We start from the raw sequence: 115343 nt of genomic DNA on the forward strand, positions 1-115343 counted from the left end.
GAAATCTCCCACGGTCTGTACTGCGTCAACAGTCAGAATCGAGCCTTGTCCCTCCTCCTCCCTTCAAGTCCTACCATACAAGCGAGCCTGCTCGCGATGGCGGAGTTTCAGCCAACAAGGGTGTTGACTGTACCTGCCTCATCGCGAGCATGCTCGCTCCTACAGGGGGCATGGGTGTTTACTGTTTCAATGCGCGATGCACACCGATTTCAGCTCGGTGTAAGCCTCGATCACCGCGCGACCGAACTCGCGGCCCATGCCCGATTGCTTGACGCCACCGAACGGCATGGCCGGATCGAGCAGGACGTGGGCGTTGACCCATACCGTGCCGGCTTCGATGCGTGGCACCAGGTTCATGGCTTTGCCCAGGTCGTTGGTCCACAGGCTGGCCGCCAGGCCGTAGCGGTTGTCGTTGGCCAGTTCAATCACTGCGTCTTCGTCATCGAACGGCATCACACCCAGTACCGGTCCGAACACTTCTTCACGGGCCACGGCCATGCTGTGGTCGATGTCGACGAGGATGGTCGGCTGCACGAAGAAGCCGTCGCCTTGCAGCAATTCGCCGCCGCAGACCACCCGCGCACCTTCCTGGCGAGCCAGTTCGATGTGCTTGAGCACACCCTGCTGCTGCTTGCGCGACACCAGCGGGTTGATCGCGGCGTCGCAGTTCATGCCATCACCGATCGGCATCGCCGAGACCGCCGCCGCCAGGCTTTCGACGAACTTGTCGTGGATCGAACGATGCACGTAGAAACGTGAAGCCGCTGCGCAAACCTGGCCGTTGTTGAGCAAGCCACCGAGGATCGCGCCCTGCACGGCTTTTTCGATGTCGGCATCGGCCAACACGATCATCGGGTTCTTGCCGCCCAGCTCCAGCGCAAAACGTGTCATGTTTTCCATGCACGCCACGCCGACGCTCTTGCCCACCGCGGTGGAACCGGTGAACGACACTTTGCTCACCAGCGGGTGTTTGGTCAGCACGCCACCGACCGAGGCACCGCCGCCGGTGACCACGTTGAACACGCCGGCCGGAATGCCGGCTTCGAGGGCCAGTTCAGCCAGGCGCATGGCCGTCAGCGGGGTTTCCATCGCCGGCTTGATGATCACCGTGCAACCGGTGGCCAGTGCGGGCATCAGCTTCCAGGCGGCAATCAGCAGCGGGAAATTCCACGGCACGATGCCGACCACCACCCCCACCGGCTCACGCTTGGTGAACGCAGTGAACTTGGCGCCCGGCGGCAGCGGGATCGACACGTCGAAGGTCTGGCCTTCGATCTTGGTCGCCCAGCCGGACATGTAGCGCATGAATTCCACGGTGGCGTTCAAGTCCAGCGCGCGGGCCATGTTGATCGACTTGCCCTGGCTCAGGGTTTCCAGCTGGGCCAGTTCTTCGGCGTGCTCTTCGACCAGGCGGGTGAAGTTCAACAGGATGCGTTCACGGTCCGCCGGACGCAGGCTCGACCACACACCGGATTTGAACGCCTTGTGCGAGGACTGCACGGCCTGCTCGATGACTTCCAGCGGCGCATCCAGGGTTTCGCACAGGGTTTGCCCGGTGGCCGGGTTGACCACGGCAATGCTGTCGCCTTCGGCAAATACCCACTGGCCGTCAATGAAGCAGCCATGACGACGTTCGATAAAAGCAGCAACCTGGGGCAGGATTTCAACGTTGCTCATAATTCACCTTTCATTCAGATGTAGGAGCCGGCTTGCAGGCGAATGCGTCTTGACGGACGGTGCAAAATTCAAGGCCGTCTTCGCTGGCAAGCCAGCTCCTACAGGGGGCTGGTTAGTTGTTCAGGCGCACATCCGCCTGATCAGTGTTGTTCTTTGAGGAAACAGGCCACGGCCTCACGGTCGTCGGCGGATGCCAGGCCCATGTACGGCATGTAAGTGCCCGGCACGTAGGCCTGAGGCTGGGTGATCAGTTGCTGGATGCTCTCGGCTTGCCAGTTGACGTCTTTGTCACGCATGGCCTGGGAGTAGCTGAAACCGCCCAGCGAGCCAGCCTTGCGCCCGTACACACCGGCCAGGTTCGGTCCCATCATTCCCTTGGTGCCCTTGGTCACCGCGTGGCAGACACTGCATTCATTGGCGAACAGTTCGGCACCACGGCGGGTGTCCGGGGCGCACTCGGCGGCGGCAACAGCCTGGGCCAGGGTGAACGAGAGCAAACCGAGCAGGGGCAAACGCAGCGACGTGGACATAGGAAGGCGACCTTGAAAATCCGCGCGCTCGCCAGCAGACGAGCGCCAACACTAAAAATGCCGAGGCACGGTGCTTCGGCAGGTTGGTAGGGATTGTCGGTGGTCGCAGGCGGGCAGGATTTGCCCTGCGTGCCAGTTGTGTTGGCCGGGCTGCCAAACGGCTCAAAACATTCTCGCGCTGTCACACAGCCATCAATCTGGCATGCACAACCAACTAATTGGCAAACAGGGCAAAGGACGAAAAAAAGTCGCGCCTTAGTATCTAAAAAGACCGCAAACCTGCGCTCAAGAACAAGAACGGATGTCATGCCATGCTCAAGTCCCCCTTGCTTCGCCTGTCGACACTCGCGCTGATGATCAGCGCTGGCCAGGCCTGCGCCTACGAACTCTACGCCGATGACGACAGTCACCTCAATGCCACTCTGGAAGCGGTATTCGGCGTGTTCCACAGCCAGGAAAACTACGCCCTCTCCGGCCGTCTAGCCGAAGGCTCCTCGTCGTGGCGCGAGGGCTACATCAAATACGGTCTGAGTTTCGACCAAGGCCTGGCGGGCGTGGGTACCGGTTATGGCGCGGCGAACATGCTCAGCTCCGGCACCTGGGGCGACGGCGATGCCGCCGGCTTCAGCGATGGTTCGGAACGCACCACCAAGTTCGAAGACGCCTACCTCGGCTGGCGCTCGGCCGACCTCTTCGAAGGGCTGGGCAGTGACGGCATCGACCTGTCCTTCGGCCGCCAGAACATCGTGGTCGGCGATGGCTTCCTGATCCAGGGCGATGCCTTGAACATGGGTAAAGGCCTGGCCGATGGAGAATTCAATCGCGGCGGCGCCTACTACCTGGCGGCGCGCAAGGCCTTCGACGAAACCGCCGTGCTGCGTATCGGCGGCAAGGAAGGCTGGCGCAGCGACCTGATGTGGTTGAAGTCCAACAACCGCGCCCAGGCCATGACCGAAATGTACGTCGGCACCCTGGAGCACGTGGCCGAAGCCGGCACCGTTGGCCTGACCTACATCGACACCACCGACGTCGACGAGCAATACGCCTCGCCGATCCAGCTTGAACGCGACGGCATGAAAACCTACAGCTTGCGCGCCACGGGCAATGCCGGGGTCAAAGACCTGTTCCTGTCCGGTGAATACGCCAAGCAGGACAAGCCCCACACCGACAGCGAAGACGCCTGGTACCTGGAAGCTGGCTGGACCTTCTCCGACGCGATCTGGACACCGAGCGCCAGCTACCGCTACAGCCGTTTTTCCGAAGGCTACGACACACTGTTCTACGGTTTCAGTCGTGGCTACGGCACCTGGTTCCAGGGCGAAGTGGCGGGCAACTACGCCGGGCCGTTCAACAGCAACTCGCGCATTCAGAACCTGACCGTGAAGGTCTCCCCGCTGGAGAACCTCAACGTCGGTGTCATGTACTTCGACTTCGACACCATCGATCGCAACCTGGGCAACACCGATGGTCACGAAGTGGATCTGTACGCCGAATGGCACGTCAACGATCACCTGACCGTGATGCCGCTGATCGGCATTTACCAGCCGGACAAGAGCGCTGAAAACGGTGGTACCCAGTTGGGTAACAACGACCAGAACCTCTACAGCCAGGTGGTATTCGCCACCGGTTTCTAAGTCAGTACGGGGGCAGTGGCGCATCCGCTGCCCCTCTGGAAAAGGGCCTTTCCAATGTACAGAAAATTCCTCACGATCCAGAGCAAGATCACCCTGCTCGCCGGCCTCTGCCTGCTGCTGGTCGTGGGTCTGCTGATGGGATTGTCGCTGTACCAGAGCCACCGCAGCAGCCTGTAAGTGACCCAAGCCAGCAGCGACATGCTCGCCAACGCCGCCAGCGAGCACATGCAGGCACTGGGGGAAATGCAGGCGATGCAAGTGCAACGCACCCGGCACCCGTCTGGTCAGCGTGACCCAGCGCATCGGCGAGATTGACAACGTCAACCAGTCCGTCGCCACCGCCACCGCCACCGCCACCGAGGAGCAGACCGCCGTGGTCAAGGCCTTGAACGTCGACATCACCCGGATCAACAGCCTCAACCAGCAAGGCGTGGAGAATTTGCAGGCAACATTGCACGCTTGTACTGAACTGGAGCAGCAGGCTGGGCGGTTGAATCAGTTGGTGAGCAGCTTTCGGATCTGAGGTGCCTGACACACCGCCATCGCGAGCATGCTCGCTCCTTCAGTGTAATGCTGTTCACTTAAGCTGGGGCACACACTTGTGGCGAGGGGGCTTGCCCCCGTTGGCTGCGGAGCGGCCCCAAAACCTGCCACCGAGGTTTATCAGAAGCACCGCGTGTAATGGTTTTACGACTGCTTCGCAGCCAACGGGGGCAAGCCCCCTCGCCACAAAGTGTGCACCCGCTTAAGTGAACAGCATTACGCTCCTTCAGTGGGTTTTTGTCGTGCACAATTTCAGTGCTCACCGACAATCCCTGTGGGAGCCGGCCTGCCGGCGATGGGGCCGGCAAATCCAACACTTCTGGCACCTGACACACCGCCATCGCGAGCATGCTCGCTCCTACAGTGGATCTGTGTCGTGCACAAATCCTGGTTCACCGGCGATCCCTNGTTGAGTAGCGTCTGACCGCCAATGCGTTCCACTTCTGGCACCTGACACACCGCCATCGCGAGCATGCTCGCTCCTACAGTGGATCTGTGTCGTGCACAAATCCTGGTTCACCGGCGATCCCTGTGGGAGCCGGCCTGCCGGCGATGGGGCCGGAAAATCCAACACTTCTGGCACCTGGCACACCGCCATCGCGAGCATGCTCGCTCCTACAGTGGATCTGTGTCGTGCACAAATCCTGGTTCACCGGCGATCCCTGTGGGAGCCGGCCTGCCGGCGNCACTTCTGGCACCTGACACACCGCCATCGCGAGCATGCTCGCTCCTACAGTGGATCTGTGTCGTGCACAAATCCTGGTTCACCGGCGATCCCTGTGGGAGCCGGCCTGCCGGCGATGGGGCCGGCAAATCCAACACTTCTGGCACCTGACACACCGCCATCGCGAGCATGCTCGCTCCTACAGTGGATCTGTGTCGTGCACAAATCCTCTGTTCAACGGCGATCCCTGTAGGAGCCAGGGAACGATCCATGACCTGTGCTACTGCGGTGGGTCGATCCCCCGCGATGAACAATAACGCGGACTCAATCAAGCCGCACTGGCATGCTCAACGCGATGAAACAAGCGGTTGAAATACACCAGGCTATCGCGCGGCTCACGCACGCCGACCTGAGTCAGCTCGACGAACAACACCGAATGCGAGCCCACTTCCTTGCATTCGCTGATGCGTCCTTGCAGTTGGACCAAGGCATCGCGCAGCACCGGCACGTCGGCGGCACCATCGTCCCACAGGTCCCATTCGAAGCGCTCGGCCATCGGCACCTTGGTCATGCCGGCGAAGTGCTTGGCCAGCTCTTCCTGCTCGCCACACAGCACGTTGATGCACAGGTGACCATTGGTGCGGAACACGTCGTGGGTGGCGCTGTTGCGGTTGACGCACACCAGCACCGTGGGTGGCGAGTCCGTCACCGAGCACACGGCGCTGGCAGTGATGCCGCAACGTCCGCCGGGGCCGTTGGTGGTGATGATGTTCACCGCCGCCGGCAGCTGCGCCATGGCGTTGCGAAAGTCGATTTGCTGCTGGCTCAGGTCGGCCATGTCGGTGCCCCTTCCTTCAGGAGGGCCGCTGTGGCGCGGCCCGTAGGTGATGGAACAAGACTAAGGCCCGGCACGCGCCGCAACCATTGCGACGATCCCCATGGCGAGGTTGGCTTTCCGCTAGTCGACTAGGTGGTTTCTTTATCGCAAGCACCGGTCACAGTAGGTATTCTTCTAACTGGCTTCAATAGTTCAGCCTAAGTGCGCCGCGCGACTCGCGTGGGAAAACAATAATTAGAAATTTCCGTGGCAGCCCCAGATGCAAACCCGCAAACCGATTGTTTACATCGTTGACGACGACAAAGACCTGCGCACCTCGCTGGCCTGGCTGCTGGAGTCTGTCAGCGTGCAGGCGCAGTGCTTTGCCGGCGCCGAAGAGTTCCTCAGCCAATACGATCCCACGCAGCCCGCCTGCCTGGTGCTGGATGTGCGCATGCCGGAAACCAGTGGCTTCCAGTTGCAGGAAATCCTCAACCAGCGCGGCAGCAGTTTGCCGACCATTTTCGTCTCGGCCCATGGCGACATTCCGATGTCGGTCACGGCGATGAAGAACGGCGCGCTGGATTTCGTCGAGAAGCCCTACAACCCACAGCAGATGATCGACCGCATCCAGGCCGCGCTCAAAGCCGCGGTGCATGCCCAGGCCGATCAGGCGCAGCGTCAGAGCCTGCAAGGCAAAATGGCCCTGCTGACGGCTCGCGAACGCGAAGTGTTGATGCTGGTGATCGATGGCAAGGCCAGCAAAGTGATTGCCCGGGAGCTGGACATCAGCGTCAAAACCGTTGACGTACACCGCACCAAGATCAAGGAAAAGATGGGCGTCAGCAGCATCGCCATGCTGGTGCGCGAAGTGCTGCACCTGCCTGGGGATGAGCCGGCGCGGCACTGACATTACCCCCAAGACTTGCGGCACATCCAGCATCACCGGCGCCTGACACTCCGCCTTCGCGGGCAAGCCCGCTCCCACAGGGGAACTCCAGCGAACACAAAGCTGTGTACGGCGAAAAATCCATGCCGGAGCGGGCTTGCTCGGGGCGGCGCTCCTACGAAGAAGCCAGCAGATCCAGCATCACCGGCGACTGACAATCCGCCTTCGCGGGCAAGCCCGCTCCCACAGGGGAACTCCAGCGAACACAAAGCTGTGTACGGCGAAAAATCCATGCGGGAGCGGGTTTGCTCGGGGCGGCGCTCCTACGAAGAAGCCGGCACGTCCAGCATCACCGGCGACTGACACGCCGCCTTCGCGGGCAAGCCCGCTCCAACGGGGGATTTGTGGCCGTTCGCAGATTTTTTCGCTAACTGAAGATCGTCTATAGAAGCGAGTCAGTTATGGCTATAGCGCTTGCGATACGCGCCCGGCGATACGCCAAAGCGTGATTTGAACGCCGAGGAGAAGTAGCTGGAATCGGAGAAACCCCAGGCATAACACAGTGCCGAGAGCTTCTGTTCGACGTCGGCGCGGCGCAGGTTTTGCGCGCAGAAATCCAGGCGTCGGTGCTTGATGTATTGCGCCACGACCAGGCCGCGCTTGGAGAACATCCGGTACAGGCCGCGCACGGAAATCCCAACCTCACGGGCAATCAGTTCCGGGCACAGTTCCTCGTCGCTGAGGTGCGCATCGATGAACGCGATGATCTTGCGAAATTGTCGTTCGTGGGCGTCTGCGCCGCTGTCGCGGGCGCTGATGCCCGGCAGCAGCAGGCTGGCCAGGGCGTCGAGCACCGCCTCGCTTTCCTGCATGTCCAGCCCTTCCTGTCGCCGGGTGTCCAGCACCAGCTTGTTGGCCATCGCGGCCAGCGGGCTGCTGGCGCCAATGCGCGTGGCGCAGTTGACGGCATTGAAGTGCGAGCCACGCTCGACCACCTGACGCGGCAAAATCAGCGACAGTTGTCGCGAATCTTCGTTGTAGGTCATGTCGCTCGGACGGCTGGCATCGATCAGGGCGATGTCACCACAGCCCAGTTGCGCGCGGTTGTCGCCCTGCTCCAGCTGAGAACTGCCGCGCATCTGGAACACCGCGTAGAAGTGGCCGTCGCTGCTGGTGCTGACGTCCTTGCTGGTGCGGTACAGATGCACATGCGCCATGTCGACCACACTCAGGCTGATCGCTCCGCTGCGAAACTCCGTCAGTTCACCATAGAAGTCGGTGTCCAGCGCCCGCGCGTCGAAACGCCCACAGGCCTGGTTTACCTGGTTCAACCAACTTTCGAACGCTTCATTGCGCACCGTCGATGCTGTAATCATGTCCGCAAAGCCTCAGGTTTTTCTTGTTATTTTCCGACCGCTTCGTCGACCGGCTCGGTCAAATCTGTCTCGTTTACCGCCATCGCCTCCCTCGATGGCCGCCGGGCGCCCATTCAACAGGCTCCGGCGCAAGCTTTCCAGCTTTCCATTGAGTTAAATGTCCAATACCAGACGAGCGGAAAGCGCCCGGGATACACAGGCGCAAATCTGCTTGTTGGAAGCCTTTTCCTTGTTGGAAAGGCAATTGTCGCGGTGCTCCGGCAGGCCGTCGAGCACCTCGACTATGCAGGTACCGCAGATGCCTTCGCGGCACTCGGTGTCGATGTCGCAACCGTGGGCCTGCAACACATCCACCAGGCTGCTGTCGGCCGGGACGTGAAGCACCACGCCGGAACTGGCCAGCTCGACTTCGAAGCTGCCCGTCGGCGCGCTGTTGGCGGCCGGGTCGGCAGCGAAGTGCTCCAGGTGAATGGCGTCGTCCGGGCGCGTGCGCGCGGCCACTTCCACCACTTTGTTCATGAACGGTGCCGGGCCACAGGTGTAGACATGGGCCGCGCCGCCTGCGCGTTCCAGGCAGGCGCTCAATGCGCCGTCCAGGTCCGCCGGTTCCACGCCGTAGTGAAACTCGACATTTTCCGGAAAATTTGTGGCCAACAGCTGAGTAAAGGCGGCGTACTGCTCAGAGCGTGCAAAATAATGCAAGCGATAGGCTTGACCGCTTTCAGCCAGGCGATAGGCCATGCTCAGCAGCGGCGTAACGCCGATACCGGCGGCAAACAGCACGTGTTCAGTGGCCGTCTCGTCGAGGCGGAACAGGTTGCGTGGCGCCCCCATTTCCAGCTCCATGCCCTCTTCCACTTGCTCGTGCAGCGCCAGTGAGCCACCGCGCGACTGCGCTTCTTTCTTCACCGCCACCAGATAGGCGCGGCGATCCTGTGGCGGGCTGCACAGCGAATACTGCCGGGTAACACCGGTCGGCCCGGTAAGGTCGACGTGGGCGCCCGGTTCATAGGTGTCGAGCGGCTGGCCGTCACTGCGCACGAGGCGAAAGGAACGGATATCCAGCGCTTCGTCGACGATCCTTTCGATCTTCACCTTCATCATTGCATCACCTGAATATTGTTGTTTTGGGTACTGCACCTTGTAGGAGCGAGCATGCTCGCGATGAACCCGAGGTCACCACGGGGTGCCAGGTTTCCAGCGTCATCGTTGACGACCATCGCGAGCATGCTCGCTCCTACAGGGGTCATTTTTCTGCTGCTCAGCGCATGAACAAGCCGCCGTTGACGTCCAGGCACGCACCGGTCACCGAGGTCGCGTTGTCGGCGATCAACAGCAACACGCTGTCGGCGATGAACGCCGGATCGCCAAGGGTGCCGGCCGGGATCATCTTGAGGATCAGCTCCAGACGCTCGGGGGCCACGGTTTCGCGCACCACCGGCAAGTCCAGGGGACCCGGCGAGATGCTGTTGACCGTGACGCCTTGCGGTGCCAGTTCCCGGGCGAAGACCTTGGTCAACGTCGCCACGCCACCCTTGGCCGCCGCGTAATGCGCGCCGGTGGCGGTGCCGCCGTTTTGTCCGGCCAGGGAAGCGATGTTGACGACGCGACCGAAACCACGCTCGGCGAAATGCGCGCCGAACACCTGGCAGGCAACGAAAGTGCCGCGCAGGTTGATCGCCATCGATTCATCGAACTCTTCCGGCGTGATGTCCATCAGCGCCGCGACTTTCGAAACACCCGCGTTGTTCACCAGAATGTCAGTACCACCCCAGCGCTCGGCCAGCAGGTCACGGGCGCGCTGGAAGTCCGCCTTGCTGCGCACATCCAGTTCAATGGCGACTGCAGTGGCGCCGCTGGCATCGAGCTCGGCGGCCAGCGCCTGCACACCGTTCAGGCGCACATCGGCCAGGGCAACACGATAACCGGCTGCATGCAGACGCCGGGCGATGCACTCGCCCAATCCGCGCGAAGCTCCCGTAACAAGGGCTACTCGACTCATGATGTTGCCCTCACAAAAGGAAGCCGAGCGCGCTCAGGCTGTCGGTGGAGTTGATCAGGCGCACGACCTTGCGTTCCAGTTTCGCCACACCATCGACAAAACGAATGCGGTGGTTCAGGTCGGCCACGAACGGCGTGTGCACGCCGCGCTTGTAGGCATACAGCAGCTGCGCCGAGTTGACCTCGACGATGTCGCCGGCCGCTTCCACCAGACGAAAACGCGAGATCGTGCGAATGGTTTTCGCTGCATCCACCGCCGACGGCGAGTAGCCTGCGGTCAGGCGCTCGATACGCAGGTCACGCATGCGCGCGTCGTCATAGGCGTAGTTGAGGGTGGCCTCGAAGTCTTCGGTGTCCGGATCGATCGGTACGATGTACTTGCCGCTTTCGCTCCACAAGGTCGCCCATTCGGCGTAGTTCTTGTGATCCAGCAGTTCGGCTTCGCGCCAGATGAATTCGATGGCCTGGGCCAACGGGCCGGAAAAACCGTTCAGGGTGTCTTGATTGCTCATTGGCTCATCATCCTTTTCCACATGTCGTAGGCACCGCGCATGCCGCCTTCATCGGTGGCGTGGCTGACCTTGTCGCCGTTTTCAGCGGTGATTTCGCGGTTCAGGCCGCGGTTGACCAGGATTGGCGCATCGACGCCGGCGTACGAGCCGCGCTGTACACGGTCCCAGGCTTCGGCATCGTCAGGGCTGCCGAAACCGAACGGGCCCTGGAAGTGTTCGTGAATACGCATGCGTTCGCGGTTGGCGATTTCCGGGCCGCCGTCCATGCCGAGCGCCACGTGGCGGATCTCGGTTTCGGTGACCGATACCGGGCGCAGTACGCGCAAGAACGACATCGACATCGCCACGTTCGGGAACAGGTTCAGGTTGAAACCGGCGCCGTGCAACGAGCGCACGATGCGACGGACCTGATCGGCCGGCATGGTTTTCGACAGCTCTTCAGTGACGTGAGCGAAGCGCTCCTGCAACTGTTCGGTGCCGTCGTCGTGGTCAAGATCGACGTGCTCCGGCACCATCACCATCACGCTGTGGCCATTGCCCAGGGAGTGGGTCACGGCCTGCTCGTCGGTCATGAACGAGAGCATTTCCGAGGTTTCTTCATCCACCGACGACATGAACGACTTGTGCACGATCGGGAAGTGGTACCCGTCGGTGGTGTTTTCCAGCTGGATCTTCCAGTTGCCCTTGAAGCTGAACTTGTGTTCACCCTGGGTCTTGATCGGGTAACCGGCGCCCTGTTTCATGAACAGGTCCATCCAGTGTTTCGCGCCGCCGAGGAAGTCTTCCAGCGGTTCGATCTCGTCGTTGTAGCTGGCGAAGACCATGCCGGCGTAGCTTTCCACGCGCAGGCTGGTCAGCGGCAATTCCGACTTTTCGAGGATGCCTTCGTAGCCGTCCGGGTACGGCAGCGCGCGCAGCTTGCCGTCCAGGCCATAGGACCAGCTGTGGTAAGGGCAGGTGAAACCGGTGGCATTGCCCTTGTGCTTCTCGCACACGGTGGCGCCACGGTGCCGGCAACGGTTTTCCAGCACGTTGATGTTGTTCTTCTTGTCGCGAACAACGATCACCGGACGACGGCCGATGGTGGCGGTCTTGAAATCGCCACTGTTACGCACTTCGCTTTCGTGGGCGACCCACACCCAGGTGCGGTAGAAAATCTTTTCCAGCTCGGCTTCGAACAGCGCCGGGTCGTTGTACAGCGAGACATCGACGCGGTCGTGCTGCACCAGGTCGTCGGGGCTTTTCGACGTCGCGATCAGCCGGTATTCATGAGTGCTCATGCGGTTCTCCTCATGGCTTCTTTTTATGATTTGTTTTTAGCGTCGGCGGGTATACCGCCCATGCTGTGTTGAAGTTGCGCACCAAAGGCGCAGACCAGTTCGTCCTGACCTTTGCGGCCAACGATTTGCAGGCCGACTTTCAGCCCGCCGCAATCGAGTTCCACCGGCACCGTCAACGCCGGGTGACCGCTTAAATTGAATGGCCGCACCAGCGGCGTCATGCCCGCCACGGCCTTGCTGCCGGCGCGGGCTTCGCTGAGGGTCGGCGGCAAGGTCGGCAGCGTTGGCAACAGCAACACGGCAAAGTCTTCCAGCGCCGAATCCACCTGTTGGGTGAAGCGCGTGCGAACGGCTTCGGCCTGGGCCAGTTCTTCACGGCTGGTGCGGCTGGCCGCCAACAGCCGGGTCTCGACATCGCTGCCGATCAGGCCCTTGCCGGTCAGGTGACCGAACGCTGCCCAGTTCTCAAAGTTGATCACGGTCAGGCCGGCAGCGAATGCCGCTTCGAATTCGCTCAGGTGCAGATGACTGCGGCGCCATCCGGCACGGTCGGCGGCAGCACCCAGGGTGGCTTGCAAGTGCGAATCGCAGGCCACTTCGAGAAAGCCGACTCTGGCGCCGTCGCCGGGCATACCCTGCACGGCAAAACCCGGGCAAATCACCTGCATGGCCGCGATCAAGTCGTCCATGCTCCTGGCGAACGGGCCGACGCAATCGAGGCTGGATTGAAGCGGATGGGCGCCGGCACGACTGACACGTCCGTAAGTCGGCTTCAGCCCGGCAATGCCGCAGCACGCCGCCGGCACCCGCACCGAACCACCGGTGTCGGTGCCCAGGGCGATGTCTGCAAGGCCGGCGGCAACTGCCGACGCCGAGCCGCTGGAGGAACCGCCCGGCACACGATCCGGCGCTTGCGGATTGATCGGCGTGCCGGTGAAGTCGTTGATGCCGGTCACGCCAAAGGCCAGTTCATGCAGATTGGTCTTGCCGACGATCTGCCAGCCAGCGTTGATAATCGCATCCACCACGTCGGCGTTTTTCGTCGCCGCTGGCGCATCGGCAAACGCCCGGCTGCCCGAACGGGTCGGGTGGCCGGCGATGTCGATGGAGTCCTTGATCGCCACGCGCTTGCCGTTACCACCGAGGATGAATTCGCTGATGAAGGTACTCATGCGCCCAGCTCCTTGTTGAACAAGCGTTGCGTACGGAAATGCGCGATCAGCCAGACGCCGTCGACACAGCGAAAATCGATGTTCAGTCGGGTACCGAACAACTCGTTGCGGCCATCGGCATAGGTAGAGATCTGCTGCATGATCCACTGCCCCTGCCCCGCGCTGCCGTCAACCAGGATCGACTCGCTGGTGAGGTAATGCAGGTTCAGCCGGAAGTGATCCGACGGTGGCAGGTAACCGCCGACGAATGCCGCCACAGCCTCGCGGCCATGGTGCTGGCCGAAGGTTTGCGCGGTCTGGCTGCCGATGCCTTCCCAGATCGCGTCCTCGGTGAACAGACCGGCCAGGTCACTGACGTGGGTCGGCGCCCGTGGCACATCGCACAGGTCCATGTAGCGCGCCATCAGTCGACGCACTGCGCCTTCCCCTACGAGCTTCGCCAGTTCCCCTTCGAGCGTCGCCAGACGCTGCAACAAGGCCTCGTCCATGGCTTACACCCGTGCCGCTTCAGGGATAGTCAGCGGACGACCGATGCGCGCTTCGACCTTGGCGTAGCGCCACAGGCTGTACTCGCCGACCGGGGTGGTGCGGAACAGGTTGCAGGCGTTGATCACCGACTGGTGGCAGTCGACGTCGGCCATGATGTATACGGTCCAGGGCGACGTGGTGGACGGGCCGACCATCAGGCGGTCGTCATCCATCGCGCCGAGCACGGTGATGCCAGGCATGGCGCCGAGGTCGCCCATCATCTGGCTGAAGCCTTTCCACACGCTCAGGCCTTCGCCGGTAGGCAGGTCGAAAAAGTTCTGGGTGATGCCGATGCAGAAGACGACGCGCAACGGTTCCTGGGTAGCTTGGGTCATGGGGGTGTCCTTGAATAAGTGATGAAAAAATCAGATGTAGCCCGGGAACGGCGGTACGCCGAGGAACACCGAGCCGGCGCCGTCGTACAGGCCTTCGCTGAGGAAGGCGTGCTGGGTCACCACCATCGAGTCACGCAGGTAGCGTTGCAGCGGATGGCGCAGGTAGATCGCGGTGGTCCCGGCCAGGCTGTAGGCGCTCTGCACCACGGCCGCACCGGCCTGGGATGCGTGGATCGCGGACAGGCGCAACTGGCTGGTCTGCTCCGGGGTCACCGGGTTGCCGGCCAGGATCGAGTCCCATACCTGCTCGGTGGTGTTGTAGAAGAAACCGCGGGCGGCGCTGAGCTTGGCTTCGGCCTTGGCGATCTCGATCCGCACATAGGCGCGGTCGGCCATCTTCGGCGCACCGGTGATGCCGCTGCCGCCGGCCATACGACTGATTTCGTCAAGGGCGGCACGGGCCAGGCCGAGGTTGACCACCGCCAGCACTTGCGCGGCGTAGGCAATCGACGGGTAGCGGAACAGCGGTTCATCAATGGTTGCAGCGCCACCGCGGATGAAGGTCCAGCGCTCGTCGACGCGCTTGTCGGTCACGCGCAGGTCATGGCTGCCGGTGCCTTTGAGGCCGACCACGTCCCAATTCTCGACAATTTCCACTTGCTCCGGGCGGAACACGGCAGTACGCGGCTTGCCGCCCGCCGCACCGATGCCCACGCCCAGGAGGTCGGCGCCCTTGCAGCCGCTGGCGAACTTCCAGGTGCCGTTGACCTGATAGCCGCCTTCGACGGCTTCGGCCGGTTGCAACGGAAACAGGCCGCCGGCGAACACCAGGTCGGGGCTGTCGGCATAGAGTTCAGCGAGGGTTTCGCGGGGCAAGGCGGCGAGGTAGACGCCAGCGCTGCCGAAACTGGCAACCCAGCCCGCCGAGCCGTCGGCTTCGGAGATGCGTTCGATCATCTTCAGGAAAAGCGCCGGTGCCAGGGCATCGCCGCCGAAGCATTTCGGCGTGGCGGCGCGGTAGATGCCAACCGCTTTGAAGCGTTCGATCATGTCCCGTGGCACATGGGAGACGGCGTCGAATTCTTCGCGACGCTGGCGAACTTCATCCAGTACCTGCGCAAAGGCCTGGCTGTCGACGATATTCTCGTCAGCGCCGATCAGAGCGTCTTGTTGCGCAACCGCTGAACGCAGCATGGGCTTTCTCCGTTTTGCTTATTGTTAGTGGGCTACACCGTTGCTTTCTGTAGGAGCGAGCATGCTCGCGAAGAACGCCCGAACAACGCGGGCATTCAGACAGGACGCGTTATCGTTGACGTCCATCGCGAGCATGCTCGCTCCTACAAAGAGCACCGCGGGTGCCTTTGCGTTGGGACCCAGTGTAAAAACCGCACCCTGGCGCAACTATTGGTGCGTGTAGCCCCACAGCTAAAGAAAACCCCTAGGCCGACACCGGTTACCTCTGAGCGCATCCCCGAGCGCCAGCAGGTATAAAACGCCATACTTGCGACATCACCGGTCGTAACCCTCTGCCGCCAAGGGCTGTGCGATGTATTTGCCAAAACCGAATGACTTTTATGCGCTGATCGAAGCCATGCCGCTGTGCATCATCCTTCACGATGCGCACACCAAAGAGATCCTCTGGGCCAATGCCGCCGCCCTGGCGGCGCTGGGTTTTACCCTGGAGGAACTGACGCCGCTCAAGGCCCCGGACATGACCCGCAATGCACCGAAGTACCGGCGCTCGGTGGGGCTGCGCTGGCTGGAGGGCGCCGCGCGCACCGGGCAACGGGCGATCGAGTGGTGTTATCGCTCCAAGCAAGGCGTGGAGATCCTGTCCGAGGCGGTGGCGACCCTGGTGCATCTGGACGGCCGCGATGTGCTGATGGTGCAGTTCCGCGACATTTCCCGGGAAGACAAGGTCAAGCGCGACCTCAAACGTTTCGAGAGCCGGCTCAAGGCCTTCATGCAGGATCTGGCCGAGGGCGTGGCGGTGCTTGGCCCCGAGGGTGATATCCGTTTTATCAGCGACTCCGCCGCGCACCTGCTCAACAGCGAAGTGCAGGACTTGATGGGCAAGAATTTCCTCGACAGCTGCGACGACACTTCGCGCCAGCACCTGCTGCAGCTGTTCGCCCAGGAAACACCGGAGCACGCGCCCTTCAGCGTGCACTACGAGGTGCAGCGCGCTGACGGCGAATGGCGCTGGCACGACGCGACCTGTCGCTACATCGAGATCGAGGACGACCTGGTGGGCCACCTGCTGCTGTTCCGCGACGTCACCGAGCAGGTGGCCGCCGAAGAAGCACGGCGGGTCAGCGAGCAGAAAATCGAATACCTGGCACGCTACAACGCCATGGGTGAAATGGCCGTGGCCATCGCCCACGAATTGAGCCAGCCCCTGGCGGCAACACGCAACTTCATCGAAGGCGCGGTGATCCGCCTGGGCAACATTGCCGATGCCGACCCCGGCGTCACCTGGGGCCTGCAGAGCGCGGTGCGGCAGATTGAGCACGCTTCGGTGATCATCAAGAGCGTGCGCGACTACGTGGTCAAGCTGGAGAAAAGCGAGGAACTGGTCGACCTCAATGAGCTGCTGCGCGAAACCCGCTACTTCATCAGCCTGCGCGCCGACCCGAGTCTGGTGCGCGTGGAGGTCGTCACCTCGCCCGGGCCGCTGCGGGTGAGTTGCGAGAAAGTACTGATCGGGCAGGTGATCCTCAACCTGGCCTTCAACGCGATCGAAGAAATGGCCGACCTGCCTGCAGAACGACGTTTGTTGCGCATTCATGCCAGCCGCGACGGCGAGGCGGCGCTGGTGCGTATCGAAGACAGCGGACGCGGGATTCAGGCCCAGGCGCAAGAAAAGCTGTTCGACGGCTTCTTCTCGTCCAAGGTCAGCGGCAACGGCATTGGCCTTGCCCTGTGCAAAAACATCATCGGCCGCCATCGCGGCGATATATGGGCGCAAAACCTGGATCCGTGTGGGGCGGTGTTTACCTTCTCCCTGCCCCTGGCCTGAGCTACACAAATGCTGTGGTGAGGGGCTTGCCCTGAGATGAGGGGCTTGCCTGTGGCGAGGGGGCTTGTCGGACCGCCGCACCGCCCCGTTGGGTCGCGAAGCGGCCCCCGACGACTCTTCCGACAGACCGAGGTGCCTGAATCTGCGACGGCTTCGCCGTCGAACGGGGCGGTGCGGCGGTCCGACAAGCCCCCTCGCCACAGGCAAGCCCCCTCGCCACAGAAAGTCCCTTCCCCACAAGCCCCTAAGGCAAACCCCCTCGCCACAGCTTTCACTTTCGTACCTTCTCTGCACGAACGCCCGCCCCCGCCCTATCAGGCTGACCAGCCAGTTTCATGACACTGGCACAGACACACAAACAGTTGGCAGCCACAGCAATTCTCCCGATTGCCGGGCGAGGCAGAATTCAATGGCAAGAATCTGCCAAAGCACCCGCGATCCGCGTTACCAACAATTCAGGAAGTTCCCCTTATGCGAACAAACAGGATCTCCGTACAGTCAGCGCTTGGCCTGAGCCTGCTTGTACTCGGTTTGAACAGTGCCCACGCGGATCTGCCCGCCGGTACGATCGGCCAGACTGTTCTGGCGTTCCCTCCAGAAGCTCACCGCGCGTTCGTCATCGACGTCGAGTTCGACAGCTTCGTGGCCGGCCGTGTCACCGTAGTCGACCCGGACCAGAAGCGCATCCTCGGCATGGTGCCAACCGGTTTCGCTGCGCCGTCGACCCTCAGCCATGACAAAAAGACGCTCTACAGTGCGGACATCTGGTACTCCCGTGGTACCCGTGGCACCCGCACCGACGTGCTGACCGCCTGGGACAGCTCGACCCTGTCGCCAGCCTGGGAAGTGCTGATCCCGAACAAGCGCGCCGAATCGCTGACCCAGCGTTACTCGCTCAAGCCAAGCGGCGACGACAAATTCGTCTACGTCTACAACTTCACCCCGTCGACCTCGGTGACGGTGGTCGACACCCAGGCCAAGGCCGTCGCCACGGAAATCGCCATTCCCGGTTGCGTGCTTATCTACCCGATCGGCAACCGCCGCTTCGCCTCGCTGTGTGGCGACGGCAGCCTGCAAGTACTGACCCTCAACGACCAGGGCCAGGAAACCGCGCGCAGCCGCACGCCGTTCTTTGACCCGAACGCGGAAAAGCTGGTGGAGCGCGCAGTCAACGTCGGCGACACCTACTACTTCACCACCACCACGGGCACCGTGCGTGGGGTGGACTTCTCCGGCGACGCGCCGAAGATCCTGCCGGCCTGGTCGCTGACCACCGACGAAGAAAAGAAAGCCGGATGGGCACCGGGTGGCTGGCAACTGATGGCTGTGGCGCCGAAGCTGGATCGCTTGTACGTGCTGATGCACGACGCCCATGAAGCAATGAAGTGGGAAGACCCGAGCCCGTTGATCTGGGCGTTCGACCTCAAGACTCACAAGAAAATAGCCACCCTCGAAGCCCCGGCTCCGGTGTGGAGCATGCAGGCCACCGGCGATGACAAACCGTTGTTGCTGGGCACCGACGTGGAAGGTGGTTTGCAGATCTTCGACCTCAAGACCAACAAGCTCGCCGGCAGCATGCCTAAAGTCGCAAAAACCGCGACTCAGGTCCTGAGCTACTAAGAGGTTCGGCCATGCACACAGATCCGATCTTCATCATTGCCAGTGCCCTCGCCATAGCGGCGTTGCTGGCCAGTGCCGCGACCCACAAGTTGCGCGCACCGGCCCGTTTCGCCCGGCAGCTGGCGGACTACCAACTGCTGCCACAGGCGCTGGTGCGTCCGGGCGCGCGCCTGGTTCCGTTAGTGGAATTGGCCGTCGCGTTCGCCCTGCTGGTTCCGGCCACCCGTGGCTGGGCCGCAGTGGCCGCCGCCAGCCTGTTGGCCCTGTACGCCGCCGCCATCGGCATCAACCTGTGGCGTGGTCGCGCGGACATCGACTGCGGTTGCGCAGGTCCCGACCAGGCGCAACCCCTGCGCCCGGTCCTGCTGCTGCGCAACAGTGCGCTGGTAGCACTGGCCCTGCTGGCCAGCGTGGCGCCAGTGGCCCGCGACCTCAACCTGTTCGATGGCTTCGTGACCCTGGCCGCCGCCGCTGTTGCGCTGCTCATCTACGCCGCCGCCGATGGCTTGCTGGCGAACTCCCCTCTTCTGCTCAAATTGATTGGTAGGTAATCGAAATGGAAGGCTTGATTGTTTCCAACGTTCTGCTCTGGGTGCTGCTGGTGGCCGTGGCGTTTGTCGTCATGGGCCTGGTGCGCCAGATTGGTGTATTGCACGGGCGCCTGGCGCCAGCCGGCGCGCTGATGGTCGACAAAGGCGTGGCGGTCAACGAAGCCGCGCCACAGATCACCGCTTCGGACCGTCACGGCCGCCCGGTGAACTTCGGCTATGCCGGTGAAAAATCGCAACTGCTGTTCTTCCTCTCGCCGACCTGCCCGATCTGCAAGTCGCTGCTGCCGGCGATCAAGTCCATCGCCAAGGAACAAGCGGGCAGCCTCGACGTGGTGTTCGTCAGCGACGGCGACATGGACGCCCAGCAAGCGCTGATCCGCGAGCACAAACTGGAAGATGCGACCTACGTGGTCGGGCCGCAAGTGGGCATGACCTACCAGATCGGCAAGCTGCCGTACGCCGCGCTGATCGACAAGTCCGGCACCCTGCGCGCCAAAGGCCTGGTCAACTCCCGCGAGCACCTGGACAGCCTGTTCGAGGTCGAGCATCTCAAGCACGCCACGCTGCAGCAGTACCTCAATGCCCAACCGCACACCCACGACCACAGCCACGGCCATAGCCACTGATTAAGGCAGGGAGACCTTTATGAAACTGCTGGATCTGTTGTTTGAGCGTTCGACCCGCCGTGTGGCCGACACCACTTCGCGCCGTAAACTGCTGGCGCGCATGGGCTCGCTGATGGTGGCCGGCGCCGCCCTGCCCCTGCTGCTGCCGCTGGATCGCACCAGCAAGGCCTTGGCCGCCGAACCTGCGCAAGCCGGTGACCCGGGTGATCCGAACAGCTGCGACTACTGGCGCTACTGCTCCATCGACGGCTTTCTGTGCAGCTGCTGCGGCGGCTCCGTGACCTCCTGCCCGCCGGGCACCGAGGCCTCGCAAGTGACCTGGATCGGCACTTGCCGCAACCCGGCCGACGGCAAGGACTACATCATTTCGTACAACGACTGCTGCGGCAAGCAAAGCTGCGCCCAGTGCGCCTGCACCCGTAACGACAGTGAAGAGCCGGCCTACCGCCCGTTCAACAACAACGATGTGAACTGGTGCCTGGCCGCCAAGTCGCACATCTACCACTGCACCGTTTCGGTCATTCGTGGCGTCGCCGTTTAACGCGCACTTTGCGCCGGTTGCTCACGCAACCGGCGTTTTTTTTCTGACTGCATTTCTTTTTTTCTGCTCACTGCACCTGTAGGAGCGAGCATGCTCCGGGCGGCGTTCCGACGATGGTCGTTAACGATAACGCGTGTTTACTGGCTAAACGCGGTGTTCTCAAGTCCATCGTCGGGACGCCGCCCGGAGCATGCGCGCTTCCACAGAGATCCAGGGCAAAACCGGTCATCAGCGGAGTTGGATGCATGCGTACTTTGATATTGCTCGGTCTCGTCTGCGCCCTGAGCGCCCCGCTTGCCTATGCCCGTGCCATTCCCGACCCGACGCAGCGTCACGCACCGGGTAACGAACAAGCGCAAAAAGAAATTGCCCGGGCCGGCTACAGCGTTGGCGTGAACTACCAGTTGCAATGCGCCGGTTGCCATTTGGGTGACGGTACGGGCTCCGCCGCCAACGACACGCCAAGGATGAAAGGCTTTGTCGGCAATTTCCTGAAAGTCCCGGGGGGCCGTGAATTTCTCGTGCGCGTGCCCGGCATGTCGCAATCGGCATTGAACAATGCTCAGCTCGCCGACCTGCTCAACTGGCTGATGCGCAAAGACGGGATGGCGGGTCAAAGCGTGCCGGCCGATTACCAGCCCTATACCGCTGAAGAAATCGCCGCATTGCGCGCCAGTACCATGCTCAACCTGCCCGGTACCCGCGGCGAACTGATCAAGGCGATGCGTGCGAAAGGCATCGCGATTGATGACGGGATGAATTACTGAAGACCTCGGTACCTTATTTGAGCTGGCTTGCCAGCGATGACGGCCTCGAATATTACGTCGCCCACCGCAACGCCATCGCCAGCAAGCCGGCTCCTACAAATTTGTGCAGTGCCCACCAATCACCATGCACCCGCGATCCCTGTAGGAGCTGGCTTGCCAGCGATGGCGGCCTCAAATATTGCGCTGTCCCTCGCAACGCCATCGCCCGCAAGCCGGCCCCTACAGATTTGTGGGAAGCCAAACAGTCAGCATGCGCCCTACACCCATTTGGCGTCCCACAACGGGTAGTCATGCACACGCCTGACGAGACCCGCGCGTATCGGGTTGGCGACGACGTAGCGCGCCGCTGCCAGTAAATCCTCTTCGTAGCGAATGGCACGGTCGTGAAAGCCCTTTTGCCAAACGCTCCCTGTTCGTCCCAGATAGGTATTGATTGCTCGTGCGCTGCGGGATTTGGTGGCCAGCATCAAGGCCGGCAAGGTGCTGTGCTTGAGTTCGACCAGCCAATGGAAATGGTCGGGCATGACGACCCAGGCCAGGGAGTCCACGAGGTCTTCAGTATGTGCCTGTTGAAATTGCCGGATCAGGACTCGCCCTGTCGGCCAATGGGCGAATAGCGGTTCACGATTACGGGTCACTGCGGTGAGCAGATAAATACGCCCGGATTGGGAATAGCGTCCGGCACGCAAGCGATTAGCGTGGGGAAGATCAGGCATTCCGTTGCCCTCCTTTGTTCAAACCGAAACACAAGGCTAGTGCGCCGGAATGAGGAACGTTGCCAACGTTTGATTCTGGATGTGACTGTTCGGCCGTGATCGCCAGCAAGCCGGCTCCTACAGATTTGTGCGGTGCCAACCAATCAGCATGCACCCGCGATCCCTGTAGGAGCTGGCTTGCCAGCGATGACGGCCTCGAATAAGGCGTCGCCCACCGCAACGCCATCGCCAGCAAGCCGGCACCTGCAGATTTGTGCAGTGCCAACCCATCAGCATGCACCTGCGATCCTGGTGGAGCAGGCTTGCCTGCGAACTGTGGCGTGTGCGAAAGCCGAGCGTCGATGGCATCATCACCCGCTACGAAGGTTTCGATGCTGCAGGCGAACGGGTCATCCAGTTGTTCGGCGTGCGCAAGCCGGACATTGCCGAGCGTGACGACTGGCGTGCCCTGGCAGAAACCGCACCACTGTGATCGCCTAAGGAATAGTCCCGATGCGTATGAAAACACTGCTTGCCTGTGCCGGCGTGCTCGTCAGCCAGATGGCCGTCGCCGACGCCCTGCCCCAGCGCTGGGTCAGCGCCGGTGGCGCATTCAGCGAATGGGTGGTCGCCCTCGGTGGCGAAGGCCGACTGGTGGGTGTCGACAGCACCAGCCAGCACCCGCAGACATTGCGCAGCCTGCCAAGCGTCGGCTACCAACGCGCACTGGCCGCCGAAGGCATTCTAGCCCTGAAGCCGGACATTCTGGTGGGCAGCACTGAAATGGGGCCGCCACCGGTGCTGGAGCAGCTCAAGGCCGCCGGCGTGCGCATTGAAATGCTCTCGGCCAAGGCTGACGTAGCGGCCCTGCAACACAACCTGACTGAGCTCGGCCAATTGCTGGGCAAGCAAACCGAGGCGCAAGCCCAGACGGCCGGTTACCTCAAGCGCCTGCAAGCCCAGGCTGACTGGGTCAAGCAAGCACAACAGCAACACCCGCCACCGCGGGTGTTGATGCTGCTCAGCCACTCCGGTGGCAATCTGCAGGTCGCGGGCAAAGACACCCTGGCGGCCTGGATGGTCGAGCAGGCCGGTGGCACAAGCCTGGGCGAGCACAACGGCTATAAACCGGTCTCCAACGAAGCCATGCTGGCCCTGGACCCGCAGGTGATCATCTTCGCCGGTGGTCGCCTGGAGAGTGACGCGGCACGTGCGGCGCTGCTGCAGCAGAACCCGATCCTGGCGCAAACCCGCGCCGGGCGTGATGGCCGGGTGCTGGTGATCGATCCGACGCTGCTGGTCGGCGGTCTTGGCCCGCGCGTACCGGATGCCCTGAGCCGTCTCTGCGCAGCGTTCTACCCGGACGTAAAAACCGCCGGGATCAGCCAATGACGGCCATTTTCCGGCCGCGTCCGACACTGATCTTCCTGGGGTTGTTGCTGATCCTGGTGTTCTGGCTGTCCCTTGCCCTGGGACCGGTCAGTCTGCCCCTAAGTGATACCTTGCTGGCCGGGCTGCGCTTGCTCGGCTTGCCGCTCGACGTTGGCGACACCCAACAAGCGGAACTGATCCTGGGGCAGATTCGTTTGCCGCGCAGCCTGCTGGGGATTGCCGTCGGTTCGGTACTGGCGTTGTCCGGCGTGGCGATGCAGGGGTTGTTCCGCAACCCCCTGGCGGACCCGGGCCTGGTCGGTGTCTCTGGCGGTGCGGCACTCGGTGCGGCCATCGCCATTGTCGGTGGCAGCCTGCTTGGCGGCTTGCCACCCGCTGTCGAACCCTACCTGCTGTCGGTCTGCGCCTTCGCTGGCGGCCTGATCGTCACGGCGGTGGTGTATCGCTTTGGCCGCAAGAACGGGCAGACCGATGTCGCCACCATGCTGTTGGCAGGCGTGGCGATGACGGCCATGGCCGGTGCCGGGGTCGGGCTGTTTACTTACCTGGCCGATGACGCGACCTTGCGCACCCTGACCTTCTGGAACCTGGGCAGCCTCAACGGCGCAAGCTACCCGCGTTTGTGGCCGTTGCTGATCGTGGCCGTCGGCGTGGCGCTGTGGTTGCCACGCCGGGCGGCGGCGCTCAATGCGATGCTGCTGGGCGAATCCGAGGCCCGCCACCTGGGCTTTAATATCGAGCGGATCAAGCTGGAACTGGTGTTCTGTACCGCACTGGGTGTCGGCGCCGCTGTTGCTGCAGCCGGCTTGATCGGATTCATCGGTCTGGTGGTGCCGCATCTGATGCGCCTGCTGGTCGGTCCAGATCACCGGGTGTTGCTGCCCGCCTCGTTGCTGGCCGGTGCCAGCCTGTTGCTGCTGGCCGATCTGGCCGCGCGCCTGCTGCTGGCGCCGGCCGAGTTGCCGATCGGCATCGTCACAGCGCTGATTGGTGCTCCCTTCTTTCTCTATCTGCTGGTACGAGGGCGCTCCTGATGCTGCGGGCAAACAATTTGCTGGTACGCCGTGGCCAACGCACGGTACTGGCGAACATCGATATCGCCTTGCGCCCCGGTGAAGTGCTTGGCGTGCTCGGGCCGAACGGCGCGGGCAAAAGCACCCTGCTCGCCGCCTTGTGCGGTGAATTGCCGGCCAATGAAGGCACAGTCAGCCTCGACGAGCGCAAGCTTGCCGACTGGCCGGGCCAGGAGCGGGCGAGACGCCTGGCCGTGTTGCCGCAGAGTTCGAGCCTGAACTTTGCTTTCTCGGTCAATGAGGTCGTGGGCATGGGTCGCCTGCCTCACGCCAGTGGCCGCGTGCGCGACGCGGAAATTATCGCCGAGGCGCTGCGGGCCGCCGATGCCCTGCACCTGGCCGGGCGCAGCTATCTGGCCCTGTCCGGGGGTGAACGCCAGCGCGTACATCTGGCGCGGGTACTCGCCCAGTTGTGGCCGGGCGCCGAAGGCCAGACCCTGCTGCTCGATGAGCCAACCTCGATGCTCGACCCGTTGCACCAGCACACCATTCTGCAAGCGGTGCGCGACTTCGCCGGGCGCGGTGCGGCGGTGCTGGTGATCCTTCACGACCTCAACCTGGCCGCGCGTTATTGCGATCATCTGCTGTTGCTGCAGGACGGCCTGCCCCATGCCTACGGAACACCGGCAAACGTACTGACCGCCGATGCGCTGGCGGCGGTGTATGGGTTGCAGGTGTTGATCCAGCAACATCCGGAACGTGGTCACCCGTTGATCATCGCGCGCTGAACCGCCACCTACTCTGGTGGAGGGGCCTTTGCCAATACAAGGAAATCCGATGCGCTTTCTGTTGCTCTGTGCATTCAGCCTGCTGGCTGCCTGCCAAACCCATCACGTCACGCCGCCTCCGGCACCGATTGCTCCCGAGGGGCGAGATCACACTGACCTGGGCGTTATCCGCGAACTGGCCACGGGCCGTACGCTGACACCCCAGGAGCTGGTCCAGCGCCTGGCCGTTACGCCCCGCGTGCTGGTCGGCGAACAGCACGACAACCCGGATCACCACGCCCTGCAACTGTGGCTGCTGCGCGAACTGGCGGCGCAACGGGCACAAGGCAGCCTGCTGATGGAAATGCTCAATCCCGACCAGCAGGCCAGGGTCGATGCCGCCCAGGCGACCATTCGAGCCGGTGAGCCTGTGGCCGACCCGTTCAAGGCGCTGGCCTGGCAGGTCAACTGGGACTGGCGCGTTTATGGCGCCCTGGTGGCCTACGCCTTGCGCCAGCCGTATCCGCTGCTGTCGGCCAACCTCGACCGTGCGCAGATCATGCAGATCTACAAACAGCGCCCGGTGCTTGAAGGCAGCGCCTCGACCACGAAACAGGTGCAGGCGACCCTGCTGGAAGACATCCGCCAATCCCATTGCGGCCTGCTGCCCGAAGCGCAGATGCCGGCGATGCTTGCCGTGCAACAGCAGCGTGACCGACGCATGGCCGAACGCCTGATGGCCGCACCGACCCCTGCGCTGTTGCTGGCTGGCGCCTTCCATGTGCGTAAGGACCTGGGTGTGCCGCTGCACCTCAAGGACCTGGGTGCAGGTGAAGTTGATGCGGTGTTGATTCTGGCCGAGGTGGGCAAGACGGTAACGGCCGACAATGCGGATTACGTGTGGTACACGGCGGCTCAGCCGGAACAGGATCATTGCGCGGAACTGCGTCGTTAAACCCGACGGCACGCAATACCCGAAACACAGTCGTAAGGAGGCTTGCCGTTGTAAGGGGGATTGGTTGTGGCAAGGGGGCTTGTCGGACCGCCGCACCGCCCCGTTCGGCTGCGAAGCAGCCGCAATGCCGGACACCTGGTATGTCTGACAAACCACGATTGCAGGGTATGGGGTCGCTTCGCGACCCAGCGGGGCGGTGAGGCGGTCCGGCAAGCCCCCTCGCCACAGGCCTGGTTTTTGCCCAAAGACCCTCACTGAAATTGTATTCACCCTCAATCTCCAGCGCGACACTATGTCACGCCTTGGCATCGGTCCAATGGTCGAATCCGCCCGTCCCGCACCAGCACAGTTTGGTACCATCCCCGGGTTTTTCACGACTGATCCGTCAACCTGCCGATAATCCGGCAGGCTTCACAGGATATTTTTCTGCATGAGTACTCTGTATACCCGCCGAACCCTCCTGCAAGGCATGGGCCTGTTGAGCCTGGGCCTGCTCGCCGGCTGCGATGGCAGCAGCAAGCTGTCGTTCAAGTACGGCAAGGACCTCAGCGACAAGATCATGGGGCGTAACTTCAAGCTCAAGGACACCCAGGGCGAAACCCGCATGCTGGGCAGCTATCGCGGCATGATGCCGATGATTTTCTTCGGTTTCACCCAATGCCCGGCCGTCTGCCCGACCACCTTGGCCCGCGCCGCCCAAGCGAAGAAACTGATGGGCCGCGACGGCGAAAGACTGCAGGTGATCTTCATCACCCTGGACCCCGAACGCGACACCCCCGAACTGCTCGACAAATACGTCAAGGCCTTCGACCCGAGTTTTGAAGCGCTGTACGGCACCCTCGAAGAAACCGCCGCCACCGCCAAGGAGTTCGGCGTGTTCTTTGAAAAGGTCCCGAGCGGCGATACCTATACCCTCTCCCATACCGCGACCAGTTTTGTCTTCGACTCCCGGGGCAACCTGCGCCTGGGCTTGTCCACGTCCCTGACGGCAAAAGAGTGCGCAGAAGACCTGCTCACCGTGATGGAGGTTTGCTGAATGAATGCCCCACTGGCAAAAAACCGCTTTGCGCAACGCTGCAAGCAACTGGCGCTGAGCCTTTCCCTGATCGGCATGAGCTGGCAAGTGTTGGCGCAAACTCAAATCGAGGACGCCTGGGTGCGTGCAACAGTCGCCGGTCAGCCTTCGAGCGGCGCCTTCATGACGCTCACCGCCAGCGAAGACAGCAAGCTGCTGAGCGTGCAATCGCCCGTGGCGAAAACCGTGCAGATTCACCAGTCGAGCATGCAGGACGACGTGATGAAGATGCAGCAGGTGCAATCCGTGGCGCTGCCGGCGGGCAAGCCGGTGAGTTTTGATCCCCACGGCTATCACATCATGCTGATGAACCTGACCGCGCAGATCAAAGAAGGCGACAAGGTACCGCTGACCCTGACTGTGGAAAATGCCAAGGGCGAGAAAGAGTCGATTCAGGTGGAGGCCGTCGCAAAGGCGCTCGCCACGATGGATCACAGCAAGATGAGCCATGATCACAGCAAGATGAACTGATATTCCCACACATAAAAAATCGTCCGAAGGCTGGGGCCGCGTTCGGACGATCTTTTAATCCTGACGTTTAGAAATCCACAGTCGCCGACAACTCCAACGTCCGCCACTCGACCTCGGTTTCATTTCGGCTCAGACCAGCTTGACCACCGTATTGATGTTATTGCGGGTGGCTTTGGAGTAAGGGCAGTACTGATGCCCGGTGTCGACGAGCTTCTGCGCCGTCTCGCGATCCAGCCCTGGCAGACTCACGTTGAGCCGGGCCTGCAGGAGATAGCCACCTTCATTGGTGCCCAGATCGACTTCGGTATCAACGGCCACGTCCTTGGGCATTGCAACCTTCATTTCCTTGGCGGCGACTCCCATGGCGCCGATGAAACAGGCAGACCAGCCGGCGGCGAACAGTTGCTCGGGATTGGTGCCGCCACCGCCCGCGCCGGGGGACGACAGTTTCACGTCAAGGATGCCGTCAGAGCTGCGCGACGCGCCGTCCCGGCCTCCCGTGGTATGGGTTTTTGCGGTGTACAGTACTTTGTCGATCTGATTCATGACGACCTCCTGTTGAATGGAAGAAAACCGGATCTTCAATAATAGTCGTCACCCATCCACGCCGAGGCCCAACCGACAGGCGCCGTGCCCCGGTTATTTCCGCGCCAGCTTGTACTTGAGGCAGTCTTGATAAAAACCCTGGCGGATCGCCTCCGGTTTCAACCGCGAGGCGCTGTCATAGGTTTGCTCGGTAATGCCCATTGCCATCATGCGCATCCAGCTGCGGGAGAACTTGTAGGCCTGGATTTTCTGCCGCGCAGCATACAGTGAAACCCCCGAGAGCTTGAGTTCCTGTGCCCTGGCGGCAGTACCCGCACCCCAACTGCACTGGTAGCGGTCGCCATCCTTCAAATCCCTGCCGTGGGCAGCGCCTGCCGTTGCCACCATTGCCAGAGAAACCAACGCGATCCCTGTATTACGCATCGCTAATCCTTAACCATTTGAAAATAAAATGATTTTCGCGAATTACAGAGCAGCGCGGGGCCAGTATAGTGCCCTACCGTTCGTCGGACTGACCTGAGTCAAATCTATGACGGTCATTTCTTGCGACATTCCAAACCTTTGCTATAGATAACACACACTCTCAGCAACCAATGAGGCATCTGAATGTCAGTCGCGAAAAAAATGACAGTGGGGCAACTGACGATGTTGACTGCCGTCAACATGTTGGGCTCAGGCATCATTCTGTTGCCAACGAAACTTGCCGAAGTGGGCGGAATCTCGATTCTTTCCTGGCTGATCACAGCCACCGGCTCCCTGGCACTGGCCTATGCCTTTGCCCGTTGCGGGATGCTCAGTCGCAAGACTGGCGGTATGGGCGGTTATGCCGAATACACCTTCGGTAAAGCCGGTAACTACATCACCAACTACACCTATGGCCTGTCGCTGTTGATTGCCAACGTGGCAATCAGTATTACCGCGGTCGGCTACATACAGGTGTTGCTCGACGTCAAACTCGATCCGCTGCAAGTCGGTCTGGCGACCATTGCCTTGCTATGGATCACCACCTTCGCCAACTTCGGCGGCGCGAATATCACCGGTCGCATCGGCGCGGTCACCGTCTGGGGTGTAATTGCCCCGGTGGTGCTGGTATCCACCATCGGCTGGTTCTGGTTCGACAGCAGCGTCTATGCGGCCGGCTGGAACCCGCACAACATGGGCATGCTCGAAGCCGCAGGCGCCTCGGTGGCGATTACCCTGTGGGCCTTCCTTGGCCTGGAATCGGCGTGCGCCAACACCGACGCGGTGGAAAACCCGGAGCGCAACGTACCCATCGCGGTACTGGGCGGCACCCTGGGCGCGGCAGTGATCTACATCGTCTCCACCAACGTCATCGCCGGCATCATCGACAACCCGGAACTGGCCGCCTCTACCGCACCGTTCGGGCTGGTCTTCGCCAAGATGTTCAACCCCATGATCGGCAACATCGTGATGGCCGCAATGGTCCTCGCCTGCGTCGGCTCGTTGCTGGGCTGGCAGTTCACCATTGCCCAGGTCTACAAAAGCTCGGCTGACACCGGTTACTTCATTCCGATCTTCGCCAAGGCCAACAAGGCCGGGACACCGATTATCGGCATGCTGGTGCTGCTGGCGGCACAGACTGCGCTGGCCTTGCTCACCATCAGTCCTGACCTGAGCAAACAGTTCGACACCCTGGTCAACCTCGCGGTGGTCACCAACCTGGTGCCGTACATCCTCTCGATGGCCGCAATCATGACCATGCAAAAAGTCTCCAACGTGCCGCAAAGCAAGGCCCTGGCGACCAACATCATTGCGCTCGTCGCGGCGGCCTACAGCTACCTGGCGCTCTACAGTTCCGGTGCACAGGCAGTAATGCTGGGCGGCGCGGCGACCATTTTCGGCTACACCATGTTCGGCTTCGTCAACAACCGCCTGATTCGCCTCGAAGCTCTCAACAACAGCGTACCGACGCAAACCGTCAGCGCGCAGCACCTCACTGGTGAGCCAGTGCCGGTGAACAACCTGAATAAATCCACTTTGGAGGTTCAATCATGACGGACTATAAACATTCCCTCGGGATGCTCGCGCTGCTGGCCAGCCCCCCACCGGATAAACGTACGGTGTTCGGCCGCGCTCTGGATCAGTTGGTTCACGATCTCGAAGGACGAGGCGTCAGTGTTCTGGCGTCGGAAAGCCTCAAGGACACTGCGTCGATCCTGCGCACAGACACTGCTGTGCAATGCTTGCTGATCCACTGGGAAATGGACGAAAGCAAAGACCACGAAGACTGCATCAAACTGCTGGTCAAGCTGCGTGAGCGCAACACCCGGGTGCCGGTGTTCCTGATCAGCGACCGGACCACTGCGTCGAGCATTCCACTGCTGGTCATGCAACACGCCGACGACTTCATCTGGTTGCCCGAGGACACCTCGCGCTTCCTCAGCGGGCGCATTCTCGCGGCCATCGAACGCTATCGCCAGGCCGCACTGCCGCCAATGTTCGGTGCGCTGGTGAAATTTGCCCGCACCTATGAATACTCCTGGCACACCCCCGGCCATGCCGGCGGTACGGCGTTTTTGAAAAGCACCGCCGGGCGGGCCTTCTACGAGTTTTTCGGGGAAAACCTGCTGCGTTCCGACCTGTCGATTTCCGTTGGCGAACTCGGCTCGCTGCTCGACCATAGCGGCCCCATCGGCCAGGGCGAGCGTTATGCCGCCAAGGTCTTCGGCGCGCACCGCACCTACTACGTGACCAACGGCTCGTCGATGTCCAACCGCGTCATCCTCATGGCCAGCGTTACGCGCAACCAGATCGCCCTGTGCGACCGTAACTGCCACAAGTCCGCCGAACATGCGATGACCCTGTCCGGGGCCCTGCCGACCTACCTGGTGCCTACCCGCAACCGCTACGGCATCATCGGCCCGATCCTGCCGCAAACCCTTAGCGCCGCAGGCGTGAAGGCGGCAATTGCGAGCAACCCGCTGGTCAAGGAAGGCATCGACCCGACTCCGGTGCACGCGATCGTTACCAACTCCACCTACGACGGCCTGACCTACAACGTCACCCGCGTCGAAGAGTTGCTGGGCGAAAGCGTCGACCGCCTGCATTTTGACGAAGCCTGGTACGGCTATGCGCGTTTCAACCCGCTGTACGCCGGGCGCCACGCCATGCACGGCAACCCTGAAGATCACGACGAATCGAAACCGACCGTGTTCGCTACCCAGTCGACCCACAAGTTGCTGGCCGCCCTGTCCCAAGCGTCGATGATTCACGTGCGCAACGGCCGCAACCCGATCGAACACGCGCGCTTCAACGAATCGTACATGATGCATGCCTCGACCTCGCCGAACTACGCGATCATGGCGTCCTGCGACGTCAGCTCGGCGATGATGGAGGCGCCGAGCGGGCAAATCCTCACGACCGAGTCGATCGAAGAAGCCATCAGCTTCCGCCAGGTCCTCTCGCGAATGCACAACGAGATGCAGAGCAAGGATGACTGGTTCTTCACCTGCTGGCAGCCGCCGACCGTGAAGGTCGGAGCCACCACCGTGCCGTTCCATGAAGTCGACCCGGTGCAGCTCAAAACCGACCAAAATTGCTGGGTACTGCATCCCAACGAGGTTTGGCACGGCTTCGGCGACATCGAAGACGGCTATTGCATGCTCGACCCGATCAAGGTCTCGGTACTCAGCCCGGGCATGGGCGACGACGGCAACCTGCTGGCCAGCGGTATTCCGGCTTGCGTCATCACCGCCTACCTGAGCCGCCAGGGCATAGTCGTGGAGAAAACCACCGACTTCACCATCCTGTTCCTGTTCTCCATCGGTATCACCAAAGGCAAGTGGGGCACGCTGCTCAACGCCCTGCTGGACTTCAAGCGTGACTACGACGACAACGCCGACCTCGAGCTGTGCCTGCCCGACCTGTACAGCGCCAACCAGCAACGCTATGGCGGCATGGGCCTCAAGGACCTGGCCGACGAAATCTTCGCCGCCATGAAGAAACACAAGACCACCTACAACATGTCCCAGGCCTTCGGCACCCTGCCCAAAGCCGAGTTCAGCCCAGTGGAGGCCTACGAAAAACTGGTGCGCAACGAGATTGAACTGGTGACACTCGACCAGGCCGCCGGACGCCTCGCAGCGACCGGTATCGTGCCCTACCCGCCAGGCATCCCGCTGCTCATGCCGGGCGAGAACGCAGGCCCTGCGGACGGGCCGTTGCTGGCCTACCTCAAGGCCCTGGAAGCCTTCGACACCTCCTTCCCGGGCTTCACCCACGACACCCACGGGATTGAAGTCGAGGATGGCGTGTACCGGATGCTGGTCCTGAAATAAGGTAACAAGTTTCACCGCAAGCCCCCCTGTGGGAGCGGGCTTGCTCGCGAAAGCGCACTGACATTCAAAGTTGAAGTCGACTGACACTGCGCTTTCGCGAGCAAGCCCGCTCCCACACTTGATCTCCTTCAGTCAAAACCCTATGGGCAAAATCAATCACAGCGCTCTATGATTGAACCCCATGACCACCGCCATTCCTCTTCGCCAACCCTGCCCACCCGGCGCCTGCGACTGCGGGCGTGACCCGCTGCTGGACACACCGGGGGCGGACCTGCGCATCCTGTTTCTGACCCGCGCCGAAGAAAAACGCCTGATCGAGCGCCTGGAAAACCTGCAAAGCCTGAGCGACCTCGAACACCTGCAACGACGCATGTTCGAGCAACTGGGCATACGCGTTAACATCGCCCCCGGTTTCAACGAAGTACGGACCATGCGCGGCATCGGCATCAACATCGCCGAACTGCCCGGCCTGTGCCGCAAGACCCGCGCGGCCATCCCCGCCGCCATCCGCCGGGCCATGGAAAACCGACCGCAAATCGCTTACGAACTGCTCAATGCCAACGACCTGTTGCGCGATGCATAGCGGCCATGCTCCAGTGTGCAGGATTTCCCATTGCCCAAGCCGGCGCTCAGGTGTTCGATAGAAAAATGGCGACTGCAAAAAGATCTCACCATGGTTATTTTTGTCCCATTGACCGACCGACCAATGCGCCGCGGCTGGCAGCCACCCGCTGGCAAGAAACGCTTATGGAGGCAAGGGGGCCGGCTCGCTACCTTGATTTGATCAAATGATTACTGGCGATATTGTCCGTGCTATCTACGCTCATCACGGGGGACCGCACTTTTGCATTGCGGTCGTAAATGACTCTGGCGGTTTACGATTTCATGTCATTAAGGGCACTAAAATCTGTGGACCGCTCGACAATGCCTTGATTCCAGCTATAAACGGAAACATGATCTGGCTATTCTGATGCCCTGACAGCACATAAAAAAAAAAACGATTTTAACCATGGAGTAAACGGCACTATGAACCCATCCCGAAAACTGCTTGTCGGCGCCGCACTGGCCGCTCTGATGCTTGGCGGCTGCACCTCGAAAGTCACTGAACGGGAGCAGTACTCCGGCTTCCTGCCCAACTACAACAACCTGCAGGAAGTCGAAACGCCGAGCGGCGGGACGGCCATGCGCTGGGTCAGCCCATCGTGGAACCCCAATGCCTATGACACGGTGGTGTTCAACAAGCTGGAACTGTATCCGGCGCCCAAGCCCGATGAGCGAGTCAATCAGCAGACGCTCAGCGAAATCCAGAACTACATGAGCAGCAAGGCCAAAAACACCCTGGGTCAGAAATACCGCGTAGTCCCCACCACCGCAACGGCGGGCTCCAAGCCCTTGATCATGCGTGCGGCGATCACCGGGGTGAGTGCCGAGACCGAAGGCATGAAGTGGTATGAAGTGGTGCCTGTCGCGGCAGTAGTGGGTAGCGTGACTGCAGTCAGCGGCCATCGTGACCAGGACACCACCCTGTTCCTCGAAGCCGAATTTATCGACGCCAAGACCAACCAGACCGTGGCCAAGGTGGTACGCAAGGTCTTCGGCAGCACCCTGGAAAACTCCAGCGAGAAGATCACCGCCAAGGACTTCAAGGTAGCCATCGACAAGCTGGGTACCGACTTCCAGGCGTTTATCAAGTAACCGATGACCTTGTGCAGGAGCTGCCGCAGGCTGCTCCTGCACGGGAGCGTGTTTTCAGGTTTTTTTCATCCCGATGCGCTTGCGCATTTCGGCTGTGATCGACTGCCGGGTTTTCGCCAGCCCCGCCCAAGGTTCATCGCCGACTTCGGCCAGGCGTTCATGCACGTTGTGCACATTCCACTGATTGCCACCCTTGAGTTCAGCCACTTCCTCACGAAACACCGGCACTGACACCGGCAACCCTTCGCGGGTTCGCACGGCGTAGGCGCAGATGGTGGTCGCGCCCAGTCCGTTGCGCAGGTAATCGATAAAGATCCGTCCCACCCGGTTTTTCGGGCCCGATACCGCAGAAAATCGCTCCGGCAACAATTTGGCCATGTGGCTGACAATGGCGTGGCTGAAATCCTTGACCTCATCCCAACCGAGTTTGCGGGTCAGTGGCACCACGATGTGAATACCCTTGCCGCCGCTGGTTTTCAGAAACGCCTTGAGCCCCAGTTCATCCAGAACCGACAGCGTCAGCTGCGTCGCTTCGACCATGCTTTTCCATGGCAGCGCCGGGTCCGGGTCGAGGTCGAGCACGAAGCGATCCGGCTTGTCGAGTTTGTCCGCCGTGGCGTTCCAGGTGTGCAACTCCACGGTGCTCATCTGTACCGCGCCGATCAGGGCTTCGGCGTTGTTGATGACCATCATCGGCTGGCCGGTGAGTTTCTGGTCCAGGGTGGTGATGCCGGGGATCGCCAGGCGTTCGGCATTTTTCTGGAAGAACAGCTCACCGGCGATGCCGTCCGGCGCGCGTACCAGCGCCACCGGGCGATCCTTGAGCTCAGGCAGAATCCATTCGGCGACGCTGGCGTAATACTGCGCCAGTTGCACTTTGGTGGTGCCGCTGCTGGCGTCAATCACCCGGTCCGGATGCGTAATTCGCACCTGGTCCTTGCCCAAGCCGATTTGTGACGGCGCCGGTTCGGTTTTCTTTGGCGTCGCCGCCGGCTTTTCGGTGGCGCTTTTTTTCATGGAAGAAGTTTTAGCAGAGGAAGTTTTCACGACTTTCGCACGCTCCTCGGTAATGTCTTCGGCGGGTTTGTCATCGCGCAGCCCATGGAATACCGCATGGCGCACCGAGCCATCCTTGGTCATTTCGGCGAAGGCCACTTCCGCCAGCAATACGGGCTTGAGCCAGTGCACATCCTTGGCCTCGAAGCCACTCGGTGGATTGACCACCGCAGGCTTTTTCGTCTGCAACGGTTTTAACTGCTTATGAATGTTGTTGAGTGTCGCTTCGTTGAAGCCGGTGCCCACCTTGCCGGCGTAGCGCAGCTCGCCACTGTCGCGATCATGCAGCCCGAGCAGCAAAGCACCGAAGGCGCTGCGCGAACCTTTCGGATCGGTAAAGCCGACAATGACGAATTCCTGCCGATGCTTGCACTTGAGTTTGATCCAGTCGCTGCTGCGCCGTGACACATACGCCGACCCCAGGCGCTTGCCGATCAGCCCTTCCATGCGCATCTGACAGGCACTGTTGAGCAAGGCTTGCGGCTCTTCGGCAAATGACTCGGAGAAGCGCAGCAGCGGGTTATCACCGGGCTTGAGCACGGTGGACAGCGCGGCGCGGCGTTCTTCCACCGGCACTTCGCGCAGGTCGACGCCATTGAGATACGGCAGGTCAAACAGGTAGTAGACGATATTGGCACTGTTATCCGAGTCGAAGGCATTTTGCAGGGCCTGGAAATCCGGCACGCCGTGCTCGTCCGCGACCACCATTTCACCGTCAAGCCAGGCCGACTCGAGGCCCAGCGCGGCCAGCGCCTGAGCCTGTTTGGGGAGTTTGTGGGTCCAGTCGTGACCATTTCGCGTGGTGAGTTTCACTTCGTCGTGGTCGATACGCGCCATGATCCGGTAACCGTCGAACTTGATTTCGTAGCTCCAGGCGCCATCCGGGACTTTTTCCACCAGGGTCGCCAGCTGCGGCTTGAGCGATTGCGGCAATGCGGCTTTGTGGGCACCGGTCAACTGTGGTGACTTTTCCTGGCGGGCGCTGGCCTTGGGCTTTTTGACCGGTTTGGGTTTGTCTGCCGGTTTTGTCTGTTTGGCGATGATGCTGCGATCACTGAGCACGCTGTCGGGTTCGGCCACCAGTACGTCGTACTCGGTTTGCGGCCGGGCGGCCGCGTCCTGGTGCTTGATCAGGAACCATTGTTCCTTTTTACCCGGCATGTGCGTGCGCACCAGGTTCCACAGGCCACTTAGCTTCTCTCCCTGCAATTCAAACTTGAGCCGGCCCTTGGCGTATGCCTGCTCGGCATCGTCCTGGGGAATCCACACGCCACGGTCCCACACGATCACATCACCGGCGCCGTAATGCCCTTCGGGAATACTGCCCTCGAAGGTCGCGTACTCCAGCGGATGGTCTTCAACATGGATCGCCAGGCGCTTGACCTTGGGGTCCAGGGACGGGCCTTTGGGCACTGCCCAACTCTTCAGCGCGCCGTCGAGCTCCAGGCGAAAGTCATAGTGCAGATGCGAGGCGTCATGCTTTTGAATGCAAAACTGCAAACCGTGGGCCTGGGCGGTTTTCTTGCGCGTGCGCTTGTCGGCGGCGGGCTCTGAAGTCGCCGAGAAGTCACGCATGCGGTTGTAGTCATCCAGGTTTCGGGCCATGGTTCACCTGCTGCTAGCGTCGGGCGTCGAAGTCGAACGCCCCTGACTAAGCAGAGCAAACCTGCGCCAGGATAATTCCATCAGCGTTGAAATCGCCCGGACAGACGGGACCGCGAAGCAACGGCGCCCTAATCAAGCTGCAGCACAATGCGATCAAACAACACCGCCCCTGGCCTGTTGCTCCAGGTGCACTTGCAATTCGGGGTCGATCTGCAATGCCGCCGCCAGCTCGTCCAGATAGTTGCGCTCGGCGTCCTGTTGGTCGTCCACCAGCATCACACTGGCCAGGTACATTTCCGAGGCCATGGCCGGGTCTGTCGCCGACTGCGCCACCTCAACCGGATCCAGTGGTTTGGCGACTTCATCGTCTAGCCACTGCTGCAATTGCGGGTCGTCGGTGTGGCGGCCGATTTCGCGGCTGATCATCAGCTTTTCTGTGTCGTCAATGCGCCCATCGGCCTTGGCCGCCGCAATCAACGCGCGCAGGATCGCATGGCTGTGCTCCTCGACTTCGGGACCTGCCAGCAAGTCCACCGTGCGCGGTGTCTCTTGCGGAGCCGATGCCTGACTGCGCTGCCAGGCCTGGTACGCCTGAAACGCCATCATCCCGAGGGAAGCGAGCGCGGCATAATTGGCGCCGCTGCCAGACCGGGTTTGCGCCGGGCCGCCCATGGGTGCGCCGCCCCTCGATGAACCACCACCCAGCAGTCCGCCAAGCAAACCGCCCAATCCAGCGCCACCGGCCCCGGCACCACCGCCCAACAAGCCGCCGAGCAATCCGCCCAGGTCGCCGAGCCCGCCTTGCGCCGCTGCGCCACCGCCGCCTTGCTGCGTCATCGAGCCTTGGCCGGCCCGCAGTAATTGTTCGAGCAGATCGCTGGTGTTCATGACGATGTCCTCATCAAAGGGATTGGTCCGGTCAGACAACCATAGACCTCACCGGCACATGTGCCACCTCCGTTTGGCTGACGCGCAGACGCGGCTAATTCGCGGTCGCTGGCTGCGAAGCCAGGATTCACAGGTGGTGAACCTTATCCCCGGATGTCCGGTCGATGCCTGCAACCCCTCCCGGTTCTATACCGCCCCCGCTACCGGAGTGTTGACCGGCTTGCTTGATTTTCTGGAGACCGCCCGCGTGATTTCGACTCTACACATCGCCAGGCTCAAAGCATGGGGCGCCCATGGTTTTACCGCCACTGGCGTAGTCACCGCCTTCCTGGCCACCCTCGCCCTGCTGGAGAACCAGCCGACCCATTGCCTGCTGTGGCTGGGTGTCGCCCTGATCGTCGACGGGCTGGACGGTGCGCTGGCGCGCAAGGTCAATGTGCAGTCGGTGCTGCCAGGCTTCGATGGTTCGATCCTCGACCTGGTGATTGATTACCTGACCTATGTGTTTATCCCGGCACTGTTCATCTATCGCTACATCCCGTTGCCGGACTACACCCTGCTGTTTAGCGTGTCGCTGATTCTGGTGTCATCGCTATTTTGTTTCTGCAACGTCAACATGAAAAGCCAGGACAACTACTTCCAGGGCTTCCCCGCCGCCTGGAATGTGGTTGCCCTGTGCCTGTACATCATCGCCCCTTCGCCGTGGATCACCTTGGTCACGGTCATCGGTCTGGCCCTGCTGACCCTGACCCGAATGAAATTCCTGCACCCGTTTCGCGTGCGCCGCTTCATGCCGATCAACATCGCAGTCACCGCCGTCTGGCTGCTGTGCAGTTTGTCGCTGGTGCTCAACCACCCGGTGATCAATCCGCTGGTAATGGGACTGTGGCTGCTGATGTCGGCGTATTTTCTGGGGATCTGCCTGTGGCGCACGGCGCTGGAGTGGTTCGATGATTCACGGCCGACTTAAGTCCATACCAGTTCGACTTTCCGAGCCCCCCCTCCCCTGTAATTGAATGGACTCGCCCAAGCCAAGGCGTCTATGCATGGGTCAGCCAGCACCTTTTCAACTGGACGGCCGTTCCTACAGGGGTTGCCTCAGCGCCGGGTAATCACCACCTCCAGATATTCACTGGGCACCACCACCGACTTATCCCCGGCCCGGTTCAGGCGATTGATCAACTCGGTCAGATCCGCTTCCAGCGCCAGCGCACCTTCGTTGGGCAGCGCGGCGAACGCCTTGTGGATCGGGCCGTACCAGCGGCGGAAGACGTCGATGAAATGGGCCGCCGAGCGATAGCGGAAGTTGAAGGTGCGGCGAGTCACCTGGAGCAGGAACTGGCGCTCGTCAAAATGCTCGTGCAGCCAGGCTTCGGTGCCCCACTGCGAAGGCGGCAGGGCCCCTGGCGGGGGAGCACGTGCCGGCCCAGGGTCTTGAACATCTGCCCAACGAAACCCTCCGGTGTCCAGTTGGCGAGGCCTATCCGCCCGCCGGGCCGGCAGACCCGCGCGAGTTCCGCGGCGGCTTTGGGCTGGTCGGGTGCAAACATTACGCCGAAGGTCGAAAGCACGGCGTCGAAGTGTCCGTCCTCGAACGGCAAGGCTTCGGCGTCGGCTACCTGAAAGGTCACGTGCAGGCGCTCTGCGCGGGCCCGGTCTTCGCCACGTTCGAGCAGGGCGGCCACGTAGTCGGTGGATGTCACCTTGCAACCACGGCGCGCCGCGGCCAGTGTCGCGTTACCGTTGCCCGCAGCGACGTCCAGCACCCGTTCGTCGCACAACAGGTCGCAGGCTTCGGCCAGTTGCTCGCCGACAATCTGCAAGGTGGTGCCGATCACGGCATAGTCGCCGCTGGCCCAGGAGGCCAGCTGGCGGTTCTTCAAAGCAACAAGGTCAATGGGTGTACTCATGGAAGCGCTCTCTGGTTGGAACCCGGTTTCGATGCGGGCGACTACTCAGCCGTTGTCGGATCGATGACGTTCATGACCTGGGAAATCCGGTTGGCCGGAAAACCGCCCTGCCTGGCGTGTTCCCTGATGAGCGCTTCATTTGGTGAGATGTACACGCAGTACAACTTGTCGCCGGTGACATAACTTTGCAGCCATTGCACCTCTGGAATATCGCGCAATACACGGCATGATTTCTGCGAGACAGCTTTCAAATCCCTTTCCGACAGTGCTCCCGCGCCTGGAATCTCGCGTTCTATGACGAATTTCGGCATGGCAACCTCTCTTGTTCTTATGGATGACAAGGCCGGCAGTGACCCTGTGCGCCAACTATCGCTCCAGCACCCGTTGGCGTCCTGCCCGATCGTCGGCCAGGCCTGTCCGATCGTCCGGAGATTTCGCGTTGCGCCCCGGCGCGCTCACAATCAGTAACCGCCAAACGGGAAATCGCCCATGGACGCCCTGTCACAGACCCTGCGCGTCGTGCATCTGGTCGGCGCGATCTTTATCAATGCCAGGTTCACTGCGCCCTGGTGCTACCAGTCACCCTGCGCCGACACCGCCGCGCCCTTTCTGGAGCCCGGCGCAGAGCGGGTGGTGATTTTCCACTTGATCAGCGAAGGCGGGTGTTACGTCGAACTGGGCGACGCCCCGCCTCTGCTCCTGAGCGCCGGAGATGTGGTGGTGTTTCCCCAGGGCGACGCCCATCGCATGTGCTCCAGGCCGGGATTGCCCCCCGCCACTGGCGCGCGACTGGACGTAGTGCTGGCGCGGCGTCCGCGGCAGTTGAGCTACGGTGGTGGCGGCGCGGTGACGCGCCTGGTATGCGGTTACCTGGCCTGCGACAAGCGACTGGCCGGCATGCTGCTCACGGGTTTGCCGCCGGTGGTGCGGGTCAATTTGCGCGATTCCAGTGCCGGTGTGTGGCTGGAGTCTTCGGTGCGTTATGCCCTGGCCGAAGCCCGTTCACCAAGGCCCGGTGGCGAAGGTGTATTGGCGAAACTGGCCGAAGTGTTGTTCATCGAAGTGCTGCGCCTGTACATGCACGAACACGGCAAGGATCGCACCGGCTGGCTGGCTGCGGTCAGCGACCGGATTGTCGGTGCCGCCCTCAACGCCCTGCATAAAGATCCCGGTCACGCCTGGACGCTGGATGAACTGGCCAGCACCGCTGGCACATCGAGGTCGGTACTGGCCGAGCGCTTCCTGAAACTGGTCGGCAGCCCGCCCATGCAGTACCTGACGCAATGGCGGATGTTGCTCGCCGCCAACCTGTTGCGCAGCAGCAACAGCCCGCTGATACGAATTGCCGAAGAGGTGGGCTATCAGACCGACACGGCATTCAGCCGGGCCTTTCGCCGTGAGTTCGGCGCACCGCCGGCGACGTGGCGCCGGGGTCAGGAGAAAAGGACAATGGCCCACGGACCGGTGAGCCATTGACCGCGCTGGTATTTATGCCGCTTTCGCGCCTGCCCTGGCCTCTTCCAGCAACTGCTGAATCATCATCTCCTGAGCCTCATAACTGCCTTCGCCAAAGTGGCTGTAACGCACCTGCCCCTTGGCATCAATCAGATAGTGGGCAGGCCAGTACTGATTGTCGAAGTTGCGCCAGATCGCATAGTTGTTGTCGATCGCCACCGGATAGGTGATGCCGTATTCCTGCACCTTGGCCTTGACGTTATCGATGATGCGTTCGAAACCGTACTCCGGCGTGTGTACACCGATGACCACCAGGCCGTCCTTTTCGTATTTTTTCGCCCAGTCCTTCACGTAGGGCAAGGTGTGCTTGCAGTTGATGCAGTCGAAGGTCCAGAAATCCACCAGCACCACTTTGCCTTTGAGCGATTCGTTGCTCAGAGCCGGCGAGTTGATCCATTCGACGGCGCCCGACAGCGACGGCATCGCACCTTTGCCGTTATCCATGGTGCTGTCGGCCTTGACCTTGCTGACCAGGTAATCGACAACTTTCGGTACGGCTTCCAGTACGCCTTTCTCGACGCGGCTGACACCCTCGGAGGAGGTGTTGGCCAACAGCACGTCATCGGCACCGGTGGAGAGCACTGCGGCCCCGGCCAGAACTGCGACGCCAGCACCGCGGCGCAGCCAACCGGTCACCGGAATCGACGGCTTCAAGCGATTGACCAGCCCGCGCCCGGCGAAGATCAGGGCGCCGAGCGACAAGGCACTCCCTGCGCCGTAGGCCACCAGCAACACACTGGTGCCGACATTCGCGCCTTGCAGCATGGCGCTGGTGAGGATGACACCCAGGATCGGCCCGGCACAGGGTGCCCACAGCAGGCCGGTCGCGACGCCGATCATGATCGAGGACAGTGGGCCGGACACTTTCCGGCTGCCTGGATTGATGCGATTGCCCAGCACCACGAAGGGATGCGCCAGCCAGTCGCCGACCCGGGCGGAAATCAGTGACAGGGCGAACAGCACCATCACGATCAGGGCGACGTGGCGGCCGGTGTTGCTGGCCTTGATCACCCACTCACTGCTGACCACGGCCAGGCTGGAGACCAGGGCGAAAGTGAGGACCATGCCGCCGAGGGTCAGCAGGATCGATGAGCGGGTGCGGTGGGCTCCGGCGAACAGAAACGGCACGACCGGGAGGATGCAGGGACTGAGGACGGTCAATATGCCGCCCAGGAAAGCGATGAGTAACATGGCAGTTTACCTTTTGATGTGTGGTCAGGCTCAAGATCCACCCCTCACCCTAACCCTCTCCCGAGGGAGAGGGGACTGACCGAGGTGCCTGGGCGAGATACTGCGACCTGAAATATCGAGTCGAACTCGGGCCTTGAAAGCGATGAAGATCGGCTGCCTTTCCCCTCTGGGTAGAAGGGCTGACGCAGGGGCCTGGGCAAGAGACCGTGATCTGAAATATCGAGTCGAACCCGGGCCTTGAAAGCGATGAGGTTCGACTCCCTCTACCCTCTGGAATATGGGCCTGGACAATAGAACGCGACCTGAAATATCGAGTCGAACCCCGGCCTTGAAAGCGATAAAGATCGGCTCCCTCTCCCTCGGGAGAGGGCTGGGGTGAGGGGTGGATTGCACCAGCGCCTCAAACTGGCTGGCTGTCCAACAACTGCCCTTGGGTCGTGCGGCTGGAACCATTCTCGGCAACCATCTGCCCCTGCGGCGTACGGCTCGAGCCATCCTCGGCGAGCAATCGATGAGTGCCCTTCCCTGCTACGGTAGTCAGTTGAAAGCAGGTGCTGGCGCCGCAAGCGCTTTGCTCGACGGTGGCGTTGGCATGGGCGGCCGCACCGGCCATGGCGAACGCGACAGCGGTCAGGTAGCGGGTAACCTTGTTCATGATGTTCTTCCTGTTCTAGAGGGAGGGAACCCGGGCTCAGTTATCCGAGTTGCAGTTGTCGGAAAGCTTGCGGTAGTCCAGTACCTGGGTTTTGCTCTGGGAGTCCAGGTAAGTCAGCTGGGCATTCACCACCCCGCAGGAAGGCGCAGCATCCTGGGTCAGCGACACCACTTTCTTGATGTCCAGGTGCGTACCGTAGGTGTAGGGTTTGGCGCTGACATCAGCTTCGGCGCGGGCCGACAAGGTGCAGATGTTCAAAGCGGCAAACAGGCAAGCGGCGTAGATGGCTTTGGTGTTCATGGCGGTTCCTCAAGGTTTCGACAGGTCAAATCGTTGATTGGGCCGAGGCGCTTGGGTTTGCCTCGATGGAACCTATTTAACGACTGGAAGGTATCGCGCATGTGTCGGGAACCGGCCCGGATAAATCAGTACGTATCTGCGCCCGGCCGGGATACAGAGGGATACAAACCTGCGCAAAAACCACGTTTTTGCCTCCGTGTGTATCCACACGCAGGCCAGATACACTGCAATACAAAGGGCGACGGGCAGGCGCACGAAGCCTCGATAGACTGTGTGACATTCCCACTTATCAGAGGCCCCGCCCCATGGAGCACATCGATCACATCCTCATCGTTGACGATGACCGCGAGATCCGCGAACTGGTCGGCAACTACCTGAAGAAGAACGGCCTGCGCACCACTGTCGTGGCGGATGGGCGACAGATGCGCGCGTTCCTCGAAACCACGCCTGTGGACCTGATCGTGCTGGACATCATGATGCCGGGTGACGATGGCCTGCTGCTTTGCCGCGAGTTGCGCGCGGGCAAACACAAAGCTACGCCGGTGCTGATGCTCACCGCGCGCAACGATGAGACCGACCGCATCATCGGCCTGGAAATGGGCGCCGACGACTACCTGACCAAGCCGTTCGCTGCCCGTGAACTGCTCGCGCGCATCAATGCCGTGCTGCGCCGCACGCGGATGCTGCCGCCGAACCTGGTCGTCACTGAAAGCGGTCGGCTGTTGGCTTTCGGGCGCTGGCGCCTGGACACTTCGGCCCGGCACCTGCTGGATCAGAACGGCACCATGGTGGCGCTGAGCGGTGCCGAATATCGCTTGCTGCGGGTGTTCCTCGACCACCCGCAACGGGTGCTCAATCGCGATCAACTGTTGAACCTGACCCAGGGCCGCGACGCCGACCTGTTCGACCGTTCCATCGATCTGCTGGTCAGCCGTCTGCGCCAGCGCCTGCTGGACGACGCCCGCGAGCCGGCCTACATCAAGACCGTGCGCAGCGAGGGCTACGTTTTCTCCCTGCCGGTGGAAATACTCGGTGCCCCGTCATGACGCTGCCAATGCGCTGGCCACGCACCCTGGCCTCGCGGCTGTCGCTGATTTTCCTGATCGGCCTGATCCTGGCCCAGGCGCTGTCTTTCGGCGCGCAGTACTACGAGCGCTACGAAAGCGCGAAGAACACCATGCTCGGCAATCTGGAAACCGACGTCTCGACCTCCATCGCCATCCTCGACCGCCTGCCCGCCGCAGAGCGCGCCAGCTGGTTGCAGCAGCTGGAACGGCAGAATTACAGCTATTTGCTCAGCGACGGCTCGCCGGGGACGGCCATGGCGCCGGACATGCCCAATGCGCCAGTCGCCATGGCTTCGATCAAAGACGCCATCGGCCATGACTACCCCATGACCTTTACCGAGATCCCGGGGCCGAAAAAACACTTCCAGGTTCACCTGAAACTGGCCGACGGCAGCCCGCTGACCATCGATGTACGGCCAGCCATGAAGCCATTGTCGCCGTGGTTGCCGATCGTATTGCTCGGGCAGCTGGCGCTGATGCTTGCCTGTACCTGGCTGGCCGTGAGAATTGCCATCCGTCCCCTGACCCGCCTCGCCGATGCCGTGGAAACCCTGGACCCCAACGCCCACCCGGTGCTCCTCGACGAACAGGGTCCGACTGAAGTCGCCCACGCGGCCAAGGCCTTCAACGCGATGCAGGCACGCATCGCCGCCTACCTCAAAGAACGCATGCAACTGCTGGCAGCCATCTCCCACGACCTGCAAACCCCGATCACGCGCATGAAACTGCGCGCCGAATTCATGGACGACTCCAGCGAGAAAGACAAACTCTGCAACGACCTCGGCGAGATGGAGCACTTGGTACGCGAAGGCGTGGCCTATGCCCGCAGCATCCACGGCGCCACCGAAGAAAGCCGCCGCACCGACCTGGACTCGTTCCTTGACAGCCTGGTGTTCGACTATCAGGACATGGGTAAAGATGTCCAGCTCGCTGGCAAGAGCGCCAGCGTCATCGACACCCGCCCCCATGCGCTGAGGCGAGTGCTGGTCAACCTGACCGACAACGCACTGAAATTCGCTGGCGCGGCAGAGCTTTGGGTGGAAAAAAAGGCCGACGGCAGCCTGTTGGTCAAAGTCATGGATCGAGGGCCGGGTATTGCAGAGGAGGAACTGGCGCAAGTCATGCAACCCTTCTACCGCGTGGAAAATTCAAGGAATCGCAGTACCGGCGGCACCGGGTTGGGTTTGGCGATTGCCCAGCAACTGGCGGTGGCGATTGGAGGGTCGCTGACCTTGAGCAATCGTGAAGGGGGGGGGTTGTGTGCGCAGCTCCGGTTGCCGGGGTAAAGGGGCTCTGTGCAGGAGGCAGGCTTGGTTGCACAGGCATTGGGGGACGGCTGCAAGGGATGAGTCGGCTTTAAGGTTGCCATCACCGGCAGGCCGGCTCCCACAGGGGCTGGGTACAGTCGCAAGAGATTTGTCGGCCGTCACGCGGCCAATGCCAGCACGCCGCCGCAAGGGGTTGGTGCCGGTTTGGGGCATTCGTCGCTCCAGGCAATACCCCACTGCCCCGGGACTAGACTTAATGCACGCAGGACCACTTACCATCCTGCCCATTCCCACGACCACCGCCCAGCGGCGAACGCCCAGGCAAACCCAGCCTCTGGACCGTGATCCTGCCATAGGAGCACACGTGATGGACGAGGCCAGACTCAATGATTTCATGGGCAAACTGGTGAATGACATGGGCGGCGCGGCAATGCTCGCCAATGTCATCCTCGGCGAAGAGCTCGGGCTGTACCGGGCCATGGCCGACAGCCAGCCAGTGACCCCCGAAGCACTCGCCGACAAGACCGGCTGCAACCCCCGCCTGCTGCGCGAGTGGCTCAGCGCCCACGCTGCCTCCGGTTATATGGAACACCGCGACGGTCAGTTCCGCCTGCCCGAGGAGCAAGCCCTGGCGCTGGCCATCGAAGACTCACCGGTGTATGTGGCTGGCGGTGTCGGCGTGGTTGCGTCGTTTTTTCATGACAAGGACAAACTGGTCAATGCCATGCGCGGCAATGGCGCCCTGGCCTGGGGCGATCACCATCCGTGCATGTTCAGCGGCACTGAACGCTTCTTCCGGCCCGGTTACAAGGCACACCTGATCGCCAAATGGCTGCCGGCCCTCGATGGCGTAGTGGCAAAACTTGAAGCCGGCGCTAAAGTGGCGGACGTTGGCTGCGGCCACGGCGCTTCGACCGTGATCATGGCCCAGGCATTTCCCGACTCGCGCTTCGTCGGTTTTGACTACCACGCGCCCTCCGTGACCGTCGCCACCCAGCGGGCCGAAGAAGGTGGCGTATCAGACCGCGCGCGGTTTTTCCAGGGCACGGCAAAAAGCTACCCTGGAACCGACTACGACCTGATCTGCTATTTCGACTGCCTGCACGACATGGGCGACCCGGTGGGTGCAGCGCAACACGCCTATGACTCGCTCAAACCCGACGGCACCGTGCTGCTGGTCGAGCCCTTCGCCAACGACGCGCTCGACGACAACGCCACCCCGGTAGGCCGACTGTTCTACGCCGCCTCGACCTTTATCTGCACGCCCAACTCGCTGTCCCAGGAGGTTGGTCTCGGGCTCGGTGCCCAGGCCGGGGAAGCGCGGTTGCGCAAAGTGTTTACCGAAGCCGGTTTCTCGACCTTTCGCCGGGCTACCGAAACGCCGTTCAACCTGATTCTGGAAGCTCGCAAATAACCGCTTTGCAGGACCACCATTGTCCGCTTAGCGTGGGTGAGCGAGCTGTGAGGTTCGACTGTAGATCCAGCCCTCACCCCAGCCCTCTCCCGGAGGGAGAGGGAGCCGATCGGGGGATATTGGACGTATCCTTCGACCTGAAAATACTTTGCCGAATCCTTAATCGATGAAATGTATCAGGTCGCATAATTTTCTGAGACAACTCGGTCGGCTCCCTCTTGGCGTTCCGACTTTTCGGGAGGGATACTTCCTCGAATCCATAATCGATGACATGTATCAGGTCGGATAATTTCCTGAGACAACTCGGGCGGCTCCCTCCTGGCGTTCCGACTTTTCGGGAGGGATACTTCCTCGAATCCATAATCGATGACATGTATCAGGTCGGATAGATACACCGAGGAACCTTGAGCGAGCATGCTCGCGNCATAAATTCCTGAGACGACTCGGGCGGCTCCCTCCTGGCGTTCCGACTTTTCGGGAGGGATACTTCCTCGAATCCATAATCGATGACATGTATCAGGTCGGATAATTTCCTGAGACAACTCGGGCGGCTCCCTCCTGGCGTTCCGACTTTTCGGGAGGGATACTTCCTCGAATCCATAATCGAAGAAATGTATCAGGTCGCATAAATTCCTGAGACGACTCGGGCGGCTCCCTCCTGGCGTTCCGATTTTTCGGGAGGGATACTTCCTCGAATCCATAATCGATGACATGTATCAGGTCGGATAATTTCCTGAGACAACTCGGGCGGCTCCCTCCTGGCGTTCCGNTTTTCGGGAGGGATACTTCCTCGAATCCATAATCGATGACATGTATCAGGTCGGATAATTTCCTGAGACAACTCGGGCGGCTCCCTCCTGGCGTTCCGACTTTTCGGGAGGGATACTTCCTCGATCCATAATCGATGACATGTATCAGGTCGCATAATTTCCGGAGACAACTCGGGCGGCTCCCTCCTGGCGTTCCGACTTTTCGGGAGGGATACTTCCTCGAATCCATAATCGATGACATGTATCAGGTCGCATAATTTCCTGAGACAACTCGGTCGGCTCCCTCCTGGCGTTCCGATTTTTCGGGAGGGATACTTCCTCGAATCCATAATCGATGAAATGTATCAGGTCGCATAATTTCCTGAGACAACTCGGTCGGCTCCCTCTCCCCCTGGGAGAGGGCTGGGGTGAGGGCTTTGCTTTAACTACAGCGCAAAATCCTCAGCCCTGAGCACATCAAACAACGCCTGCGCCGCCGCCGACAGCTCGCCGCCCGGCAAGGTCAACACCCCGATCGCCCGTTCCACCACCGGGTCGCTCAGGGTGATGCAACGTGCACCCAGCTCACGCATCTGCCCGGCACACAACGCCGGCACCGCGCTCACCCCCAGGCCACTGGCGACCATCCTGCCCACGGTCGCCAACTGATGGCTTTCAAATTCCACCGGCAGCTTCATCCCGCGCGCCTGCAAATGCTCCTCCAGCATCACCCGCAACGTCGAGGGGCGCTGCAGGGTAATGAACGGTTCCTTGAGCAAGGTCTGCCAGTCGATTTCAGCAAGTTCGGCCAGCGGCGAATCCAGCGGCACGACCGCCACGAAGCGATCGATATACAGTGGCGTGAACTGCAGCGAAGAGCTCTGGGTCGGTTCGAACGCCACCCCCAACTCAACCTGGCGATCGCGGACCATTTCCAGCACTTGTTCGTTGATCACGTCATTGACCGTGACGTTGACCTTTGGATAACGGGCCCGGAAGGTCTTGAGGATCGGCGGCAACAGGTTACCGGCAAACGACGGCATCGCCGCCAGGGTCACGCGGCCGCGCTGGAGGGTAAAGCGCTGGCGCAGTTCATCCTCGGCATTGTCCCAATCGGCAATGAGCCGGCGTGCCAGCGGCACCAGCGCTTCGCCTTCGGCAGTGAGGGCGACGTTGCGCGTATTACGGGTGAACAAGCGTCCACCCAGCCCCTCTTCCAGCGCCTTGATGGTCAGGCTCAAGGCCGACTGCGACAAGTGCAGGCGCTCGCAGGCCACGGCGAAGCTCAAACTCTGGGCCACGGCCAGAAAGGCACGGATCTGCTTGACGGTCATGGTCGCTCTACTCCAGTGGTAAGCTGCAAGCTTGTAGCCGCAAGATGGTGCCAGCCGAGGGCTACGGGTGCGTTCGGATAGTTTGTTGATTTTTTCAACTATTGAGTTTTATCTATCAATTAACCTTAAAAATCAACTTAACAAATCAATCTCCCGGCGAGACACTTCAACCATTACGGCTAGCCAGCCGCCCACAAAGAATAAAAGAGGTGCATATGGCAGGTTTCGACAAGCGCGTGAGTTCCTACGAGGAAGCTCTGGCCGGTCTGGAAGACGGCATGACCGTCATCGCTGGCGGCTTCGGTATTTGCGGTATCCCGGAAAACCTGATCAACGAGATCAAACGCAAAGGCACCCGCGACCTCACCGTGGTTTCCAACAACTGCGGCATCGACGGTTTCGGCCTCGGCGTGCTGCTCGTAGACCGCCAGATCAGCAAGGTGGTGGCCTCCTACGTCGGCGAGAACAAGTTGTTCGAAGAGCAACTGCTCAGCGGCGAGATCGAAGTGGTCCTGACGCCCCAGGGCACCCTGGCGGAAAAAATGCGCGCAGGCGGCGCCGGCATCCCGGCCTTCTTCACCGCGACCGGCGTCGGCACCCCGGTGGCCGAAGGCAAGGAAGTTCGCGAATTCAATGGCCGCCAGTACCTGATGGAAGAATCCATCACCGGCGACTTCGCCATCGTCAAAGGCTGGAAAGCCGACCATTTCGGTAACGTGGTCTACCGCCACACCGCCCAGAACTTCAACCCGCTGGCCGCTACCGCCGGCAAGATCACCGTGGTCGAAGTCGAGGAAATTGTTGAACCCGGCGAGCTGGACCCGACCCAGATCCACACCCCTGGCATCTACGTCGACCGGGTCATCTGCGGCACGTTTGAAAAGCGCATCGAACAGCGCACCGTGCGTAAGTGATCCCCTGCCCCCGGACCGAATGAAGGAATAACAACAATGGCACTTTCCCGCGAACAAATGGCTCAACGCGTCGCCCGCGAAATGCAGGACGGCTTCTACGTGAACCTGGGCATCGGCATTCCGACCCTGGTCGCCAACTACATTCCCGAAGGCATGGAAGTCATGCTGCAGTCGGAAAACGGCCTGCTGGGCATGGGTCCGTTCCCGACTGAAGACCAGGTCGACGCCGACATGATCAACGCCGGCAAGCAGACCGTTACCGCACGCATTGGCGCATCGATTTTTTCTTCCGCCGAATCCTTCGCAATGATTCGCGGCGGCCATGTCGACCTGACCGTGCTGGGTGCCTTTGAAGTAGACGTGCAAGGCAACATCGCCTCGTGGATGATTCCCGGCAAACTGGTCAAGGGCATGGGCGGCGCAATGGACCTGGTAGCTGGTGCAGACAACATCATCGTCATCATGACCCACGCGTCCAAGGATGGTGAATCCAAGCTACTGGACCACTGCAGCCTGCCGCTGACCGGTGCCGGCTGCATCAAGCGCGTACTGACCGACCTGGCTTACCTGGAAATCGAAAATGGCGCTTTTATCCTCAAGGAACGCGCGCCAGGCGTCAGCGTCGAAGAAATCGTCGCTAAAACCGCTGGTAAACTGATCGTGCCGGAGCACGTTCCGGAGATGCAGTTCGCTGCCCAGTGAGGAATCATTCCATGCAAGAAGTCGTCATTGTTGCCGCCACGCGTACCGCGATCGGCAGCTTCCAGGGTTCCCTGGCCAATGTGTCTGCGGTTGACCTGGGCGCTGCGGTGATCCGTCAGTTGCTGGCGCACACCGGCCTGGACCCCGCCGAAGTCGATGAAGTGATCATGGGCCAGGTGCTGACCGCCGGTGCCGGGCAAAACCCTGCGCGCCAGGCCGCGATCAAGGCCGGCCTGCCGTTCGCCGTGCCGGCCATGACCCTGAACAAGGTCTGCGGCTCGGGCCTCAAGGCCTTGCACCTGGGCGCCCAGGCCATTCGCTGCGGTGACGCCGAGGTGATCATCGCCGGTGGCCAGGAAAACATGAGCCTGTCCAACTACGTCATGCCCGGTGCCCGCACCGGCCTGCGCATGGGCAATGGGCAACTCGTCGACACCATGATCAGCGATGGCCTGTGGGATGCGTTCAACGATTACCACATGGGCATCACCGCTGAAAACCTGGTGGAAAAGTACAACCTGACCCGTGAGCAACAGGACGCCTTCGCGGCCGCCTCCCAGCAAAAAGCCGTGGCAGCCATTGAGGCCGGGCGCTTTGCCGAGGAAATCACGCCGATCCTGATTCCCCAGCGCAAGGGCGATCCTCTGTCCTTCGCCACCGACGAGCAGCCACGGGCCGGCACCACCGCCGAATCCCTGGGCAAGCTCAAGCCAGCCTTCAAGAAGGACGGTTCGGTGACCGCCGGCAACGCTTCGTCCCTCAACGATGGCGCCGCCGCCGTGATCCTGATGAGCGCGGACAAAGCCAAGGCCCTGGGCCTGCCGGTGCTGGCAAAGATCGCCGCCTACGCCAATGCCGGCGTGGACCCGGCCATCATGGGCATCGGCCCGGTTTCGGCGACCCGCCGTTGCCTGGACAAGGCCGGCTGGTCGATCAGCCAACTGGACCTGATCGAAGCCAACGAAGCCTTCGCCGCGCAATCGCTGGCGGTGGCCAAGGACCTGGAATGGGATCTGGACAAGGTCAACGTCAACGGTGGCGCTATCGCCCTCGGTCATCCGATCGGTGCGTCGGGTTGCAGGGTGCTGGTGACCTTGCTGCACGAAATGCTCAAGCGTGATGCCAAAAAAGGCCTCGCCACCCTGTGCATCGGTGGTGGTCAGGGCGTAGCCCTGGCGCTCGAAAGGGCGTAAGCCAACAGCGTTCAACAGACTGCGCGGGGACCCACGAAGAACCGCTGCAGCCTGGAAAAACACCCGGTGCGATTAACGTCGCACCGGGTTCTTTTTTTCTGCGACACAATGCGAAGCCGCTCCTCCTACATGCACTTTAGAACTTTGTATACAGCCTCTGAGAATCTATAGAGCAATCAGTGCTAACGTTACGGTTCCCAAAAGGCCGGAGACGTGCGCGTGTTGATCCTCAAACTGCTGGTGATCCCAGGTTTTCTGCTGCTGATTTCCCTTGCCGGCAAACGTTGGGGGCCCAGTGTTGCAGGCTGGTTATCGGGGTTGCCGGTGGTGGTCGGGCCGATTCTGTTCTTCCTCGCCATCGAACAAGGTGAAGTATTTGCCGCTCAATCGGCAATGGCCGCACTGTCGGCCATGTTCGCGATGATCGCCTTCTGCGTGACTTACGCCCAGGTTGCGCAACGGGCCGGGTGGCCGCTGGCCCTGGTGGTATCGCTGGCAGTCTGGGGCGCGGCGGCCATCGCGCTGTCGCTGATGCCCCCGTCCCTGGTGTTGTCCGTGTGCGCCGCCGCCACCGCGCTGCTCGCCGCGCCATACCTGTTCCCCGCCGCTCAGCCGTTGGGCAGCGGACCGGCGCCGAAATCCGACAAGCTGGTACTGCGCATGATTGCCGGCGCCGTGCTGACCCTGGTCGTGACCCTGCTTGCCAGCACCGTCGGCGAGCGCTGGAGCGGCCTGCTCGCGGTGTTCCCGGTGTTGGGCAGTGTAATGGCGGTGTTCTCCCAGCAAACCCGCGGCCCGGCGTTTACTGCCGCATTGCTGCGTGCCACCGCCACCGGGATGTATTCGTTCGCCGCGTTCTGCCTGGTGCTGGCGCTGGCCTTGCCAGGCATGGGGCTCAATGCGTTCGTACTGGGTGTCGCCGTGTCGGTGGCCATGCTCGGCGTGACCCGGCGCTTGCTGGCGCGGCCGGTCGGCACGACCGCAGCCACGGATCGCACGGCAATCAAGCGCTGATCCGCATCGACCCGTACATCGGCGCTGGATGCATCAATCACTCCATGGGATGATTCGCGCCTCACCGCGCGCCCCACCCCTGGAGTCTTCCCATGTCACTGTTGAGTAAAAAAGCCCTGGTCCTGTTGCTGGCTGCCGTCACAGGTATAGGGGCTTTGAATGCGCAGGCCGCCAAGGCCGCGTCCAGCGACGCTCCGGCCCAGAAAGTCTCGATGCTTGGCGGCAAATTCACCTTCAATCTGCCCAAGGGTTTCATTACTACCGCACTGCCCGACAGCCCTACCGGCGCCAGCGGCACCATGTACAGCAACGAGGCCACCAAGACCGTGGTGATCGCCGCTGAAAACAATCTGCCCGAGGGTGTCAGCGTCAAGGACAACGACGGTAAATTCCTCGACGACACGCTGGCCGACTTCGACACCGCTCAACGCAAATCCCTGCCGGATTACAACAAGCTCAGTGAAAAAAGCATGACATTGAAAACCGGGCTGGGCCTGCGCCAGGTCGACGGCACCGCCACTCAGGGTGGCGGGCTGACGCTCAACACCACGCTGATGGCGGCGTCCGGTACGCGCATGGCAGTGGTTCAGGTGATTTCCCGTCCGCGCGACATGGCCGCCCACGAAACCCTGGTCAAGCAGCTCGTCAGCGGCAAATAGCAATCAAGGGTTGAGGCGCTGTAACCAGGCGCTCAAATCCTCTATCTCGGCGGCGCTGATGCTGTGACCGAGGCCCGGATAAGCGTGGAACTCAGGCTCCAGCGAGACGCTCTGCAACAGGCTTCTGGCCTCGGTACCATCACTGATGGGCAGGCGTTTGTCCTCCTCGCCATGCCCAATGAAGATCGCCAGCGACTGGCGTTTTTCATCCGGTTTGAGCTCGGACTTGAGCACCGGCAAAATGCGCCCGCCCAATGCTGCAATCCCGCCCACCGCCTCGGGGTGCCGCAAAGCCACTTCGTAGGACATGATTGCGCCCTGGCTGAAACCCACCAGGTACACCCGCTCAGGCTCGGTGTGATATTTCTTCGCCGCGCCTGAAATGAAGTCCAGCAACAGCTGACTGCTGTTCTTCAGATCATCGGTCTCACCGTCGTAGGCGCCTTCGCCTTTTTTGCGAAACCACTGATAACTGCCCTCTTCAATCACCATGGGTGCGCGTACCGACAGGTAGGTGTATTGCGCGGGTAAATCGTCCTTGATGCCAAACAGGTCCTGCTCGTTGCTGCCGTATCCGTGGAGAAAAATCACCAGGGGCTGATTCTGCGATTCGGCTGTGGTTTGTTCCAGGTACTTGAGCGCAAGATCTGACTGCAGCGGGGTTTGAGCGTGGACGGCGGCGGATGCCAGCAGCGTGAGCAGAGCGAGAAATTTCAACATAAGCCTTCCTTCACAGAGCGCAGGATTCGGTTCAGAGCCTAACACTTTTGTCGCTGCTCCATTCCCCCCTGTGGGGCGGACTAGCCAGCGATGGGGCCCTCACAGCCAACATCCATCGCGACGGGCAAGCCAGCTTCTAAAGGGGGGGATATCACACAGGGTTGCGGGATCAGTCGTTGATCAATTTCCCCACCCGAATCGGCTCGCGTCCGGCTACTTTTGCCTGCCAGATCCCCGGCTGGGTGTAGCGTCCACGGTCGATGGCAAACAACACGCCGCTGGTGCCGGCCCGCACAGTCGTGACCTTGTCGGTCAAGGGGTCGACCACTTCAAACAGTGCGTCGCCCTTCTCCACCCATTCCCCCGCCTCACGCAGGAAGCTGACCACGCCATGATGGGGGGCGAACAGGTACTCGGTGCCCTCGAACGGCATGCCTTCACAGCAGTCGCTCGGCGCCACTGGCCAGTCGCCGCCGATGAAGCCCTGTTCGGCGAGGAACCCGAGAATGGCCTCGCAATTGGCCAGGGCCTGGTCGACCCGGGTGTCGCCCATGCTGCCCAACTCGAGCGTGGTGGCGAGGTTGGCCGCCGGGATCGCTGCGTCAGGGTACGCCCTGGCCAGGCGCAACCATGGCGAGGAACAGGACTCGTCGAAAGAGCTGCCGCCGGAGTCTTCACAAAGCAAGGCCACCCCGGCTTTCAGGCGCGCGGCCAGGGATTGCCATTGCGGCCAGTGTTGCGGCAAGGCGTAGAGATGAATCGCCGCGTCGAAATCGCAATGCAGATCGAGGGTGATGTCGGCATCGCACGCATGGCGCAGCAACAGGCGGTGCATGGCTTCGAGTTGCGAAGCGGCGGCCGGCAAGCTGTCGAGGACCTGGCCCATGGCCTGGCGAATCAGGGCAATGTTGGCCTGTGCATCGGTGCCCAGGCGCTCGCCGATCAACTCGGCGACCGGTGCACTGAGCTCGACGAACGAGCGGTTGAAGTTCTTGCCGCTGCCCAGCTCGAAGCGCCCCATGTGGCTGCCTTGAAGGTGCTGATCGAGGCCGATGGGATTAGCCACCGGCACCAGTTCGATCACGCCTTGCAATTGCCCCAGGCTTTCCAGCTCGGCCAGGCGTTTCTTCAGTTCCCAGGCTGTGCGCATGCCCGGCAACTCATCGGCATGCAGGCTGGCCTGGATGTAGACCTTGCGCGGGCCAGCGCCATAGCGAAACACGCTAAGGGTGCGCTCGGTTCCCAGGTGGCTCCAGGGCAGTGGATGGTCGATGCGTTGCATGGCTGAACTCCTGATGTCTGTACGGCGCAATGACCTGTGGGAGCGAGGCTTTTGTGGCGAGGGGGCTTGCCCCCATTGGACTGCGCAGCAGTCCCATTCCCTAGCGGCTTCGCAGCTCAACGGGGGCAAGCCCCCTCGCCACAATAGTCCCGTCGCCAACAAGCCCTCTTGCCGAACAAGGCCACTTGCCACATTGAATCGCGCCTACAGGTCTCTTAGCGCTGAAAATGATTGCACAAAAAAAATGGCAACCGCGTCAACGGTTGCCATTTTTTTGAACGGCTTGGTTATTCGCCGTAAACGTCAAACTTGAAGTACTTGTCCTGCACTTGCTTGTACTTGCCGTTGGCGCGGATTTCGGAGATGGCGGTGTTGAACTGCTCGGCCAGGGCGGTATCACCCTTGCGCACGGCAATGCCGGCGCCGCCACCGAAGTATTTCGGATCGTTGTACTCAGGGCCGACGAAAGCGAAACCTTTACCGGCGTCGGTTTTCAGGAAACCGTCGTCCAGGTTGACCGAGTCGGCCATTAGCGCGTCGATGCGACCGGACACCATATCCAGGTTGGCTTCCTGCTGGGAACCGTAACGCACCAGGACAATGCCTGCCGGTTGCAGCACTTCGGTGGCGAAACGGTCATGGGTACTGGCGCGCAGTACGCCGACTTTCTTGCCCTTGAGTTCGGTCAGCGGGTCCTTGACGTCGGAACCTTCCTTCATCACGAAGCGCGCAGGGGTGTGGTAGTACTTGTTGGTGAAATCGACGTTCTTCTTGCGATCGTCGGTAATGGTCATGGACGACAGGATGGCGTCGATTTTCTTGACCTTGAGTGCCGGGATCAGGCCGTCGAATTCCTGCTCGACCCAAGTGCACTTCACTTTCATCTGCTCGCACAGGGCATCGCCGATGTCCACATCGAAACCGGTGAGTTTGCCGTCAGGGGTTTTCATCGAGAATGGCGGGTAACCGGCTTCGATACCGATGCGGATCGGCTTGGCGTCTTCGGCCACGGCGGTCAGGGACAACATCGACAGTGCCAGGGCACCGAACATCACTAGCTTTTTCATTTATAACTCCTGCGTGCGGAGGCTTTTATTGGCAGCTTTCGACTCTCAGCTTTCGAACGTCGCCTTGTGAGCGAAAATCGAAGTGGCCGGCAGTCTAGAGCGGCAACAGGAGGCTAAATTGCGTGCAAGCGACAAATACTTATGAAAATAGGCTTGTGTGATGCAGCATTCAAAAGTACGCGCCATGGCGGTGCAAAAGACTGTCAGATAATTTCCCGCTTTAAGCAAAAACTGCCCATTTTCGGGCAGTTCTGAGCGGCAACGTCAAAAGACTGTCCGCAGCTGCGGGAAGCCTTCTGACGATCTATGTGCTACTTCAACATTCGCATCCGATAACGGCTTTGGCAGATGGTTGCGCCGCAACATTCAACTCAAACCCCTCATCCAGCCACCCAGTCACCCCGCCGATCATCTCTTTGACGGGGTAGCCGAGTGCCGCCAGCTTCACCGCAGCCTTGTTCGCGCCGTTGCAGTGGGGCCCGGCGCAATAGACCACGAACAAGCTCGACTTCGAATAATTCGCCAGACTTTCGGCGGTAAGCTGGCGCCCCGGAATATTGATAGCTCCCGGTACATGACCCCGTTCGAACGCCAGCGGGCCTCGTACGTCCACCAGGATGAAATCGACTTCGCCGGCCTCCTGACTGGCGTGGACGTCGGAACAATCGGTTTCGAACGTCAGGCGGTTGGTGAAGTGCATCAGGGCAATGGCCGATGGGGCGGCAGGTATTTCGCGGACCAGACTGGGCATTGGGGGTACTCCAAAGTGTCGGTGGGTGTGGGAAGACTTTATCTGCCTGCCAGTTGCAGCTACAGTGGCGTACAAGACATCGACCGGGAACTTTCCGCCAATATGCAATCTGCCCCAGGACTCGTCGCGATTCTGGCCTACGACGGCCTCTGTACCTTCGAGTTCGGCATCGCCGTGGAGATCTTCGGCCTGTGCCGGCCGGAGTTCGACTTCCCGTGGTACGAGCACCGGATCGTCGCCGTCGATCAAGGCCCGATGCGTGCGATGGGCGGCATCCAGGTGCTGGCCGATGGTGGTATGGAACTGCTCACAGAGGCTCGCACCATCATCATTCCAGGCTGGCGCGATCGCAGCGCGGCGGTGCCCGAGGAACTACTCGACGCCCTGCGCCGGGCCCATGCCCGCGGCGCTCGATTGCTGTCGATCTGCTCCGGCGTGTTCGTGCTCGCGGCCACCGGTCTGCTCGACGCCCATGGCGCTACCACCCATTGGCGCTATACCGATGAACTGGCCGAGCGCTTCCCCAATATTCTGGTGGACCCGGACGTGCTCTATGTCGATTCCGGCCAGTTGATCACCTCTGCCGGCAGCGCGGCGGGCATCGATGCCTGCCTGCATCTGGTGGCGCGGGATTTCGGCACCCAGGTCGCCAACTCGGTGGCGCGGCGACTGGTCATGTCGCCCCAGCGCAGCGGTGGCCAGGCGCAATTCATTCCAACCCCTGTAAGCCCTGCGCCGCGCAGTGATCTTTCCCGGGTCATGCAGTGGGCGCGCGAACGCCTGCATGAACCGCTGGAAGTCCGCGACCTGGCCAGCGAAGCGGCCATGAGTGAACGCACGTTCCTGCGCCGCTTCAGCGAAGCCAGCGGCCAGTCACCGAAGACCTGGTTGCAGCATGAGCGCCTGGGTCGCGCCCGCGAATTGCTCGAAAGCACCGACCAGAACACCGAGCAGATTGCCCAGCGCTGTGGTTATCGCTCGGTGGAAAGTTTCCGGGTGGCGTTTCGCAGTGTGGTCGGGGTGCCGCCATCGGTGTATCGGGAGCGGTTTGGGCACAAATCCTGTATTTGAGGTGACTTCAAGGACCCCTTCGCGAGCAAGCCCGCTCCCACATTGGATCTGTGGCGAACACCACATTTGTGTGCAACGAAGATCCAGTGTGGGAGCGGGCTTGCTCGCGAAGGGGCCAGCCTGACCACTCCGAAATTCAGGGCTTGCGCAGCAGATAAGTATCCATGATCCAGCCATTGGCCAGTCGGGCCGCCTTGCGCACCCGCTCGATTTCATCCGCCACATCCTTGAGTTTGCCGCTGATAAGGATTTCGTCCGGCGTGCCCAGGTAAGCTCCCCAGAAAATCTCCGTCTCCTGATCCACCACCTGCCGGTAGGCATCCTGCGCATCGAGCATCACCACCAGGCTGTCGGCATCGCTCACCTGCCCTGCCGCCAGGCGCCGCCCCGTGGTGATCTCGACCGAGCGGCCGATCTGATTGAGCGCGACCTTGTGTTGCGCCGCCAGGGCCTGGACGCTGGTAATCCCGGGGATCACTTCGAACTCGAAAACACAGGCACCTGACGCCACAATCGCCTGCAGGATGCGAATCGTACTGTCGTACAGCGCCGGGTCGCCCCAGACCAGAATACCTGCACACTGGTCATCAGCCAGTTCCTCGTTGATCAGGCGCTCGAAGGTTTTCTGCTTGCCAAGGTTAAGATCATCGACACTGGACCTGTAGTCCGGATCGCCGCGTTCGCGCTCAGGGCAGAGCGCTTCGACAAAACGGTATGGATGACCGCTGATATAGCGCTCGCAGATCTCTCGGCGCAGGTCGATCAGCTTGTGTTTGCGCTCGCCTTTGTCCATGAGAAAAAACACGTCGACCTGATTCAACGCCTTCACGGCCTGCATCGTGATGTAGTCGGGATGACCGGCGCCGATGCCGATCACCAATAGTCTTTTCATCAGCGCCTTTCCTCGGGGTCGGTGCCGGGCAAGCGGAGCCGCCAGCGACCATGGAACCTCAACTCGACGGTCGCCAGCGGTTCGACGTCAATCTGATTGGTGCAGGCGCCCTGCAACACCTGAGTCAACGCCGCGCGAATGACAAAGGGGTGGGTGATGGCAACGATCCGTGCCGATTGCCCCTGCAAGGAAGTCAGCCAGGCGGCCACCCGCTCGCCGAGTTGAGCCACCGACTCGCCTCCATGGGGTGCAGACGCCGGGTCGTCGAGCCATTGCTGGAGTACCAGCGGTTCGGTTTTTTGCAAATCACCAATGCGCATGCCTTTCCAGCGTCCGAAATCACAATCCCTCAGCGCCTCGACAACCTGCGGGTCACAGCCGAACAAGCCAGCGGTTTGCCGTGTGCGCAGTTCCGGGCCGCACAGCAAAAGCGCTGCGCCATCGAACTGATGACGACGCGAGCCTTGAGCCCCTTGCCAATCCGGTTCCAAGGGTTCGTCCACAGGAAAACGCGCCAGTTTCTGTGCGACTGTTCGAGCGTGGCACATCAGGGTCAAACGGGTCGCCTGCACAAAGATCACTCTATCCACGGGAAGGGAAACGGCATTGCACCATCATTGATTATGCAATTGTGCCGCAAGAAGGTCGTACCGGGGTGTTTGCTTTTACTGATCGACGCCGCTGCATTTCGCCCCATTTTCGGGCACGCGTAGCCCGAGCGTAAATTAACTAGACAGGCAATACTCGATAATTAAATACTGTTTTCAACGGATTGTAGAAACGTACTTTCCCCTCATCCAGCAGGAGCCCGGATGCCCTATCTCAATGATTCGATCAGCAGTTCCACCACGCTATCGCCTCAACCTGAATATTCTGGCGTCCGCCAGGTTCAACGTCGTTAAACCCGGAAGCGTCTGACAAGAAAAAGAGCAGCGCCTGACAAACGTTCAGACGACTGCCGATTTAATGTGTGGAAAACCGACAGTGATAGTCGGGTTCGGCGGCTAGACCACCGAATCCATTGATACAGGAGTATCTCCATGCTGGTCTTGCGTCCCGTCGAACTGACCGACCTCCCCCAGTTGCAGCGTCTGGCTCGCGAAAGCCTCGTGGGCGTCACGTCGCTGCCCGACGATAGTGAACGGTTGCGCGAGAAGATTCTCGGCTCCCGTGCCTCTTTCGACCAGGACGTGCAGCATCAGGGCACGGAAAATTACCTGTTCGTGCTAGAAGACCTGACGACTCGGCGCCTGGCGGGCTGTTCGGAAATTCTCGCCACAGCCGGCCCCGGCGAGCCGTTCTACAGCCTGCGCAACCGCGACTTCACCAGCGCCTCGCGGGAGCTGAACATCGAGCACGGCGTCTCGGCGTTGTCGTTGTGCCAAGACCTCAGCGCTCACACCTTGCTGCGCGGTTTGCATATTGACCCACCGCTCTCGCGAACGGCGTATTGCGAATTGCTGTCGCGGGCGCGCCTGCTGTTCATCGCCGCCCACGCCCGGCGCTTTGCCGAGGCGGTGATTACCGAAATTGTCGGCTTCAGCGACGATCAGGGGCAATCGCCGTTCTGGGATGCCGTGGGCAAGCATTTCTTCGACCTGCCTTATGTGGAGGCCGAACGGTTGTGTGGCCTGGAGAGCCGGACGTTCCTCGCCGAATTGATGCCGCAATACCCGATTTATGTGCCCATGCTGCCCCAGGCCGCACAGGACTGTATCGGTAGAATCCACCCCGATGGCCAGGAAGCCTTCGATATCCTTGAGCGTGAAGGCTTCGAAACCAACAGCTATGTCGATCTTTTCGATGGCGGCCCGACGCTGTACGCGCGCACCGCGAATATCCGTTCCATCGCCCACAGCCAAAGGGGGATAGCGCAGCCTGGAACAATCATCGATGCCACGGGCACCTACCTTGTCAGCAATGAGTTCCTGGGTGATTACCGGGCCATCGTCGCCGACCTGGGCCCCATCGCTGGCCAGTCGGTGACCCTCGATGCAGCCATGTGCGCAGCCTTGAAAGTCACCGCGGGCAGCCCGGTCCGCCTGATCGCCCTGTGAGCATGACCCGACAGGTACAACCACGCATTCATGAAGAAGGAACTGCAGCATGATTGTTCGCCCGGTTCAGATCACTGACCTGCCCGCCTTGCTGATGCTGGCGCGCCAGGCCGGCCCGGAATTGACCAGCCTGCAAGCCAGTGAAGAACGCGTGACCCACCGGGTTCGCTGGGCCCAGCGGACCTTCGCCGAACAGGTCGATCGTGCCGACGCCGATTACCTGTTCGTGCTCGAAGACGACGAGCAGCAAATTCTCGGCGTCAGCGCCTTGACCGGCGGGATCGGGATGCGTGAGCCCTGGTACAACTACCGCGTCGGGTTGACGGTCAGCTCATCACCGGGCCTGGGCATCCAGCGCCAGATCCCGACCCTGTTCCCGAACAACGAAATGACCGGGCAATCGGAAATCAGCTCTTTATACTTGCGGCCCGATCAGCGCCACGGGACCAACGGCCGACTGCTGGCACTGGGGCGCCTGTTGTTTGTCGCCGAATTTGCCCACCTGTTCGGCGATAAACTCATCGCCGAACTGCGCGGCTGCGCCGACGAACAAGGCTGCTCGCCGTTCTGGGACAGCCTGGGCCGGCATTTTTTCAAGATGGACTTCAAGCACGCCGATCACTTGTCGGGGCTGGGCAACAAGTCATTCATCGCCGAACTGATGCCCCGCCAGCCGCTCTATACCTGCCTGCTGACCGAACAGGCCCAGGCCGTCATCGGCAAGGTCCATCCGGACAACGCAGCGACATTGAAGATCCTCACCGACGAGGGTTTTACCCACCAGGGCTACATCGACATCTTCGACGCCGGCCCGGTTATCGAAGCCCCGGTTTCGGCTATCCGTACCGTGCGTGACAGTCAGGAGCTACTCCTGGCCGTGGGTTCAGTCGATGAACATTCGCCCCACTGGCTGATCCACAACCGCCGGCTGGAAAACTGCCGCATTACCACTGCCCCTGGCAGGCTGGCGGGCAACAGCCTGATGGTTGATCGCCAGACCGCCAAGCGCCTGCAACTGCAGCCTGGCGATTCGGTACGCGCAGTGCCGTTGCTCAACCAGCGCCAGCGAGCGGTGGCGGCATGATCGCCGCCCTGTAGTGATTGTCCAGATACGCTACAAGCAAGACTCTCCTCTTGCCCGCTGTCACAACGGTCGGGCGCATTCGGTCGTGGCTTGCAAATTCGTCATCATGGTTGCCCCCCCCTCGTGATAGCCTTTTGTTCCTTCGGCGTTGACACTTTTGCTCAAGCCTTTCCATTCCATTGGTGGAACTCATATGTCCAGGCTTTCTCATCAAGATTTGCGCCGCAATTTTCGTCAACTGTTCGCGTCCAACACCTGCTACCACACCGCTTCGGTTTTCGACCCTATGTCGGCGCGCATCGCCGCCGATCTGGGCTTCGAAGTCGGGATCCTCGGTGGCTCGGTCGCGTCGTTGCAAGTACTGGGGGCACCCGACTTTGCCTTGATCACCCTCAGCGAATTCGCCGAGCAGGCCACCCGCATCGGCCGTGTCGCCCAACTACCGGTGATTGCCGACGCCGACCACGGTTATGGCAATGCACTCAATGTCATGCGCACCATTGTCGAGCTTGAACGCGCCGGTATCGCCGCCCTGACCATCGAAGACACCCTGCTGCCAGCCCAGTTCGGGCGTAAATCCACCGACCTGATCTCGGTAGCCGAAGGTGTCGGCAAGATCCGCGCCGCGCTGGAAGCCCGTGTCGACACGGAAATGGCGATCATCGCCCGCACCCACGCGGGGATCCTGCCGGTCCAGGAAATCATCAGCCGCACCCGGCAATATCAGGCGGCCGGTGCGGATGGCATTTGCATGGTCGGGGTAAAGGATTTCGATCACCTGGAGCAGATCGCCGAGCACCTGAGCGTGCCGCTGATGCTGGTGACCTACGGCAACCCATTGCTGCGAGATGACCAGCGCCTGGCGGAACTGGGTGTGCGCGTGACCATCGACGGCCACGGCGCCTACTTCGCGGCAATCAAGGCCACCTACGACTGCTTGCGTGAACAACGCCAGATCTTCACCCAGGCGTCGGACCTGAACGCGACCGAACTGACCCATACCTACACTCAGCCGGAAGAATATATCCGTTGGGCGAAAGAGTTCATGAGTGTGAAGGAATGACAGCCTGATGCAGGTGTAAACCGGTCAGCCGCCTTCGCGAGCAAGCCCGCTCTCACACTGGACCTTCGTTGCGCTAAATGTCGTGTTCGCCACAGATTCAGTGTGGGAGCGGGCTTGCTCGCGAAGGCGTCGGTTGCTACATCTGATCCCTCACAGCAAATCCAGCAGTTCAGGCTCGGATTTGCCATCCCCACAGCAGATCACGCGGTTACGGCCGGTGGTCTTGGCTTCGTACAGCGCGTGATCGGCGTCGTTGAGCCAGAGGGTGGCGTCAGAATGCTGCGGGTCAAACGCCGCCAGCCCGATGCTCAGGCTGACCTTGAGGGCCGGATCCTGCTCATAGCCCAGTGTCGCAAAGCGATTGCGCAGGGCATCCATGACCGCCGCCGCACGGTCCAGTGGCAGGTCGGGAAGGATCACGCAGAACTCGTCACCACCATAACGTCCGCCGACATCGGCCGCGCGCAGGTTCTGCCTGAGCATTTTGCCGAGCTGGCGCAATACGATATCACCGGCCACATGGCCATAGGTGTCGTTGATGGCTTTGAAATGGTCGATGTCGATCAACGCGATGGCCCCGCCCTTGTGCTGGCGCTTGCAGCGCTGGAATTCGATTTCCAGCTGATCCTTCCAGGCACCGTGATTGAGCAGCCCGGTCAGGCTGTCGGTACGGCTCAGGGCCAGCAATTCGCGCTTCTGACGGCCGAGCGTGTGGGCTTGCCGAAAGCAGATCCAGCCCAGCAACAGCGGATAAAAACACAGCAAGGGTAAACAGGCGTAAAGCTGCAGCGGGCTGGTCGCCGGAATGAAGGCCGGGGCGAAAATCTGCAGGCCGACGCCAATCCCCAGCACCTGGGCTGCAGTGCCCGCCAGCAGAAAACGCAGGCCGCCAATGGCCACGTTGTTCATTGCCATCATGGAAATAGTGGTGGCGCTGGGCAGCGGGTTGAACTGCATCGCGGCAATCCAGAAACCACCCATGAAGGCATCTATCAGCAGATTGCGGTGCTCGGCGTGATAAGGCGCCCGGGCACGACGTGCCCATTGGTACGCCAGATGGGGCCAGAGCAGCGCATTGACCAGCATCACCCCCCAGGCCCAGGGTGGCGGGTCCAGCGGGTACATTGCCGCGCCCACGCACAGCAATCCAAGGAGAAGCCCGAGGGTTCGCGACGTATAGAGCCTCCTGGCCAGGGAAATTCCTTGTACTGCAGCTTTTTCCATGGGGCCTCTGTGCCACTGGACGGAACCGGATCACTGTGCCTCTTTCATGCTGGAGTTTATCAGGGCGAGGTTAAATAGCCATCACCGGCTGGCGGCCGCCACCCCTGGGCACGAACCTATGAGTCGGCTTGCTGGCTCTACAGGATGTGTGTGCTTACTTTTCCATCAGTGCCAAACACGCCGCTTTGTACGCCTCATGCTGATATTTATTCAGCGTCTGCGGCAGCTCAACTGCAAATTTCTTGCACCGCGCCGTGATGGCCTGCGGCGAGAACAACGCCACTTCGCAACTCTCCAGCAACTGGAAAACGCCCTCGATCTTGAACGTGGTTGGCCCACCGGCGAACTCGCATTTTTTGCTGCGCTTCTTGATCGCAATGCGGTCAATGGAATTCTCCCGGACAAAGGATGCAACCTGGGCCGCGAAGAGTTTGACGTTGGCGGCGTCGTCGTCATCCTCCAGGGCGATCTTCTTGGTGGCGAGCGCGAGGTGGCTCAACGCCGAACCGTCGAGGGCGGCCACGGCGATAATCGCTTCATTGCCCTTGATTTCGATGCCGCAGATTTTCATGGTGAATCCATTTCACAGCCTAAAGCTCAAGTTGATTAATGGTAATACCGAACGCTGCTGCAATTTTTCGCGAGTGGCCTTCCGAGGCTTTGAGAAGGTCTCTTGCTGGGCAAATGCCGGCTGAGAGACACCCATCCGTTTGGCCACTTCGTCCGGTGTTAGGTTCAAGTGCTTGCGCCATGGAGCGCTGTCCGAGGGAGGATCAACGGACTGTGAAAGCTTGATTGAAATTATCGTGCGCCTTATCGAGCAGAAATTTCTGTAGGATTTTTAGTATCCCTTACTGCGAAGTTTCCTTTTCCTTCCTGTGACTGTGAGTTCGGAGGTACAAATTATTTACTTTGTGCCGCATCATTCATGGACACCCTTCACAGATAAGGATTGTGGAAATGAATGCTCCCCTCTCCTCGTTGTACACCAATGAAGCCTCCCCAGATTTTCTTCGCAGCCAAAAAGATTACCTTTTCTCGCAGCAACTTGAAGGGACGAACAAAGACGTCTTGAGGATTGTTGGCCAACAACGGGCTTTCGCCGACGCTCATCGCCCACATCTATCTACCGTGTGGCAACCGCGGGCAACCAGCCTTGTAATGGCAGGAGGATTCAGCGTGCAACTTCGCCGTTGGAGTTCACATGGGATAACGGTCAAGAATTACGTGGCGCACAGAAAATTATGCCATTCCCGGAAGATCTCCACTGATCATGCGTGTGTGATAAACAGTTCGAACAATGTTCGCTATCTATTTTTACAACAACGAAAATAATTACGGACCTATATATGAAGCCAGAAATATTAATTTTCATAGATAACGATTATCTATCAACCTCGCTATATTTGTATAGGGAATTACACTTTCAAGCCGCAGCAAAAGAAGACATCAAGTGCATAACAATAATCGCAAAAGATAGCAAAAATATTAGGGAGGCTAGCAATGAAAGTGATGAAGTTTTCTTGGTGGACAGCATTGAAACTAGCGAAGTACTCTGCGCAGTAGAACGTCTAAGCCGGAAGTACAGTGTAAAAGGACTGTTTTGCTACCCGGCACATGTTACACCGCGTGGGGACGCTAACCATGTAGTTGAAGATGTCGCCAAGCAATGCGGGCTTAAATATTACAGCGCCGAGCCGCTAGAAAATTGTAACAATAAATACTTAATGCGTTCGAAGCTTAGCAATATTAAAGGTGTTAGTCCGGTAAATTTCAGGCTCTTCAACGGAAATTTCGAAACCATTAACGATTTCAAATTTCCCGTGGTGATGAAGCCGGTATACGGGGGCGGCTCGGCGTTAGTCTCGATATGTGAAGACCGAAAAAGTCTTGAAAAAGCATATAGTCACTTCATGCAAAGATTTCCCGACGTACCTGGAGCCTATTCTTTCTCGGGCGCTGAAAAATGGCTTAGTTCTCCAGAAGTAGATCCTGTTCTATATACGCCGGGCGTTTCCGTGTTAATTGAAGAATTCATTGACGGGCCTGAAGGCTCTTTAGAATGCTTGATTATCGACGGCAACATTCATCCGATGTTGATTTTTGAAAAGATTATAACAAGCAACACCTCCAATACGGTTTTAGAAAAGGTCATAGTTACACCGCCGCAAAGCTTTTCTAACGACCAGATATCAATGATCGTATCAACCATTAGCAATTCTATAAAGGCACTGAAGGTAAAGAACGGCTTTTTACACGTCGAGTTCAAATTATCCAAAAACGGCCCCCAAGTGATTGAGGTGAACCCCAGGCTGGGCGGGTTCTTCGTGGACGAAGCACTTAAGGATCTGTGCTCATGTGATGCGTATGCCTTAAACGTTAATTACATAACAGGTAAGCCAGTAACCATAGGGCGCGGGTTGGCGGAGGCACTTCCGATCTTGCCGGAGGACGCCGTCTACGCGATGCTTCTATTCTATCCAACTCGCTCAGGCTACATAAAAGCTATAAAGTTTCCAGGAATTGAATCTGCGTGTGAGATTTTATCGCAAGTATTGCCTACTACTAACGGCCACAAAGATGGTTTCTTCGATGTGGAGAACGAAGAAGCTTATATCGCAAAAATGTGGGTGAGGGCAGCTTCTATACACGAGATACTTCACGCCCACAAAGAGTATGAGAGAAACATTAAAGTCGAAATATCTGAGTATCGTGAAGACAAATTACTGGAGCAGAGCTAGATGTGCGGGATAGCTGCGATTTTTGAGACTTCTACGATTTCTGATGAAGCACGCGACTTTGAGGATACTTTATTAAAAATGTTGGGGAGAATCTCCCATAGAGGCGCTGCTGAAAGCTTTGGAGAGCGCGTTATATTTTCTCATGCTGCTATAGGTACCAATCGCTTGCCTATCGTGGAGAGAGAAGACAATAATCAGCCGTTCATAGATAATGTTTCTGGTCACGCAATTATATTTAATGGTGAAATCTACAACTTAAATGAGTTGCGATTAATTTTATTATCACGCGGAGTTAGGTTTTTAGGCTATTCAGATACCGAGCTAGTTCTTAGAGCCTATACTCACTGGGGGGAATCTTGTCTGACCCGACTCAATGGTATATTCGCGTTTATTATCTATTCACCGGGAGACAACACCGTTTTCGCTGCGAGGGATCGGCTAGGCGTAAAGCCTCTATACTTGACTCAAGAAGGCACTGCCCTCTATTTTGCATCGGAACTGAAAGCACTAATTGGGTTGACCAACAAGACACAAGAAATCCTCCCTGGACATTATTGGGTGGGTGGTCGACAGAACGCATATTATTTAATTAGCGAAAGCATAGGGCCGCGAATAGATTATAAGTCTACGGTAAACAAATGCAATGAGCTACTGCACCTCTCGGTAAAACGTCAAGTCAATACGGATCTTCCAGTAGGCGTAGTTTTCTCTGGCGGGCTAGATAGTGCGATAATTCTTTATCTTGCTAACCTATACCATAAGAACGTCACCGCCTACACGGTCGGAGTGGCGGGCTCAGTTGACGTAGTATACGCGCAGAGATTATGCAAAGAACTTGGCATTAAGATAGTTATTTCTGATATTGATCGCGCAGATTTGATGCAGTCTATTAAAACCAGCATATATGTATCTGAACAATTTGAACCCGTAGATATAACTGATGCATTAACTATACATTCTGCTTTCTCCCGAATGAAAAAAGACGGGATACGTATAGCTCTATCTGGAGATGGAAGTGATGAACTATTCGCTGGTTATGACTTTTTTCAAGGGGCCAGTGACCGACGTGCACTTCAGTTACATAAAGTTAAGAACCTATATCGAACTGATCTGCAGCGTGTGGATAGAATGAGCATGTTCAATACAGTGGAATGCCGTGTACCGTTTCTCGACAAAGATCTTTTCGATTTTATAATATCGGCTCCGATGGAGTTCCATGTAAGAGATGACTTTACAAAAGCTCTACTGAGGGACGCTTTTTCCCGCGAATTGCCAGATTATATCACTCGGCGACCAAAAATGAGAATGTCTGAAGGGTCAGGTATAGGCGGACTCATATTTGACGTCCTTCAATCAATGAATGAGAGCCTGGATAGCAAGCCTTTTCCATTAGAAGATAATGCAATTAATAATGCTGCTTTGATATTCCAAGAGTTTGGCTTTGAACTTCCAAACAATCGATATAAGGTACAAGGCCTCGACTATCATAGCGGGGGATGGACGACCTCGACAACTAAATAAATTGATAAAAACCTCTTCAGTTCCGCTACCAGCGAAGGATAATAAAAATGATTATTGCAAAGGACACTTTGAGCAAACAGGATTTGCTGTCTTCCGACCAATGGGGCGACCATAAATTTCAAATGAAGAATGCCATTCGCACCAGGGCACAGTTGGAAGCTTGGGTAACTCTCAGTGATACGGAGTTGAAGGGTATTGAGCAAACAGAAAGCCAGTACAAGTGGATGATTACTCCATATTATGCATCACTGATGGACGAGACCAATGAGAATTGTCCAATTCGGCTGCAAAGCATACCCCACCCAAAAGAAGTTGATGAGAGTAACCAACAGGAGGATGTAGACCCGGTGGGTGATATGGTTTATATGAAAACCAGACGCGTCGTACATAAGTATCCGAACCGAGTCATATTCCTAGTGTCGGATACTTGCCCAGTTTATTGCAGACATTGCACTAGAAAGTTTCACACAACTGACAAGTCAGGCAGCTATTACAACAAAGAGCTTCCCGCCTCGTATGATCAAGACATAGAGTACATCGCAAACAACAAAAACATCAGCGACGTATTACTTACCGGAGGTGACCCGCTAATTCTTTCCGATAAGCTTTTGCATAGCATTATATCTAGACTCAATACAATTCCCCACGTGGATTTTGTACGCATTGGCTCACGGTACCCGGTTTTTCTTCCGCAGCGAATAACAGATGATTTTTGTATGATGTTGTCCGAATTCAAATCGATCTGGTTCAGCACCCATTTCAATCATCCCGTGGAAGTGACTCCTGAGGCCTTAAGCGCGGTAGATAAACTTCTTTCCCACGGTATACCGGTGCAAAACCAGACAGTGCTGTTGCGTGGTGTGAACGACAACGTCGAAACACTTAGAACGTTGAATCGGATGCTGGTGAAAGGCAAGGTAAGGCCGTATTACCTATACCACGCGGACAATGTTCAAGGCGTGTCGCATTTTAGGACGTCGATACAAAAGGGCCTTGAAATTATGGAGCAGTTGCACGGTTATGAAACTGGTTTCAGCGTCCCACAGTATGTTTACACCACTAAGCTTGGGAAGATCCCTTTGAATAACCAGTACTTCTATAAACTAGGCTCGAAGAATTTTGTGCTTGGCTATGATCATAAAACACTTGAAATTCCTTGAGATCAACTGACCGCGAGTGGCTCACTACCTGGTGGCTTTGTAATTAACTAATTTACAACTGTTTTGGTGCCGATATGATATTTACTAGATTGGACTACTCAACGTTATGCCCAGAATCTATTGTCGCTCAATTTAAAGAAGACTTTAGTTTTTCATCTGACGTCACAATATTAGACCTTCCTAAAGTCGATCAACAGCGACCGACGCCGAAGCATTGGAGAGACGACTGCCATTCAAACTACGATGATTTATTTCTTCAGCTTTCAAGGCATGTTGGTGATGTCTTCGGTTATAGCGACCTGCAGAACGGTAAGCTTGTACAAGAAATATTTCCAATCTTCAAAGATAGAAATAAGCAGTTGGGAAGTGGTTCTGTGCATTTAGAACTGCATACTGAGGACCCCGCTTTACCTTATAGGGCAGATGTACTAGGTTTTTTATGCGTAAGAAACGACGATAAAGTCCCAAATTTGCTGTCTTGCCCAGATTTTTCAACTGTTGATGCAACACTTAGGCACAGGTTAAAGGAGACCCGTTATACCATTCTTTCCGACCGTCCCTCTACGATGGAATATAAGCCAACAGCTCTAGAGACGACGGTATTTCAAGAATCACCTACCGAGGGCTACAGTTTCATTTATGATCCTGTCTACGTTGACTACAGCAAAATGTCTCAGCGCGAAGAACTAGACTTTAAGGATTTTATCAAGGTGGTTGAGTCAGCAGCCTTTGACTTATCAATGAGAGAAGCACAGGTTTTGTATATCAACAACTACAAGTGCGCTCATGGCAGGCCACAATTTACGCCAAAGTATGATGGAACGGATCGATGGCTGAAAAGAGTACAGATTTCCAAGGATGTAACTAAGCACCTGAATCGGGAGTACAGTCTTGATATCATCACTGATATATAATCGTGCCGTGAGGCTCTCCCGTAGATATAGAACCGAGATGCGCGAGAGTTCCCGGCTTTCGCTAGCCTTTGTATCTGGCAATATCGCGCATGTGATTATTGCGACTACGGACGTAATAATGGCTGGATGGATTAGTACCGAGGCATTAGCTGCGTCGACTTTGGCACAGGGAGTCTACTACCTTTTGTTTTTATTATTCTCCGGGCTACTCATCTCTACCATTCCGTTTATTTCTGATTCGTTGGGATCTAAGGCAAAAGAAGAACAATATGCATCTGTATCGACCAGCTGCATTCAGCTCATAGCAACTGCATTTTTAATATGCTTAGCAATGCTATATTTTACGAAAGAAATATTAGTTTTTTTTGGCCAAGATCCGCTTTTGTCTCTCGAAGCTCAGAGATACATGAATAGTCTGATGTGGAGCATCGGCCCAGCAATTTTATTTGTGCACCTCAGAAATGTTTTATCAATAATGGGTTCGGCGCGATATACAGTTATAGCAATTATTATAGCCGCGATATTTAACTTCGTTGCCAACCTGATTCTAATATTTGGTTTTTTGTGGATACCCCCCTTGGGTTTGTTTGGTGCTGGTATTGCCACGACGCTAACAAATATTTTGCTTTGTATATTGCTGGCCATATTAGGCTTAATAAATCCGCAGTTCAGGGAGCGGCAGCACTGTATAAAATTGACAGTAGTGAGAGGGTGGTTGATGCTGCCTATTTTAAGAAACGGTATTCCGGTCTCATTAACGCAGGCAAATGACACGCTATTTTTCTTCATCCTCACAATAATAGTGGGTAAGTTTGGAGTCGTTGCGTTGGCTGCTCATGGTATCGCAATGCAAGTTCTTCAAGTCGTATTTACAATACCTAATGGCATTTCTCAAGCTTCTACTACGAGAATAAGCCTCTGCTCTCCTTCGGGTGTGTATTCACTGCGGACGAGCGACGCTGGATGGAGTGCTTTATGGCTCGGCTGGATAGTACTCACTGTAATATCTTCTATCCTGATTATTTTTTCCCATGATATTGTTCAGCTATTTGTTGCTCGCGGTGAAGGTGCAGATGACGAGCTCATCAAGCTTTCTAGCCTGTTTGTCTGCATTTTAGGAATCTTCCATTTCTTTGATGGAAGTCAAATGGTACTGCTCGGTATATTTAGGGGCTTGAAACAGACCGTCCTCCCGATGTTTCTTTCGATTATTTGTTTTTGGCTAGTGGGGCTACCGTTCGCCCTCTTCTTGGCATTTTATACTGACCTAGGAGCAGCGGGCGTGTGGTGTGGCGTAGGGCTTGGACTTATAGCGCTGTTCTCTCTACTTCTATTTAGATGGATCCGATACAAGACTCCGGCGCAGGTTGCGGCATGAGAAATCTATACGGCATTCGAGGTATAAATTACATACTGAAACAAAGTATATTTGTGATAGCTTGCTTAGTATTATTATCTATATTGGCTATTCTGGCGGTACCGAAGGGCTTTTTGTCGATATATTCGGTGTCTTACTGCTGCTTGTTATTTTTTCTTCTCTATTCCATCAGCGCTTGGCCGATTATTCGTTCCCAATTGGATATGCTCAATATCATCGTGCCTTATTCCACCGTGCGACGTTTTAGTAGCTATTGCTGTTGGCTCGTTCAGCTATCCATTTTTACGTTGGTAGCGGGACTCTATAACAGAACTGAATCAATCGGATTGGGACTTCTAGTGTCAAGCCACTTATTACTGCTTTTCCTCATAATCTGGTTATATGCGACGGTTGTGATTTCCTGCAGATCTGCTCTAAAGTGGCGGAAGCCTGTGCTCACATTATGGTGCGAGGCATTAGATAATCTTGGTGATATTGATGATAAAACTAGCGAGTGTATCCTTGATTTAATTGAGTCGGAATTTCATGGAAGAGAATTATCACGCTCTAGCCGTCTATCCAGCGGCTTGCTTCAGCCTGTCATGCCTATACCTTATGCTACGAATATTAATATCAACGGATTTAAGTCGTCGTTCGGACCCAGGAAGCCTCTTTGGTCTAAGGACGATTTCAGCTTCCTCTCAGGCATTGATACGCTTCTTGCCGCGATGACGCAGGAACTAATCCAGCTTTATGAAAATCATAAGAACACCCAGGAAAAATATCCCTTTCATGGCGATCCTTTGTGGAAATCAGTTCCACTTTACAAAGGAGGTCAAAAAGTTGCTGTATACGCTGACCTTGTTCCAAATACGATTCGCTTTGTCGAGGATGTTGTACCAGGCGCTACTATAAGAGAAGTTGTGCTTTCAAGCCTAGAACCGGGCGGTCACATCGAACCGCATCTGGATTATGTTTATCCTATGCTGACGTTACATCTTCCTATCCTTTGTGCTGACGATGGATTATCCGGACTGAGAATAGGGGAAGAGATCGTTAGTTGGAGAACGGGTGAAATAGCAATCATTGACACGACATTTCAGCATGAGTCTTGGAACCATGGTGAATGTACTCGGGTAAATTTGATGTTGGATTTCTGGCCCGGGGACCTGAGCCCGTCGGCGAAAGCTTTTTTCACTGACGTCTACTCGCGGCAGATGCTGCGACACTTAAAATAATTACAGTTGGTTTAAATTATGTCAAACCCGAGCCAGCAGCTATCGAAGGTCTTGAGTGAAGGTCCTAAAATACGTGACTTAATTCAGATGCACGACGGTGAGTTCAATCTTGAAGTCCCGCAGGAAGTTTCTCGCGCGACTATTGATGCCTTAATAAAAGGGCATACTGGCTATTGCAATCTTACTGGCATAGATGTTTTAAAAAGCGCGTTAATCGAGAGATGCTTTCAACAACATAATAAGTTGTACAACCCGGCCGAAATTTTAGTTTCTAATGGCTCAAGTCAGGCTCTGTTCATGCTGATGAAATGCATGTTATCCAACGCGGATGAGATTCTGATTCCGAATCCATGCTGGCCCGCCTATAGATCTTACATAGAACTTAACGGGGGTATTGCCGTCGATTACGAAATGGGAAATAAGGGTCTCGACATAGTTGAAATTCGCAAGTTGGTGACTTTCAAAACCAAGGCGTTAATTATTAACTCACCTCACAACCCCACTGGCTTGACTCTCAAGCGACAAGATATTTTAGAATTGGTGGCGTTATCTGAAGAGTTTGGCTTTCTACTCATTTCCGATGAAGCCTACGAAGGCATCATTTTCGGTAGCAGTGAATATGTTAGCCCTCTGGATTTTATGGGGGACTCTAGCCTGCTGGTGGTTACCCGTACGTTCTCAAAACTGTTCTCTATGTCTGGTTTTAGAATAGGCTATATGTTCGCGGATAGAAAAATCATCGACCGGTGTTCCACGCTTCAGGGCGTCATGACGGACAATGCGTGTACTTTTGCGCAGCACGGTGCCTTGGCAGCTATAACGTTGCCTAAGAGCATTCTTAAAAAACGTGTTGATGAGTTGCAACACCGAGCCTATTACTGCCATCAATTGTTAAGCACTACGTTTGACATTGTACGGCCGCAGGGTGGTTTCTATCTATTTCCTGACGTTTCACGAGTATTGGGTGCTACTTGGAATTCGGATATCCAATTTGTAGACGATCTCCTCAATGTAAAATCCGTTTCGACCACGCCAGGGTCTTCTTACGGTATGAAGGATCATATCCGCATCTCTATTGCTTCCGTTAATGAAGCTGAAATTAAAGAAGCGTGCGGGAGAATTGTTGATTTTGTCCACCATCGCTGATTTTCATACGACAGGTGTTACTAGTGTGGAAACCGTCGTCGCTTGAAGGCTCCATGGTTTCATCAGATATTATAGTTGGTCGCGACATTTATTTTAGGTCAAGACAGCGCCATATCTTATAGCCACCTATATTCCGCCCAAAAATTTTATTGGTCACTTTATGCATACTATTGAAATTAAAGCGGTAAGTGTTGAAAACCTCTCAGAAAGGTTCGAGGTTGAACGTTTCAAGGTTTATACCTTGAATCAAATTGACCAGATTTTTCAGCTTGCTAAATTAGACAGCCGGACTTTTTGGGCGATGAAGGTGGTGGCAAACGTTCTGCCATTTCGAGTCAATGAGTATGTTATCAAAGAATTGATCGACTGGAACAATATCCCCAACGACCCGATATACCAGCTTACCTTCCCCCAGAAAGATATGCTTGATAACGACTCTTTTGATCTAATAGAATCTTTACTTTTAAGGAATTCCGACCGCTCATCCTGTGAGGGCGCGATAAAAGCGGTTAGAGCTAAACTCAATCCCCATCCAGCAGGTCAGTTGGAGCGTAATATTCCTTCACTGTCTGGCGTGACAGTAACGGGTGTCCAGCACAAATATCGTGAGACTGTGCTATTTTTTCCAAGCGCTGGTCAGATTTGCCATAGCTACTGTACTTTTTGTTTCCGTTGGGCCCAATTCACGGGTGACCAATCGCTCAAGATTGCTGCTAAGGAAAACTCCCAGCTGTTGGATTACCTTCGGGCCAACCCTAAAGTGACTGATGTTTTAATTACTGGCGGAGATCCGCTAGTTATGAAGACAAGTAACCTACGCGCTTACCTAGAACCTCTTTTGACGCCTGAATTCGAGCACATCCACACTATCCGAATTGGTACGAAGGCGCTTTCTTTCTGGCCTCAGCGGTTTGTGACTGACAGCGATGCAGGTGACCTTCTTGATCTATTTAGGAAGATCATCAACAGCGGTAAACATTTAGCGTTAATGGCTCATTATAATCATTGGGCGGAACTTCAGCCTGCCATTGCTCGAGAGGCTATTCTTCGTGTTCGACAAACAGGCGCTCAAATACGTAGCCAGGGCCCGTTGCTAGCTCATATCAATGACTCTGCTGACGTCTGGGCGCGACTCTGGCAGACGCAGATTCAACTAGGCATTACTCCTTACTATATGTTTATCGAGCGTGATACCGGGGCCCGCCGGTATTTTGAAGTCCCTCTTGTATGTGCGTGGGAAATTTACAGGGACGCGGTCAAACAAGTTTCAGGTATTGCCAGAACTGCCAGAGGACCTTCGATGAGCGCAGATCCGGGGAAAGTTGAGGTCTGCGGTGTAGCTGAAATTAGAGGAGAAAAGGTGTTTGTTTTACGTTTTATCCAAGCACGAAACCCGGATTGGGTGCAGAGGCCATTTTTCGCACGATTTGATCCCAATGCTACGTGGTTCGATCAACTAAAACCGGCTTTCGGGGAGACTGCGTTCTTTTTCGAGAGGGAAGTTTCTTAACCCGTTTTTGCTGGCGTTGCCGCTGATGATCAAACTGCCGGGCTGGGGCAATGTACTCCCACTCAATACTCTGTGCGCGGTTTTCATGGATCCGCGCTTCATATCCGCAGGACGCGAGATCAACTGGTCGCGGTAGGAATGGCAGCCACCTGCCCCCCCGTACAGATCCATACGTGCGGAATTACCGCATACGGCTCCTGCTTTGGGTTTTGAGTAAGCGTTCAATACATCCCACCGACTTCAATGCGAGCAGCCTGTTCAACTATTCGCGCGTTATTTCACACCATCGATCAGGAGTGGATGATGTGCTTTCTGCAACACAGAATCGCGGATTGACGGGCGTTAGCGTTAATAGTCCCATAGCTGTGTACGGGGTTTTTTGAAAACGGAAAGCGAACTCCTGCGAAGCAGAGCACACTACAATGTGCGCCTATTTCACCGCTATCAGCCAATATCTACCTGCGCTTACGGCTGGAAAAGGCCCGATAGTTGCTGCGCCAGACACACATGAGTGTGCTGGAAGTGAGCATTGCCTGCGGGTTTGAATCGCCGTCCGATTTCGCCCGTAGCTATCGGGCGAAGTTTGAGCGGTGCCCGCGAGAAGATCGGCGTACCGCGAAAGCATAAACACCCGCAAAACCTGTGGGAGCCGGCTTGCTGGCGATGGCGGTGTATCAGTCGGTATCTTGATTGACTGATACACCGCCATCGCCAGCAAGCCGGCTCCCACAGATTTGGGTGGTGCCACCCATTAGCATGCGCCCGCAATCCTGTATAGCTGCCGCAGGCTGCGATCTTTGATCTTCAGTGACGCTCAAAGCGCCAAAAGACAAGATCAAAAAAATCCCAGCCTGCGACAGCGCCTACATCGGTCTATACATGAATGTGGAGTTGGGGAAAAAACAATAAAAAGGAAGACCATGCAGATCTTTCAAGTGTTGATCATCGGCAGCGGATTTGGCGGCCAGTGCGCAGCGATCAATTTACTCAAGGCAGGCATCACCGATATTCGCCTGCTGGAGCGGCGGGACTTCTTCGGTGGCACCTGGTGCCAGAACACCTATCCCGGCGCGGCGGTCGACGTACCCTCGCCCCTGTATTCGCTGTCGTTCGCGCCCTACCGCTGGACACAGATGTTCGCCGGCCAAGCCGAACTGCACCGCTACACCCACCATGTGGCCAAGCAGTTCGGCCTGCAGGACAAGGTCGAACTGGGCGCCGATGTGCTGGGCGTCGAATGGGACGAGCAACAGCGCCACTGGACCGTGCACACCGCCGGCAAAGGCACGTTCTGCGCGCAATTTCTGATCAATGCCAGCGGGCCGCTGAGCCAACCGGTGATACCGCATTTCGACGGCCAGGAGCGATTTCAGGGCAAGACGTTTCATACCAACAACTGGGATCATTCCTACGACTATCGGCAAAAACGCGTGGCCATCGTCGGCAGTGGCGCCAGCGCGGCACAGGTGATCCCGACGATTGCCCCGGACGTCGAGCACTTGCACGTCTTCCAGCGCACGCCGCACTGGGTATTACCCCGTGCTGACCGCACCTTCGGGCGCTTCCAGCGTTGGCTGCTCGGCCTCAAACCCGCCTACAAGCTGCTGCGCTGGATGATCTACTGGCAGTTCGAAACCCGGGTGATCGCCTTCAAATACTCGAAACCGGCCGTGCGCATGGTTCAGCAGCATGCCCTGCGCTTTATCAAGCGCCAGGTGCCGGACGCCCAATTGCGGCGCAAACTGACACCGGACTACAGCATCGGCTGCAAGCGGGTGATTGTTTCAAGCACTTTGTACCCGGCGCTGGGCCGCAGCAATGTGACGCTGCACAGCCGCGAGCAAGGCATCGCCGCCCTCGACGAAACCGGCATCATCACTCGGGACGGCGAGCATATCGATGTCGATCTGATCGTCTGGTCCACTGGCTACGACGCCACCGACGGGGTGATTTCCTACCCGGTAACGGGAAAAAACCGCACCCGCCTCAAGGATGTCTGGGCGCAGTACCCGCGTGCCTACCTCGGCACCGCCCTGCCGGACTTTCCCAACCTGTTTATCGTGAGCGGCCCGAACACCGGGATTGGCCATACATCGGCGCTGTTCATCATCGAATCCCAGATGAACTACATCCTTGATTGCATTCGCACGTTGCAAACCCGGGGTTTGCGCTCCATCGAAGTTCGCCCCGAGGCGGAACGTACCTACACTGAAATGATTCACCGGGAAATGGAGCGCACTGTATGGAAATCCGGTGGATGCCACAGTTGGTATCAAAGCAGGAGCGGTCATGTGATCGCCATGTTTCCGGGGTTCAGTTTCAGCTACCACCGCTTGACCCGAGCCCTGAAACCCGCCGATCACATTTTGTCCTGAGCACTGAAAAGGGAGACGCGTGATGCTTTTACTGGTCGTCGTTATCGCAGTTTTCGCGGCCTGGAGCTGGCTGACTTACCCGGCCATAGGCTACTGGCTTTATGACTTGAACATGGCGGCCGAGGCCAAGCTGTATCGGCTGCATAAAATCGTCGTGCCCATTGCCGAGATGACCGTTTCGACCTGGCAAGGGGGGCCCTATGAAGCTACCAGCAATGTCCTGATGCTCCACGGCTTCAGCGCCGACAAGAACATCTGGCTGCGCTTCGCCCGACACTTTGTCGGCAGCCACCGGGTGATCATCCCGGATATCGCCGGCCACGGCGAAACCGGTTTCAAGGCCGGCGGCGGCTACGACATTGCGCTGCAGGCCAAGCGCATGATCCAGTTGCTTGATGTGTGCGGGGTCGAGAAAGTCCATGTGATCGGCAATTCGATGGGCGGCTACCTGGCTGCCTGGCTGGCGGCGACGTACCCGGAGCGGATCGTTTCGCTCGCCCTGATCGACCCGGCCGGCGTGACCTCCCCGGAGCCGAGTGACCTCGAGCGGCATTTGGCCAAGGGCCACAACCCGTTTCTGATTCACTCACGCGAAGAGTTCCGCAGCTTCTACGCCATGACCATGGCCACGCCGCCATGGGTGCCCAAGGTGGTGCTCGACGCCATCGCCCAGCGCTACGAACAATCGCGCGATGAACTGGAGGAAATCTTCCGCGATTTTCGCGCCAGCCCGTCGATGGAACCCATGCTGCCCGACATTACCGCGCCGGCGCTGCTGCTGTGGGGACGCAAGGACCGGCTGATCGACGTCAGCAGCGTGGCGATCTGGAGCAAGGGTATCGCCGACCTGCGCGTACACATATGGGATGCCGTCGGCCACATGCCCATGGTCGAAGCGCCTTCCGGGACGGCGCATCTTTATCGCGAGTTTTTGGCATCGCTGCGTTCGGAGAGCCCGCAGGATCAACGACTGCACTGAGCATTCAGTCGTTTGCAGAATGAAGTTCGTCAGAAACTTCGTTTGTCGGCTTCGCTGAAGGCTGCGATCTTTTGCGCATACTTTACGTCACCGTGCCAGGAATCCTGTTCATGAACCAGCCAAGCTTCGTCAGCCCTGACCTGATCCGTCAACGCTTCTCCAAAGCGATGTCCGACATGTACCGCGAAGAAGTGCCGTTATACGGCGCGTTGATGGAACTGGTGGAGCAAACCAACCGCGGGGTGCTCGATAGCGCCCCGGACATCGCGCGACAACTGCACAACACCGGTGAAATCGAACGCCTGGACCTGGAACGGCACGGGGCGATTCGCGTCGGTACCGCCGCCGAACTGGCCACCCTCGCCCGCCTGTTCGCGGTGATGGGCATGTTGCCGGTGGGCTATTACGACCTGACCCCGGCCGGGGTGCCGGTGCATTCCACGGCATTTCGCGCCGTGCATGAGGCGTCGTTGCAGGTCAGTCCGTTTCGCGTATTCACCTCGCTGCTGCGCCTGGAACTCATTGAAGACCCGCAGCTGCGGGCGTTCGCCCAGTCTGTACTCGACCAACGCTCGATCTTTACCCCGGCGGCACTCGCCCTCATCGAGCGGGCCGAAAACCAGGGAGGCCTGACCGAACAGGAGGCCGCAGACTTCGTCAAAGAGGCACTGGAAACCTTCCGCTGGCATCACAGCGCCACCGTCACCGGCGAACAGTATCAACAACTCAGTGCCCAGCATCGCTTGGTTGCCGACGTGGTGGCGTTCAAGGGCCCGCACATCAACCACCTCACGCCGCGCACCCTGGACATCGACATCGTCCAGACGCAGATGCCGGCCCACGGCATCACCCCCAAAGCAGTGATCGAAGGCCCACCTCGCCGGCAGTGCCCGATCCTGCTGCGCCAGACCAGTTTCAAAGCCCTGGACGAGCCCATCGCCTTCAACGATCAAGCCGATGCTCGCGGCAGCCACAGCGCCCGCTTCGGAGAAATAGAACAACGCGGCGCCGCCCTCACCCCCAAGGGCCGAGCGCTTTACGACCGCTTGCTCAATGCCGCCCGGGACGAACTCAAGGACTTCCCCAACGAAGCCAACGCCGCGCGCTACAACGCACTGATGGCGCAACATTTCAGTGAATTCCCCGACAGCTACGAAGGCATGCGCCAACAGGATCTGGCGTATTTCCGCTACTTCGTGACCGATAAAGCCCTGGCCGCAAGCAACCTCAAAACCTTGACCCTGGAGGCTTTGCTGGAGAACGGTTATCTGCGGATAGAACCCCTGGTGTACGAAGACTTCCTGCCGGTCAGTGCGGCGGGGATATTTCAGTCGAATCTGGGAGACTCGGCTCAAACCCATTATGGCGTGCACTCCAACCAGCAAGTGTTTGAAGCGGCCCTGGGGCGTTCGACCATTGATGAACTGGGGTTGTATGCCGAAAGTCAGCGGCGATCGATCGAACAATGTTTCGCGTCGCTGAATTGATAGCGTTTGTAACTGCCATGGAGATCGCTGTCCCAAGGCAGTGCAAAAACACGAAATGAAAAAAGGGCGATTTCAAAGTCGTCCCTTTATATGCCTGAACTTTCGATAATGTTTTTGAAGAAAAGGGTTCGCCCAGTGTATTGGCCTCGGCAATCCATGCACTGGTAAAGAGCCGTGACACCGGGCGAACGAAAGTATCTTAGTAGAAGTCTCTAATCATGTCCGTGAAAATAAACATGAAATTTTCGACATACTCCGTAATAAAATGTTGATAGACATATTACATGGAGATAACTACTGCTAACTCACTGGATAGAACATCGAGGTTGATAGTTCCTGTACAAAAAACTGTACAAGAACTATCAACCTATAAGCTAAGTCGCAAGGCTTAGTGCGAGGTGGTCACTTTCAGAATGTCGGTGTAGGTCACCAGGACGGTTTGCCCGACTTTCAAATCTTTCAGTTTCGCCTGAACCTCTGGCTTTTTGACATCAACGGTCTTGGTCTCGCCAGCCGGGTTTTCAAAAGTCACCTGGTTTTTCTTCACGTCAATCGCGGTGATTTTCAGCTGTACTTGCACCTGGCGGTAAGCTTCGCCGCCTGGACTGTCGCTGCCTGGTGCGGCGCGAACTTCTCCGGTTTTTTCAACGGTACCCGGCAGGCCTTTGTCGACATCGGTGTCAAAGTCGGCTACGACGGCGCTGGCGACCTCGATGTCGACTTTGTCGCCGGCTTTCAGTTTGTCGAGGTTTTTCGCCTTGTCGGTCAACTGCACGGGGAACTCATTACCGTCCGGTCCCTTAAGCACCACATGATGCTTGGCGGCATCAACCGAAACGACTGTGGTAGTGACCTTTTCAGCTACCACTACGGAAGACAGCGGAATATTTTCAGCAACCGCAGCGAAGCTGGTGGCAGACAGCAAGGTAGCGAGAGCGATGGCTTTGGTCAGTGCGTGACGTTTCATAAGGTGAACTTTCCCTGTGGTAAATGGCAACAAACCGCGCTGTACCTAGGTTCAACGCGGCGTGTGGGATGAGCATAGACGGTGTTTCGGGAGTTTTCGCTGTTTCTTGCGCGAGGGAGTCGCCACAGGGGTGTTTTCAGCGTTTTCCTTGCTTCAGGTCAGGTTAGTGGATCGCAGCGTACCGTTACCGTGTGGGATTTCACCAAGGCCCGAGGTATCTCCTCAGGCTTGAGGGTCATTCACTTGCTCGGTGACATTGATGGCGGGCGAATCTTTGTGGGACTGCTCGGCCTTGTCCTTAAGGGCCTGCCACTGTTCGAGGTCGATGGCGCCCTGCCCCAGCAAATCATCGGCCAGCCGTTGCAGTTCGCTGAAGTGCGCATCGGGGGATTGTTGCCAGTAGGCCCTGTCGTCGAACAGGCGCTGCCACAAGGCGAGGTCGGGTGGCTTGAGGTCGTCGCTCATGAAATGGGCTCCCGTGGGGTTCAATAGGGTAGAGGTTGTGCGCAATGGGGAGTTCCGGGGAAAATCAGTACCCCGTCATTTCCAGGTACCCCTGCCCTGCATGACTGCCACTGAGCCGCACCGGCCCCTCCCAATACGCAATGCGCAAATCCATCCAGGCATTCGGATTGAGCGCGGTAAGGGTGATATCGACGTGTTTTTCGGGAATGCTAATCGACCAGCGAATGGGCATCTTGCGTCCGGCCACCGTGGCGGTTTCTTGCGGCGTGAGATGGATGTCGCGGGAGCTCAATAGCTGTGTCTGGCCCTGGGCGTCGATCCAGGTGCCGGTGATGTATGGCTCACCGTCCTTTTGCCGCATGCGATAGAGCATCAGCTGTTCGCCGCCGGCCAGGTGCAGGGAAAACCAGTCCCAGCCAGTCTGGTTGGCCGTCAGCGGTTGGCTGCTCCATTCGCGGTCGAGCCAGGCCGGGCCGTTGACCTGGAAGGTTTTGCCATCGATCTCCAGGGTGCCGCTGGCCTGGAAGAACGGCTGGCTGTAATAGTACGAGGCCTGGCCCTGTTCGGATTTCTGGCTGAATCCCTTGACCCCCTGCAGCACCAGAGGGAGCGTCGAGGTCAGCCGCAGTTCGTAGCTGAACCCCTTGTCACGGGCGCTGAGTCGCACATCGGCCAAGGGATTGTCGGCAGACGCCTGACTGCTCAAACTCCAGTCGTCGATCCACGCGTTGAACGGATTCAGGCTGACCCCGGCCTGGCCCACACCACCACGGGCGTAGCGTTGCGCGGCGTGATGCACCGTAGCCGAGGTCACCGCCGCGTGGCCGAGCCATATGGTCTGATTACTCCAGCCGCAGGTTTGTGGAACGGCGCTCAGGGCGCTGCGAAACAGCGTCCATTGCGCACCGAACTCACGGCCCTGATCGTCCTTCAGGTTGGCGGTGACGTACCACCACTCGATGCGAAAACCTTCATGCGCGCCATGGTCCGCCGGAAAGCTGAACACTCGACCGGGCACTACCGGATTGAATGTGGCGGCCTGGTCGCCCAGCCCGGCGAAGCCTTTTTCCGGCGGCTGCACTTGATCGCAACCGCTAGCCAGCATTGCCAACAGCAGCAGGCCAATTCTAATCCTCATGGGCAAAGGTCCTCAGCAAGTCCGCCGGTTGCGTGCGGTACAAGCTGTACAGCGGCCACGCCGAAGCCAGCAGCGTCGCCATTATCGCCAGCCCCATCAACTGCAACAATTGCACCGGGTACACCCGCAACGGCAGGCGCCAGCCAAAAGCCTGCACGTTGATCACCGTATCCAGGCACCAGGCCAGGACGATGCCCAACGGCAATGCCAGGACCAGGGTCAGCAGCGCCAGCAACCAGGTTTGCCCCAGATTGAGCAGCATCAGTTGCCGACGCGTCACGCCCAGCGCCCAAAGTGGCGCCAGTTGCCCGAGACGGCTCTGGCTTTGGGTCAGCAGACTGATGAACAATGCTACCCCGGCCACGCACAGGGTCAGACTGTTGAGTGCAGCGGTAGCGGCGAAGGTGCGCTCGAAAACCTGGCTGGACCAGTCCTTGAGCCGCGCCTGATCGACAATGCGGCTGTCGTCCAGGTTGAAGCGCGCCTGCAGCGCGGTGACGAACACCGGGATCGCCGCCGGCTCGATACGCAGGTTGAAACGCTTGGGAGCAAGCTGCGGCCAGTGGCGCAGCAGGTGGTTGGCATTGACCAGGATGTGCCCCCCGGGATTGCCGTAATCGGCGTAGATGCCGACGATCCGTGGTGACCAGGATCCGTTTGGCGTCGGCAGCGTCAAGTGGTCGCCCAGATGCAGGCGCAGCCGCCGCGCCAGCTGTTCACTGAGCATCAGCGTATCGTCGCCGGCCAGATGATCCCAAGGCCGCTCGTCGAGGGTCTCCAACAGCGGCCAGTGCTGGCGATAGGTCGGGTGGTCGATCACGCCGAACACCTCTGCGGGCCAACCCTGCAACTGGATCGACACCTGCCAGTTGGGCAGCACCGCGGTCAGATGCGGCTGCTGTATGAGCCAGCTGTGCAGCTCCCGGGCCTGTGCCGGGTCCTGAGGGTTGAGGTACAGCTCGGCGGTCAGCCGCTGTTCGAGCCAGTCGCTGAAGGTCTGGCGAAAACCGCCGGTCATGCTGCCGGCGCCGATGTTCGCCGCCAATGCCAGCAGCAGCGCCATCAAGGCCAGGCTCAGGCTTGGCAATTGCTGACGACAATCGGCGAGAAACCATTGCCCGAGCACCGAGCGACTGCGCTGCAACCCAAGGTTGAGCACGCTACTGAGCAGCACCGGCAATGCCAGCGCGGCCCCGATCAACAGTGCAGCCATCAACACGAAGCCGCTGACCAGGCTGTCGCCAAAAAACAGCGCCAGCACCGCGATCACTCCGGCCAGGCACGCCGCCCAGGCCTGGCGTCGCAACCACCGCGCATGAGCCTGATGCCACGCTTGCGGGGCGGCCAGGGCCAACAAGGGCAAACGCGCGGCGCGCAGCAGACTGCCCGCCCCGGCCAGCAAGGCACCCAACAGGCTCAGACCGATGCCGCTTAACCACCACAGAGGGCTCAGGTTCAACTGCCCCGCCACTTCGGCGCCGTACAACCCACGCAAACTGGCAGCGACGTCCGGCAACAGCATACCGGCCAGCAGGTAGCCGCTGACGACCCCGGCCACACCGCCGATCAGGGCCAGCGCGCCGAGCTCGACAGCGAGGCAGGTGATCAACATCCGCGCGCTGACGCCGCAGGCGCGCAAGGTCCGCAGCAGGCCCCGGCGTTGCTCCAGCGCCAGGCCGATCGCGGCATGCACGATGAACAGCCCGACCACGAACGACAGCACCCCCAGGGCATCGAGGTTGAGGTGGAAGCTTTCGGTCAGGCGCGCCAGATTGTTTTCTTCGCCGCCGGACCTGAACTGCAGTTGGCCTTTGAACGGTTCGGGCAGTGGCGCGTTGAAGTCCTTTGGCAGCAGCAGGCGCGACAGCTGGCCCGGCAACTCCAGCACCTGTTGGGCGAAACCAATGTCCATCAGCAGCAGGCCGGGGGCCATTTCAGCTTGGACCTGCAGGGGGGGCAATGCCTGGCCATTGGCAGCGACCGGGCGCTCGCCCTCATGCATGGCCAACGCCTGCAGGGTCTGCGGCGCAATCCAGGTGCGTCCCGGCGCACTGAAGAAACCAACGACTTGCTCGATGGCCAGAGCCTGTCCTGCCACCGCCGCCCCGCTCGGCAGCGACACCGGCTCGATGCCCATCAGCTGCAAACGCTGCTCCTCATGGCCCTTGAGCGTGACCCGGCCTTGCAGCAGTGGTGACACCGGCCACCCTGCGCGGCGCAGATCGACGAACAGTTGCTGGGAAAAGGTCCCGCCCCCCGGCGCGCTGAGGCTGGCCTGGGGTTCACCGCCGATCAACTGGCTGGCCCGGGCATAGCTGTCGCGCGCCTGGCTGTTGAGCGCCTGCACACCCGCCAGCAGACTGGTCGCCAGCCACAAACCGGTCAGCACGCTGAAAAACTGCACCGGATGCCGCCGCCAATGACTGAGCAGCGCCTGCAGGGTAACGCCGAAGATGCGCATATCAGTGTTCAGCCACAGCGGCCAGGCGACCACCGTGCAGCACCACCTTTTCCGCCAGGCGCGCCGCTACAGCGGGACTGTGGGTGACCATCAGCAGGGTCGTGGGACTGTCGTCGAGCAGCTCCAGCAGCAACGTCAACACCTCGGCACTGGTGGCTTCATCAAGGCTGCCGGTGGGTTCGTCGGCCAGCAACAGTTCAGGTTGCGAGGCCAGGGCGCGGCCCAGCGCTACCCGTTGCTGTTGACCGCCTGAGAGTTGTTCCGGGTAACGCTGCAGCAAGTCGCCCAGACCCAGGCGGTGTACCAGATGCGCTTGCCAGCGTGGGTTGTGGCGCCCCGCCAGACGCGCCTGAATTGCCAGATTGTCTTCGACGCGCAAGCTGCCGATCAGGTTGAATTGCTGGAACACCAGGCCGATCTGGCTGCGCCGCCAGTTCGCCAGTTGCCCTTCATTCATCTGTTCCAGCCGGTATTCGCCACTGCGAATGCTGCCGGAGTCGACCTGGTCGAGCCCGGCGATCAGGTGCAGCAAGGTGCTTTTGCCGCTGCCCGACTCACCCATCAGCGCCAGACTGTTGCCGGGCCTGAGCGTCAGGTCGACGCCTTGCAGCACCGGCAACGGCCCCTGGGCTGTGGCGTAGCTTTTGAAAACACCGCGGACTTCTAGCATGGGATGACCCGTTCAATAAGCCTGGGCCAAGGATAGCGGCCCTGAATGGTTTTTGTCCGGTGACGCTTTTGCCAGCCCCTGACGACGGCGGCCCTGGCGATGAACGATGCGGTGCTGACCGTTGGGCACCCTATCCCCTGTGGGAGCTGGCTTGCCAGCGATGGCGGTCTGTCAGTCAGCAGTGATGTCGAATGTGCCGGCCTCATCGCGAGCAAGCCCGCTCCCACAGTAAATCTGCAGCAGACACAAAATCTGCGTACGACCACAAACACTGTGGGACCTGGCTTGCCTGCGATGGCGGCCTGTCAGTCACCAGTGATGTCGAATGTGCCGGCCTCATCGCGAGCAAGCCCGCTCCCACAGTAAATCTGCAGCGGACACAAAATCTGCGTACAACTACAAACCCTGTGGGAGCTGGCTTGCCTGCGATGGCGGCCTGTCAGTCAGCAGTGATGTCGAATGTGCCGGCCTCATCGCGAGCAAGCCCGCTCCCACAGTAAATCTGCAGCGGACACAAAATCTGCGTACGACCACAAACACTGTGGGAGCTGGCCTGCCAGCGATGGCGGCCTGTCAGTCACCAGTGTTGTCGAATGTGCCGGCCTCATCGCGAGCAAGCCCGCTCCCACAGTAAATCTGGAGCGGACACAAAATCTGCGTAGGACCACAAACCCCAGTGGGAGCTGGCCTGCCAGCGATGGCGGCCTGTCAGTCACCAGTGATGTCGAATGTGCCGGCCTCATCGCGGGCAAGCCCGCTCCCACAGTAAATCTGGAGCGGACACAAAATCTGCGTACGACCACAAACCCTGTGGGAGCTGGCTTGCCTGCGATGCATTGCCGATGGGAGCGCTCACCAACGGCTCGGCGCAACCTTTATCGATGAAGACAGCATTGGTCTGGACGCTGAAGAAGAACTTGATCAAGCGCTGATCGCCGAGTTGAGCCAGCGCACACCCGGTTTTAATGGCTGGCAGCAGGAGCGATGGTTTACCCATTGCAATGACGCAGCCGAGTTCATCGGCAAGGCAGGCCATGCCGAACTGCTTGCACTAGGGGCAGAAGCAATGACTGCCGTACAGGACGCGACGGGGCTGGAGGATGGGCCTCAATGGCTCAGATTCTTCAGTGCACTGGACAAGGACCACGGCCCTACCGCCTACCTCTTCAGATGCCGCCATTGCTCAGCATTGGGTGCCTATCAAGACAACCATTGAACGAAAAACCAAGCGCATTGAGTCCGATCCCACCGCTATAGCAAGGACTACATTCATTTGCCGCAGTGATCCTACGGAATAAAGTCTGTCGGATTGTGCTCAGCAATTTCAGGGACTAGTCAGCGGGCTAATCAGAAATAAAGTCTGTCGGGGACATGCCAAGCTATTGGTTAAAAATAGTTTTCCAATGCTCCGACACTTAGGTTGTGCACATCAACCCTGTGCAAGTTGCTCAGCCGAGCAGCCGAGAATTGGGCCTGGGAGGACGCGAAACAAAACACGTCCCCGGCTCTGGTTTCGCTGATGAGCCTACCTTCAGGCTGCCACGCTGAGAGTCCGGGGCCGTAATACAGCCAACAGAACAACACACGATGACCACTACACAGATTCCCGGCGCGCCGAAAATCAGAAAGCCCCAAAATAGTGGTTACGCAGCCATGTTCGGTTAATATTTTCTGAGTGTTCGGCGCGTATTTTAAGAAAATCTTGGCTCGGTTAAAAAAATCTAGCCAACGACAGGGGAAAAAATGGGAAATCTAGTGGGTTACGCCCATTTGATCAATGCGATGGGGCTGAAGGCTTGGGTGAAGCCATGTCCATCTCAGTCCCGCCATCTCCACTAGCTATTAGGCGGCCCAACCTTTCAAGCTCCTCAGCTTTGAAAAGGCCCAAAGCGTGCGGTCGTTCACCCACGTGGCCATCACTGGAATACCTCAAGTCTATGCATTTCTGCTCGCAGCCGGAGATTTCGCTTCGTTGCTCGCAGACTTCGCGGCCAATCGGGAAAGCACCAAGGGAAGCCTGGCTGCCGTCCCGATAGACCATCCGATCTTTCTGGGCGTCGAAGCGTAGCTGCTGTTCAAGTCCCGCCGACCGCTGGCCCCTGCCCATGTTTTGGAATGACCAGGAGGCGCAACGCGGCTGACGAGTTCATACCGTCGTTTGCACGACCGCTGCCTCCCGGCCCTTGAACGCCAGGGAAAAACAGAAAAAGATCGCCAGCGCAAAGCCCGCAGGGAACAGCCAGATGCTCTTCCAGTCATGACTGCCGGTTGTGGCGGCATAGTAGTCGGTGACCTGCCCCGCAACCCAGAAACCGATCAGCATGCCCAGGCCGTAGGTCGCCAGGGTAATCAAACCCTGGGCCGAACTTCTGAAACGTTCCGAGGCCTTGGCGTCGGTGTAGATCTGCCCGGACACGAAGAAGAAGTCGTAGCAGATGCCGTGCAAGGCGATACCGGTGAACAGCATGAATGCCTGGTCGCCGTTATTACCGTACGCGAACAACAGGTAGCGCAAAGCCCACGCCAGCATCCCCACCAACAGCGCAATCTTGATCCCGAAGCGGTGAATGAACAGCGGCAGGAGCAGCATGAACAGCACTTCGGAAACCTGCCCGATGGCCATTTTCGCCGTGGGGTTGGTGACGCCGATTTCCGCCAGGAACGGGTTGGCATTCTGGTAATAAAACGCCAGCGGAATGCAGATCAGGATGGAGGCGATGAAGAACACCAGGTAACTGCGATCCTTGAGCAGCCCCAGGGCGTCCAGCCCGAGCATCTGCTTGAGGCCGCCACTGCCGGCTTCGCCTTTGAGCGGCGCGGTGCGCGGCAAGGTGAAGCTGTAGAGCCCCAGCATCAGCGATGCAATTGCCGACATCAGGAAGGTGTTGCGCAATCCGCCTGAGGAAATCACGGCTGGCGAGTCCCAGGCAAAGACGAAACTGATCACCACGCCAGCCACGATCCAGCCGATGGTGCCCCATACGCGGATGCGGGAAAACTCCAGCGCCGGGTCGCTCATCTGGCGAAACGCGACAGAATTGACCAGGGCCAGGGTCGGCATGTAGACCATCATGTAGGCCAGCACAAACGGATAGAACGTGCTGAAGTCCGGCGCTCGATACAGTTGATACAGCAACACCGCGCCGACCAGATGCAACACCGCCAGAATGCGCTCGGCATTGAAGAAACGGTCGGCGATCAGACCGATCACAAACGGCGCGATGATCGCGCCCCATGACTGGGTCGAGAACGCCATGCCGATCTGCCCGCCACTGGCGCCCAGGTTACTGGCAAGGAATGTACCGAGGGTAACGAACCAGCCACCCCAGATGAAGAACTGCAGGAACATCATTGCGCTAAGCCGCGCGGTCATCGTGGTCATAACTGTCACCGTCTTATTGTTTTTTTTGTACGAGAAAAGTGTTCAGGCGTCAGGCAGCCCCAACAGCCGTCGATTGAAGCGCTCGTCGGACGACACGCTGGCGAAATCGTCGAACGCCTTAAGTGTCTTGCTGATCATGTGCCGCTCGATGAACGCCGCCCCTTCTGCGGCCCCCTGCGCGGAGTCCTTCAGGCAACATTCCCACTCCAGCACCGCCCATCCGGCGAAGTCGTATTGGGTCAGTTTGCTGAAGATCGACTTGAAGTCGATCTGGCCATCGCCCAATGAGCGGAAACGCCCCGGCCGCTCTACCCAACCCTGATAACCGCCATAGACCCCGGAGCGGGCATCGGGGCGGAACTCAGCGTCCTTGACGTGGAACATGCGGATGCGATCGTGGTAGCGATCGATGAAACCCAGGTAGTCCATTTGCTGCAGCAGCAGATGGCTCGGGTCATACAGAATCGCCGCGCGGGGATGGTGATCGACCGCCTCCAGGAAGCGTTCGAATGAGGCACCGTCGTGCAAGTCTTCGCCGGGATGGATCTCGTAGCACAGGTCGACGCCGGCTTCTTCGAAACAGTCGAGAATCGGCAGCCAGCGCTTGGCCAATTCGGCAAAACCTTGCTCTACCAACCCGCTCGGCCGCTGCGGCCAAGGGTAGATGTACGGCCAGAGCAACGCGCCCGAAAAAGTTGCGTGGGCTTTCAAACCCAGACGCTTGCTGGCACGCGCGGCCAGCTTCAACTGATCGATGGCCCATTCGGTACGTGCCTGGGGCTGGCCGCGCAGATCCGCTGGTGCAAAGTCATCGAACAGCGTGTCGAACGCCGGATGCACCGCCACCAGTTGGCCTTGCAAATGCGTCGACAGTTCACTGATTTCGACACCGGCCTGGGCGCAGACGGCTTTCAATTCGTCGCAATAGCTTTGGCTTTCGGCAGCGCGCGCAAGGTCGATGAACTGCGTGCCCAGGGTGGGCAATTGAATGGCTTGGTAGCCCTGGGACGCTGCCCATTGGGCAATGTTGGCCAGGGTATCGAAGGGTGCTTCGGCGGACATGAACTGCGCGAGGAAAATCCCCGGGCCGCGCATGCCGGCTGGAGTAGCGTCGGTCATGGAAGTCTCCAGTGTCATGGGGTGCAGACCAGTTCGGTCCACTTGGCGTCGCCACGATGGTTGGCGATGACGGTTTCGATGAACGCCATGCCGCGCAGGCCGACGTCGATCCCGGGCACGCCGGGGGCGTCGTGCCCCTCGACCTCGCCACGGATGGCACGGGCAAAATCGCCGTAGAGGTTGGCCATGGCCTCCAGATAACCTTCGGGATGTCCGGCAGGCAGGCGCATCCGTTGGCTGGCGGCCTCGCACAACCAAGGCTGGCCGACGCCGGAACGCAAGATGCGCAGGGGTTGATCGAGGGCGCGATGGATCAGGCTCGCGGGTTGCTCCTGACGCCACTCCAGCCCGCCCTTGTCGCCGTAGACGCGGATCTTCAGCGGGTTCTCTTCGCCGGCGCAGACCTGGCTGGCGATCAACACGCCGCTGGCGCCGTCAGCCATCTTGAACAGCATCGAGGCGTCATCGTCGAGCTGCCGGCCGGCGATGTGCACGCCCAACATCGCGCACAATTGCTGGATCGGTTGATCGGCGACAAATTCCGCCAGGGAAAAGGCATGGGTGCCGATATCGCCAATGCAACCGCCCAAACCGGACTGTTCGGGGCGATCGCGCCATTCGGCCTGCTTATTGCCCTGCCCGGCCACGTCCTGGCTGAGCCAGCCCTGGGGATACTCGACAATCACTTTGCGCACCGCGCCGATCACGCCGCTGCGGACCATCTCTCGCGCCTGCCAGACCATCGGGTAGCCCAGGTAAGTGTGGGCCAGGCCATACAGACGGTTACTGCGCTCCACCACCTCCTTGAGCGCCAGCAATTGGGCCAGGTTCAGCGCTGCGGGTTTTTCACTGAACACATGAAAACCCGCACTCAGTGCCTGGCTGGCGACCGGTGCATGCAAGTGATTAGGCGTGACGATCACCAGCAATTCCATGCGTTGCCCGGCGGGCAACGCACGCTCAGCCTCGAGCATCTGCTGCCAGTCGCCATAGCAACGCGAGGCCGGTAAACCCAACGCTGCGCCGGTGTTCTGATTGTTCTGTGCATCGCGACTGAACGCGCCGCACACCAGTTCGAAACGGCCATCGAGCCCGGCGGCCTGACGGTGGGCCTGAGCGATGAAAGCGCCCTCGCCGCCCCCGACAAATCCCATTCTTATTTTTGGCACTGTAGCGTTCATCGCAATTTTCTCTGTTTGAAGCGAGCTTTTCAGACTTGAATCCCGGCCATGATGTAACCGGTTACATCGTGGCGGAAATTTAGGCTCAGTTCAGGCACCTGTCAAACCCCGGATTGACTCGATGAACATTTCAGCGAAGGGCTAACCTGCGTTAAGCTCGCCGGTCGCACGGTTCGATAACGAGGTGATTTTGTCCAATATCCGTGAAGTAGCCCGGCTGGCCGGCGTCTCGGTGGCCACGGTGTCCAGAACACTGAAATCGCCTGAACGCGTGCTCCCCGAAACGCGGGACAAGGTCAACGCGGCCGTGGAAAAGGCCGGCTACCGGCCGAACCTGATGGCGGTGCAATTTCGCTCGCGCCGCACCGGCAACCTGGTGATTCTGGTGCCGGCCATCGCCAACACCTTTTTCGCCCGTGTGATCAGCGGCGCGCAACAAGCGGCCCAGGCCGCCAACTATCGGTTGCTGCTGTGCGACACCCAGGGCCGCGAAGAGATCGAACGGGAATTCGCCGAGCTGGTGTACAACCATCAGGCCGACGGCGTGATCCAGTTGCGCGCCTACGATCCATTCGAAGCGCCCTTCCCCAGCGCCGAGGTGCCGCCCATCGTCAACGCTTGCGAGGTCATTCAGGGCGGTCGGCATCCAACCATCAGCCTGGATAACCGCGCGGCTGCCAAGGCCATGACCGAACACCTGATCGGACTGGGCCATCGCCGGATCGGCCTGATAAAAGGCCCGAAAAGCAGCCCACTGACCCGCGACCGCGTGGCCGGTTATCAGGATGCATTGCACGAGGCCGGAATCGATTCCGACCCGGCATTGATCTGCCACGGTGATTTCAGCCTGAAGGCCGGCGATGACGGTGCCGCCGCGATGCTGCAACTGCCCGAGCGCCCCACCGCACTGTTTTGCGAAAACGATGAAATGGCCATCGGCGCGTTGAAGCGCATCAAGCAGCTGGGCTTGCGGGTGCCCGAGGATATTTCGCTGGTGGGTTTCGACGACATTCCCTTTGCGGCCTATTGCGACCCGCCGCTGACGACCATCGCGCAACCCGCCGAAGTCTTCGGCCAGAAAGCCGTCGAAATGCTGATTGCGCTGATCGAGAAAGAGCCGCTGGTACAGCGGCATGTGGTGTTGCCGTTCGAGTTGACGTTGCGCGAGAGCACTGCAGCCGCAAACCCGTGACAAGTTCGGCTTAGAGGGGCGCGACCGATGAGTTCACGCTGGCGGTCGCGGAAAAAAAGAGAAAAAAGAGAAAAAAGAGGACAGATTTACTTTCCCTTCCCTTTAAATTCCGTCCCCTTTTTCTCGGGGCGGATGACTGTCTACTGTATGAACAGGACCCAAAGCTGACTGTCGATTTTGTCTCAGAAACATGCATGTGAATAGCATTTGACCAACCGCTTAATAGGGTTAAAGTCTAAGTGAAAGATCGACCCCGTCAGTCTTTGATCCGCAACGGCGATCGCCACGCAAGTCCCTCAATGGCAGGTACAGAAACGGAATATTGCTCATGACCAAAAACCTTCGAATGATGGCAATGATTTCAATCCTCGCTTTCTCGGCGGGCTGCCAAATGCATCAACCCACTTCCGCCTCAGATGTGAAGGCTGCTAACGCGCAAATGAACCGCGACGCGAACGCGGCGTTACAGAGTTTGTATGCCAAAACGCCGCAAGCGCGCGCCCTCGCGCAGCGAGCCAAGGGTATTCTCGTTTTCCCTGAAGTGCTGAAAGCCGGCCTCATTGCCGGCGCACAGCATGGCGAAGGCGAGTTGATTGAGAACGGAAAAGTCACGGGGTATTACGCGACCACAGCAGCCTCATACGGCCTTCAGGCGGGCGTGCAGAAGTTTGGTTACGTGATGTTCTTCATGACCTATTCAGCGATGAACGATCTGAAAAATGTTAATGGATTTGAGGTCGGTGTGGGCCCAAGCATCGTGGTCGTAGATTCAGGCATGGCCAGGTCGTTGACTACTTCAACGGCTCAGTCCGATGTCTATGCGTTCATCTTTGATCAAAAGGGCTTAATGGCCGGGCTGGGATTGCAGGGTTCAAAAATTACCAAGCTGAATCGCTGAGGCCGTCTGCAAGTCCCTTCACAAAAAAAGGGACCACAACAAAGCACAAACACAAAAAAGGGGACGGATTAATCTTCCCTTCCCTTCTTTTCCCGTTAAATTCCGTCCCCTTTTCTCAGGGCGGATGTGTGGCGACAGCATGACTTGGATCGACCCAAAACTGCCTGTGGCCACAGGCAGAAAACAGCCAGAAGCGGTCATCGAGACAGCAAATCTCTCAGCGCGTTGAATCCTGAGGCAACGAGATATTTAAACAGCGCCCCCTAGAACTTTTCCCTACATATCGGTCTATGTGGATAGGCACATTCGCTTGCATGCGCGAACCGGCAGACTTCCTGCAACCAGATGCCAACAGGTCCAATCGCTCAATCAGAGGTTGTCTTCGCTCATGAAATTCCCTGACCCACGGATGCTACTCCTCGGCCTCTTCGCGTTCGCGGCGGTGGGCTCGGCATCAGCTACACAGATGAAGCCTTCAACCCCTGTTTACACAACTGAAGTTACAGCCGTTCAAGCTCAGGCCCAGGCTGCCAGCAACCCATGGCCGACCTTGGCCAGTATGGGCGACGCGCAGCCATTGCTCGCCCATGACGATCGGTACTGGCACGACGACCGTTGGCACGATCGTAGACATGACTGGCGCCGCGACGACTGGCGCAGGGATCAGTGGCGTAGAGAGCAGGCCCGCCGAGAAGCTGAACGCCATCGTGATTGGGATCGCCACCAGGACCGGGCCATGCGGCACCGTTACGAGGACGATCGCCGCTATTATCGTCGCTAATGCGAAGCCTCAAAAACTCGCTTTGACCGAAACCATGAAGTTGCGTGGATCGCCGTAGTAGTTCCCGAAGGACTCGGTGCCGATGGTGGCGTAGTAGCGCTTGTCAAACAGGTTATAGAAAAGGGGACGGATTTATTGTCCCTTCCCTTTACGAAAAATAAATCCGTCCTCTTTTTCTGCTTTTTCTGCTCTTTCCAAGTGCTTCCCACCCGACAGCATGGCTTCAAACTCGTTAGCCGGAACTGGTGGACTAAACAAATAGCCTTGCATTTGGTCACATTGATGCGCTTTCAAGAAATTCAGTTGAGCCCGTGTCTCTACCCCTTCAGCGACGACCGTCTGCTTGAGGTTGTGTCCCAGGGCTACGATCATTTGGGCAATCGCCGCATCTTCGGGATCTATGGTGATGTCCCTGATAAATGACCGATCAATCTTCAGACAGTCCACCGGGAAGCGTTTGAGATAACTGAGACTGGAGTATCCCGTTCCGAAATCATCCAAAGAGATTCTGACGCCTAAGGCTTTGATCTCTTGCAGTACCTTGAGTGCTGCGCCAGGATCCTTCATGACATCGCTTTCCGTGAGCTCCAACTCCAGCAAGCTCGGCGTCAGTCTCGAAGTCGCAAGGCATTTGGCAACGACGTCTCTAAGTTGGTTTGACTGAAGCTGGCGCGCCGCCACGTTCACGGAGACCAGAATGTCTGAGTACCCCATGTCGTGCCAACGGTGCGCCGTTTCGCAAGCCGACTGCAACACCCACTCTCCAATTGGGTTAATCAAACCTGTTTCTTCTGCCAAGGGGATAAATTCGGCAGGAGAAACAAGGCCCATGGTTGGATGTCTCCAGCGTATCAGTGCTTCGGCTCCGATGATTTTTCCAGTATTGAGATCACACCTGGGCTGGTAATAAACGACGAATTCATTTTGTTGAATAGCGCGACGTAGATCGGCTTCCATCTCAAGCCGCCTCTGGACGCGGTCGTGCATCTCTACCGAAAAAAACTCAACAGCGGCCCGCCCGGCATCCTTCGCTCGGTACATGGCGATGTCGGCATTCTTGATAAGCTCAATCGCTTTCGTACCATCTCTAGGAGCAAGCGTAACCCCAATGCTTGCTGAAATCGTGAGTCGACGCGCCGAAATCTCGTAGGGTTGGGAAATAATGCGCATAAGTTTTGAGACCAACTGCATCGCATCTTCATTCGTCTGGATGTCTGTCAATACGATGACAAATTCATCACCACCAAATCGGCCAACCGTATCGGCCTGTCGAACCTGTGACTTCAAACGATTGGCGACTTCGACCAGCAAGGCGTCACCCACGATATGGGTCAATGTATCGTTGACCACCTTGAAATGATCCAGATCCAGTAGAACAACAGCCGTCCAACGGCCGCAGCGTTGGGCCGAGTGAACTGCCTGTTCAATACGATCGTTAATCAGCAATCGATTGGCTAAACCCGTCAAGGAGTCATGAGTGGCTGCCAATTCAAGTTGTGTTAAATACTGTTGGTTGATCTCCTTTGATTCTTTCAAAGCAATAAACATGTTTTTGAATCTGAGACTCAAGCGTTGCAACTCTGGAATGCCACCTTCTGGCAGTACAATATTACTGGCTCCGGAGGCAATTCCCTGCGTCGCACGCTCCAATATCCTGATGGACTTGCGCAACGTTTGAGAGAAATACCAAGCTACGAAAGTACCCACTAAAAGACTGGCGCCAATCGCCAGAATATTCAGGACCAGCCCTCCCCGTAGCGGGGCAAGCAGTGTTTCTGCCGGAACAGATACTGCGACCGAGTATCCTGTCAGTTTCGAGCGATGCATTGCCGCTACCGACTGCTTTCCTTCAAGCGTCCTGCCTTCTCCAAAAAATTCTTCTGGGCCGTCCAACCAATCTAATAGGGTCGGAGCTACTTTTTTCCCGATTGACTGTTCTGGATTCAATGTTCGAGCAGCGATGACCCCAGTGGAGTCATAGATGACAGCGATCCATTCAGGGGGGAAGTTTTGCTTTAAAAGTAACTGGTTGATCTGTGTGCACAAAAAGCTGGCAGACAGGACATAAACGACTTTCCCATTTCGCTGGATGGGGACGTCGATGGCAATCACCTCTTTGCCTGATAGCTTACCAGTGAATATGGGCGTGATTTGTGGGAAATTGCACTCCACTTGACCACCTATTTGCATTGCATCTGACCAGTCAATTGCATTCGACTTGACCACCCGTTTGCAATCGACTTGACCAGTCAATTGCATTCGACTTGACCAAGATGATTTAAATTGAGGTCTCACCAACTACGGGCCGGCTGGCAGAAAATTTTTGCCTCAACCTCCCTGACTATCGCCCCCTAAGTTCTGATGGGGGCCGCATGAGAGAGCTGGAGATAGCACCTGGATTACGCACCTGAGCTCCGTTGGGGCTAGCATTGAGGAAGACAATCGAAGTATCCGTCTTCAGGTCGATCATCTGTGGCAAGGATCATTCATCGATGGGCATCGAGCAGACAAGAACGTTGATCAGCACCCGCAGCGAAGAAAACGCCAATCGACTATTGACGGCAGGATGGACTCTGTTACTTGTGGCAGACCGCTGCGAGGGTGAGCACCAATGGCTGGTCTATCAGTTCGCGTGGCAGCGTGAGGGTGAGCCAGTGGAGATCACGTTTACTGGCGTCGAGCCTGGCCCAGAAGCTTTCTAAAATTGATCCGCCTGTTGTTGTTCATGGCGTACGAAGCGGAGCCACCAATCTTATTCACGAGTTGTTAATTCGTAAATGCCGAAGGTGGTCCAGTTAAGCAGCGTAGCGCAACAGTTGCCGTAGTGGCCTCCGTCGCATAACGTACGTTGACTCCAAGGAATGCTACCAAAGCAGCTGATACATTGTGCAGTGGGCGCGTGAACGCCTCACCGCATAGATAGTGCTAACAAACAATTAGTTACACGCCGATTGACCGAGCGTTTGCATTCGATTTGACCAGGTATATTGGATATAACCAGTGCCTGCCATTGACGCGCGCACCACCCGCACCAGCCACTTGCCTGGCGAAAAGCTCAGCGCTTGCGGCTTTTGATTTTGCGCATAGACTCCCCTTTGAGCTGGATAACATGAGATTTATGCACGATTCGATCAAGGATAGCGTCCGCAATCGTTGGGTCAGTAAACAAGTCATACCAACTCTCCTTTGGATACTGGCTGGTAATAAGCAACGAGCCGTTTTGAGACTGTTGATCAATGACATCCAGAAGGAAGGGACCAAGCTGCGCATCAATTCCACCGATACCAAGATCATCAATGATCAAGAGCTCGGTTCGGATCAATTGTCGACGAAGTTTGGGGAGTGTGTGATCCGCATAAGAAAGAGATATTTCTTCGAATAGACTTGTTGCTGTACGATACAGAGTATGTGAGCCAAGTCGGCAAGCCTGATTTCCAAAGGCACAAGCCAGCCAGGTTTTCCCAGTACCTGTTGCACCGGTGATGATTATGTTTTGTCGACGCCGTAGCCACTCGCATTCACCTAAGGTCATGACTACGTTGCGATCCAACCCGCGATTGGCTTTAAACTCGATATTTTCAAGGGTCGCTTCTGACTCACGCAGCTTGGCCGCCTTTAGCAAACGCTCAATCTTTCTGGTCTCGCGCTGACATGTCTCTGCCTCCATCATCAAACCAAGCCTCGTATCGAAAGGCTGTTTAAGCAGAGTAGGTTCTTCAAGCTGACGCTCATAAGCGATCGCCATTCCCGTTAACCCAAGATCCAGCAGTCCCTGAGCGGTGTTCAATGCTTGTTTCATACCGGTTCATCTCCCTGTACGGAGTAGTATTTGGCACCGCGAATATTTGAGTGCTCAATTAGCGGCGTTGAAACTTTGAACACAGGACGCCGGTCAGACCCGTTACGTAAAATTGACCGGAGTCGTTCCGTGCTCAAAATGTTAAGCGAGTTTGCATAGGCACAAGCCGACTCCAATCGAGACGCTTCAATTTGTCCTTTGCGCACGTCGCGTCTGAGCGCGACTACAGCCCGAAGCCCTGTGGCGAAGTCCCTTCTGTCATCGAGATTCTTTTTAGCGAAAAACAAAGTTTCTGAGCCGATACTCTGTGCCCAAGCCAATAACATCTCTGGTTGTGAATCCTGAAAGTGTTTGTGGTTACGAGGCAAATGCTCTCGTAATGTGCTGACTCCTCGACTGTGTTCCACACGATGTGTGCTGATGATTTGCCGTTGGAAACTGACGTCAAGCCACTCATCGTTTACGCGTAGATCTACAATTTGGTTAGCAAAATGAAAAGGGACCGAATAATGATGCTCGTTGAATTCAACGTGATAATTGCTACCGACCCGGATATGGTAAAACCATTGGCTATAGTTGTAGGCTCTCTCAGGAAGTGGCTGCAAAGCTGGTGACTCAATTTCAAGAAACCGCACCATTCTGCTTTTGGGATATGTTTTAGTAACTCTGTCGTTCAAAGCTCTTGCCCAATAAGTAATTTGCTCATTAAGTTCGTCTAATGAGAAAAATGTACGTTCGCGGAGCCTCGCGAGAACAAATCTTTGTACAATTTGAACACCTATCTCGCCCAGCGATTTGTCTTTAGGCTTGCGAGGCCTCGCAGGGGTGATGGTTATGCCATAATGTTCAGAGAGTTCTGAATATGCGCGATTCAATACAATTTGATCACGAGTTGTTTTGAGCACCGCAGCTTTCAAATTATCGGGGACAACAAATTTTGGTACACCTTCAAAAAACTCTAGGGCTCGCACGTGACAACGTAGCCAGTCCTGAGTTGTCTGACTTGCGACAGCTGTCGCGAATGTATATCCCGAGGCTCCCAGAACAGCGACGAAAACCTGAGAGAAACTGACCGTACCTGTTAATGGATCTGTTATAGGCATCGTGCGTCCGCAAAAGTCGACGAACATTTTGTCACCAGGCAGGTGCACCTGTCTCATGCTGACCTTTTGTGTGCTCAGCCAATTACGATAGAGTCGAGTGAACTGAGCATAGGAAACACCAAAGGGCTCTTCTTCCCTAAACTCCTGCCACAACAGCTCAAGCGTCATGTCAGGCAATCGAAGCTGTTCGTGGACATCCAGCCAAAGTGGACAAGCCTTTCTGTTAGCTGCCCCCTTTGTTTCGCTACACAGACGGGTAACAAGCATCTTATTGTCTAGTTCCCTGAGATTTTCCCAGGTTTCGCCGCTTTGTTTCAGCTGATCCCGAATTGTGCGAACCGTATTGTGAGATACCTTCGCTAGCCTGCCTATGGCCCGGTTGGACAGATTATTATCCTCCGCAAGGCGTAGTACCTCGCGTTGCTTTTCTATTGGTAGCCTCATCGTTGCTCCCCGCGATGGGCGCGTGAACGCCTCACAAATCGCGCCGTGTGGAATTTAAAGATGAACGGGGTTTGGCCGGCTTGACGCCGAACGCAGGGGAACACAGAATGGCAATGTCTTGGACTTGAAACCTGACATCACCTTAAAAAGCCTGGGGCGCCAACCCCGGGCTTTTTTGTGCTCCTGAACTGTCGCTTTACGGTTCAGTCGTCTTTCATGTCGTTACCTCTTTTTCCTATGGCTGATCTTATCGATCGCGTCATTGAGCTTCTATTTGCACTGCCTCGGGCAGCTGTGTCGATGTGAGACGCTGCCTGGCAATCCATGTCGCCACCTCTTTAGATAAGGCAAAGGCCCCGCGCCGGTTTGGTACGTCGAACAGAGGCACCTCGATTCGCCCTCTCTGCTTGGCCTTGCGAAATGCTTCGTGGGACGCGTAGCCCAATTCCCGCCACAACGCGGTACTACCGAGCATGAGTCCGTAGCGCTCTACAAGGTCGTGTTCCAGTTCGGAGGCGAGTGCCTCTATCTCGTTGTGTTCATTCATGACGCGGTTTGTCCCGTGTAGTCACGCTGCATATTAGTAAACGGCTCACTTGCGTTCCAGCCGTAAGTCACCTACATTTTTTACGGTACAGTTTTTCACGAGGCCACAGTAAATGACTGATATTTCTAGAGTAAATGGGGTCGATATCGAGGATACGCAAAAAAAACGGAACAAATTTTATGAAAAAAATTCTACCCCGCGGAGCCCAATTGAAACGATGCGAGTACGCTACTGGTACGAAGGGCTAAAGCAGCGCACTCTCCTATCTTCTGCATATGCATTGGAAAAATACTTTGAGAAGGAGTCGTTTAAACGAAATGGTAATGGGACAATCCGTCATTATCGAAGTAAATGGTCAGGTTATGACAAAGACCTAAACACCCCGAAGTCCGAAACTCTCAAGCGCGTTGAGCTTCTCGCACCTGGTTCAACTCGAGAGTTGGGACATCCACTATGGGAAATAATGCGGTCGGTAGGTAAAAAGAGTGTCGATGCAGATGCATACATGAGAACACTTAGTGTCGACATACAAGCGGTAATTTTTTCGTCAGAATTTTCAGGCTTGTCTGCTTACTCGAAACGAGTGCCTGTTACACAACGACTATTAGAAATGCTTGAGAAGCGAGCCAGTCTCGACTGTGTAGCTTGTCTCATTTGCTTGATACTTGAAGCGACACAGCAAAAGCGCAGTGCAACTGCTGTGAAAGCGGCGCGTGCTTTGCACAATGTACTTCTAATGATTGCAATTGAACTCCAAGCCCGAAAAATTGCGTCTCCATTCTTGGATTGGGTAATTGAGCACATCTTGCCTCTAGGGGTTTTACCTCATCTTAAATTATGGATGATAACTAGCGACTACGTGTTTGCGTCCGCCCATGTAAACGTGATGGTTTATCAGACTGCGTCTCGACAGGGGAAAAGCCTGGATTGGCCTCATCGTGTCAAGGTTATGCAGCGGTTGATTCAAGGGAGAATGGGGTTCGATGTCTACTATGCCATGAGACCTCATTTTGAAATTAGGTCTGACCTTAAAGACATCCCAATTAAGCTGGTCAAGGATTTCGAGCGTGCCTCTAAACTTCGGACCTGGGGCTGGAAATGTATTCTTGAAGGGCGATCAGAACGCGTCCCTCCGAAGGAACTTTTCCAGTAAAGGGGGCCGTACTGAAAGAATACCCACTTCGAAAAACGATGGGGCTTGGCCGGAAGGAGCGAATAAAACATGAAGAGACTTTGTAGTTATCAACGATGCCGGGACACGGCGTTAATTTTTTTGGCCGAACTGGCGTCAGCCCACATTTGAATCGATCAGAGATAATTCAGTTGTACCAATGTATCAAAAGATGGCTGATTTCGCGCTAGGCTTTTGAACCGTTCTGAAGCCCACGATTGGTATCCATTCAGCTTTCGAACTGTGATGCTAGATGTCGAACCAGTTCGGTTGTGCAGTCCGGTGCGCGAGTTGTTTTTCACAAAAGCAGTGGGTCCAGTTGTTTTCTTACAGGTATAAGTCTGAAGTTAGAGGTGGCAATAACGTTGCTGGTTCACACTCCAATATGCCGGCTATTTGGTATAGCTTTTCTATCGTTATATTTACCTCTCCTCGCTCAATACGTCCCATATAGCTACGGTCGACTTTGCAAATGAGTGCCAGATTATCTTGTGAAAGGCCTTTGGCCTTTCTTTCTGCCCGAATGTTTTTGCCCAACACCTTTGCCAGTTGCTGCATAGCCGCCTCAGCCCACTTGAGACGGCACTATCCTGTGTTTGCGGACGAATCGACCACGGACTATAATCCGTATTTTGGCCGTTCCGTGATTCTCCCTCAGGTACCTGTATGAAATCTGATTCTTTCACCTTCGACAGGCAGCTGTATGCCATGCTCCAGCAAGAGGGTTTCGAGCATTTTACGACCCGTGATGTGCGAGATGCCTATGCTAGACACCTCGAAGGAATGAATGTCCGCCTGAGTGACGTACGACGGTATGTCTATAAACAGATTCGACGTATGTTGCACGTAGGCTGGATTGTCCAAGATGAAGATCGCCGTAAGCGCGGACAGGTCTATCACATGCGATCAGTCCCAGATCATTTACGGCTGAATCTCGTCGACTCCGAGTTTGTAAGCAAACCCGCCTGCACAACCAAGGTTAGGAAAGGGCCCGCACGTGACCTTCCAGCCACACCCAAGGCATCGCCAGATACAAATGTGACTCAGCATTTAGAGACCCTGCTTAAGGAGGTCCGACTGGATTTCCTTTCGTCAATGGGGGAAGCGGAACGCTATAAACAGATATTAGAGGAGATGCCACACATTAGAGAGCAAGTAGAGGGTGAGTACCTGCAAGCACGAGATAGAAGCTCACGCCTGTTGGGCCACCTGCGTGCGGTCGAGAAGACATTGAAGACACTCACATCATGATGAATGGATCACTGAGGAATTGGCAAAGTAGGTGCATTGATACGGCTCTGAACCATTATATCTCTAGCCCTCATCTTTTCTGTCAGGCGACGCCGGGCGCTGGGAAGACCCGAATGGCGGCAGAATTGGCAAGCCGTCTTCTGGAGCGCGACAAGATTGATCTGATTCTCTGCTTTGCACCTTCATGCCAGGTAGTAGAGGGTTTCCGGACTACATTTTCTAAAGTGCTCGGTCGGCGTCTGGATGGTTTGTTAGGAGCAATTGGTGCTGCTTGCACCTATCAAGCGATGGAATATCGAGAGGAAGCCTTTTGGAAGCTTTTTGATGAGTATCGAGTTTTTGCTGTTTTCGATGAGATTCATCACTGCGCGGGGCACGACTCACTATCAAGCAATTCGTGGGGGCAACAGATCATTCAGCGTGTACAGGACCGTGCAGCGTTCACTCTGGCGCTATCGGGTACACCTTGGCGCTCCGATCAAAATGTTATTTCTCTGGCACGGTATTCAACCCCGGAAGGTGAGTTGATTTGTGATTACCGCTATGGGCTTAAAGAGGCCATCACCGATCGCGTTTGCCGGTCACCTCGCATCGTTTTAATGGATAACCAAGAGGTACGCCTTATGGAGGACGGGGATAATTACGGTTCGGTTAGGCTGTTTCCTAGCATTGCAAATCTTTTAGACGAATCTCCCGTTTCTTACGAGGACCTGCTTTACCACGATGACATTCTCTGTCAGCTATTGAGCAAGGCATGCGAAAAACTTAACGATGTCAGAAAAGAGAAGCCGGATGCGGCAGGCTTGGTAGTTGCCACAAATATTAAACATGCTCACCAAATAGCTTTAGAGTTAAAGGCAAAGGGCGAAATCTGCTGCGTCGTGACAAACAAAACGCCGGATGCCCAGCAGATAATAAATAGTTTTAGAAATAGTCATTGTCGATGGATAATTTCAGTTGGGATGATTAGTGAGGGTACAGATATTCCTCGGCTTCAGGTCTGCTGTTATCTGAGTCGCATTCGCACCGAACTGCACTTTCGACAAGTACTGGGAAGAGTTCTTCGGCGGATAGGGGAGTCTGATGATCAAGCATGGTTTTATGTTTTAGCCGAGCCATTACTGCAACGCTATGCGCAGCGACTTGCCGATGATCTACCCGAGGATTCAGCAGTCTGTATCCAGGTTAAAGTCCCAGCAAAAGAAGCCCGTGGTGAGGAGTTAAATGTTGAGGATCCTGATGAATATTTCGAGATAAATAGCTCTGGATACTTGGAGTCAAAATATCAGGTTGGTGATTTAACACCTGATGAGTTTCGATTGGAGTCGACCTTCGCCGTAAATTTTTCGCAGCACTTTCGACATCAGTTGCTGAGTGTTTTCTGATTGAATAATGCGCACTTAGTCTGCGCCGACGGACGCAGCTGCTTCAGCGACTTAACAGGAGCGATAAATCTTTATGACTAAGGTACATGAGCGTACCCGTAGCGTTGTCCAGACAGAGAGATTTCTACAGGATCTTGCCCATGACGCGAGCGTGCCCGAATCCTTACGACTTCGTGCCAAAGGCCTGCTGCGTCATTACCCCGCTGCGAGTGATATTTGGCTCGCTGGCAAATTAGAGGAGCGCCGGAAAGCCGAGCTGTATCTCGTTGAGGAGAAACATGGACCTCTACCGCCGGTACTAGGCGTCTGGTTGGTTACTGAGCTCCTGTTCTCTGACGACGGCCCAGATAGCGTTTCTCGGACTTAGCGATCCTCCATTTCGTAGCCATTTCAGTAGGTAAAGTGCTGTCAATTTCGTAGGTTGCAACGCTGAACATAGTTATGCCGGCCGTTCGAGCCTTCCGCCTTATGACTGCGATAGCTACATGCCAATGTGTAATTGTCACTCAGTCTCATAATTGGGAACCGCTTGGCAGGGTGTAATGCGTGCGCACTTATACCAAGCGATAGTCCGGTGAGTGCAACGTCAAGAGCTTGAGCCGGAGTAATTTGGGATGGCTATTTCTGCGCGGCAGTTTATCGATATCAGCGGTCGATGAACCTGCTTCGCGGAAATGATCAAGCCAATACCTGCCTAACTCGAAACTTCTCCGGCTTGTTGGAATCTGACGAATGTTCTGCCTATGACGACATTGTTGTCTCCGCTCAAACCACCTCAAGCTGTCCCATCATGCCCATTGCCTCATGTTCGAGGATGTGGCAGTGAAACATGCGTAAGCCGGGCCATCGCTGTACTGTTTTAATACGTACGACTTCATTCGCGCGCAGGTTGACCGTATCCTGCCATGCACGGAATGGAGCGGGCGTGACCACTCCCTCAAACTCGCGCTCAACTACTTGGAATTGGGTGCCGTGTAGGTGAAAGGGATGGTCCATGTCGCTGCGGTTGACGATTTCCCAAAGCTCCACTTCATTGACTCGGCTGGTCAGATCGATCCGTTGCATGTCGTATTCCTGATCGTTGACTAGGAACTGAACGCTATGGCGACCATTGGCCATACTCATGCTTTCACTGAATACTACCTGCTTAGAGGTTGACGTCGGGCCAAGGTCGTCCACTGAGCCAAGATGGGCAGGCAAGTCTGCCTGTACCTTGGAAGTGACGGCTGCAAAATCAACTGTTAGCAGGGGGATGATTCGATCAGGCGCCACATTACCCATCTTGCCCCGTGGATATACATTAGCAATTAGCTCTGCTTTGTCTCGACGGTTACTGGCGTCGACTATGAGTTCGGCCCGTTGGCCGGGCGCCAGTAAGTATTCGGTCAGTCCTGGCTGTGCAGCTTCCAATAAACCACCGTCCGTTCCTACTAGAGTCAGCGTACTACCGGGCAGCGTGAGTTGTAGATATCGGGCACTACAGGCATTCCAAACGCGCCAACGCTCGCGTCCTCCTGTATCGAATGGCAATACCGGTTGACGCTGGGCGTTGACCAAGGCGAACTGACCTTCGCGACCATTCATCCAGTCGTTTTCTTCATTTGGTGCAATGGCAGCATAGCGGTCCAGTTTGAGATCAGAGATCACTAACAGTCGTTCCGGCAGTGTGATCAGTGGGTCTTTGCGCGATCGGACCACCAGAGCCCCAGCCAGTCCACGGAAGGCTTGCTCGGCGGTATATTGGTGTGGATGAGGGTGGTACCAGTAGGTACCGGCACTACCCTCGGGCAGATTGAAACGATAGATACGGCTTCCGCCGGGTGGCACTGGGTCTTTCGGGTTACCGTCCTGCTCCGGCGACACTGGCAAGCCATGCCAGTGAATAGTGGATGGCTGTTTAAGCTGGTTCACGAAGGTGATTTCCACCGTGTCCCCCTCAAATAGCTCAATCAAAGGACCGGGCAGAGTGTCGTTATAGGCCCAGAACTCGGTCGAAGCATGACCGGGGATAAACGGCAGCGTTACAGGTGCAGCGATCAGCTTGCCTTGGAAGTTGCCTGGCTGATTGCTGGTGTTGGTCAGTTTGGTGAGTTCCCGAAGAGTACCACCTTTGGGCAGTGACTCTGATGCCAGCAATGGCAGCCCAAGAGGCGACGACGGGGAGCCCATGGTCTCGACCGACCAGGCGCGCAACCAAGGAGTTACCAGTCCTGCTACAGCCATCCCGCCGAGAAAGGTACGTCGTTGCATCTGGGTCACCTTCACTTAGTCATTGGCATGTTCATCATGTTTGACTGCTGATCCATCATTTTCATCATCATGTCCATCATCCCCATACCTCCACTGTTCTTATCCCCAGACATGTTCATACAGCCCATTGCGCTATGATGTTTGCTCATCATGGCCATGCTGTCCTTCATCGTTTTCATGCCTTCTTGCATGGCCGCATGGCGCTCGGCGGGAGTCTTTGCAGCCGCTGCTTTGTCATGTGCAGCCTGCATTTTCTGCATTTGATCGGTCATAGCTTGAGTCATGGCCGCCGACTCTGGTGCTGGTGCTGGTGCTGTATTCTCGGCTGAGTTGCTTGGTACGTCGGCTGGGTGGTGCGCATCTTCGGCAGAGGCCATGAACGCACTGCTTGCCAAAATCGTGGCTAGAACCAATTTGGAAATTGCTTGCATGATGAGCTCCGGAGATTGTGAAGGGTAAGCAGGAACAACTGAGTCGCAAAAAAGCGGCGCAGCAAGACAGAGCGACCGGTGCCGGCCACTTTGAAATTGGGGTTAATCGTTGGAACGAACGAAAGTCAGGCGGGCTGGCCTCCCCGGCGGTGCGGGGCGCTTCAGTTGAAGAGCGGCGAAGGAGAATTTCTCTTCTGGGATAAGTAGGAGTACTGCCGCAGTTAACAGCAAAAGGACTACCCAGTTGATGGGGTCTAATACTGGAATCTGCGATGAAGGTTTAATCGCCGTGGCAACGTCCTCACACGTCTGGAGGCAACCATTGGCGTGGAGAACATGATCAGGCTGCAAATACTGCTCGGCAGTGTGTGGCGTAGCTACATTGTGACCTGTCTGCACCAGACAACCCTGGATTGCCATTACCGCCACAGCCAACACCCACACCACGAGGGTGAGGTGCAATAGGCTTTGACGATGACGGCGGAACCAGTACATGGAGTACTTCCTCGACTTTTTACGTCGTAACAATTTTCAGTCTAGCTTGCAAAGAAATAGAAACATTGATCGAAGTCAAGCAAGCGAGGGGTGACGACCAAGTTCAAAACTCATCTTGGATCACCCCTAGCTTTGGGCTGGGCTCGGCATCGATACCTTACAACTGCGCCAAGCGCAGATCGTCTGGTGCGAAATCGGTATGGAATACCTGCTGCGAGCGAGCGGAGCTTAGATGCCCTCTTCAGAATTAGCCGATGCCTTTGGCGACGTCGCTGTCTCTTCCAGGCGCTCAATGCGCTGTTGCAGGTCTGTGATCTGTTGCTCCAGGTGAACGACATGGTTTTTCGGCGATTGTCCATCGCTGAAACCCCACCCTCGATCTTCCCTGTACAAGGTTGCCCAAATCCACAGAAACGGCCAGAGCACGTGTAAGGTGAACATGCTTACCCAAGCAGTCGCATGGATCGCATCCTGATGAGGGTGATTGCGGCTCACGGCGATGTTATAGGGGATGTCATGCAACATGAGGATTCCGTAAAACAAAACCAAACCGACAAATATTAAGAGGCCCAAAGCGAAGTAATCGAGCATGACTCCCTCCGTCGTCTTCAGTTACGGTGCTAGAAACTGCAATCAGGGTCAGTTTCATACGATCTTTTCTAAAGTGTTGGTGGGTTCAGCAGATAGGTGTCGACGGCGCATCAGACGATAGGCCGCAGGGATGACAAACAGAGACAATAAAGGCGCAGTGATCATGCCACCGACCATAGGTGCGGCAATGCGGCTCATCACTTCGCTACCGGTACCACTGCCCAATAAGATTGGTAACAGACCAGCAATGATGACCGCCACGGTCATAGCCTTGGGTCGAACACGCTGCACGGCGCCTTCGCTAATCGCGGCGATTAACCCACGCTCGGTACTGTCGTCTGCCTCTTCGCGTTCGGCCCAGGCGTTTTTCAGATAAAGCAGCATGATCACGCCAAATTCGGCAGACACACCTGCTAGAGCAATGAAACCGACGCCGGTAGCCACGGACAGGTTGAATCCCAATAGGTAGAGGAACCATGCGCCACCCGTAAGAGCGAATGGCAGGGTGGCCATGATCAGCAAGGCCTCGTCGAAACGGGAAAAGGTCAGGTAGAGCAGTACGAAAATGATCAGCAACGTGGCCGGTACCACCAACTTGAGCCGTGCGTTGGCTCGCTCTAGAAACTCGAACTGCCCGGAGTAGCTCAAACTCATGCCTGGCTGCAACTTGACCTGCTCACCGACGACCCGGCGCAAGTCGGCGACCACCGAGGCAATATCCCGGCCCCGCACATCGATGTACACCCAGCCGGAAGGCCGTGCATTCTCGCTCTTGAGCATCGGAGGCCCTTCACTGACTTTGACCTTTGCTACTGTTCCGAGGGTAATCTGACTCCCCAAAGGGGTGTAGATCGGCAGCTGCTCCAATGCACCGAGCGAGTCGCGCCATTCTCGGGGATAACGCACGTTGATCGGAAAGCGTGCGAGCCCTTCAATTGTCTCCCCGACGTTTTCACCACCAATAGCACCGGCCACGATCGACTGCACATCGGCGATGTTCAACCCGTAGCGGGCAGCTGCCTTACGATCGATATCCACATCGATGTAACGCCCACCCGTCAATCGTTCGGCCAGAGATGAACTGACCCCAGGCACGTCCTTCGCCACGCGCTCGACTGCCTGAGTAACTGCATCGATCTCCGTGAGGTTGGGACCGGTAACTTTTACCCCGATTGGACTCTTGATACCGGTGGCGAGCATGTCGATGCGGTTGCGGATGGGCGGTATCCAGATATTGGTCAGCCCCGGGACTCGCACCGCTCGATCCAGTTCTTCCACCAGCTTCTCTTGGGTCATCCCGGGGCGCCACTGCTCGCGTGGTTTGAATTGGATGGTGGTCTCGAACATCTCCAAGGGGGCTGGATCGGTCGCGGATTCAGCGCGGCCGGCTTTGCCAAAGACATGTTCGACCTCTGGCACGGTTTTGATCATGCGGTCAGTCTGTTGCAGCAGTTGCGCGGCCTTCTGCGCCGACAACCCCGGTAGGGCCGAAGGCATATAGAGTAAATCGCCCTCGTCCAGCGCAGGGAGGAATTCGCCGCCCAAGCGAGAGACCGGCCATAGCGCGCTGAGAAAGACCAAGAGCGCGACCAACAGGGTGATTTTCGGACGATGCAGTACCGCGTCCAGGGCCGGTTGATAGATCCTGATCAACCAGCGGTTCAGAGGGTTCTGCTCCTCTCTGGGGATTCGTCCACGAATCCAGTAGCCCATCAGCACTGGCACCAAGGTTACCGATAGTCCGGCCGCAGCGGCCATGGCGTAGGTCTTGGTGAAGGCCAAAGGACCAAACAGACGTCCCTCTTGATCCTCCAGTGTGAACACCGGTATGAACGAAAGTGTGATGATTAACAGACAAAAAAACAGTGCCGGCCCTACCTCGGCCGCCGATTCGGTCATTACATGCCAGTGTTGTTCACCCCTCAGTTCCTTCCCCGGGTGGGCCGCGTGCCAGGCCTCGATCTTTTTGTGAGCATTTTCGATCATCACCACGGCGGCATCGACCATGGCGCCAATGGCGATAGCGATCCCGCCAAGCGACATGATGTCGGCATTAATCCCTTGGAAGCGCATAACGATGAAGGCAATCAGCACCCCCACCGGCAGAGAGATGATAGCCACTAGGGATGAGCGAAAATGCCAAAGGAATATCCCGCAGACCACCGCGACGACGAGGAATTCCTCAAGCAGTTTGTAGCCAAGGTTCTCCACGGCACGATCAATCAGCTTGCTGCGATCATAGGTGGTGACGATTTCTACTCCGGCTGGCAGACTGCTCTTCAGGTCGTCAAGTTTGGCTTTGACCGCAGCAATGGTTTGGCGAGCGTTCTTGCCACTGCGCAGAATCACCACGCCGCCGACGGTCTCACCTTCGCCATCGAGTTCGGTGATGCCGCGACGCATTTCCGGCCCCATCTGGATAGTCGCGACGTCGCCGAGGGTCACTGGTACACCACCAGCGCCAAGCTTGAGTGGAATCGCACGGAAGTCATTCAGTGTCTTCAGGTAACCGGAAGCGCGCACTATAAATTCGGTTTCCGCCATTTCCAGCACCGCACCACCGGTTTCCTGATTGGCCTTACCGATAGCCTCGGCCACCTGCGCCTGGGTGATGCCCTGACTGGCAAGTTTGAGCGGATCGAGCTGCACCTGGTACTGCTTGACCATGCCGCCCACAGTGGCGACCTCCGCCACATTGGGCAGGGTCTTGAGTTCGAACTTGAGAAACCAATCCTGTAGTGCGCGTAGCTGCGCCAGATCGTGCCCACCACTGCGATCCACCAGTGCGTACTGGTAGATCCAGCCCACCCCCGTAGCATCCGGACCCAAAGCCGGTTTGGCGCTGGCCGGCAGACGGCTTTGTATCTGGCTCAGATACTCCAATACCCGTGAGCGAGCCCAATACAAGTCGGTACCGTCTTCAAACAACACGTAAACAAAGCTGTCGCCGAAAAAGGAATAGCCGCGAACTGTTTTGGCCCCTGGCACCGATAGCATGGTGGTGGCCAGTGGGTAGGTCACCTGGTTCTCGACAATCTGCGGCGCTTGCCCCGCATAAGGAGTGCGAATAATCACCTGAACATCGGAAAGATCTGGCAATGCATCGATGGGGGAGCTCTGAACCGCCCAGACACCCCAGGCCGTGACGAACAGCGTGGCGAGCAGTACCAGGAAGCGGTTGGCTACTGACCAGCGGATCAGGGCGGCAATCATGGCTGGCCCCCTAATTTATCCAGGCGTTCAACGAGCAAACCATCATCGGTTTGGCTCAGTGAAATTCTAACCTTGTCCCCCGCTTTGAGCCCTTGCTTGAGAACAGGGTCAGCCAATGGAAAGGTCATGGTCATGCCGGGCATACCCAGGGTTTTGAATGGACCATGGGCGAGCGTCACGTCTTGGCTATTGATCTCGACAATCTGGCCTTCGGCCTCATGCAGGGCGGCAGCTGCGGCAGTGGGTGACGAAACTTCCAGAGTCGGCGCGACAAGACCCTTGAGGCTGGCCTCCGAGTCGAGCAGGAACTGCCCTGAGCTGACTACCTGCTGGCCTTCTTCCAACCCCTTCAATACCACTGTCTTGCCTTCATTTTCCTGCCCGAGTTGCACTTCTACAGGTCGGTAGCGGCCAGCGCCTTCAGCGAGCATCACCAAGACACGTCGGCCAGTGCGGATGATTGCCTCGCTCGGCACCCACAATACGCTTTGATCTGTCGAACGATTCAGGTGCACCCGGACTGTCATGCCCGGCCGCAGTTGCCCATCAGGATTGGGCAATTCAACCCGCACGCGCACGGTCCGGCTGTCTGGATTGGTTTCGGGCAGAATCGCGCTGACGGTGCCACTGAGTACTTTCCCCGGAAAGGCTGGCAAACGTGCTTCGACCGCTTGCCCGACGATGATCGATCCAGTCTCCGACTCTGGAACAGCCACCGCTAGCCAGATACTACTCAAGCCATTAACCCGAGCCAGAGTCACGCCGGCGGCCACAGTCATACCTGAACGGACACTCAGCTCTAACAGCACACCGCTGATGGGGCTGGTGAGTGTCAAGATCGGCTGAACCTTGCCGCTTCGCTCGACTTGAGCAATCAGCGTCGCTGGCATCCCGGTCAAGCGCAGCCGTTGTCGTGCTGCCGCCAGCAAGTCGGCATCGCCGATGCGTTTGAGTGCGAGAAACTCTTCCTGAGCAGCGGCCCATTCGGGTACCAGGATATCGGCCAACGCCGCATTGGCTTTGAGTACATCGCCTGGAGCATGGGCATACACCCGCTCCACAAAGCCGGCAGTACGCGATTGAATGACCGCGACATCCCGCTCGTTGAATGCTAGCGCACCCACCACGTCCAGACTGGAAGCAAGGAGTCCACGGGTGACGGTGGCCAAGCGCAAGCCGAGATTCTGGGTCAGGCCAGGGTCGATGCTCATGGCCGCATTGTCCGCCGAGGAATCAGCGTATCGGGGCAACAGCTCCATATCCATGAAGGGCGACTTGCCCGGCTTATCGAATTTCTGTTGTGGCTGCATCGGATCGTACCAATACAGAACTTTGCGTTCGTCTTGCGTTTTAGGTGCTTGCTCAGCAGTTGTTTCAGGCGTTGCACTCATGCGCTGGTGAGAGATCCAGTAACCTCCGATAGCGCCCAAAGCAATCAAAAAACCTGCCAGTGAAGCCCCTTTCCAGATTCGAGTGCTCATTGTTTGGTATCCCCATAAGCAAAATACAGGCGAGCACTGGTGAGGGCGCGTTGTTCTTCGTAGTCGATCTGTTTGAGGCGGGTTTCGATAAGCGCACGTCGAGCCGTAATGACTGCTGCCAAGTCGCTTTTACCTGCGCTGTAGCTGGCCATAGTCAAATCCACTTTTTCCTTGGCCAGCGGTATTAAGCTGTCCTGACTGCGGTGCACGGCACGGTTCAGACGCTCGTACTCCGCCAGATCGTCCTCCAGTTGCTGGGTCTTTTCACGTACAAGAGCTTCGCGCTCCGCCTCCAGCTGATTCAGTTCGGCGTGTTTGGCGGCGATTTTCGGGTTTTGTCGAGAGTCGGGGAACAGTGGTAGGTCGAAAGTAAATTGCACGCTGACCATATCGCCGAACTGACTGTCGCGGTGCTGGTAGTCGAGCTCCCAACTCCAATCGGACTGCTTTTCCGACTCGGCTTCACGCACCTTGGCCTGCGCTTCGCGAGTCATTGAAGCGGAAGCCGCCACGGCAGAGTGCTGTTGCAGCTTCTGGGAATAACTTGAGGCATCGATGGGCCAATCGGGAAAGCTGCCGACGAGCTTGTCATTGGCCGCTGGGCCAACCCAGCGCTTGAGTGCCGCTCGGGCTTTCGCACGTAGACGAATTAGCTCGTCCTGTTGTTCCGCCAACTGAGCCGCCTCCTGTTTGGGCGTGATCGCATCGGCAGGTTGAGCTCGGCCACCGGCAATCTGCGCCCGAACGGTATCAGTCAATAGACGGTTCTCCCGGTAAAAATCCTGAAACAGCGCCTCTTTCCGTTCGACGGAGTAACTGCTGATCCAAGCTGATGCCGTGGCCTCACGAACGTTCAGTCGCTCGAAACGGCTTTCGGCCTCAGCTCGCGCTACGGACGCCTCAGCAACTTCAATGCGTGCTTTACGCTTGTCACGGTTGGGTACCTCCTGCATGACCCCGACCATCTGCATGGTCATGGGGTCCTGCTTCAGGTGCCCACCCTCAGGGCCGCTGATGGGATAGTTTTGTACGCCCAGCAGGAGCTTCGGATCGGGTAGTTCACCGGCTGGAATGGCTGCGCTACGGGCTGCTTGCTGTTTAGCAGCTTGAGCGGTCAGTGAAGGGGCGTTGTTTTCAGCCAAGCGTAAGGCTTCGTCGAGTGTTAGGGGCGCAGCAAGGCTGGGCAATGCCAGAATGCTTGCCACCAAGGCGACCAAGAGGGGCCAACCAGTGCAGTAACACTTGGAATTCATGCTCACGATTCCTGTGAGGATCTACTGCGCGCCACGTTAAACATGCGCACAGATATGCCATCCCGCGCCAAAGCAGGATGAGATTCAGTGTGGTACAGGAATCAAGCGCGAGGCGGTCGCCAAACTCTCGACGGGGCATGAATAGGCAGGGAATCGTTGAAAGTTGTCAGCATTTGTGGACTGGACAAATGAGTGACAGGTTTCCGAAACGACACTTGTAGCAAAACGGCGCTCCTGCAATCCTGGCCAGGATTGCAGCATTTACCATGATCGACGGAGCAGTTCATGTCGACGCCGCAGTCCTGGTTCATCTCACTCATCATAATCATGGTTTTCATGGGGCAAGGTTCTAGCGGTGACTGAATGCCCGCCATCCCACTCAAGGGAAGCGCCAAGTTGATCAGGAGAATGAGGCAACACCGCAGATAGCGTCTCATGCGAGGGAGTCTAGACGCTGAAAATTGGCTGTACAAATACGTATCTATCAGGAGAACCAGCCAAATAGCGTCTGTAGGTCAACATGCCCTATGCTCCCTCTTGTCATAAAGGCGGCAGAGCCGCCAAACACTGATTAGTTTGCCGGGTACTCAGCGATCACTTGGTCAGTACCGGC

At 57.8% G+C, this 115343-nt stretch carries 108 protein-coding genes and 4 pseudogenes (1 of these 112 running past the window's edge); 57 read left to right on the top strand and 55 right to left on the bottom strand.

Features of this window, described 5'->3' with window-relative positions; genetic code table 11:
* Positions 1-186 precede the first annotated feature (186 nt).
* Positions 187-1677, bottom strand: a complete 1491-nt coding sequence (locus tag ASE98_RS23020; RefSeq protein ID WP_060543614.1) for an aldehyde dehydrogenase family protein — start codon at positions 1675-1677, stop codon at positions 187-189.
* A 140-nt stretch (positions 1678-1817) separates the two neighbouring features.
* On the bottom strand, positions 1818-2207 hold the full coding sequence (locus ASE98_RS23025) for a c-type cytochrome (RefSeq protein WP_060543615.1): 390 nt from the start codon (positions 2205-2207) through the stop codon (positions 1818-1820).
* Between the two features lie 311 nt (positions 2208-2518).
* Between ASE98_RS23025 and ASE98_RS23030 the strand changes: the two genes are divergently transcribed.
* From ASE98_RS23030 to ASE98_RS23035, 4 genes and pseudogenes are all read left to right on the top strand, one after another.
* Positions 2519-3841 (top strand): hypothetical protein, encoded by a 1323-nt coding sequence (locus ASE98_RS23030; protein WP_060543616.1) that lies wholly within the window; start codon positions 2519-2521, stop codon positions 3839-3841.
* Positions 3842-3895: 54 nt separating this feature from the next.
* Positions 3896-4018, top strand: coding sequence for a hypothetical protein (locus tag ASE98_RS27505; protein WP_269084482.1), 123 nt, complete (start codon positions 3896-3898; stop codon positions 4016-4018).
* Positions 4019-4156 carry a hypothetical protein gene (locus ASE98_RS26735; RefSeq protein ID WP_156465543.1) on the top strand — a complete coding sequence of 46 codons (138 nt, stop codon included), beginning with the start codon at positions 4019-4021 and terminating at the stop codon, positions 4154-4156.
* Positions 4104-4364 (top strand): annotated as a pseudogene (locus tag ASE98_RS23035) (methyl-accepting chemotaxis protein); the annotation flags it as partial. The gene ASE98_RS26735 and the pseudogene ASE98_RS23035, both read left to right, overlap by 53 nt.
* Before the next feature lie 1012 nt (positions 4365-5376).
* Here ASE98_RS23035 and hpaC read toward each other — a convergent pair.
* A complete protein-coding gene (gene hpaC, locus ASE98_RS23040; RefSeq protein ID WP_060543618.1) occupies positions 5377-5886 on the bottom strand; it encodes a 4-hydroxyphenylacetate 3-monooxygenase, reductase component in 510 nt (169 codons plus the stop codon).
* 259 nt (positions 5887-6145) lie between these two features.
* Between hpaC and ASE98_RS23045 the strand changes: the two genes are divergently transcribed.
* Positions 6146-6775 carry a response regulator transcription factor gene (locus ASE98_RS23045; protein ID WP_060543619.1) on the top strand — a complete coding sequence of 210 codons (630 nt, stop codon included), beginning with the start codon at positions 6146-6148 and terminating at the stop codon, positions 6773-6775.
* Between the two features lie 434 nt (positions 6776-7209).
* Here ASE98_RS23045 and feaR read toward each other — a convergent pair whose 3' ends face one another.
* The 9 genes from feaR to ASE98_RS23090 form a co-directional block, all read right to left on the bottom strand.
* Entirely contained in the window at positions 7210-8130 is a 921-nt protein-coding gene (gene feaR, locus ASE98_RS23050; RefSeq protein WP_060543620.1) for a transcriptional regulator FeaR, read from the bottom strand.
* Positions 8131-8283: 153 nt separating this feature from the next.
* Positions 8284-9234 (bottom strand): PDR/VanB family oxidoreductase, encoded by a 951-nt coding sequence (locus ASE98_RS23055; protein WP_060543621.1) that lies wholly within the window; start codon positions 9232-9234, stop codon positions 8284-8286.
* Between the two features lie 157 nt (positions 9235-9391).
* Complete coding sequence (locus ASE98_RS23060) at positions 9392-10132, bottom strand: SDR family NAD(P)-dependent oxidoreductase (RefSeq protein WP_060543622.1); 741 nt, start codon at positions 10130-10132, stop codon at positions 9392-9394.
* Between the two features lie 10 nt (positions 10133-10142).
* Entirely contained in the window at positions 10143-10643 is a 501-nt protein-coding gene (locus ASE98_RS23065; protein ID WP_060543623.1) for an aromatic-ring-hydroxylating dioxygenase subunit beta, read from the bottom strand.
* Positions 10640-11923 carry an aromatic ring-hydroxylating oxygenase subunit alpha gene (locus tag ASE98_RS23070; protein WP_060543624.1) on the bottom strand — a complete coding sequence of 428 codons (1284 nt, stop codon included), beginning with the start codon at positions 11921-11923 and terminating at the stop codon, positions 10640-10642. Before ASE98_RS23070 ends, ASE98_RS23065 begins: the two co-directional genes overlap by 4 nt.
* A gap of 23 nt (positions 11924-11946) precedes the next feature.
* On the bottom strand, positions 11947-13095 hold the full coding sequence (locus tag ASE98_RS23075; protein ID WP_060543625.1) for an amidase: 1149 nt from the start codon (positions 13093-13095) through the stop codon (positions 11947-11949).
* Positions 13092-13583, bottom strand: coding sequence for a nuclear transport factor 2 family protein (locus ASE98_RS23080; RefSeq protein ID WP_060543626.1), 492 nt, complete (start codon positions 13581-13583; stop codon positions 13092-13094). The genes ASE98_RS23075 and ASE98_RS23080 overlap by 4 nt, the downstream gene beginning before the upstream one ends.
* 3 nt (positions 13584-13586) lie before the next feature.
* The gene (locus ASE98_RS23085) at positions 13587-13958 is read right to left on the bottom strand and encodes a hypothetical protein (RefSeq protein ID WP_060543627.1); all 372 of its coding nucleotides are present in this window, start codon (positions 13956-13958) and stop codon (positions 13587-13589) included.
* Positions 13959-13988: 30 nt separating this feature from the next.
* A complete protein-coding gene (locus ASE98_RS23090) occupies positions 13989-15152 on the bottom strand; it encodes an acyl-CoA dehydrogenase family protein (RefSeq protein ID WP_060543628.1) in 1164 nt (387 codons plus the stop codon).
* Between the two features lie 352 nt (positions 15153-15504).
* Here ASE98_RS23090 and ASE98_RS23095 point away from each other — a divergent pair, with 352 nt between their 5' ends.
* The 6 genes from ASE98_RS23095 (at position 15505) to ASE98_RS23120 (ending at position 21082) form a co-directional block, all read left to right on the top strand.
* Positions 15505-16977 carry a PAS domain-containing sensor histidine kinase gene (locus ASE98_RS23095; protein WP_060543629.1) on the top strand — a complete coding sequence of 491 codons (1473 nt, stop codon included), beginning with the start codon at positions 15505-15507 and terminating at the stop codon, positions 16975-16977.
* 471 nt (positions 16978-17448) lie between these two features.
* Complete coding sequence (locus ASE98_RS23100; protein WP_060543630.1) at positions 17449-18597, top strand: amine dehydrogenase large subunit; 1149 nt, start codon at positions 17449-17451, stop codon at positions 18595-18597.
* 11 nt (positions 18598-18608) lie between these two features.
* Complete coding sequence (locus ASE98_RS23105; RefSeq protein ID WP_060543631.1) at positions 18609-19148, top strand: MauE/DoxX family redox-associated membrane protein; 540 nt, start codon at positions 18609-18611, stop codon at positions 19146-19148.
* A gap of 5 nt (positions 19149-19153) precedes the next feature.
* Entirely contained in the window at positions 19154-19774 is a 621-nt protein-coding gene (gene mauD / locus ASE98_RS23110) for a methylamine dehydrogenase accessory protein MauD (RefSeq protein ID WP_060543632.1), read from the top strand.
* A 19-nt stretch (positions 19775-19793) separates the two neighbouring features.
* Positions 19794-20315 (top strand): methylamine dehydrogenase light chain, encoded by a 522-nt coding sequence (locus ASE98_RS23115; protein ID WP_060543633.1) that lies wholly within the window; start codon positions 19794-19796, stop codon positions 20313-20315.
* Positions 20316-20560: 245 nt separating this feature from the next.
* Positions 20561-21082 (top strand): hypothetical protein, encoded by a 522-nt coding sequence (locus ASE98_RS23120; RefSeq protein WP_060543634.1) that lies wholly within the window; start codon positions 20561-20563, stop codon positions 21080-21082.
* Between the two features lie 257 nt (positions 21083-21339).
* Here the strand turns inward: ASE98_RS23120 and ASE98_RS23125 are convergent, their stop codons facing one another.
* Positions 21340-21798, bottom strand: a complete 459-nt coding sequence (locus ASE98_RS23125) for an REP-associated tyrosine transposase (RefSeq protein WP_060543635.1) — start codon at positions 21796-21798, stop codon at positions 21340-21342.
* 253 nt (positions 21799-22051) lie between these two features.
* Between ASE98_RS23125 and ASE98_RS23130 the strand changes: the two genes are divergently transcribed.
* From ASE98_RS23130 to ASE98_RS23160, 7 genes are all read left to right on the top strand, one after another.
* Positions 22052-22270 carry a hypothetical protein gene (locus ASE98_RS23130; protein ID WP_269084483.1) on the top strand — a complete coding sequence of 73 codons (219 nt, stop codon included), beginning with the start codon at positions 22052-22054 and terminating at the stop codon, positions 22268-22270.
* Positions 22271-22290: 20 nt separating this feature from the next.
* Complete coding sequence (locus ASE98_RS23135; protein ID WP_060543637.1) at positions 22291-23169, top strand: heme/hemin ABC transporter substrate-binding protein; 879 nt, start codon at positions 22291-22293, stop codon at positions 23167-23169.
* Positions 23170-23219: 50 nt separating this feature from the next.
* Complete coding sequence (locus tag ASE98_RS23140) at positions 23220-24203, top strand: FecCD family ABC transporter permease (RefSeq protein ID WP_162237416.1); 984 nt, start codon at positions 23220-23222, stop codon at positions 24201-24203.
* Complete coding sequence (locus tag ASE98_RS23145) at positions 24203-24970, top strand: heme ABC transporter ATP-binding protein (RefSeq protein ID WP_060543639.1); 768 nt, start codon at positions 24203-24205, stop codon at positions 24968-24970. The genes ASE98_RS23140 and ASE98_RS23145 overlap by 1 nt, the downstream gene beginning before the upstream one ends.
* Positions 24971-25019: 49 nt before the next feature.
* Positions 25020-25904 (top strand): ChaN family lipoprotein, encoded by an 885-nt coding sequence (locus ASE98_RS23150; protein WP_060543640.1) that lies wholly within the window; start codon positions 25020-25022, stop codon positions 25902-25904.
* Positions 25905-26334: 430 nt separating this feature from the next.
* Positions 26335-26940, top strand: coding sequence for an SCO family protein (locus ASE98_RS23155; RefSeq protein WP_060543641.1), 606 nt, complete (start codon positions 26335-26337; stop codon positions 26938-26940).
* Entirely contained in the window at positions 26941-27450 is a 510-nt protein-coding gene (locus ASE98_RS23160; protein WP_060543642.1) for a copper chaperone PCu(A)C, read from the top strand.
* Positions 27451-27579: 129 nt separating this feature from the next.
* Here ASE98_RS23160 and ASE98_RS23165 read toward each other — a convergent pair whose 3' ends face one another.
* Together ASE98_RS23165 and ASE98_RS23170 are read right to left on the bottom strand one after the other, a co-directional pair.
* Positions 27580-27996, bottom strand: a complete 417-nt coding sequence (locus tag ASE98_RS23165; protein WP_060543643.1) for an organic hydroperoxide resistance protein — start codon at positions 27994-27996, stop codon at positions 27580-27582.
* A 93-nt stretch (positions 27997-28089) separates the two neighbouring features.
* Entirely contained in the window at positions 28090-28383 is a 294-nt protein-coding gene (locus ASE98_RS23170; protein WP_371318043.1) for a hypothetical protein, read from the bottom strand.
* Positions 28384-28602: 219 nt separating this feature from the next.
* Between ASE98_RS23170 and potE the strand changes: the two genes are divergently transcribed.
* From potE to ASE98_RS23190, 4 genes are all read left to right on the top strand, one after another.
* Complete coding sequence (potE, locus tag ASE98_RS23175; protein WP_060543645.1) at positions 28603-30012, top strand: putrescine-ornithine antiporter; 1410 nt, start codon at positions 28603-28605, stop codon at positions 30010-30012.
* On the top strand, positions 30009-32294 hold the full coding sequence (locus ASE98_RS23180; RefSeq protein WP_060543646.1) for an Orn/Lys/Arg decarboxylase N-terminal domain-containing protein: 2286 nt from the start codon (positions 30009-30011) through the stop codon (positions 32292-32294). Before potE ends, ASE98_RS23180 begins: the two co-directional genes overlap by 4 nt.
* Before the next feature lie 181 nt (positions 32295-32475).
* The gene (locus ASE98_RS23185) at positions 32476-32877 is read left to right on the top strand and encodes a hypothetical protein (RefSeq protein WP_060543647.1); all 402 of its coding nucleotides are present in this window, start codon (positions 32476-32478) and stop codon (positions 32875-32877) included.
* 443 nt (positions 32878-33320) lie between these two features.
* Positions 33321-33989 carry a DUF3313 domain-containing protein gene (locus tag ASE98_RS23190; protein ID WP_060543648.1) on the top strand — a complete coding sequence of 223 codons (669 nt, stop codon included), beginning with the start codon at positions 33321-33323 and terminating at the stop codon, positions 33987-33989.
* Positions 33990-34043: 54 nt separating this feature from the next.
* Here the strand turns inward: ASE98_RS23190 and ligD are convergent, their stop codons facing one another.
* On the bottom strand, positions 34044-36650 hold the full coding sequence (gene ligD / locus ASE98_RS23195; protein WP_060543649.1) for a DNA ligase D: 2607 nt from the start codon (positions 36648-36650) through the stop codon (positions 34044-34046).
* A 153-nt stretch (positions 36651-36803) separates the two neighbouring features.
* Positions 36804-37538 (bottom strand): tellurite resistance TerB family protein, encoded by a 735-nt coding sequence (locus tag ASE98_RS23200; RefSeq protein WP_060543650.1) that lies wholly within the window; start codon positions 37536-37538, stop codon positions 36804-36806.
* A 247-nt stretch (positions 37539-37785) separates the two neighbouring features.
* On the opposite strand from ASE98_RS23200, the gene pcsA reads away from it, so the two are divergent.
* Entirely contained in the window at positions 37786-38508 is a 723-nt protein-coding gene (gene pcsA, locus ASE98_RS23205; protein ID WP_060543866.1) for a phosphatidylcholine synthase, read from the top strand.
* Between the two features lie 128 nt (positions 38509-38636).
* Here pcsA and ASE98_RS23210 read toward each other — a convergent pair.
* Both ASE98_RS23210 and ASE98_RS23215 read right to left on the bottom strand, forming a co-directional pair.
* Positions 38637-39448, bottom strand: a pseudogene (locus ASE98_RS23210) (class I SAM-dependent methyltransferase).
* A 41-nt stretch (positions 39449-39489) separates the two neighbouring features.
* Positions 39490-39759 carry a DUF4242 domain-containing protein gene (locus ASE98_RS23215; protein ID WP_060543651.1) on the bottom strand — a complete coding sequence of 90 codons (270 nt, stop codon included), beginning with the start codon at positions 39757-39759 and terminating at the stop codon, positions 39490-39492.
* Positions 39760-39937: 178 nt separating this feature from the next.
* On the opposite strand from ASE98_RS23215, the gene ASE98_RS23220 reads away from it, so the two are divergent.
* Positions 39938-40924, top strand: coding sequence for an AraC family transcriptional regulator (locus ASE98_RS23220; protein ID WP_060543652.1), 987 nt, complete (start codon positions 39938-39940; stop codon positions 40922-40924).
* 12 nt (positions 40925-40936) lie between these two features.
* On the opposite strand, the gene ASE98_RS23225 is transcribed toward ASE98_RS23220, so the two are convergent.
* The 3 genes from ASE98_RS23225 to ASE98_RS23235 all read right to left on the bottom strand — a co-directional run bounded on the left by ASE98_RS23225 (position 40937) and on the right by ASE98_RS23235 (position 43109).
* Positions 40937-42154, bottom strand: coding sequence for a cytochrome c biogenesis protein DipZ (locus ASE98_RS23225; protein ID WP_060543653.1), 1218 nt, complete (start codon positions 42152-42154; stop codon positions 40937-40939).
* Positions 42155-42554: 400 nt separating this feature from the next.
* Positions 42555-42809, bottom strand: coding sequence for a hypothetical protein (locus tag ASE98_RS23230; protein WP_060543654.1), 255 nt, complete (start codon positions 42807-42809; stop codon positions 42555-42557).
* 36 nt (positions 42810-42845) lie between these two features.
* Positions 42846-43109, bottom strand: a complete 264-nt coding sequence (locus tag ASE98_RS23235; RefSeq protein WP_060543655.1) for a DUF2790 domain-containing protein — start codon at positions 43107-43109, stop codon at positions 42846-42848.
* Between the two features lie 305 nt (positions 43110-43414).
* On the opposite strand from ASE98_RS23235, the gene ASE98_RS23240 reads away from it, so the two are divergent.
* From ASE98_RS23240 to ASE98_RS23250, 3 genes are all read left to right on the top strand, one after another.
* The gene (locus ASE98_RS23240) at positions 43415-44155 is read left to right on the top strand and encodes a response regulator (RefSeq protein ID WP_060543656.1); all 741 of its coding nucleotides are present in this window, start codon (positions 43415-43417) and stop codon (positions 44153-44155) included.
* On the top strand, positions 44152-45462 hold the full coding sequence (locus ASE98_RS23245; RefSeq protein WP_060543657.1) for an ATP-binding protein: 1311 nt from the start codon (positions 44152-44154) through the stop codon (positions 45460-45462). The genes ASE98_RS23240 and ASE98_RS23245 overlap by 4 nt, the downstream gene beginning before the upstream one ends.
* Before the next feature lie 349 nt (positions 45463-45811).
* Positions 45812-46858: a class I SAM-dependent methyltransferase gene (locus tag ASE98_RS23250; RefSeq protein ID WP_060543658.1), complete on the top strand. Its 1047-nt coding sequence runs from the start codon at positions 45812-45814 to the stop codon at positions 46856-46858.
* Positions 46859-48053: 1195 nt separating this feature from the next.
* Here ASE98_RS23250 and ASE98_RS23255 read toward each other — a convergent pair.
* Positions 48054-48941: a LysR family transcriptional regulator gene (locus ASE98_RS23255; RefSeq protein WP_060543659.1), complete on the bottom strand. Its 888-nt coding sequence runs from the start codon at positions 48939-48941 to the stop codon at positions 48054-48056.
* A 215-nt stretch (positions 48942-49156) separates the two neighbouring features.
* Between ASE98_RS23255 and ASE98_RS23260 the strand changes: the two genes are divergently transcribed.
* The 5 genes from ASE98_RS23260 (at position 49157) to ASE98_RS23280 (ending at position 53423) form a co-directional block, all read left to right on the top strand.
* On the top strand, positions 49157-49855 hold the full coding sequence (locus ASE98_RS23260; protein ID WP_060543660.1) for a CoA transferase subunit A: 699 nt from the start codon (positions 49157-49159) through the stop codon (positions 49853-49855).
* Positions 49856-49891: 36 nt separating this feature from the next.
* Positions 49892-50557, top strand: coding sequence for a CoA transferase subunit B (locus ASE98_RS23265; protein ID WP_060543661.1), 666 nt, complete (start codon positions 49892-49894; stop codon positions 50555-50557).
* Between the two features lie 11 nt (positions 50558-50568).
* Complete coding sequence (locus ASE98_RS23270; protein WP_060543662.1) at positions 50569-51750, top strand: acetyl-CoA C-acetyltransferase; 1182 nt, start codon at positions 50569-50571, stop codon at positions 51748-51750.
* A 219-nt stretch (positions 51751-51969) separates the two neighbouring features.
* On the top strand, positions 51970-52764 hold the full coding sequence (locus tag ASE98_RS23275; protein ID WP_060543663.1) for a hypothetical protein: 795 nt from the start codon (positions 51970-51972) through the stop codon (positions 52762-52764).
* Positions 52765-52856: 92 nt separating this feature from the next.
* A complete protein-coding gene (locus ASE98_RS23280) occupies positions 52857-53423 on the top strand; it encodes a hypothetical protein (protein ID WP_060543664.1) in 567 nt (188 codons plus the stop codon).
* A gap of 3 nt (positions 53424-53426) precedes the next feature.
* On the opposite strand, the gene ASE98_RS23285 is transcribed toward ASE98_RS23280, so the two are convergent.
* The 4 genes from ASE98_RS23285 to ASE98_RS23300 all read right to left on the bottom strand — a co-directional run bounded on the left by ASE98_RS23285 (position 53427) and on the right by ASE98_RS23300 (position 57243).
* The gene (locus ASE98_RS23285) at positions 53427-54143 is read right to left on the bottom strand and encodes an alpha/beta hydrolase (protein ID WP_060543665.1); all 717 of its coding nucleotides are present in this window, start codon (positions 54141-54143) and stop codon (positions 53427-53429) included.
* 169 nt (positions 54144-54312) lie between these two features.
* The gene (locus ASE98_RS23290) at positions 54313-55425 is read right to left on the bottom strand and encodes a succinylglutamate desuccinylase/aspartoacylase family protein (protein WP_060543666.1); all 1113 of its coding nucleotides are present in this window, start codon (positions 55423-55425) and stop codon (positions 54313-54315) included.
* Positions 55426-55712: 287 nt separating this feature from the next.
* Complete coding sequence (locus ASE98_RS23295; RefSeq protein WP_060543667.1) at positions 55713-56492, bottom strand: ABC transporter substrate-binding protein; 780 nt, start codon at positions 56490-56492, stop codon at positions 55713-55715.
* Between the two features lie 316 nt (positions 56493-56808).
* The gene (locus tag ASE98_RS23300) at positions 56809-57243 is read right to left on the bottom strand and encodes a rhodanese-like domain-containing protein (RefSeq protein WP_060543668.1); all 435 of its coding nucleotides are present in this window, start codon (positions 57241-57243) and stop codon (positions 56809-56811) included.
* A gap of 102 nt (positions 57244-57345) precedes the next feature.
* On the opposite strand from ASE98_RS23300, the gene ftrA reads away from it, so the two are divergent.
* Positions 57346-58314 (top strand): transcriptional regulator FtrA, encoded by a 969-nt coding sequence (gene ftrA / locus ASE98_RS23305; protein WP_060543669.1) that lies wholly within the window; start codon positions 57346-57348, stop codon positions 58312-58314.
* 136 nt (positions 58315-58450) lie between these two features.
* On the opposite strand, the gene cobF is transcribed toward ftrA, so the two are convergent.
* Positions 58451-59206, bottom strand: a complete 756-nt coding sequence (gene cobF, locus ASE98_RS23310) for a precorrin-6A synthase (deacetylating) (protein WP_060543670.1) — start codon at positions 59204-59206, stop codon at positions 58451-58453.
* Complete coding sequence (locus ASE98_RS23315; RefSeq protein WP_060543671.1) at positions 59206-59778, bottom strand: histidine phosphatase family protein; 573 nt, start codon at positions 59776-59778, stop codon at positions 59206-59208. The genes cobF and ASE98_RS23315 overlap by 1 nt, the downstream gene beginning before the upstream one ends.
* Positions 59779-60246: 468 nt before the next feature.
* On the opposite strand from ASE98_RS23315, the gene ASE98_RS23320 reads away from it, so the two are divergent.
* The 3 genes from ASE98_RS23320 to ASE98_RS23330 all read left to right on the top strand — a co-directional run bounded on the left by ASE98_RS23320 (position 60247) and on the right by ASE98_RS23330 (position 63410).
* Complete coding sequence (locus tag ASE98_RS23320) at positions 60247-61263, top strand: arginine N-succinyltransferase (RefSeq protein WP_060543672.1); 1017 nt, start codon at positions 60247-60249, stop codon at positions 61261-61263.
* A gap of 49 nt (positions 61264-61312) precedes the next feature.
* A complete protein-coding gene (gene astA / locus ASE98_RS23325; RefSeq protein WP_060543673.1) occupies positions 61313-62347 on the top strand; it encodes an arginine N-succinyltransferase in 1035 nt (344 codons plus the stop codon).
* A gap of 193 nt (positions 62348-62540) precedes the next feature.
* Entirely contained in the window at positions 62541-63410 is an 870-nt protein-coding gene (locus ASE98_RS23330) for an isocitrate lyase/PEP mutase family protein (RefSeq protein ID WP_060543674.1), read from the top strand.
* A gap of 150 nt (positions 63411-63560) precedes the next feature.
* Here the strand turns inward: ASE98_RS23330 and ASE98_RS23335 are convergent, their stop codons facing one another.
* The 4 genes and pseudogenes from ASE98_RS23335 to ASE98_RS26740 form a co-directional block, all read right to left on the bottom strand.
* Complete coding sequence (locus ASE98_RS23335; RefSeq protein ID WP_060543675.1) at positions 63561-64634, bottom strand: diguanylate cyclase; 1074 nt, start codon at positions 64632-64634, stop codon at positions 63561-63563.
* A 154-nt stretch (positions 64635-64788) separates the two neighbouring features.
* Complete coding sequence (locus ASE98_RS23340) at positions 64789-65205, bottom strand: DUF3010 family protein (RefSeq protein WP_060543676.1); 417 nt, start codon at positions 65203-65205, stop codon at positions 64789-64791.
* A gap of 19 nt (positions 65206-65224) precedes the next feature.
* Positions 65225-65385: pseudogene (locus ASE98_RS26245) on the bottom strand (helix-turn-helix domain-containing protein); the annotation flags it as partial.
* A 188-nt stretch (positions 65386-65573) separates the two neighbouring features.
* Positions 65574-65747 carry a hypothetical protein gene (locus ASE98_RS26740; RefSeq protein ID WP_156465544.1) on the bottom strand — a complete coding sequence of 58 codons (174 nt, stop codon included), beginning with the start codon at positions 65745-65747 and terminating at the stop codon, positions 65574-65576.
* A 236-nt stretch (positions 65748-65983) separates the two neighbouring features.
* Here ASE98_RS26740 and ASE98_RS23345 point away from each other — a divergent pair, with 236 nt between their 5' ends.
* From ASE98_RS23345 to hglS, 12 genes and pseudogenes are all read left to right on the top strand, one after another.
* Positions 65984-67375, top strand: coding sequence for an ATP-grasp domain-containing protein (locus tag ASE98_RS23345; protein WP_060543677.1), 1392 nt, complete (start codon positions 65984-65986; stop codon positions 67373-67375).
* The gene (locus ASE98_RS23350; RefSeq protein WP_060543678.1) at positions 67376-68896 is read left to right on the top strand and encodes an asparagine synthetase B family protein; all 1521 of its coding nucleotides are present in this window, start codon (positions 67376-67378) and stop codon (positions 68894-68896) included. It abuts the gene before it with no gap.
* A 47-nt stretch (positions 68897-68943) separates the two neighbouring features.
* Entirely contained in the window at positions 68944-70056 is a 1113-nt protein-coding gene (gene blsG / locus ASE98_RS23355; protein WP_060543679.1) for an arginine 2,3-aminomutase, read from the top strand.
* A gap of 74 nt (positions 70057-70130) precedes the next feature.
* Positions 70131-70970 carry a hypothetical protein gene (locus ASE98_RS23360; protein WP_060543680.1) on the top strand — a complete coding sequence of 280 codons (840 nt, stop codon included), beginning with the start codon at positions 70131-70133 and terminating at the stop codon, positions 70968-70970.
* Positions 70971-71007: 37 nt separating this feature from the next.
* Entirely contained in the window at positions 71008-72348 is a 1341-nt protein-coding gene (locus ASE98_RS23365; protein ID WP_060543681.1) for an MATE family efflux transporter, read from the top strand.
* Between the two features lie 431 nt (positions 72349-72779).
* Complete coding sequence (locus ASE98_RS26860; RefSeq protein ID WP_162237413.1) at positions 72780-73565, top strand: aspartyl/asparaginyl beta-hydroxylase domain-containing protein; 786 nt, start codon at positions 72780-72782, stop codon at positions 73563-73565.
* A 51-nt stretch (positions 73566-73616) separates the two neighbouring features.
* Positions 73617-74711, top strand: a complete 1095-nt coding sequence (locus tag ASE98_RS23370; protein ID WP_162237414.1) for a pyridoxal phosphate-dependent aminotransferase — start codon at positions 73617-73619, stop codon at positions 74709-74711.
* 160 nt (positions 74712-74871) lie between these two features.
* Complete coding sequence (locus tag ASE98_RS23375; RefSeq protein ID WP_060543683.1) at positions 74872-76221, top strand: KamA family radical SAM protein; 1350 nt, start codon at positions 74872-74874, stop codon at positions 76219-76221.
* A gap of 447 nt (positions 76222-76668) precedes the next feature.
* Positions 76669-76848, top strand: a pseudogene (locus ASE98_RS26745) (helix-turn-helix domain-containing protein); the annotation flags it as partial.
* Between the two features lie 293 nt (positions 76849-77141).
* Complete coding sequence (locus tag ASE98_RS23380; protein ID WP_060543684.1) at positions 77142-78596, top strand: flavin-containing monooxygenase; 1455 nt, start codon at positions 77142-77144, stop codon at positions 78594-78596.
* A 22-nt stretch (positions 78597-78618) separates the two neighbouring features.
* Positions 78619-79575: an alpha/beta fold hydrolase gene (locus tag ASE98_RS23385; protein WP_060543685.1), complete on the top strand. Its 957-nt coding sequence runs from the start codon at positions 78619-78621 to the stop codon at positions 79573-79575.
* Positions 79576-79685: 110 nt separating this feature from the next.
* Positions 79686-81062 (top strand): 2-oxoadipate dioxygenase/decarboxylase HglS, encoded by a 1377-nt coding sequence (gene hglS, locus ASE98_RS23390; RefSeq protein WP_060543686.1) that lies wholly within the window; start codon positions 79686-79688, stop codon positions 81060-81062.
* A 388-nt stretch (positions 81063-81450) separates the two neighbouring features.
* Here hglS and ASE98_RS23395 read toward each other — a convergent pair whose 3' ends face one another.
* The 5 genes from ASE98_RS23395 to ASE98_RS23415 form a co-directional block, all read right to left on the bottom strand.
* Entirely contained in the window at positions 81451-82029 is a 579-nt protein-coding gene (locus tag ASE98_RS23395; protein ID WP_060543687.1) for a hypothetical protein, read from the bottom strand.
* Positions 82030-82251: 222 nt separating this feature from the next.
* Entirely contained in the window at positions 82252-82494 is a 243-nt protein-coding gene (locus ASE98_RS23400) for a hypothetical protein (RefSeq protein ID WP_060543688.1), read from the bottom strand.
* Between the two features lie 64 nt (positions 82495-82558).
* Positions 82559-83632, bottom strand: coding sequence for a lipocalin-like domain-containing protein (locus tag ASE98_RS23405; RefSeq protein WP_060543689.1), 1074 nt, complete (start codon positions 83630-83632; stop codon positions 82559-82561).
* Positions 83622-86093, bottom strand: a complete 2472-nt coding sequence (locus tag ASE98_RS23410; protein WP_060543867.1) for an ABC transporter permease — start codon at positions 86091-86093, stop codon at positions 83622-83624. The genes ASE98_RS23405 and ASE98_RS23410 overlap by 11 nt, the downstream gene beginning before the upstream one ends.
* Before the next feature lies 1 nt (position 86094).
* Entirely contained in the window at positions 86095-86763 is a 669-nt protein-coding gene (locus tag ASE98_RS23415; RefSeq protein ID WP_060543690.1) for an ABC transporter ATP-binding protein, read from the bottom strand.
* An 835-nt stretch (positions 86764-87598) separates the two neighbouring features.
* Between ASE98_RS23415 and ASE98_RS26260 the strand changes: the two genes are divergently transcribed.
* Positions 87599-87979 (top strand): CbrC family protein, encoded by a 381-nt coding sequence (locus tag ASE98_RS26260; protein WP_330219613.1) that lies wholly within the window; start codon positions 87599-87601, stop codon positions 87977-87979.
* A gap of 930 nt (positions 87980-88909) precedes the next feature.
* On the opposite strand, the gene ASE98_RS23430 is transcribed toward ASE98_RS26260, so the two are convergent.
* The 3 genes from ASE98_RS23430 to ASE98_RS23440 are packed head-to-tail and all read right to left on the bottom strand — an operon-like array spanning position 88910 to position 92445.
* Entirely contained in the window at positions 88910-90145 is a 1236-nt protein-coding gene (locus ASE98_RS23430; protein ID WP_060543693.1) for a nucleoside permease, read from the bottom strand.
* A 42-nt stretch (positions 90146-90187) separates the two neighbouring features.
* Entirely contained in the window at positions 90188-91240 is a 1053-nt protein-coding gene (locus ASE98_RS23435) for a sugar phosphate isomerase/epimerase family protein (protein WP_060543868.1), read from the bottom strand.
* Positions 91241-91278: 38 nt separating this feature from the next.
* On the bottom strand, positions 91279-92445 hold the full coding sequence (locus tag ASE98_RS23440) for a Gfo/Idh/MocA family protein (RefSeq protein ID WP_060543694.1): 1167 nt from the start codon (positions 92443-92445) through the stop codon (positions 91279-91281).
* Positions 92446-92635: 190 nt separating this feature from the next.
* On the opposite strand from ASE98_RS23440, the gene ASE98_RS23445 reads away from it, so the two are divergent.
* From ASE98_RS23445 to ASE98_RS27360, 3 genes are all read left to right on the top strand, one after another.
* Positions 92636-93637, top strand: a complete 1002-nt coding sequence (locus tag ASE98_RS23445; protein WP_060543695.1) for a LacI family DNA-binding transcriptional regulator — start codon at positions 92636-92638, stop codon at positions 93635-93637.
* 328 nt (positions 93638-93965) lie between these two features.
* Entirely contained in the window at positions 93966-94535 is a 570-nt protein-coding gene (locus tag ASE98_RS23450; protein WP_060543696.1) for a YSC84-related protein, read from the top strand.
* A gap of 388 nt (positions 94536-94923) precedes the next feature.
* Positions 94924-95316 (top strand): hypothetical protein, encoded by a 393-nt coding sequence (locus ASE98_RS27360; RefSeq protein ID WP_082457622.1) that lies wholly within the window; start codon positions 94924-94926, stop codon positions 95314-95316.
* A 132-nt stretch (positions 95317-95448) separates the two neighbouring features.
* On the opposite strand, the gene ASE98_RS23460 is transcribed toward ASE98_RS27360, so the two are convergent.
* Positions 95449-97575 carry a bifunctional diguanylate cyclase/phosphodiesterase gene (locus ASE98_RS23460; protein ID WP_060543698.1) on the bottom strand — a complete coding sequence of 709 codons (2127 nt, stop codon included), beginning with the start codon at positions 97573-97575 and terminating at the stop codon, positions 95449-95451.
* Between the two features lie 233 nt (positions 97576-97808).
* On the opposite strand from ASE98_RS23460, the gene ASE98_RS23465 reads away from it, so the two are divergent.
* Positions 97809-98018: a hypothetical protein gene (locus ASE98_RS23465; protein WP_060543699.1), complete on the top strand. Its 210-nt coding sequence runs from the start codon at positions 97809-97811 to the stop codon at positions 98016-98018.
* Between the two features lie 353 nt (positions 98019-98371).
* Here the strand turns inward: ASE98_RS23465 and istB are convergent, their stop codons facing one another.
* The 3 genes from istB to ASE98_RS23480 all read right to left on the bottom strand — a co-directional run bounded on the left by istB (position 98372) and on the right by ASE98_RS23480 (position 101209).
* Positions 98372-99115 carry an IS21-like element helper ATPase IstB gene (gene istB, locus ASE98_RS23470; protein WP_060543700.1) on the bottom strand — a complete coding sequence of 248 codons (744 nt, stop codon included), beginning with the start codon at positions 99113-99115 and terminating at the stop codon, positions 98372-98374.
* Complete coding sequence (gene istA, locus ASE98_RS23475) at positions 99112-100662, bottom strand: IS21 family transposase (RefSeq protein ID WP_060543701.1); 1551 nt, start codon at positions 100660-100662, stop codon at positions 99112-99114. Before istA ends, istB begins: the two co-directional genes overlap by 4 nt.
* A 259-nt stretch (positions 100663-100921) precedes the next feature.
* Positions 100922-101209, bottom strand: coding sequence for a hypothetical protein (locus tag ASE98_RS23480; RefSeq protein ID WP_060543702.1), 288 nt, complete (start codon positions 101207-101209; stop codon positions 100922-100924).
* A gap of 112 nt (positions 101210-101321) precedes the next feature.
* Here ASE98_RS23480 and ASE98_RS23485 point away from each other — a divergent pair, with 112 nt between their 5' ends.
* Entirely contained in the window at positions 101322-102362 is a 1041-nt protein-coding gene (locus ASE98_RS23485; protein ID WP_060543703.1) for a hypothetical protein, read from the top strand.
* Between the two features lie 345 nt (positions 102363-102707).
* Here ASE98_RS23485 and ASE98_RS26270 read toward each other — a convergent pair whose 3' ends face one another.
* The gene (locus tag ASE98_RS26270) at positions 102708-102938 is read right to left on the bottom strand and encodes a helix-turn-helix domain-containing protein (protein ID WP_082457623.1); all 231 of its coding nucleotides are present in this window, start codon (positions 102936-102938) and stop codon (positions 102708-102710) included.
* 108 nt (positions 102939-103046) lie between these two features.
* Here ASE98_RS26270 and ASE98_RS23490 point away from each other — a divergent pair, with 108 nt between their 5' ends.
* The 3 genes from ASE98_RS23490 to ASE98_RS27575 all read left to right on the top strand — a co-directional run bounded on the left by ASE98_RS23490 (position 103047) and on the right by ASE98_RS27575 (position 105383).
* Positions 103047-103631, top strand: coding sequence for a hypothetical protein (locus tag ASE98_RS23490; RefSeq protein WP_060543704.1), 585 nt, complete (start codon positions 103047-103049; stop codon positions 103629-103631).
* A complete protein-coding gene (locus ASE98_RS23495) occupies positions 103631-105016 on the top strand; it encodes a DEAD/DEAH box helicase (protein ID WP_060543869.1) in 1386 nt (461 codons plus the stop codon). Before ASE98_RS23490 ends, ASE98_RS23495 begins: the two co-directional genes overlap by 1 nt.
* Before the next feature lie 73 nt (positions 105017-105089).
* Positions 105090-105383 (top strand): BPSL0761 family protein, encoded by a 294-nt coding sequence (locus tag ASE98_RS27575; protein WP_060543705.1) that lies wholly within the window; start codon positions 105090-105092, stop codon positions 105381-105383.
* 398 nt (positions 105384-105781) lie between these two features.
* On the opposite strand, the gene ASE98_RS23505 is transcribed toward ASE98_RS27575, so the two are convergent.
* The 9 genes from ASE98_RS23505 to ASE98_RS23540 all read right to left on the bottom strand — a co-directional run.
* On the bottom strand, positions 105782-107266 hold the full coding sequence (locus ASE98_RS23505; protein ID WP_060543706.1) for a multicopper oxidase family protein: 1485 nt from the start codon (positions 107264-107266) through the stop codon (positions 105782-105784).
* 11 nt (positions 107267-107277) lie between these two features.
* Positions 107278-107697 (bottom strand): hypothetical protein, encoded by a 420-nt coding sequence (locus tag ASE98_RS23510; RefSeq protein ID WP_060543707.1) that lies wholly within the window; start codon positions 107695-107697, stop codon positions 107278-107280.
* A gap of 102 nt (positions 107698-107799) precedes the next feature.
* Positions 107800-108192: a hypothetical protein gene (locus ASE98_RS23515; RefSeq protein ID WP_060543708.1), complete on the bottom strand. Its 393-nt coding sequence runs from the start codon at positions 108190-108192 to the stop codon at positions 107800-107802.
* Positions 108193-108420: 228 nt separating this feature from the next.
* Positions 108421-108783, bottom strand: coding sequence for a DUF3302 domain-containing protein (locus ASE98_RS23520; RefSeq protein WP_060543709.1), 363 nt, complete (start codon positions 108781-108783; stop codon positions 108421-108423).
* A 54-nt stretch (positions 108784-108837) separates the two neighbouring features.
* Positions 108838-111996, bottom strand: coding sequence for an efflux RND transporter permease subunit (locus tag ASE98_RS23525; protein ID WP_060543710.1), 3159 nt, complete (start codon positions 111994-111996; stop codon positions 108838-108840).
* Entirely contained in the window at positions 111993-113477 is a 1485-nt protein-coding gene (locus ASE98_RS23530; protein ID WP_060543711.1) for an efflux RND transporter periplasmic adaptor subunit, read from the bottom strand. The genes ASE98_RS23525 and ASE98_RS23530 overlap by 4 nt, the downstream gene beginning before the upstream one ends.
* Positions 113474-114730 carry a TolC family protein gene (locus tag ASE98_RS23535; RefSeq protein ID WP_060543712.1) on the bottom strand — a complete coding sequence of 419 codons (1257 nt, stop codon included), beginning with the start codon at positions 114728-114730 and terminating at the stop codon, positions 113474-113476. Before ASE98_RS23535 ends, ASE98_RS23530 begins: the two co-directional genes overlap by 4 nt.
* A gap of 101 nt (positions 114731-114831) precedes the next feature.
* Entirely contained in the window at positions 114832-115167 is a 336-nt protein-coding gene (locus ASE98_RS27365) for a hypothetical protein (RefSeq protein WP_082457624.1), read from the bottom strand.
* 134 nt (positions 115168-115301) lie between these two features.
* A protein-coding gene (locus tag ASE98_RS23540) for a DUF411 domain-containing protein (RefSeq protein ID WP_060543713.1) crosses the window boundary here: on the bottom strand, positions 115302-115343 show its end. 426 nt of this gene lie beyond the right edge of the window; 42 of the gene's 468 nt are visible here — the last part of the coding sequence; its start codon lies beyond the right edge, outside the window — the gene reads right to left on this strand; it ends in the stop codon at positions 115302-115304.

It is taken from the genome of Pseudomonas sp. Leaf48 (genome assembly GCF_001421885.1).
Taxonomy (GTDB): domain Bacteria; phylum Pseudomonadota; class Gammaproteobacteria; order Pseudomonadales; family Pseudomonadaceae; genus Aquipseudomonas.

Coding starts and splice junctions, on each gene's coding strand:
- potE (WP_060543645.1), top strand. CDS start 28,603: ATGTCAGTCGCGAAAAAAATGACAGTGGGGCAACTGACGATGTTGACT.
- ASE98_RS23360 (WP_060543680.1), top strand. CDS start 70,131: ATGATATTTACTAGATTGGACTACTCAACGTTATGCCCAGAATCTATT.
- ASE98_RS23190 (WP_060543648.1), top strand. CDS start 33,321: ATGAACCCATCCCGAAAACTGCTTGTCGGCGCCGCACTGGCCGCTCTG.
- ASE98_RS23200 (WP_060543650.1), bottom strand. CDS start 37,538: ATGAACACCAGCGATCTGCTCGAACAATTACTGCGGGCCGGCCAAGGC.
- ASE98_RS23150 (WP_060543640.1), top strand. CDS start 25,020: ATGCGCTTTCTGTTGCTCTGTGCATTCAGCCTGCTGGCTGCCTGCCAA.
- ASE98_RS23125 (WP_060543635.1), bottom strand. CDS start 21,798: ATGCCTGATCTTCCCCACGCTAATCGCTTGCGTGCCGGACGCTATTCC.
- ASE98_RS23060 (WP_060543622.1), bottom strand. CDS start 10,132: ATGAGTCGAGTAGCCCTTGTTACGGGAGCTTCGCGCGGATTGGGCGAG.
- ASE98_RS23245 (WP_060543657.1), top strand. CDS start 44,152: ATGACGCTGCCAATGCGCTGGCCACGCACCCTGGCCTCGCGGCTGTCG.
- ASE98_RS23320 (WP_060543672.1), top strand. CDS start 60,247: ATGCTGGTCTTGCGTCCCGTCGAACTGACCGACCTCCCCCAGTTGCAG.
- ASE98_RS23290 (WP_060543666.1), bottom strand. CDS start 55,425: ATGCAACGCATCGACCATCCACTGCCCTGGAGCCACCTGGGAACCGAG.
- ASE98_RS27365 (WP_082457624.1), bottom strand. CDS start 115,167: ATGAGACGCTATCTGCGGTGTTGCCTCATTCTCCTGATCAACTTGGCG.
- ASE98_RS23395 (WP_060543687.1), bottom strand. CDS start 82,029: ATGAAACGTCACGCACTGACCAAAGCCATCGCTCTCGCTACCTTGCTG.
- ASE98_RS23415 (WP_060543690.1), bottom strand. CDS start 86,763: ATGCTAGAAGTCCGCGGTGTTTTCAAAAGCTACGCCACAGCCCAGGGG.
- ASE98_RS23030 (WP_060543616.1), top strand. CDS start 2,519: ATGCTCAAGTCCCCCTTGCTTCGCCTGTCGACACTCGCGCTGATGATC.
- ASE98_RS23510 (WP_060543707.1), bottom strand. CDS start 107,697: ATGCAAGCAATTTCCAAATTGGTTCTAGCCACGATTTTGGCAAGCAGT.
- ASE98_RS23280 (WP_060543664.1), top strand. CDS start 52,857: ATGTCACTGTTGAGTAAAAAAGCCCTGGTCCTGTTGCTGGCTGCCGTC.
- ASE98_RS23090 (WP_060543628.1), bottom strand. CDS start 15,152: ATGCTGCGTTCAGCGGTTGCGCAACAAGACGCTCTGATCGGCGCTGAC.
- ASE98_RS23180 (WP_060543646.1), top strand. CDS start 30,009: ATGACGGACTATAAACATTCCCTCGGGATGCTCGCGCTGCTGGCCAGC.
- ASE98_RS23045 (WP_060543619.1), top strand. CDS start 6,146: ATGCAAACCCGCAAACCGATTGTTTACATCGTTGACGACGACAAAGAC.
- ASE98_RS23095 (WP_060543629.1), top strand. CDS start 15,505: ATGTATTTGCCAAAACCGAATGACTTTTATGCGCTGATCGAAGCCATG.
- ASE98_RS23365 (WP_060543681.1), top strand. CDS start 71,008: ATGCGCGAGAGTTCCCGGCTTTCGCTAGCCTTTGTATCTGGCAATATC.
- ASE98_RS23525 (WP_060543710.1), bottom strand. CDS start 111,996: ATGATTGCCGCCCTGATCCGCTGGTCAGTAGCCAACCGCTTCCTGGTA.
- ASE98_RS23375 (WP_060543683.1), top strand. CDS start 74,872: ATGCATACTATTGAAATTAAAGCGGTAAGTGTTGAAAACCTCTCAGAA.
- ASE98_RS23530 (WP_060543711.1), bottom strand. CDS start 113,477: ATGAGCACTCGAATCTGGAAAGGGGCTTCACTGGCAGGTTTTTTGATT.
- ASE98_RS23485 (WP_060543703.1), top strand. CDS start 101,322: ATGACTGATATTTCTAGAGTAAATGGGGTCGATATCGAGGATACGCAA.
- ASE98_RS23460 (WP_060543698.1), bottom strand. CDS start 97,575: ATGCAATTGACTGGTCAAGTCGATTGCAAACGGGTGGTCAAGTCGAAT.
- ASE98_RS23025 (WP_060543615.1), bottom strand. CDS start 2,207: ATGTCCACGTCGCTGCGTTTGCCCCTGCTCGGTTTGCTCTCGTTCACC.
- ASE98_RS23240 (WP_060543656.1), top strand. CDS start 43,415: ATGGAGCACATCGATCACATCCTCATCGTTGACGATGACCGCGAGATC.
- ASE98_RS23165 (WP_060543643.1), bottom strand. CDS start 27,996: ATGAATCAGATCGACAAAGTACTGTACACCGCAAAAACCCATACCACG.
- ASE98_RS23070 (WP_060543624.1), bottom strand. CDS start 11,923: ATGAGCACTCATGAATACCGGCTGATCGCGACGTCGAAAAGCCCCGAC.
- ASE98_RS23440 (WP_060543694.1), bottom strand. CDS start 92,445: ATGAACGCTACAGTGCCAAAAATAAGAATGGGATTTGTCGGGGGCGGC.
- ASE98_RS23300 (WP_060543668.1), bottom strand. CDS start 57,243: ATGCCCAGTCTGGTCCGCGAAATACCTGCCGCCCCATCGGCCATTGCC.
- ASE98_RS27575 (WP_060543705.1), top strand. CDS start 105,090: ATGACTAAGGTACATGAGCGTACCCGTAGCGTTGTCCAGACAGAGAGA.
- astA (WP_060543673.1), top strand. CDS start 61,313: ATGATTGTTCGCCCGGTTCAGATCACTGACCTGCCCGCCTTGCTGATG.
- ASE98_RS23020 (WP_060543614.1), bottom strand. CDS start 1,677: ATGAGCAACGTTGAAATCCTGCCCCAGGTTGCTGCTTTTATCGAACGT.
- ASE98_RS23055 (WP_060543621.1), bottom strand. CDS start 9,234: ATGATGAAGGTGAAGATCGAAAGGATCGTCGACGAAGCGCTGGATATC.
- ASE98_RS23345 (WP_060543677.1), top strand. CDS start 65,984: ATGAAGCCAGAAATATTAATTTTCATAGATAACGATTATCTATCAACC.
- blsG (WP_060543679.1), top strand. CDS start 68,944: ATGATTATTGCAAAGGACACTTTGAGCAAACAGGATTTGCTGTCTTCC.
- ASE98_RS23335 (WP_060543675.1), bottom strand. CDS start 64,634: ATGGAAAAAGCTGCAGTACAAGGAATTTCCCTGGCCAGGAGGCTCTAT.
- ASE98_RS23400 (WP_060543688.1), bottom strand. CDS start 82,494: ATGAGCGACGACCTCAAGCCACCCGACCTCGCCTTGTGGCAGCGCCTG.
- ASE98_RS23535 (WP_060543712.1), bottom strand. CDS start 114,730: ATGAATTCCAAGTGTTACTGCACTGGTTGGCCCCTCTTGGTCGCCTTG.
- istA (WP_060543701.1), bottom strand. CDS start 100,662: ATGAGGCTACCAATAGAAAAGCAACGCGAGGTACTACGCCTTGCGGAG.
- ASE98_RS23295 (WP_060543667.1), bottom strand. CDS start 56,492: ATGAAAAAGCTAGTGATGTTCGGTGCCCTGGCACTGTCGATGTTGTCC.
- ASE98_RS23135 (WP_060543637.1), top strand. CDS start 22,291: ATGCGTATGAAAACACTGCTTGCCTGTGCCGGCGTGCTCGTCAGCCAG.
- ASE98_RS23235 (WP_060543655.1), bottom strand. CDS start 43,109: ATGAACACCAAAGCCATCTACGCCGCTTGCCTGTTTGCCGCTTTGAAC.
- ASE98_RS23065 (WP_060543623.1), bottom strand. CDS start 10,643: ATGAGCAATCAAGACACCCTGAACGGTTTTTCCGGCCCGTTGGCCCAG.
- ASE98_RS23145 (WP_060543639.1), top strand. CDS start 24,203: ATGCTGCGGGCAAACAATTTGCTGGTACGCCGTGGCCAACGCACGGTA.
- ASE98_RS26740 (WP_156465544.1), bottom strand. CDS start 65,747: ATGAGCGTCGGCGAAAGCCCGTTGTTGGCCAACAATCCTCAAGACGTC.
- ASE98_RS23260 (WP_060543660.1), top strand. CDS start 49,157: ATGGCAGGTTTCGACAAGCGCGTGAGTTCCTACGAGGAAGCTCTGGCC.
- ASE98_RS23340 (WP_060543676.1), bottom strand. CDS start 65,205: ATGAAAATCTGCGGCATCGAAATCAAGGGCAATGAAGCGATTATCGCC.
- ASE98_RS23215 (WP_060543651.1), bottom strand. CDS start 39,759: ATGCCGAAATTCGTCATAGAACGCGAGATTCCAGGCGCGGGAGCACTG.
- ligD (WP_060543649.1), bottom strand. CDS start 36,650: ATGGCCCGAAACCTGGATGACTACAACCGCATGCGTGACTTCTCGGCG.
- ASE98_RS23450 (WP_060543696.1), top strand. CDS start 93,966: ATGACCAAAAACCTTCGAATGATGGCAATGATTTCAATCCTCGCTTTC.
- ftrA (WP_060543669.1), top strand. CDS start 57,346: ATGCAATCTGCCCCAGGACTCGTCGCGATTCTGGCCTACGACGGCCTC.
- ASE98_RS23385 (WP_060543685.1), top strand. CDS start 78,619: ATGCTTTTACTGGTCGTCGTTATCGCAGTTTTCGCGGCCTGGAGCTGG.
- ASE98_RS23220 (WP_060543652.1), top strand. CDS start 39,938: ATGGACGCCCTGTCACAGACCCTGCGCGTCGTGCATCTGGTCGGCGCG.
- ASE98_RS23350 (WP_060543678.1), top strand. CDS start 67,376: ATGTGCGGGATAGCTGCGATTTTTGAGACTTCTACGATTTCTGATGAA.
- ASE98_RS23265 (WP_060543661.1), top strand. CDS start 49,892: ATGGCACTTTCCCGCGAACAAATGGCTCAACGCGTCGCCCGCGAAATG.
- ASE98_RS23155 (WP_060543641.1), top strand. CDS start 26,335: ATGAGTACTCTGTATACCCGCCGAACCCTCCTGCAAGGCATGGGCCTG.
- ASE98_RS23520 (WP_060543709.1), bottom strand. CDS start 108,783: ATGCTCGATTACTTCGCTTTGGGCCTCTTAATATTTGTCGGTTTGGTT.
- ASE98_RS23230 (WP_060543654.1), bottom strand. CDS start 42,809: ATGAACAAGGTTACCCGCTACCTGACCGCTGTCGCGTTCGCCATGGCC.
- cobF (WP_060543670.1), bottom strand. CDS start 59,206: ATGAAAAGACTATTGGTGATCGGCATCGGCGCCGGTCATCCCGACTAC.
- feaR (WP_060543620.1), bottom strand. CDS start 8,130: ATGATTACAGCATCGACGGTGCGCAATGAAGCGTTCGAAAGTTGGTTG.
- ASE98_RS23495 (WP_060543869.1), top strand. CDS start 103,631: ATGAATGGATCACTGAGGAATTGGCAAAGTAGGTGCATTGATACGGCT.
- ASE98_RS23085 (WP_060543627.1), bottom strand. CDS start 13,958: ATGACCCAAGCTACCCAGGAACCGTTGCGCGTCGTCTTCTGCATCGGC.
- ASE98_RS23120 (WP_060543634.1), top strand. CDS start 20,561: ATGCGTACTTTGATATTGCTCGGTCTCGTCTGCGCCCTGAGCGCCCCG.
- ASE98_RS23505 (WP_060543706.1), bottom strand. CDS start 107,266: ATGCAACGACGTACCTTTCTCGGCGGGATGGCTGTAGCAGGACTGGTA.
- ASE98_RS23515 (WP_060543708.1), bottom strand. CDS start 108,192: ATGTACTGGTTCCGCCGTCATCGTCAAAGCCTATTGCACCTCACCCTC.
- istB (WP_060543700.1), bottom strand. CDS start 99,115: ATGAAACAAGCATTGAACACCGCTCAGGGACTGCTGGATCTTGGGTTA.
- ASE98_RS27360 (WP_082457622.1), top strand. CDS start 94,924: ATGAAATTCCCTGACCCACGGATGCTACTCCTCGGCCTCTTCGCGTTC.
- ASE98_RS23285 (WP_060543665.1), bottom strand. CDS start 54,143: ATGTTGAAATTTCTCGCTCTGCTCACGCTGCTGGCATCCGCCGCCGTC.
- hglS (WP_060543686.1), top strand. CDS start 79,686: ATGAACCAGCCAAGCTTCGTCAGCCCTGACCTGATCCGTCAACGCTTC.
- ASE98_RS23080 (WP_060543626.1), bottom strand. CDS start 13,583: ATGGACGAGGCCTTGTTGCAGCGTCTGGCGACGCTCGAAGGGGAACTG.
- ASE98_RS23435 (WP_060543868.1), bottom strand. CDS start 91,240: ATGCGCGGCCCGGGGATTTTCCTCGCGCAGTTCATGTCCGCCGAAGCA.
- mauD (WP_060543632.1), top strand. CDS start 19,154: ATGGAAGGCTTGATTGTTTCCAACGTTCTGCTCTGGGTGCTGCTGGTG.
- ASE98_RS23170 (WP_371318043.1), bottom strand. CDS start 28,383: ATGGTGGCAACGGCAGGCGCTGCCCACGGCAGGGATTTGAAGGATGGC.
- ASE98_RS23330 (WP_060543674.1), top strand. CDS start 62,541: ATGTCCAGGCTTTCTCATCAAGATTTGCGCCGCAATTTTCGTCAACTG.
- ASE98_RS23160 (WP_060543642.1), top strand. CDS start 26,941: ATGAATGCCCCACTGGCAAAAAACCGCTTTGCGCAACGCTGCAAGCAA.
- ASE98_RS23430 (WP_060543693.1), bottom strand. CDS start 90,145: ATGACCACGATGACCGCGCGGCTTAGCGCAATGATGTTCCTGCAGTTC.
- ASE98_RS23380 (WP_060543684.1), top strand. CDS start 77,142: ATGCAGATCTTTCAAGTGTTGATCATCGGCAGCGGATTTGGCGGCCAG.
- ASE98_RS23405 (WP_060543689.1), bottom strand. CDS start 83,632: ATGAGGATTAGAATTGGCCTGCTGCTGTTGGCAATGCTGGCTAGCGGT.
- ASE98_RS23105 (WP_060543631.1), top strand. CDS start 18,609: ATGCACACAGATCCGATCTTCATCATTGCCAGTGCCCTCGCCATAGCG.
- ASE98_RS23100 (WP_060543630.1), top strand. CDS start 17,449: ATGCGAACAAACAGGATCTCCGTACAGTCAGCGCTTGGCCTGAGCCTG.
- ASE98_RS23480 (WP_060543702.1), bottom strand. CDS start 101,209: ATGAATGAACACAACGAGATAGAGGCACTCGCCTCCGAACTGGAACAC.
- ASE98_RS23270 (WP_060543662.1), top strand. CDS start 50,569: ATGCAAGAAGTCGTCATTGTTGCCGCCACGCGTACCGCGATCGGCAGC.
- ASE98_RS23075 (WP_060543625.1), bottom strand. CDS start 13,095: ATGAGTACCTTCATCAGCGAATTCATCCTCGGTGGTAACGGCAAGCGC.
- ASE98_RS27505 (WP_269084482.1), top strand. CDS start 3,896: ATGTACAGAAAATTCCTCACGATCCAGAGCAAGATCACCCTGCTCGCC.
- ASE98_RS23465 (WP_060543699.1), top strand. CDS start 97,809: ATGGGCATCGAGCAGACAAGAACGTTGATCAGCACCCGCAGCGAAGAA.
- ASE98_RS23255 (WP_060543659.1), bottom strand. CDS start 48,941: ATGACCGTCAAGCAGATCCGTGCCTTTCTGGCCGTGGCCCAGAGTTTG.
- ASE98_RS23115 (WP_060543633.1), top strand. CDS start 19,794: ATGAAACTGCTGGATCTGTTGTTTGAGCGTTCGACCCGCCGTGTGGCC.
- ASE98_RS23185 (WP_060543647.1), top strand. CDS start 32,476: ATGACCACCGCCATTCCTCTTCGCCAACCCTGCCCACCCGGCGCCTGC.
- ASE98_RS23490 (WP_060543704.1), top strand. CDS start 103,047: ATGAAATCTGATTCTTTCACCTTCGACAGGCAGCTGTATGCCATGCTC.
- ASE98_RS23250 (WP_060543658.1), top strand. CDS start 45,812: ATGGACGAGGCCAGACTCAATGATTTCATGGGCAAACTGGTGAATGAC.
- ASE98_RS23410 (WP_060543867.1), bottom strand. CDS start 86,093: ATGCGCATCTTCGGCGTTACCCTGCAGGCGCTGCTCAGTCATTGGCGG.
- hpaC (WP_060543618.1), bottom strand. CDS start 5,886: ATGGCCGACCTGAGCCAGCAGCAAATCGACTTTCGCAACGCCATGGCG.
- ASE98_RS23225 (WP_060543653.1), bottom strand. CDS start 42,154: ATGTTACTCATCGCTTTCCTGGGCGGCATATTGACCGTCCTCAGTCCC.
- ASE98_RS26270 (WP_082457623.1), bottom strand. CDS start 102,938: ATGCAGCAACTGGCAAAGGTGTTGGGCAAAAACATTCGGGCAGAAAGA.